This is a genomic window from Rhizobium sp. CG5, assembly GCF_023701945.1.
In the GTDB taxonomy this organism is placed as follows: domain Bacteria; phylum Pseudomonadota; class Alphaproteobacteria; order Rhizobiales; family Rhizobiaceae; genus Allorhizobium.
Genome location: NZ_JABAEF010000008.1, coordinates 1 through 112,804, shown reverse-complemented (window position 1 = coordinate 112,804; position 112,804 = coordinate 1). Strand labels below are relative to the sequence as shown.

Sequence of the window (112,804 nt, the reverse complement as noted above, 5' to 3'; positions counted from 1 at the left end):
TCGACAGCAGCGAACGGTTCAAAATGTCGACGCTTGCCGTGCGGCTGATCACGTCGACCCGTCGACGGCGGTCGAACACGTCGCCGGCATCCGCGGCGATCGGCCTTTGCGGATCGGCGCACAGGATGTCTTCAAGCGCCATCACATCGCGCAGGCTAAGGTTCAGCCCCTGCGCGCCGATCGGCGGAAAGGCATGCGCGGCCTCGCCGATAAAGGCGGCACGGCCCTTGCCGTAGCGCAGTGCCGTCATGCCCGACAGCGGCCAGCATTGCGCGCCCTCTTCGACGCTCACCTTGCCGAGCAGCGACTGCATGCGGGTTTCGACCAGTCGGCTGAGCTCTTCCAGCGGCAGGGCCGCAAGCCGCGTCGCTTCGGCCGGCTCGACCACCCAGACCAGGCTGGAGCGCTGGCCCGGCAGCGGCACCTGGGTAAACGGTCCGGTCTCGGTGTGGAATTCCGTCGATACATTGTGGTGCGGCACGGTATGGGCGAAATTTAGCACCAGCGCCGATTGCGGATAGGACCATCTGCGCACCGAGACGCCGGCGGTTTCGCGAGTCTTGGAATTGCGGCCATCCGCGCCGATCACGAAGGCTGCGAAAAGCGTCTCGCCGCTGTCGAGCGCGATCGTCACGCCGCCATCGTCGAAGGCAAGGCTTTGAGCCTCTGCCTGCACAAGGCTGACGCCCGGCTCCTGCGCCAGCGCCTTTTCCAGAACGGCCATCAGATCGCGGTTGGCCATGTTGTAGCCGAAGGCGTCAATGCCGATCTCGGCGCTGCGGAAGGACACCGGCGGCGCCCGCAGCAGGCGTTTCGTGCCGTCGATGATCTGCATGGTCGACAGGCCTGCGGCAAACGGCGCGATCTCGTCCCAAAGCCCGAGCCGCGCCATAAAGCCGATCGACTGGTCCATCAGCGCCGTCGTGCGGCCATCGGCACCCGAACGCGGCCCGGCCACCAGCACCACCGATCGCCCGCCGCGCGCCATTGCGAGTGCTGCCACGCTTCCCGCCAGACCGGCACCGATTACCGCTATGTCAAACTGTCTCATCAGGGTGATCCATTGTTTCTGCAAGCAATCTAGTGCGTCCGATGCTTGAAATCCATGGGTTGAATTGGCGCAGTTGTCGCAGCGCGACAAAGAGGGACGGGCCGGCCAATACTGTATTGCCGCGGCTGCGTTGTTGCAAAACGAATGGATTCGGGGAATATCCCCTGCACCGCGAGCAATGAGGGACGGTCGGACCGATATGAAGATTTTCAACTACAGGCGCGTGCCCTATGCGGAAATCCGCGCGTTTTCGGTGCATATCCTCACCGCCTCCGGTTCGTTCCTGGCCTTTCTCGGTGTGGTGGCGGCGGCCGAGCATCGATTCGTCGACATGTTCTGGTGGCTCGGCCTGGCGCTCGCCGTCGACGGCATCGACGGTCCGATCGCCCGCAAGGTCCGCGTCAAGGAAGTATTGCCGAACTGGTCCGGCGATACGCTCGACAATATCATCGACTATGTCACCTATGTCCTGCTGCCGGCCTTTGCGCTGTATCAGAGCGGCATGATCGGCGAGCCCTGGTCCTTCGTCGCGGCCGGCATGATCGTGGTGTCGAGCGCCATCTATTATGCCGACATGGGCATGAAGACGGATGAATATTTCTTCTCCGGCTTTCCCGTCGTCTGGAACATGATCGTCTTCACGCTGTTCGTCATCGATGCCTCGGCGACCACGGCGATGACCGTCGTCACCGTCTCGGTGTTCCTGACCTTCCTGCCGATCAATTTCCTCCATCCGGTGCGCGTCAAGCGCCTGCGGCCGCTCAACCTGGCGGTCTTCTTCCTGTGGTGCGGGCTCGGCGGTGCGGCCCTGCTGATGCATTTCGACAGCCCGTCCTGGCTGGTCATTCCCTTCGTCGTAACAGGGATTTACCTCTATGGGATCGGCGCCGTGCTGCAGTTCGTTCCAGCCCTCGGCAAGTCGTAAAGGCCGCGTCTTTCGGCCTTGGCGCGAGGAAAGCTTGAGCATGCACAAAAAATGGTCGGTTGACTGTTGTGCATGGCAACAAACCGGGTATCAATAGTGAGAAATCAGCCCGGTCTGTCGCAAGCGGCAGGCGGATCGGGGCAATGGTATCGGTAACGACCACGCATGGGGATCGGGCGGTCATCGCCTGGAGACGGTGTGGCAAGGGGGATATGTGTCGCAAACAGCAGTACCGGACGCGCTGCTTTCGGTCAGCCAGCTCACAAAAATGTTCGGCGCCTTCACGGCCTGCAACGCCATTGACCTGGACATCCGGCCCGGCGAAATTCACGCGCTGCTGGGCGAAAACGGCGCCGGCAAGTCGACCCTGGTGAAAATGCTGTTCGGCGTCCTGGCGCCGACATCGGGAGAGATCGTCTGGCAGGGCCGACCCGTCGAGATCGCCTCGCCGGGTGCCGCCCGCCAGCTCGGCATCGGCATGGTCTTCCAGCATTTCTCCCTGTTCGAAGCGCTGACGGTGGCGGAAAACATCGCCCTGTCGCTCGACGGCAAGACATCGATCGGCACGATTTCGCAAAAGGCCGCCGAACTGTCCAAGGCCTATGGCCTGCCGCTCGATCCCGACGCCCATGTGGCCGATCTGTCGGTCGGCGAGCGCCAGCGCATCGAGATCGTCCGCGCTTTGCTGCAGAACCCGAAACTGATCATTCTCGATGAACCGACCTCGGTGCTGACGCCGCAGGAGGCCGACCGGCTGTTCGAGACGCTGGAAAAGCTGAAAAGCGAGGGCCGCTCCGTGCTCTATATCAGCCATCGCCTTGAAGAGGTGCAGCGCATCTGCGACCGCGCCACGGTGCTGCGCCACGGCCGGGTGACCGGCGCCTGCGATCCCCGCCAGGAAACGCCGGCCTCGCTCGCCCGCATGATGGTCGGCGGCGAAGTCGCCAGTGTCTACCAGGAAGAGGACGCGCCGCTTGGTGCCGTGCAGCTGGAGATCACCGACCTTTCCGTTCGGCCGCGCTCGCCTTTTGCCATGCCGCTCAAAAAACTGTCCCTGTCGGTCAAGGCAGGCGAGGTGCTGGCGATCGCCGGGGTGGCCGGCAATGGCCAGTCGGAACTGTTCGACGCGCTGTCCGGCGAATATCCGGTCGAAGACAACGAGTGCATCCGCATCCGCGGCAAGGCGGTCGGCCGGCTCGGCATTTCGGCGCGTCGGTTGCTGGGCGCCGGCTTCGTGCCCGAGGAGCGCCATGGCCATGCCGCCGTTCCGGCGCTCAGCCTCTCCGACAACCTGCTGCTGGCCCGCAACCAGTCGGATCGCAAGGCCTTCTTGGGCGGCGGTTTCCTGAAACTGATCCGCCACGACGCCGTCCGCACCGCCGCCGCCCGGATCTCGGAAGCGATGGATGTGCGCAAGAGCGGTGTCGATCCGGCGGCCGGATCCCTGTCGGGCGGCAATCTGCAGAAATTCATCGTCGGGCGCGAACTCGACCGCCAGCCGGCAGTGCTCGTCGTCAACCAGCCGACCTGGGGCGTTGATGCGGGGGCGGCGAGCCGCATTCGTCAGGCCCTGGTCGATCTGGCCCGCAGCGGTTCGGCCGTCGTGGTCATCAGCCAGGATCTCGACGAGATCTTCGAAGTGGCGACCAGCATTGCCGCGATCTCCGAAGGCCGACTGTCGGAAAGTTATCCCGCCAAGACCATGACCCGCGAGCGCATCGGCATCCTGATGGGCGGCATGCATGCCGGGGAGGCTGCCCATGCGCATTGAACTGGAAAAACGCAGCCGCACATCGGGCCTGTTCCAGGTCCTGTCGCCGCTCCTGGCCTTGGCGCTGACGGTCCTCTTCGGCGGCATCATGTTCGCGCTGCTCGGCAAGGACCCGGTCTCGGCCCTCTACAGCTTCTTCATCGAGCCGCTGCTCGAGGTCTGGTCGCTGCACGAACTGGCGATCAAGGCGGCACCGCTGATCCTGATCGCCGTCGGCCTGTCCCTCTGTTATCGCTCCAACAACTGGAATATCGGCGCCGAGGGCCAGTTCACCATCGGCGCGATGACCGGGTCGATCCTGCCTGTTCTGTTCTACGAGTGGCATTCGCCGCTGCTGATGCCGCTGATGCTGCTGATGGGCATGGCCGGCGGCGCGCTCTATGCGGCGATCCCGGCGCTGTTGAAGACAAGGTTCAATACCAACGAGATCCTCACCAGCCTGATGCTGGTCTATATCGCCCAATTGCTGCTCGACTGGCTGGTGCGCGGCCCGTGGCGCGATCCGCAGGGCTATAATTTCCCGCAGAGCCGGTCCTATGTCACCGAGGCCGTGCTGCCGGAAATGCTGACTTCTGGCCGCGCCCATTGGGGCTTTGCCTTTGCCATTATCGCCGCCATCGGCGTCTGGTTCCTGATGCGCTATACGCTGAAGGGTTTTGAGGTCGTGGTGCTCGGCCAGTCGGAGCGTGCAGGGCGCTTTGCCGGTTTCTCGTCGAAGGGCATGGTGTGGTTCTCCATGCTGGTCTCCGGGGCGCTTGCCGGACTTGCCGGCATTTCCGAGGTGTCCGGTTCGATCGGCCATCTGCAACCGAGCATTTCGCCGGGTTACGGCTTCACGGCGATCATCGTTGCCTTTCTCGGCCGGCTTAATCCGCTCGGCATCATCGCCTCGGGCCTGGTGCTGGCGCTGACCTATCTCGGCGGCGAGGGCGCCCAGCTGTCGATCGGCGTCTCCGACAAGGTGACGCGCGTCTTCCAGGGCCTGCTGCTGTTCTTCGTGCTCTCCTGCGACGCGCTGATCCTCTACAAGGTGCGCATCGTCTTCGACAAGAGCCGCAGCCTTCTGAAGGGAGATGCGAGATGATCATCGAAGCCATTCTCCTGACCATCATCACCGCTGCCACGCCGCTGGTCATCGCCTCGGTCGGCGAACTGGTGACGGAGCGCTCCGGCGTTCTCAATCTCGGCGTCGAGGGCATGATGATCATGGGCGCCGTCTGCGCCTTTGCCGCCGCCCAGCTGTCCGGCTCGCCCTTCGTCGGCATCCTGGCCGGCATCGTGTCAGGCGCTGCCTTTTCGCTGCTGTTCGGCTTTCTCACCCTGACGCTGGTCGCCAATCAGGTGGCGACCGGCCTGGCGCTGACCATTCTCGGCCTTGGCATCTCCGGCATGCTCGGCGAGAGCTTTGTCGGCATTCCCGGCGTCAAGCTGCAGCCGATCGCCATTCCGCTCTTGTCCGATATTCCCTTTGTCGGCCCGCTGCTGTTCCACCAGGACATCGTCTTCTACCTGTCGATCGCGCTGGTCGTCGGCGTCAACTGGTTCCTGTTCAAGAGCCGGGCCGGGCTGAAGCTCAGGGCCATCGGCGACAGCCACAGTTCGGCCCATGCGCTCGGCATCTCGGTCATCCGCACCCGATATCTGGCCGTGATGTTCGGCGGCGCCTGCGCAGGGCTCGCCGGCGCGCAGCTGTCGCTGGTCTATACGCCGCAATGGGTGGAGAACATGTCGGCCGGCCGCGGCTGGATCGCCCTGGCGCTGGTGGTGTTTGCCTCCTGGCGGCCCTGGCGGGTGCTGGCCGGCGGCTATCTGTTCGGCGCCGTGTCGATAGGCCAGCTGCATGCCCAGGCCTTCGGCATCGGCCTGCCGTCGCAGTTTCTCTCGGCACTGCCCTATGTCGCGACCATTGTCGTGCTGATCATAATTTCCCATAATCGGCGCACCACGCTGATCAATACACCGGCATCCCTGGGCAAGCCCTTCGTGCCGGACCGATAAAACACCTGGATATCAACGAAAACGGATAGGGGTTACCATGAAGAAACTGCTCATAGCACTTGTTGCAACGACGGCCGCGCTCGGCGGGTTTACCGTCGGAGCCGAGGCCCAGGACAAGACCAAGGTCTGCTTCATCTATGTCGGCACCAAGACCGATGGCGGCTGGACCCAGGCCCATGATATTGGCCGCCAGGAGCTGCAGGCCCATTTCGGCGACAAGATCGAAACGCCGTTCCTGGAAAGCGTGCCGGAAGGCCCGGATGCCGAGCGCGCCATCGAGCGCCTGGCCCGCTCCGGCTGTGCGATGATCTTCACCACCTCCTTCGGCTTCATGGATGCGACCGTCAAGGTCGCCGCGAAATTCCCGGATGTGAAGTTCGAACATGCCACCGGCTTCAAGTCGTCCGACAATGTCGCCACCTACAATTCGCGCTTCTATGAAGGCCGCTATATTTCCGGCCAGATCGCCGGCAAGATGTCTGCCAAGGGCGTGGCCGGTTACATCGCCTCCTTCCCGATCCCGGAAGTCGTCATGGGCATCAATGCCTTCGAACTCGGCGCCAAGTCGGTCAATCCCGATTTCAAGATGAAGGTCATCTGGGTCAACACCTGGTTCGACCCGGGCAAGGAAGCCGACGCCGCCAAGGCGCTGATCGACCAGGGCGTCGATATCCTGACCCAGCACACCGACACGACAGCGCCGATGCAGGTCGCGCAGGAGCGCGGCATCAAGGCCTTCGGTCAGGCCTCCGACATGATCGCCGCCGGCCCGAACACCCAGCTGACCGCCATCAAGGATACCTGGGGCGCCTATTACATCAAGCGCACCCAGGCGCTGCTCGACGGCACCTGGAAGTCGCAGCAAAGCTGGGACGGCCTGAAGGACGGCATTCTGACCATGGCGCCCTATACCAACATGCCGGACGACGTGAAGGCCATGGCGGAAGCCACCGAAGCCAAGATCAAGTCGGGCGAACTGCATCCCTTCACCGGCCCGATCAAGAAGCAGGACGGCTCGGACTGGCTGAAGGACGGCGAAAAGGCCGACGACGGCACGCTGCTAGGCATGAACTTCTACATCGAAGGCGTCGACGACAAGCTGCCGCAGTAAGCTGTTCAATATTGAACCCGACGAGAACGACAAGGGCGCCCCGTGGCGCCCTTTGTTTTTGGCGAAGCGATGGCAAGATCCACTCAGTCGCAGAACCGTCGCGTTGGTCGGACAGACGGTCTGAAAACTAGGACGGTTTGGTCGCTGCCATTGAAGGCCGTAGCGCCATACGGGTCCACCAAGCCTGGAGATTTCCGTATTGACGAATGAGTTCCGCCCCTTCGGATGTCATCAGGAAATAGTCAAACATGGGCGCGGCGTACAAGTCGGCTAGCGTGAGCTGCTCGCCAACCAGCCATGGACCGTCTCTCATCAGTTGGGACATCGCCGCCAGGCAGTTTCGTGCTTTCGCAAGAGCCGCGGCGAGCTTGTCCTCGTCAGTGGGAACGCCTCTGCCGGGCTTCGATATCCGCTCCACGTAAACACCCCACACCAGGTGAGGATAGGCATAGTTGTCAGCAATGCTGATCAACTGATTGCATCGTGCACGATGCACCGGATCCGAGGGCTGAAGTTGCTGCCCCTCGAACGCGTCATCAATATATCGAGCGATGGCACTGGTCTCAAAGAGGCTAAACTCGTGATGCTCGAATGCAGGAATGCGTCCGAATGGGTGCTTTGCCAGGTAGTCGGTTGGAGGACCGCCGTCTGCGAAGATATCGATCGGAACAAGGTGATATTCGATGCCTTTCTCGATCAGGCATAGTCGCGCAATTCGCACGTAAACGCTGTAATCTGCTCCGAAGAGGCGCGGTTGTGCGGTCATCGTCTCACCTTCATGAATTGCGCTTGCCTTGGAATCCAAAGCAAGCCGCGTCCATGGTAATTTATGCGATGGCCCATCATTCCGGAACAAGTGTCCGATTGACAATTTTTGAAAATTTGCCCTCCTTGTCATGTCTCAATCCTCAACTGGAAAGAGACAGCAATGCGCAAATCCTTCGCTGCTTCTCACAGCGTCTACTCGGACCCTGGGCCGTATCGCGAAACATTGATGCGCGGTGGCGTCGAACCTCGGTCAATGGCCCGGTGGATCAGTTCATTCCTGCAGCATCCTCGCGGGCCTGAGTCCGAAGAACGAGGCTTCGCACCGGAACAGGCCGCCGATATGGAGCTTCGTTCGGTGGCAGAGATCCTGTCTGTCGCCGTAAACCGCAATTTGCTGGAGGGCGATGCCACGCAGCCCAAGGTCGGCGGCGTATGCCGGGATTTCGCTCTACTGGCGGTGAGCAGATTTCGTCAGCACGGCACCCCGGCACGCCTGCGGGTCGGGTTTGCCGACTATCTGGCGCCTGGCCATTGGGAAGATCATTGGCTCTGCGAATGGCATGACGGCGGCCGTTGGAAACGGCTCGATGTGGAGTTTGCGGCGATCGAGGCAGTGTCATTCGATACATTGGACGTGCCGCGCGAGCGGTTCCTAACAGCAAGCGAGGCATGGTTTCTAATCAAGGACGAGCCGGCGATCGCCACGCGATTTGGCGTGTCGAGCCTCGACCTTGGCGGGCAATGGTTCGTCGCGGGAAGCCTGCTTCGAGAAATCGCGGCCCTGCGTAAACTGGAACTGAAACCCTGGGATTACTGGGGTCTGTCAAAGGACCTTTCCCCGGTTTCAACTCAAGTGCCGCAACAGGCGCGCATAACGCTCGACCACCTCGCTTCAAGGCTCAAGAACGCCGATCTTGACGGGGACGGTGAGCCGGAAGTAATCGCGGATTGGCCTTTGCCAGAGCAGGTTGTCAGCTTCCCACACGGCGAGGCTGTCGCTGTCGTGTTGCGCAATTCCTAGCATTCACCCAAACTCGCCAACGGTGAAAACATTTCGATCGTGAAAATCAGGAGCAAAACTCCGGGTTTTACAATTGATCTTTGCGTCAGAGAGTATTCCCCATGTCAGCGCTGAACGGGGCGCCCTGGCGGCGCCCTTGTTTTTCAAGCTTGAATGGCGACACGATGCTGGCAAGATGGGCTTTGTCGCAAATATCAGTTGCAAAGCTGTCGGTTTGATCGGGATTTTCGCGACAGGCTGGCGGAATCTATCCCTTTTCAGCTAGCCAGCGAAACGCCCGGCGCAGGAATGCTTGCCCGTGATGGGTGATCGGCGGGCCGTGGGCTATAATCACCTTTTCCGTAGGCCATGCCAGAATACGCCGGAGAGATTCACGCGCGGCGCGTCGGTTGGTGAAGGCTGCTCGAAATTTTCGTGGCACCGTAGGCTCAGCGGCCGTCATCAGGTCCAGCCGGGCAACAAGCGCCCGCCAGCCCCTAAACCATCCGCGCGGGAATTGCTGAATCAGATCGGTGAAAATCGCGGTCCCGCTCTGGCGATGAAAGAAGATGACTTCCGTTGTGATCCGATTGCCCCACATGATCGCGTGATCAATCTCCCCTGCCCATGCCGCGATCGGACGATCGCTAAAATCCGCGTCGCACCTAATATCATTGCGTTTCTCCCGCAAACCAGGCGGCGCACAGACCCTGGCGTCAGGATATACCCGCTGCCAGTCGCCAAGGAATGAGTGGTGGAGAGAGTTGGGAGGGACCAGATAGCGCACCGCCCCTAACGTTTCGACCTCGGCGCAAAGATCATCCGTAAGCGCCGTTGGCGACCAAAGGACCAGATCGCTATTGGCCAACCTGATGACAGCCATGCGCGTGGGATAATGAAATCCAGCCGTCGCCGTGACCGTCGGCCCGTCCGCAATCCAGATATTCGGGCCGAACTCCTTTAACATAGCCGTTACCCCACAAACGTTTACATCAGTATAAATTTATACTATTGTATAAATATGGCAATCCCAAAGCGAACGGACCGGTCCCGAATTCTCATCCTCGATGCTGCCGACGCTGCGTTTCGGGAGAAGGGGTTCGCGGCCACTTCCGTTGAGGAAATCGCTATGCGGGCGGGCTTGACCCGCAAGACGGTCTACAACCTGTTCGCCTCAAAAGACGAAATCGCCTCGCAACTCATAGCCCGCGTGGAAGCAAACGACGCGCCCTATCGCGATCGAATGGAGGCCGGCGACGACGTATTTCCTTTGCTCGAAGGCGTCTTTCTCGACAGCGCGCGCTGGTGTCTGGCAAATCCCTCGCTTGCAAGGCTGGCCCTTGCCCCGGCCGACAGGCCATCCCTTGAGCCGCCGTCCGACCGGCCCTCATTCCAGCGGCTTGTCAGGGACATTCTGCTACTCGGCCAACGGCAGGGTTTCATTCGCAAGGATGATGACCCCAATTTTATGGCGCTCGTTCTACTTGGAATCTACGGTCAGGCGATGCTGTCAGCCCTCACCAGAGGGCAGTTTACAGAGGGCGAAATCAGACACATCATCCGTATTGTTGTCGAAGGCATCGGGCAACGTTCATCGCGGTGAGGCGTCTTGCCGCGTAATCCCTGAGATTCACCCAAACTCGCCAACGGTGAAAAGTTGGAAATATTTCCGTCGCGAGAATCAGAAGCAAATGTCCGAGTGTTGCGATTGGTATCTGCGACAGAGAGTATTCCGCATCTCTGCTGGGAACGGGGCCCTGACAGCGGCCTTTTGTTTTCCCGATTGATTTCTTTCAATTCCCGCCAGCGCCACATTTACAAAAGTCATATTGTATGATTATTGGGGGAGTGTCACGGGAGGTGACGCTTAGGGAGGAAATCATGAAGTTTTTTAAAGCGCTTGCCAGCGCCACGATGCTTGCTGGCTGCATGTTCGCCACGGCCCAGGCCGAAGGCCTCGTCGTCGGATTTTCGCAGATCGGTTCTGAATCGGGTTGGCGCGCGGCGGAAACCACGCTGACCAAGCAGCAGGCCGAAAAGCGCGGCGTGGACCTGAAATTCGCCGATGCCCAGCAGAAGCAGGAAAACCAGATCAAGGCGCTGCGCTCCTTCATCGCCCAGGGCGTTGATGCGATCCTGGTCGCACCGGTCGTTGCCACCGGCTGGGATGAAGTGCTCGAAGAAGCCAAGGAAGCCGAAATCCCGGTCATCCTGCTCGACCGCACCGTCGATGCCAACAAGGATCTCTACATGACGGCGGTCACATCCGACCTCGTGCATGAAGGCAAGGTTGCCGGCGAATGGCTCGCCAAGACGGTCGGCGACAAGGCCTGCAACATCGTCGAACTGCAGGGCACGACCGGGTCTTCGCCGGCCATCGACCGCAAGAAGGGCTTTGAAGAGGGCATTGCCGGCAAGGCAAACCTCAAGATCGTCCGCAGCCAGACCGGCGACTTTACCCGCACCAAGGGCAAGGAAGTCATGGAAAGCTTCCTGAAGGCCGAAGACGGCGGCAAGAACATCTGCGCCCTCTATGCCCATAATGACGACATGGCCGTCGGTGCCATCCAGGCGATCAAGGAAGCCGGCCTGAAGCCGGGCACCGACATCCTCGTCGTCTCGATCGATGCCGTTCCGGATATCTTCCTGGCCATGGCTGCCGGCGAAGCCAATGCCACCGTCGAGCTGACGCCGAACATGGCCGGCCCGGCCTTCGACGCTCTGGAAGCCTTCAAGAAGGACGGCACCCTGCCGCCGAAGTGGATCCAGACCGAATCCAAGCTCTACACCCAGGCTGACGATCCGAAGAAGGTCTACGAAGAGAAGAAGGGCCTCGGCTACTAAGACGTCGTTTCCATCGGACCGGCTGTCCACAAGGGCGGCCGACCCTGATCTGCGACACCCCGCCGGAGTGCGAAAGCCTCCGGCGGGACGGTTGAAGTGGTGGCTGAGGCAAGCATGACGGAAACTTCGAACGCTATTCTGGCGGCCAGCGGGGTCTGCAAATATTTCCCCGGCGCGATCGCCCTCGACCATGTCGATTTCCATCTTCGACGCGGCGAGATCCATGCGCTGCTCGGCGAAAACGGTGCCGGCAAATCGACCCTGGTGAAATGCCTGACCGGTGCCTATCGGCGCGATGACGGGCAGATTATGCTCGACGGCGCCGATATCGACCCGAAGGATACCCACGCCGCCCAATCGCTCGGCATCGGCACCGTCTACCAGGAGGTCAATCTGCTGGGTAACCTGACGGTTGCCGAAAACCTCTATCTCGGCCGCCAGCCGCGCCGCTTCGGCCTGATCGACACCCGCCGCATGAACGAACAGGCAAGGCAATTGCTGGAAGGCTACGGCATCGACATCGATGTGAAGGCCGAACTCTCGGTCTATTCGGTGGCCATCCAGCAGGTCGTGGCGATCGCCCGCGCCGTCGATCTCTCCGGCAAGGTGCTGATCCTCGACGAGCCGACCGCCAGCCTCGATGCGCAGGAAGTCGAGATGCTGTTCCGCATCATGCGCGACCTCAAGGCAAAAGGCCTCGGTATCGTCTTCATCACCCATTTCTTAGGCCAGGTCTACGAGGTCGCCGACCGCGTCACGGTGCTGCGCAACGGCTGCCTGGTCGGCACCGCCGAAACGGCGTCGCTGGATCGCAAGGCCCTGATCTCGATGATGCTCGGCCGGGAACTCGCCGCCATCGAGGAGAGCCATCACGCCACCGCCGAGCCAGACGGCCCGATCCGCTATCAATTCAGCAGTTTCGGCCGGCGAGGGCGGGTTCAGCCCTTCGATCTCGCAATCCGCGCCGGTGAAGTGGTCGGCATGGCTGGACTGCTTGGATCGGGACGGACGGAAACCGCCGAAACCCTGTTTGGCGTACGTCCCGCCGATAGCGGCAGCGCCGAGATCGATGGCAAGCCGGTGAAGATCGGCAGCCCGCGCGAGGCCATCCGCCTCGGCTTCGGTTTTTGCCCGGAGGACCGCAAGATCGACGGCATCGTCGGCGACCTGTCGATCCGCGAGAATATCGCGCTGGCGCTGCAGGCGCGGCGCGGCTGGCTGAAGCCGATGTCTATGCGCGAACAGGTGGAACTCGCCGATCACTATATCGCCGCCCTCGACATCCGCACCACCGACCGCGAAAAGCCGATCCGGCTGCTGTCCGGCGGCAACCAGCAGAAAGTGATCCTCGCCCGCTGGCTGGCCACCGATCCGCAATTCCTGATCCTCGACGAGCCGACCCGCGGCATCGATGTCGGGGCCCATGCCGAAATCATCAAGCTGATCGAGGACCTCTGCGCCAAAGGCCTGTCGCTGCTGGTCATATCCTCCGAACTCGAGGAATTGCTGGCCTATAGCTCGCGGGTCGTGGTGCTGCGCGACCGGCGCCATGTCGCCGAACTGTCCGGGCCCGAGATGACCACGACCCATATCGTCGATGCCATTGCCGCCCAGACCGCCGAAGGGAGCGCGGCATGATCCAGCATCTGAAACCGCTCGCTCGCCGGCTGGCGCCGCAGCTGATCGCCTTGGCCGTCATCCTGACCCTGAATGTCATCGCCTTTCCCGGCTTCTTCGACATCGAGATCCAGAACGGCCGGCTCTATGGCAGCCTGATCGACGTGCTGAACCGCGGCGCGCCCGTGGCGCTGCTGGCCGTCGGCATGACGCTGGTGATCGCCACCAAGGGCATCGACCTCTCGGTCGGCGCGGTGATTGCCATCACCGGTGCGGTCGCTGCCGCAACCATCTCCGGCGGTGCGTCACTGCCCTACACGCTCGGTCTGGTGCTGGTCGCCGGCCTGCTGTGCGGGTTGTGGAACGGCGTGCTGGTCGCCGTGCTCGGCATCCAGCCGATCATCGCCACCCTGGTGCTGATGGTCGCCGGCCGCGGCATCGCGCAACTGATCACCGAAGGCACGATCCTGACCTTCACCGATCCGGGCCTGGTCTTCATCGGCAGCGGTGCTTTGTTTCTGCTGCCCATGCCGGTGCTGATCTTCATCGCCTTTGCCATTGCCATCGCTTTCCTGGTGCGCGGCACGGCGCTCGGCATGCTGGTCGAATCGGTCGGCATCAATCGTCGCGCCAGCACCCTGTCGGGGGTCGGCACGCCGGTGCTGTTGATCGTCGTCTATGGTCTCTGCAGCCTGGCCGCCACCATCGCCGGCCTGATCGTCGCCGCCGATATCAAGGGCGCGGACGCCAACAATGCCGGTCTCTGGCTGGAACTCGATGCCATCCTCGCCGTCGTGGTCGGCGGCAATTCGCTGCTCGGCGGCCGGTTCAGCATTGCCGGATCGCTGCTCGGTGCGCTGATCATCCAGTCGATCAATACCGGCATCCTGCTCTCCGGCTTTCCGCCGGAATTCAACCTGATCATCAAGGCCGCCATTATCGTGATCATTCTCGTCATCCAGTCGCCCGCCCTGCAGCAGCTTGGCCTCTATTTCAGGCGTGCGCCAAGCGGTGCCGGGGAGTGATGCCGATGACCCTGAATGCCCGTTATCTGCCTGTTCTGGCCACCGTCGTCATCTTCATCACCGCCTATGCGGTCTGCGCCCTGCAATTCCCGGCCATGCTCTCGGTCCGGGTGATCAGCAACCTTTTGACCGACAACGCTTTCCTCGGCATCGCCGCGGTTGGCATGACCTTCGTCATCCTGTCGGGCGGCATCGATCTCTCGGTCGGCGCGGTCATCGCCTTTGCCGGCGTCTTCCTGGCCGTCCTGCTCGAAAACACCGGCGTCCACCCCGTCGTTGCCTTTGCGTTGCTGCTGGTCATCACCACGGCCTTCGGCGCCCTGATGGGGGCGGTGATCCACTATCTGGAAATGCCGTCCTTCATCGTGACGCTCGCCGGCATGTTTTTGGCGCGCGGCATGGCCTTCGTGCTGTCGATCGACAGCATCCCGATCGCCCACGACTTCTATTCGGTGATGCGCAAGACCTTCTACAAGCTGCCCGGCGGCGGGCGCCTGACGCTGATCGGCGGCATCATGATCCTGGTCTTCATCATCGGCGCGCTGATCGCCCACCGCACCCGCTTCGGCGCCAATGTCTATGCGCTGGGCGGCGGTGTGCAGACGGCCCGGCTGATGGGCGTGCCGGTCGGCCGCACGACGATCCTGACATACGCCTTGTCGGGCCTGCTGGCCGGTCTCGCCGGCATCGTCTTCTCGCTCTACACCTCGGCCGGCTATCCGCTTTCGGCGGTCGGCGTCGAACTGGATGCGATCGCCGCGGTGGTGATCGGCGGAACGCTGTTGACCGGCGGTTCGGGCTTCATCGCCGGCACATTCATCGGCATTCTCATCCAGGGATTGATCCAGACCTACATTACCTTTGACGGGACCCTTTCCAGTTGGTGGACGAAAATCCTCATCGGCCTACTGTTGTTTGCCTTCATCCTGTTGCAGAAGGGCATTCTCGCCCTGTCGCGCAAAGGCAGTGGATGACGAGAGAGAAAGGGTTTCATCTTGTACAACGGATTGCTCGGACCCGTGACGATAACCGGCTCGCGCACCAGCCATGGCCAGGTCGTCGATGAGATTGGCACGGCCATCATCAGCGGCGAGTTTCCGGTCGGCAGTGTCCTGCCGGGCGATCTGGAGCTGGCGCAACGTTTTCACGTCTCGCGCACCGTGCTGCGCGAGGCGATGAAGACACTGGCTGCCAAGGGACTGGTCGTGCCGAAGGCGCGGATCGGCACCCGCGTCACCGACCGGCAGTTCTGGAACATGTTCGATGGCGATGTGCTGACCTGGCATTTCGAATGCGGCGTCAGCGAGGACTTCCTGCTCAGCCTCTATGAGATCCGCCTGGCCTTCGAGCCGGCCGCCGCCGCCCTTGCCGCGGAAAAGGCGACACCGGAGGCGATCGACATCCTGCGGCAGCTGGCCGAGGATCTCGGCAATCCCGATCACACCACCGAAAGTCTGGCGATCGCCGATCTGCGCTTCCACATGGCGCTCGCCAATGCCTCCGGCAATCCCTTCATGCGCACGCTCGGCAGCCTGATCAAGGCGGCGCTGGTCGGTGCCTTCAAGCTGTCCTCGACACCGGCCGATAGAATGCGGGTCTCCGACGTCAAGGCCTCCCACATGGCGATCGTCGAAGCGATCGAGAGCCGCGATACGGCCGCGGCTCGGACCGCCATGGAAAAGGTCATCCTGGTCGGCCGGGACCGGGCGCAGGCAAGTTTTGCCGCGCAGCGCGGCTGATCCTTCCTTTCCCTTATCGTTTGATCTGCTGAGGGCGCGCCGCTTCTCGCCGTGCCTTGCCGAAGGGCGGCGCTGCGTGGTAGCTCATCCCAGCTTTTGACCACGCATATCAGGGAGTCTCACCATGGACCGCAGCTGTTTGGCCGTTATTCTTGCCGCGGGCGACAGCACGCGCATGAAATCCTCGATGTCGAAAGTGCTGCATCCGGTGGCCGGCCGGCCGATGATCGCCCATGTCATGGCGGCCATCGCCAAAGCCGGTATCAGCGATGTGGCGCTGGTCGTTGGCCGCGATGCCGAGGCCGTTGCCAAGGCGGCCGGGGTCGATGGCCTGCAGGTGACGCCCGTCCTGCAGACCGAACGGCTTGGCACCGGCCATGCCGTGCTGACCGCTCGCGACGTGATCGCAAAGGGTTATGACGAAATTCTCGTCGCCTATGGCGATGTGCCGCTGATCACCGAAGGCCCGCTGCTGGCCGCCCGCGCCGCCCTTGCCGCCGGCAATGACATTGCCGTCATCGGCTTCCACACGGAGCGTCCGACCGGCTATGGGCGCCTGCTCGTCGAGAGTGGCGAACTGGTCGCTATCCGCGAGGAAAAGGACGCCACCGATGCCGTGCGCCAGGTCACCTGGTGCAACAGCGGCCTGATGGCGATCAACGGCCGCAAGGCGCTCGATCTGCTGCAGCAGATCGGCAATGCCAATGTGAAGGGCGAATATTATCTGACCGACCTCGTCGAAATCGCCCGCTCAGCGGGCGGCAAGGCCGTCGCCGTCGATGCGCCGGAGGCCGAGCTTGCCGGCTGCAACAACCGCGCTGAACTGGCGCAGATCGAGCGGGTCTGGCAGGAGCGCCGCCGCCACGAGCTGATGTTGTCCGGCGTCAGCATGATTGCGCCCGAAACCGTCTTTCTCGCCTATGACACGGTGATCGGCCAGGACGCGCTGATCGAGCCGAACGTCGTCTTCGGTCCGGGCGTCGTGATCGAGCCAGGTGCGGTCATCCATGCCTTTTCCCATCTGGAAGGCGCCCATGTGGCGACCGGCGCAACCGTCGGCCCCTTCGCCCGGCTGCGGCCCGGCGCCCATCTCGCCGAAGGCTCCAAGGTCGGCAATTTCTGCGAGGTCAAGAAGGCCGAGATCGGCCGCGGCGCCAAGGTCAACCATCTCACCTATATCGGCGACGCCTTCGTCGGCGCCGAGACCAATATCGGCGCCGGCACCATCACCTGCAATTACGACGGCGTGAACAAGCATATCACGAGGATCGGCGAGGGCGCCTTCATCGGCTCCAACTCGTCGCTGGTCGCACCCGTTTCGATCGGCGACGGTGCCCTCATTGCCTCGGGCAGCGTCATCACGCAGGACGTGCCGGCCGATGCGCTGGCGCTTGGCCGCTCCCGCCAGGAAATGAAGCCCGGCCGCGCCAAGGAGATCCGCGCCCGCAACCTGGCGGCGAAGGCAGCGAAGAAATCCGGTGCGTGAACGGGAGCTGCCTTCCGTAACGGAACGATACCGAATGTGACCGGCTTCGCGATTGCGGAAATTGCGAAAATCATTAGGACTGGCGCCACAGTTAAAGCCAGACGGAGAATTTCATGTGCGGTATCGTCGGTATTGTCGGTAACAGGCCGGTGGCGGAGCGTCTTGTCGACGCCCTGAAGCGGCTCGAATATCGCGGTTATGATTCCGCCGGCGTCGCCACCATTCACGATGGCGTCATGGAGCGCCGCCGCGCCGAAGGAAAACTGTTCAATCTTGAGAAGAAACTGTCCGACGAACCGCTGGCCGGCACGATCGGCATTGCCCATACCCGCTGGGCCACCCATGGCGTGCCCAACGAGACCAATGCCCATCCGCATTTCGTCGAGGGCGTCGCCGTCGTGCACAATGGCATCATCGAGAATTTCTCCGAGCTGCGCGATGCGCTGACGGCGGAAGGCGCCGAATTCACCACCCAGACCGACACCGAAGTCGTCGCCCAGCTGCTCGCCAAATATCGCCGCCAGGGCCTCGACAACCGCGCCGCCATGCTCGCCATGCTCAACCAGGTCACCGGTGCCTATGCGCTGGTGGTGATGTTTCAGGACGACCCGGATACCATCATGGCAGCCCGCTTCGGACCGCCGCTGGCCATCGGTTTCGGCAAGGACGAAATGTTCCTAGGTTCCGATGCCATCGCGCTCAGCCCCTTTACCAACGAGATCGCCTATCTGGTCGATGGCGACTGCGCCATCATCCATCACGGCGGCGCCGAGATCATGGATTTCTCCGGCAAGCCGGTGAAACGTCCGCATCAGATCTCCCAGGCGACCGCCTTCATGGTCGACAAGGGCAATCACCGCCATTTCATGGAAAAGGAAATCTACGAGCAGCCGGAAGTGATCTCCCACGCCCTCTCCCATTATGTCGATTTCCAGGACCATTCGATCAAGCCGAATGTCTCGGCGATTGATTTCAAGGCCCTGCGCGGCCTCGCCGTCTCGGCCTGCGGCACCGCCTATCTGTCGGGGCTGATCGGCAAATACTGGTTCGAGCGCTATGCCCGCCTGCCGGTCGAGATCGATGTCGCCTCCGAGTTCCGCTATCGCGAAATGCCGCTGTCCACGGATCAGGTCGCCCTGTTCATCTCGCAGTCCGGCGAAACCGCCGATACGCTGGCCTGCCTGCGCTATTGCAAGCAGGAGGGCCTGAAGATCGGCGCCATCGTCAATGTCAAGGAATCGACCATTGCCCGCGAGGCCGATGCGGTCTTCCCGATCCTGGCCGGCCCGGAAATCGGCGTCGCCTCGACAAAAGCCTTTACCTGCCAGCTGGCGGTTCTGGCGGCCCTGGCGATCGGCGCTGGCAAGGCCCGCGGCACGGTGACCCCGGCCGACGAAAAGCAGCTGGTGCGCAGCCTTGCCGAAATGCCGCGCATCATGAGCAAGGTGCTGAACGACATCCAGCCGCAGATGGAAAGCCTGGCCCGCGAACTGTCGAAGTTCAAGGACGTGCTCTATCTCGGGCGCGGCACCAGCTATCCGCTCGCCATGGAAGGTGCGCTGAAGCTCAAGGAAATCTCCTATATCCATGCCGAAGGTTATGCGGCCGGCGAATTGAAGCATGGGCCGATCGCGCTGATCGACGAGAACATGCCGGTGATCGTCATCGCCCCCCATGATCGATTCTTCGAAAAGACCGTCTCGAACATGCAGGAGGTCGCTGCCCGCGGCGGCCGCATCATCTTCATCACCGACGCGAAGGGGGCGGCCGCCTCCAAACTGCCGACCATGGCGACCATCGTCCTGCCGAATGTTGCGGAAATCATCTCGCCGATGGTCTTCTCCCTGCCGATCCAGCTGCTCGCCTACCACACCGCCGTCTTCATGGGCACCGATGTCGACCAGCCGCGCAATCTGGCGAAATCGGTCACGGTGGAATGATCATCAGGCCTGAGCAACCGGGCGACGAAGAGGCGATCGGCGAGATCACCGAAGCCGCCTTTGCCGGCAAGGATTACAGCGACCAGACCGAACACCGGATCGTAACCCGCCTGCGCGCCGCCCATGACTTGACCATTTCCCTTGTGGCTGAAGACGAGGAGGGCATCATCGGCCATATCGCCTTCTCGCCGGTGACGCTGTCGGGCGGCGAGAAAGACTGGTACGGGCTTGGTCCGGTGTCCGTGCGTCCGGATCGCCAGGGCGAGGGCATCGGCGCCCGGCTGATCCGCCACGGTATTGCCCGACTGCGGGATCTCGGAGCCCAAGGCTGCGTGGTCGTCGGCAGCCCGAAGCTTTATCCCAAGTTCGGCTTTGGTCATCACGCAGGTTTGACCTACCCTGATTTGCCGGCTGAATATTTCATGATTTTGCCCTTGCGAGGGCCTGTGCCATCCGGCATTGTCGCCTTCCATCCTGCGTTTTATGGCAGTGCAGCATAACGGCGGTACGATGAACGAAAGCCCAGAGACCATCTCCGTGGCGACGCGCCTCCGGAACAATTTCCTGACGGGATTGATCATTTGCGCGCCGATCGCCATCACCATCTGGCTGACCTGGTCGTTTATCCGCTGGGCCGACAGCTGGGTGAAACCCTATATTCCCGATCGCTACAATCCCGAAAGCTACCTGCAGTTCGCCGTGCCCGGCTTCGGCCTGCTGATTGCCGTCATCACCATCACGGCCGTCGGCTTTCTCGGCAAGAACCTGATCGGCCGCTCGATCGTTACCTTCGGCGAGCAGATCTTTCACCGCATGCCGCTGGTCCGCACGCTCTACAAGAGCCTAAAACAGATCTTCGAATCGGTGCTGAAGGACCAGTCCTCCTCCTTCAAGAAGGTCGGGCTGGTCGAATTTCCCAGTCCCGGCATGTGGGTGCTGGTGTTCATCGCCACGGATGCCACCGGCGAGATCGCCGCGCGGCTTAACGAGGACGGTCAGGAAATGGTCGCGGTCTTCCTGCCGCCAACCCCGGTGCCGACCGCCGGTTTCCTGATGTTCGTGCCGCGCCACAAGCTGAAGCTGCTGGACATGACCCCGGAAGAGGGCGCCAAGCTGCTGATTTCAGGCGGCTTGATCGTGCCGAACTACAAGCTGCCGCAGCCAGAGCCTGCCCCTATCCCGCCCGCAGAAACCTGATCGCCTCGTCGCGACGGTGCAGGTACAGCAGCACGCGCATCGCCTCTCCGCGCTCCGACATCAGATCGGGATCGCGCTCCAGCAGATAGGCGGCGTCCTTGCGGGCAATCTCCAGCAGATCGCCATGGGCCTCGAGGCTGGCGATCCGAAACCCCGGCGTGCCCGATTGCCGGGTTCCCAGCAATTCGCCTTCGCCGCGCAGCTTCAGGTCCTCCTCGGCAATCAGAAAACCGTCCTCGCTGTCGCGCAGGATCGACAGCCGCGCCCGGCCGGTCTCGCTGAGCGGCCCCTTGTAGAGCAGTATGCAGGTCGAGGCATCCGCGCCGCGTCCGACCCGGCCACGCAGCTGGTGCAGCTGGGCCAGGCCGAAGCGCTCGGCATGCTCGATCACCATGATCGTCGCATCCGGCACGTCGACACCGACCTCGACCACCGTGGTGGCGACCAGCAGCCGCGTCTCGCCAGACTTGAACGCCAGCATCGCAGCATCCTTTTCCGGGCCGCTCATCCGGCCGTGTACCAACCCGACCGACGGGCCGATCGCCTGGGTCAGCACCGCATGGCGCTCCTCCGCCGACATCAGGTCGGAGACCTCGGACTCTTCGACCAGCGGGCAGATCCAATAGGCCTTCTTGCCATCGGCGACGGCGGCGCGCAGCCGCTCGACGATCTCGCCGGTCCGTTCGCTCGGCACCGTCACCGTCTGGATCGGCTTGCGGCCGGCCGGCTTTTCCGTGAGCTTCGACACGTCCATATCGCCAAAGGCGGCCAGCACCAGGGTGCGGGGAATGGGCGTCGCGGTCATCACAAGCATATGCGGCGAGATGCCCTTGGCGGTCAGCCGCAGCCGTTGATGCACGCCGAAGCGGTGCTGCTCGTCGACCACCGCCAGCATCAGGTTGTGATAGGTGACGCTATCCTGGAACAGCGCATGGGTGCCGATGACGATCTGCGCCTGTCCAGACGCAATGCGCTCGGTAATCGCCTCGCGTTCGCGGCCCTTGGTGCGGCCGGTCAGCACCTCGACCGTGATGCCGGCCGCCGCCGCAAAGGTCGAGATCGTCGCATGGTGCTGGCGGGCGAGGATTTCGGTCGGCGCCATCAGCACCGCCTGGCCGCCGCTCTCGATGACGGCCGCCATGGCCATAAGCGCCACCAGCGTCTTGCCGGCCCCGACATCGCCCTGCAGCAGCCGCAGCATGCGCTGGTCGCTCGCCATGTCCTTCAGGATATCGGCCACCGCCGCGGTCTGGCTTAAGGTCGGCGAAAAGGGCAGGGCGGCCAGAATCTGGGCCGATAGGGTGCCCGTCGCTCTGACCGGTGTGCCTGCCACCTTGCGCAGCTTCTGGCGCACCAGCGCCAGCGACAATTGCCCGGCCAGGAATTCGTCATAGGCCAGCCGGCGCCTTGCCGGCGCCTGAGGGTCGATATCCATCTCGTCGCGCGGGTGATGCAGCCCGATCAGGCTGTCGCGGGCGCTGGGGAACCCCTGACGCTCGACCAGCGGCCCGTCGATCCATTCGGCAAACTCCGGCACCCGCTCAAGCGCCTGTTCGATCGCCTTGCGCAGCACTTTCGGCGACAGGCCCGCCGTCAGCGGATAGACCGGCTCGACCATCGGCAGGTTGCCGGCTTCGCTCGCCTTCACCATGTAATCGGGATGGACCATCGACGGCCGGCCGTTGAACCAGTCGACCTTGCCGGACACCATGACCGTCTCGTCGATCGGCAGGGCATTTTCCAGCCAGTTGGCCTTGGCGCGGAAGAAGGTCAGCGCCAGTTCGCCGGTCTCGTCATGCAGGAAGACCCGGTAGGGATGGCTGCTCTTGCCGCGCGGCGGCGGCTGATGGCGATCGACCCGTCCGGTCACCGTGACGATGGCGCCCTGCTGGGCCAGCGCAATGCCCGGCTGGTTGCGCCGGTCGATCAGCCGGTGCGGCGCCACGAACAGGAGATCGATGACCCGGCAATCCTCGGCATCCTCGCGCCCCAAAAGGCTTGCCAGCAATTGCGCAAGCTTCGGCCCGACGCCGGTAAGCGACGCGATGGGCGAGAACAGGGGATCGAGCAGGGCAGGTCGCATGATGGCTGGCAAAATGCGACGAGAATTACGCCCTTGGCAAGGCTGACAAGCCGGTAGCGACGCGTTATAGAGGCGCATCAACAGGAAGGTGGCATGGCGATGACTGGATTGACCCGCAGCAGTTCCGATCTGGATCCCCGCCGCAAGCGTATCCTGTTTCGCTGTTGGCATCGCGGCATCCGCGAAATGGACCTGGTGCTCGGCGAATTCTCCGAAGCCGAGCTTGCCGGCCTGTCGGACGACGACCTGGACGAGCTGGAAGTGATCATGGCCGAGGAAGACAACGACCTGGTGCGTTGGATTACCGGCGCCGACCCCTTGCCGGAGCGTTTCAATACCCCACTTTTTGCACGCATCGCCTCCTACAAGCCGGACTTTTCGCCGGTCACGGTCGAGGCACTCGGTAAGGCCTGATGACATCCTTCTTCGACGCCAAGACAATCGCGCGGACCGATGCCGCGCTGACGCTCGCCAATGTGCCGGACGGCATGGACGCCTTCCTGCTGGCCGATCTCGCTCGCCAGGGCCGGCCGGTCGCCTATGTGCTGTCGGATGGCCAGCGTATGGCCGATATCGAGCAGATGCTGTCCTTTGCAGCACCGGAAATCCCTGTCCTGACGCTGCCCGCCTGGGACTGCCTGCCCTATGACCGGGTGTCGCCCAGCGCCGATGTCTCGGCCCGCCGTCTGGCGGCGCTGACCGGGCTGATTGCCCATGCCAAAAAGCCCCATGCCGGCATCGTGCTGGTCACCGTCAATGCCCTGTTGCAGCGCCTGGCGCCGGCCGAGATCATCGAAAGCCTGGCCTTTTCGGCGAAACCCGGCAACCAGGTCCGCATGGACGATGTCGCCGCACGGCTGGAGCGCAACGGTTTCGACCGGGTGGCAACGGTGCGTGACGTCGGCGAGTTTGCGGTGCGGGGCGGCATTCTCGATGTCTTCGTGCCCGGTTCCGAAGAGCCGGTGCGGCTCGATTTCTTTGGCGATACGCTGGAAAGCATCCGCTATTTCGATCCGGCCAGCCAGCGCACCACCGGCCAGGCCCGCTCGCTCGATCTGAACCCGATGAGCGAAGTGACGCTGACGCCGGAAACCATCGGGCGGTTTCGCAAAAACTACCTGTCGCTGTTCGGCGCCACGACCCGCGACGACGCGCTCTATGCCGCCGTCTCCGAAGGCCGGCGTTATGCCGGCATGGAACACTGGCTGCCGATGTTCTACGACGGGCTGGAGACGGTCTTTGATTATCTGAACGGCTTCATGATCGTCACCGATCATACGGTGCGCGAGGCCGCTCAGGAGCGCGCCAAGCTGGTGCGCGACTATTACGAAGCGCGCCTCAACTCGGCTACACCAGGCAAGGGCCACCTCAGCCAGGGCACACCCTACAAGCCCGTGCCGCCCGAGCATCTCTATCTCGGCGCCGCCGAATTCGGCAAGGCGCTCGATGCGGTCAATCCGCTCAGGCTGACGCCCTTTGCCGAGCATGACGGCGAGACCCGCAAGGTCATCGAGATCAAGGCCCGTTCCGGGCCGCGCTGGGCCAAGAATGCCACCGAAAGCGCCGACGAAGGCCGCCGCAATGTCTTCGACCAGGCGGTCAAATATATCGCCGAAAAGCGCGCTAGCGGTTCGCGCGTGCTGATCTGCGGCTGGTCGGAAGGCTCGCTCGACCGCCTGCTGCAGGTGCTGAACGAACATGGTCTGGAACGGCTGAAGCCTGTCGCCTCGTTTGCCGATCTCGATACGCTCAAGAAGGGCCAGGCGGCCACCGCCGTGCTCAGCCTCGAGGCCGGCTTCGAGGCGGGCGACCTGGTGGTCGTCGGCGAACAGGACATTCTCGGCGACCGCATGGTGCGCCGCTCCAAGCGCCGCAAGCGCGGTGCCGATTTCATCTCGGAGGTGGCCGGCCTCGACGAAAACGCCATCGTCGTGCATGCCGAACACGGCATCGGCCGGTTTATCGGGCTGCGCACCATCCAGGCCGCCGGCGGCCAGCACGCCTGCCTCGAGCTGATGTATGCCGACGAGGCAAAGCTCTTCCTGCCGGTCGAGAATATCGAACTGCTGTCGCGCTACGGCTCGGAAAACAGCGATGCCCAGCTCGACAAGCTCGGCGGCGGCGCCTGGCAGATGCGCAAGGCCAAGCTCAAGAAACGCCTGCTCGACATGGCTGGCGGCCTGATCCGCATTGCCGCCGAGCGGATGATGCGCACCGCACCGGTTCTTGCAACCCAGGAAGGCCTCTACGACGAATTCGCCGCCCGTTTCCCCTATGACGAGACGGAAGACCAGATGAGTGCCATCGAGGCGGTGCGCGGCGACCTCTCGGCCGGCCGGCCGATGGACCGGCTGATCTGCGGCGACGTCGGCTTCGGCAAGACGGAAGTGGCGCTGCGCGCCGCCTTTGTCGCCGCCATGAACGGCATCCAGGTGGCCGTCGTCGTGCCGACCACGCTGCTCGCCCGCCAGCATTTCAAGACCTTTACCGAGCGCTTCCGTGGGCTGCCGATCCGCATCTCCCAGGCCTCCCGCCTGGTCGGCTCGAAGGAGCTGGCGCTGACCAAGAAGGAAGTCGCCGAAGGCCGGACCGATATCGTCGTCGGCACCCATGCGCTGCTCGGCGCCGGCATTTCCTTTGCCAATCTCGGCCTCTTGATCATCGACGAGGAGCAGCATTTCGGCGTCAAGCACAAGGAGCGCCTGAAGGAGCTGAAATCGGACGTGCATGTGCTGACCCTGTCGGCGACGCCCATCCCGCGCACCCTGCAGCTGGCCATGACCGGCGTGCGCGAACTGTCGCTGATCACCACGCCGCCCGTCGACCGCATGGCGGTGCGCACCTTCATCTCGCCCTTCGATCCCCTGGTGATCCGCGAGACGCTGATGCGCGAGCATTACCGCGGCGGCCAGAGCTTTTATGTCTGCCCGCGGCTGGCCGACCTTGCCGATATCCAGGCGTTTTTGCAGTCGGATGTGCCGGAGCTGAAGGTCGCTATCGCCCATGGCCAGATGCCGGCCGGCGAGCTCGAAGACATCATGAATGCCTTCTACGACGGCAGCTATGACGTGCTGCTGTCGACCACCATCGTCGAATCCGGCCTCGACGTGCCGACCGCCAACACGCTGATCGTGCACCGCGCCGACATGTTCGGGCTCGCCCAGCTCTACCAGCTGCGCGGCCGTGTCGGCCGCTCCAAGGTGCGCGCCTTCGCGCTTCTGACGCTGCCGGTCAACAAGGTGCTGACCACCACGGCCGAGCGCCGCCTGAAGGTGCTGCAGTCGCTCGACACGCTTGGCGCCGGCTTCCAGCTCGCCAGCCACGACCTCGACATCCGCGGCGCCGGCAATCTCTTGGGCGAAGAACAGTCCGGCCATATCAAGGAAGTCGGCTTCGAGCTTTACCAGCAGATGCTGGAAGAGGCGGTCGCCGAGGTCAAGGGCGATGACGAGGTGCGCGACACCGGCTGGTCGCCACAGATCCAGGTCGGCACATCGGTGATGATCCCCGACGACTACGTGCCCGACCTGCACCTGCGCCTCGGCCTCTATCGCCGGCTCGGAGAAATCACCGACCTCAACGACATCGACGGCTTCGGCGCCGAGATGATCGACCGCTTCGGCGCCATGCCGGTCGAGGTCCAGCATCTGCTGAAGGTCGTCTATATCAAGGCGCTATGCCGCAAGGCCAATGTCGAGAAGCTGGAAGCGGGTCCGAAGGGCGTCGTGGTACAGTTCCGCCACCGCGAATTCCCCAACCCCGCCGCCCTTGTCGGCTATATCGCCAAGCAGGGCTCGATGGCCAAAATCCGCAGCGACCACAGCGTCTTCCTAACCCGCGACCTGCCGACCCCGGAAAAGCGCCTGCAGGGCGCAGCCGTGGTGATGACGCAGCTGGCGGAGCTGGCGAAGGGGTGAAGGGGCGGGTATCGCGCGCTTCGGTTATAGTGGTTGGCCAACGCCACCCCCACCGAACCTACGCACGCGATCCGACTGTTAGTTTAGCCTCACTTACCGAGTGCCAGCCATCTGATCAGCCTTAATGCCGGATGTTTCACATTTTTATAGAATGATTTTGGATTATTCCGGAGCTTTTTATATTTTTCCTTGGATAGAGCAGACCGCATTATCGGCGTGGTGATCGTAAAGACAAAATTTTCTCTTTGAGAAATTTCTATTTTCCTTTCGGGTTCTTGAGCCTTTACAGGGAGCTTACGCTTTGCTTTAGGTCCGGATCCCAGTTGGCCGGTTTTGTTCGACGTAATTTTTTTTTCGGTATTTTCTATTTTTAACGCTTTGCTTCTAACATCCAAGGCTAGCGCACCTGGAGCCCAGTTGGATTCAATGCCAGAAACCGGATTGCGGTTTTCGTCCAAGGGAGCGATATAATAGCGTTTACCTGCACCGCTGAACGTATCGTCGAGATCTTGACCTGCAAACAGTTCGGCATCCGCTGGATGGGGACGAGTTAGAAATTGCTCCAAAAGCGGAAGGCTCAGGTCCGGTCTAAAGGGCGTCGAGGGTGCGAGCGGTCCAAGCGTCTCGCAAACGTCGTTTGCAAAAGCTCTCGCTCCGTCTTGAATCGCCGAAATGAGCTGGTTTCTCTCAAGATTTGATGGACTGACAGGTTCTGGTTGAAATCCGTTTTCACTTCTAACGATCCGACGGACGCTTGGGATAGTATCACAAAGCATATTTTCAACCATCAAGCGATGATTCAAAATTGGCTTATTGTATGTATTCGCGCAATCCTCGACGTAGTAAGAGTGTATCTCGTTTCCGTGTGATTTCCATCGGATGGCAGCATCCGTCGTTGCTATGTAATATCCATGTAACGGCCTTTTCAACAACTGACCAAGGCTGCCTTGCATATTGGCGCTCCAGCCAACGTCGACGATCGCCGGTTTCAAATCGGAGTAAAGGCCGTTTTCTTCCAGATATGCCGTATAAACGGACCGTTCTTCACTCGCCGCTGAGAGAATCTCATCCGACAGAAACCTCAACAGAGCATTGAGTTTATGACGCCCATTTCTGCTCCGATCGATTTCCTCCTCAAGTGACGTATATCCGCTGTTTCGAACCACCTCTAAGTTGATTTTGTCTTCTGAAAGGCCAAACCTCTGAGTCAGAATCCTTCTCAACGTTGCCGTAGGATTTATCGTCTGCCCCGCAATCTCGATGATATCGGAAAAGTTTTGTAACTGGGCCACTCGAATGGCGCGCCGGGATCCCCAGAGGTAATTGCTCGCTACGCCGGATGGATTTTCCCGGTCGATCCGATCGAATACGTCCTTGATCAGTTTCCCCTCCCTGGACAAAAAATGCAGGTGGGAAACTTCATGCTCTATCGCTGATGATCTGACCCAATTGGCGAAACCGAAAACCAAGGGACCAAGAGCAGCGTAGCCCAACTGCCAGGGATCGGAATCCGAGATGCCGACATTTGACACAGATCGGGGATCATCGAACAATCGATTCGCGATGGCAGCGGCAGTTACGCTTCGGGCAAGGCCAGCAATCGGAGGTCTTTTAGGAAAAGCGGTTTTGAACTCCTCGTGTCGAGAGAAGCTAATGGCGGCCCGAGGAACGTGAAATGTAGTAATACCTCTTTTTTTCGCCGGCTGTATATCTGTCTTGGCGTTGTCACCAACATGGACCATGTCTGGCCCTGACAACTTTCGATCCGTCATTATAAAATCGAATAAGGTGCCGTGCTTCTTGGTCAGCCCAATCTCGCTTGAGAGATATAGACGTTTATATGTGTAGCCTGTCTTCTCTATGATCCCGTCTATGCATCGGCGGGGTAGGTACATGTCGCTTGTAATGCAGATTGGGATTCTGCGCCGCTGCGCTTCTTCATAAAGTTCTGTGCCGATTGGTCGGCGTCGGGCGGCATTGATTTCAATTTCGATTTCCAAATCTGACAATGTGTCGACCATTTCTTGCGGCAGATTTTCTGCTAAACAAAATTCGACATAGATGTCTTTCAACGAAATTTCTTCTGTCGTAGCGTTCGCTCGCGCGAGTAATTCCGCCGAAAGGCGCTTCTCCGCAAAGTCAAATGGTACAACTATACCGCGACGAGAGAATTCTAACTCCATGAATCGGTACAAATCGGCTGGATTCTCAAATCCGCGGGTTACGAGAGTATCAAAAAGATCAAAGCTAATAAGTTTCGGAGATGTTTTGTTTAGAAGATGATGAAATGCATCATCTTTTGATTTGCCGTAAAAGGTTAGAGCCTTGCTCTGAAAAACCTTCTGAACCTCACGCTCCCGGAAATGCCCTAGTAGCCGATCCTCGTACCGTGTGTCTATCGACGGCAGAGACGCTAGACGCTCGATTCCGACGGCGTTTTGCCGGCTGTGCAGTTCCTCCAACAAGGCGACCAGGAAGTCGCCGTCATCGGTAATGAGCGAGGTCAACGGCTGATGTTTCAACAATGTGAAATCAAGTATCTTGTCCCGATCTGCGGTCGTATGCACTGCTTGATGCCCAAACGGGCTCAACCATGTGTTCCCTATCACCTTGACCGGAACATCCCAGATCATCGCCTGAAATGCTAAGCCGCTGGTGGCAACGAGCAACTCGTCGGCGTATTGCAAAAGATGCTGGGTTATCGAAGGAATGTTTTCCATGTCCGAAAAATAGAGGACCCGTTCATTTTTACGGGAAAGGAACTTCAGAAAATCGGGACTCATCACCTTATCGCTGTACAGTCTTGAAACATATTCCGTAACCAAGACTGCATTTTCAGGCGCGGCGGTTTGGACGGCGGCCAGTGCAAACTCTGATTGTGATAGAAAGCCGGTCTCCCCTTGGAAGGCGTAGTGCCCGCTGATCTGAAGGGGCAACACGGAGAGCCTGTCAGCCCCTGATGCCGCAATTAGGGATCTTTTCGTTCGATACGGATAACGCGAGAAGATCTGCCGCGCCTTCAACTTGAATCTTCCGACTGCCGTGTCTGGATGATTTTGATCCGACATGATGGCGAGTGCATTTTGATGCAACGCACCTTTTTTATAAAGTCCGATGGGATCGAAGACGGTTGTTTTTGGATACGGCGCCCGGGCAAAACTACCGGGCATTTGACTGACGATAAGTGCATCAGGATAAATCGCTCTCAAATAGGAATCCGGTGTTTCCCACAACAAGATACAATCTATCGACTTCGGCAATCTCTTGCCCAACCAAGCGACCACATCATCGTGGATCTTGGACGAACCAGTGCCGGTGTAAAAATTGATCGATGGATCCCGCCATCCGCCTGCAATTTGTATGGCATCCATGGCGTCGAGAGGAATCAGATCTGCTATATCTTTGAATTCCGATACGTAATCCTGGAACGTATTAGGATATGCGATACTGACTTTGCAGCCCTTTTCCGACAGGGTTCGCGCTTGCTTTAGAAGGTGTCTAGAGAACGAATTGAGGCCGAAATAAATATCGCCTCCCTGTCCAACCCAAGGCGGAGTCCATATCAAAACCTGCATATATTCACCTTAATTCTGATCGCCGGCGGCGAGGTACGCGTCGCGGAGAAATGCCTCAATAATTTGTTTGCCTGAAGATAACAATTCATATGTGCCACCCTGTCTTGGTAATCCCGCTGGCCGCTGATATGCTAATTCGAAAAAGACGGAGTGGTTATGGATATCCTTTTTTACGTTGAGCCTAAGATTGAAAGAAACGATCCCTATTTTAGGCTGCCCACGATTCGAAACTCAATAATCCCGCAAATTGAAGCGGCAAGAATTTGCGGACATAGAACGTTTCTAATTTTTGGCGCTCATTTGTTGAGTCGGCTTCAGTTGGATGGCCTCGAAGGAAAGCTTGGTGATTATGGAACGATCAAGGACGCTCAACTAGCTTCAATCACACCTTCTTATCGGGAACTCGCGGCCAAAGGCCTTCAAAATTCATTTACTGAGGAGCAGCACGGCATCCTACAGGATATAATTTCAGCAGCGGTCCCAACCGACTTCCATCCGGAGTTGATCGTAGTGTGGGAGAGCGCGGCTGAATATCTTCGGAATATTTTTCCGAATGCGAAAATAGTTTATGAACTGCCTGGACCTTTCTCTCGCGCACCGTTTCCTGATTACACGCTGTTCATTCCTCAGTTGCTTAAGGACTGCTTGTCTAAGCCACCAAAGTCTACCGAAGCAAATTTCGATGAAGTCCGGCGTCAATTACTTAGGGGGAGTCTTGTAAAGACAGGCGTGTCGCGACGAATAAGCGCGTTGCGCCAAAAATATAAATATTTATTGCTGTATCCCCTTCAGGTTGACAACTACTTTATGGTTGATGAGGTGATAAAGAAATATGGTAGTCAGCTAGGCGCGCTGGAATATATCCTATCTTCCGTACCATCTGACTTCGGTATTATAGCTACATTATACCGGTCGCGCTCGGTGACAACAGATACAATGACCGATGCGGCTGTAAATTATCTGAGGGAAAACTACTCCAATTTTATATTCGACAATGACATCAATAGCTACGACAATGTGTCTCAATGCATAGTCCCCCTTTCTGATGGAGTCGTTGTAGCTTCATCCTCGGTCGGGTTTCAGGCGGCGCTTTGGAAAAAGCCTCTCTTGACCCTTGGCAGATCTCATTTAGACCTGGTTTCCACGGCGACGGCAGTCACTGAATTTGTAGATCAAGTGCATTCGAGGACAGACATTGATCGTGATGCTGCGCTAGCTTTTTGCATTTCGAAATACGCGCTGGCTACTTCGTTGATTAAGACTGATCCCATGCGGTTTATTCAGCGACTCCTGGATGTCGCGGAATCGGACTCGAAAATTGGCTCTGTGCCTAACATAAAGGATGCTGTTGGGGATTTACTTAGCGGAATTAGGCAGGAGAGTACAAAGAAAGGGAGCAAACGAGATTCCCTTGTTGAGAAATCCCCCTTTAATGTAGTTCGCGACGTTGCGGAGCGCCGCCAGATTATATCCTTCGATATTTTCGATACTCTTTTGGTGCGACCGCTCGCTGAGCCTGCCGATCTCTTTAGAATAATGAATGATTTTGTGGAGGAGGCCACTGGCAAAAGACATGTTAATTTTGTCGATGTTCGGCGTGCTGCGGAGAAGAGAGCTTTTCAAATCGCGATTGCGGAGGGACGGCAGGAAATCCATATATCCGATATATATAAAGAGGTGGAATTAAGCCTTGGGGTTTCATCGGATGTTTCGATGCGCATCATGCAGGAGGAGGTTCGGCTTGAGACGCGCCTACTTTATCCTCGGAAGTGCATTGTTGATATATATCATGACTTTGTTTCAGTTGGTAAAGAAGTTTATTTGATATCCGATATGTATCTTTCCGAAGACACTTTATCTTCGGTATTGCGGTCAAATGGTATCACCGGATATAAGTCGCTATTCCTTTCTTCGTCGCATAATGCAAAGAAACAATCGGGTGCATTGTTTGACGTTTACAAAGCCGCCCTTTCAAAGCCTGTCGAAAACATGCTGCATATCGGCGATAATGAGATTGGGGATCTGAAGCGTCCGCAAGATGCAGGAATTAAGGCTGCTCATTTGAACCGGCCTTGGGAAACATTCAAGAAAAGTCTGCATTACAGTCAGGTTTGGGCCAAAGATGAAGCCCGACATTCTCTATCGCTACGAGCGATGCTGGCAGTCATCGCTAATGAATGCTACGATGATAAAGATGTTGCACAAAATTGCTTATTTCCTGGCGGTCGATACGATCTAGGATTTTCGGCTTTCGGGCCTCTGTTGTTAGCTTATAGTCACTGGCTTTTGAAGCGATCATTGAACGATGGCATAAAGACCTTATTCTTCCTTTCAAGAGACGGCCAAATTATGAAGCAGGCCTATGATATCGTCGCGCGACACGTCCCCGAAGCGCCGAAATCTGTGTACCTTTATTGTTCTCGTCGCAGCGCGAATGTCGCCAAACTGAAGACATTTGAAGATATCATAGATTTGTCAATGGTCGACTTTGGCAAGATGACGGTCGAACGGCTGCTGGAAGTAAGGTTTGGAATATCACCGGTAAATATCCAGGTAGCAGGAGTTTTTCCTGTTTACGAACGATTGCGGTATGAGAGCGTAAATAATGAGACTCGAAATATATTAATACCGGTTTTGAAAGAGTTGGAGGAATTGATCCTATCGAATGCTGAAGCGGAACGAGCGGACTACATTGCTTATCTTGATAGCGTTGGATTCTTAGACACGAAATCAAAGGCTGTTGTGGATATTGGATACGCGGGCACTATGCAAGAATCCTTGTACGAACTGACGGACAGGAAGAATCCAATATCCGGATATTATCTTGTCACGTTTAGGCCAGCGATTGAGCGTTGTGAAAAGAAAGGTCTACCGACATCCGGCTTCTTTGGAGATTTCATTGACAGACACGATACGCATTTGACGTTTTGCAGACATGTGCCTCTCTATGAATCGTTCTTTTCGAATGATGAAGCTTCTCTTAAGCGTATAGCGAGGATTGCCGGGACTAAATTTGTTCCCATTTTTCAACCGGAGACATCTGGAGAGAGCCATCGGAAAGTTTTCTCACGTCAAGTTCATCAGGGTGGTCTTGCGTTCGTTAATCGGTTCTGCGATGTTTTTGGTGATATTCAGTTTAAATTTGACTTTGAACCGATGAAGTCATTTCGTACTTTTAGCGAATACTTCAAGAATCCAACCGTCAAGGATGCACGGTTGATGGCTGGCCTAATATTTGAAGATAATTACGGGGGTGGGGCAGATAAAGTAATTTTGAAAGCTGATCGCAACAACTCGATTAAATCCAATTGGTCCCAGGGAGAGTCGATCCTTTATCCGTCCATTTCTATCTCAAAAAAAGCAGGAAAAGCCAAATCAAAGTCTTCGATGGGCGAAAAAAAGCCGGAGAAGAGTAAAGCTATTGTTGCTCCGATGGGTTGGAGAAAAGTGTTTCGGCAGCCGGTTCGGCCCGTAGTCCAGGCCATTGGCTCGTCAAAGGACGTGGCTAAATACGACGATCATCCCGCAAAGTTTTTTGCTGATCTGAAATCGGCAAAATACCGAATGATAGGTCGTGCGCTTTTTGGTCGACCAAAATACCTGAAGAGGAAGCCGTCTTGAAAGAGCGTGCATTCAATTTGTTCGCTACAGCGTTGCAGCAATTGACCGGGTCAGTTCAGGCTTTAGGAGATAGGCACGTCGAGAGACCCAACATCGACATTATTGTCGATGTGAAGCGGTACGACCTTCAAATGCCGGATATTCTCTGTGAGCGGTGCAATAGCTATAGTCAGCATGGAGAAGATATCATTATTGACAGTTTGTTGAGAGCTGCAATGGTGGAGCCAAGTGATAGGCCGATGATACTTGAGCTTGGGTCTAACCATCCGGTTAATATGAGTAACACATGGATGCTGTATCAACGAGGATTTCGTAGCGTTCTTGTGGATGCGAATCCGCGCTATGAGCATGACACGCTAAAATCTAGGCCAGAAGATATATTTTTATGTGCGGGAGTAGCTACATCTGATGCGCGTACTGCAACGCTCTACGTGCCGCAACATGCTGAAGTTGCAAGTCTTTCTCGTTCTTTTGTCTTGTCTTGGTACGAAAGGCGTAGTTTGTGTGCCGAGGTTGAAGAATTAGAAGTCAAATTGTATTCTGTAAATGATATATTTTCAATGTATTTCACTCCGCCTGGACCTGTAGTTCTTACAATAGATATTGAAGGCTTGGATTTTGAGATATTGCAATCGATCGATTGGGCAAATTGGAAGCCACCAATTATATGCATTGAAAGAGATCGCAGGGAGCGCTCAAGCGCCGCTGCCCGTAGCTATTTGAAAGAGCGTGGTTATGTTATCACGGCCGCTACAGCGGTAAATGACATTTTTTTGCTGACTTCATAATGGAAAGCGTGCCGCCTGGCTGTCGGCGGCGGCCAGCGGCGGCGGCAGGGCGACGCCGCGGGTGCGTTCGCGCAGGATGGTCAACAGGCCGGAGCCGACGATCAGCGCCATGCCGATCAGCATCGGCATGTCGACGAGATCGTTGAAGAACAGATAGCCGAGCAGGATGCCCCATAGCATCTGGCTATATTGCGTCGGCCCGAGCACGGCGGCGGGCGCATAGAAGGCGGCATACATCAACAGCACATTGCCGAGCGCGCCGATCAGCCCGTAGCCGGCCAGCAGCAGCCATTCCTGGCCGGTGGGCGGCGAGAAAGACGGCAACATGGCGGTGCCGCAGAGCAGCAGCGTGCCGAGCAGGCCGGCACCATAAAGCGAGATGTTCTTTTCCGACGGGCCGATGGCGCGGAAGATGACGATCGACATCGCCCCCGACAGGCCGGCAAACACTGCCCCGACATGGCCGATCGACAATTCGCGAAATCCGGGCCGGAGCACGACCAGAACGCCGATAAAGCCGATGATCACCGCACTCCAGCGCCGGATACCGACTTGTTCTTTCAGGAACAGCACCGACATGATGGTCACGAAGGACGGCAGCAGGAAGATCAGACAGAAGGCCTCGGCCATCGACAGATGGGTAAAGGCCGTCACACTGCCGATCGCGCCGACACCGCTGGAGAAGAACCGTAACAGCCAGAGCGGCCGGTTGGTGGTCTTCACCACGTCGACCCAGCGATCGCTGCGCTTCAGCAGGAAGGGCAGGGCGGCAATGCCGAAGCAGGCGCCGAAGAAGGCCGATTCGATGGGGCTGATGCGGCCTTCGATCATTTTGACGGCCGCGTCGCTGATGGAATAGGCAAGGAAGGCCGCAAAGGCCAGAAAAACACCCCTGAGGGTCATATCGGGAGACAAGGCAGCACATCCTGGGAGAAGGCGGGAGACTTTCGTGCCTACAGCATGTCGCCCGAAACTGGGCACCGGTTTCGGGACAACGACATGCCATAAAACGAAGAGCTAAAGCGTAAGGAGCATATCTGGAAGATCGCGATACGCTTTAGGAGTGAAGGCCGTTTCCGTCAATTGAGTTTCTGCAATTCCTCGGCCTTGGCGGCGGCAATTTCCCGGAAGGCATTGACCAGCACCTCGGTCGGCTGCGCACCGCTGACGGCATATTGCTGGTCGATGATGAAGAAGGGCACGCCATTGACGCCCATCTGCCGGGCCGCATCGATCTCGCCGCGCACGCTCTCCTTGTCGGCATCGCCGGCCAGAAGCGCTGCGATCACCGGACGGTCGAGGCCGCTCTGTTCGGCAATGTCCAGCAGCACGGCGGGATCGCCGACATTGCGGCCCTCCTCGAAATTGGCCTTGAACAGGGCGGCGGCCACCCTGTTCTGGATCTCGCGGCCTTCGGTGGCCGCCCAATGCAGCAGCCGGTGCGCGTCGAGCGTGTTCGGGCCGACCTTGATCGCCTTAAAATCAAAGGCGATGCCGACCTCGGCGCCCAGCTGTTTCAGCTGCGCATGGGCGCGGTCCATATTGTCCTTGCCGCCGAGTTTTGCCGCCAGCGCCACCTGATGATCGACGCCTTCCGGCGGATAATCGGGATTGAGCTGGTAGGGGCGCCAGTTGATGTCGACGCCGATCTCGTCCTGGATCTCGGCCACGGCCAGGTCGAGGCGCGCCTTGCCGAGATAGCACCAGGGGCAAACCACATCGGAGACGAGGTCGATGGTGATGTGCTTCATGGGGTCTTCCTTTCCTGGCAGCCGTTGGCAGCGGGTGATCGATCTCCCGCCACTTAAGAGCAATGGTGCTTCAGTTCAACCGGTTACCGAAAGGGAACCGCCCGGCCGGCGCACCGGTAGTCGGCCGGTCACTGCGCCCGCGTGTCGAACCAGACCGGCAGCTGATAGCCATAGAGCGGCGTCTTGTCGGGCCGGCCGATCCGGGCCCAGCGGGCCACCCATTGCTCGCCGATATGATAGAGCGGCACGACATAATGGCCATCGACCAGCAGCCGATCGAGGGCCCTGACCGACGCTCGGAAATCCTCGTCGCTGCGCGCATTGACCAGCGCATCGATCATCCGGTCGATATCCGGATCGGCGACGCCGGCATAGTTGAAGCTGCCCTGGCTGTCGCGCGACGAGCTGTCCCAGCGCAACAGCTGTTCGGCGCCCGGTGACAGGGACGACGGATAGGCCTTGATGATCATGTCATAGTCGAAGCTGTTGGAGCGCGCCTGGTACTGGGCATCGTCCACCGTGCGGATCGACATGCCGATGCCGATCAGCGCCAGCGTCCGCTGATAGGCGAGCGCCATCTTTTCCTGGCTGGGGGTCTGGGTCATCACCTCGAAGGCGAGCGGCTTGCCGGTGCCATCCACCATCTTGCCGCCCTTGATCGTGTAGCCGGCCTTGGAAAGCAGCGTGACGCTCTCGCGCAGGATCTTGCGGTCGGCGCCGGTTCCGTCGGCCACCGGCATCTGATAGGTGCCGGCCAGGATCGCCGGATCGATGCGGTCCTTGGCAGGTCCCAGCAGCGCCAGTTCCTGGGCGTCGGCCGGATTGCCATAGGCGCCGAGCGTGGAATTCTGCCAGAAGCTCTGGGTGCGCTTGAAGGCGCCGCCGAACATGGTCTTGTTCATCCACTCGAAATCGAGCGCCAGCGTCAGGGCCTCGCGCACCGTCGCGTCGGCAAAGATCGGCCGGCGCAGGTTGAAGACGAAGCCGAGCATGCCCGACGGCAGGCCGGGCTGAAAAGTTTCGCGCAGCACTTGGCCGGTCTTGGCCGCCGGAAAATCATAGGCGCGCGTCCAGTGGCTCGTATCGCCGTCCGGATAGATATCGACATCGCCCTTCTTGAAGGCCTCGAACAGCGTGCTGTCCTGCAGGAAATAGCTGACGGATATCTCGTCGTAATTGTCGAAACCGACCTTGGCCGGAATGTCCTTGCCCCAGTAGTCCGGATCGCGGCTGTAGACGATTTTCTCGCCGGGACTGATCGACTTGATCCTGTAGGGACCGGAGCCGACCGGAACGGCCAGCGACGTCTGCTCGAACGTCTCGGGATCGATGGCGTGTTTCGGCAGGATCGGTGAGCCCATCGCCAGGATCAGCGGCGTCTCGCGGTTCGCCTTGTCGTTGAAGGTAAAGCGCACGCTGTGATCGCCAACCTTCTCCATCTTGTCGACCACGGCCAGGCGGCGGTTATACGGCGGACGTCCTTTTTCCTGCAGCAGGTTGAAGGAGAAGATCACGTCCTCGGGCGTCACCGGCTGGCCGTCGTGCCAGCGGGCTTTCGGGTTGAGGTTGAACTGCACGAAGGAGCGCGCCTCGTCCCATTCGACGCTTTCGGCCAAGAGGCCATAGAGCGAGAAGGGCTCGTCGCTGGAGCGCTGCATCAGCGTTTCATAGAACAGGTTGCCGTATTCCGGGTCCCACATGCCGCGCGCCGTGGTGCGCATGCCCTTCAGCACGAACGGGTTCAGCGCATCGAAGGTGCCGACCACGCCATAGGCCAATCTGCCGCCTTTCTTGACGTCCGGATTGACGTAAGGGAAATGCGTGAAACCGGCCGGCAGGGCCGGTTCGCCATGCATGGCGATGCCGTGCACCGGCTCGGCCTGGACTGGCAGCCCGAGGCACAGGATAACAAGGCTCAAGAGAAGACGCCGCACATCAGATCCTTTCGAGGAGACTGCAGATTCGCGCGCAAATTATCATGAAGCTCCTCAAAACCAACACAGTGGAGGGGCAAATAACGCCCATTCGCGGCTTTTCTTGACGACCCACCCAAAAGAAGTACTGGATATTCACAACGCCGCACTGTAACAGGATGGCGATCAACCCGAGGTCATCTATTTGCCTTATTTGAACCACAGGGGATGGGCAAAGAGGCCAAGCAATCTCGGATCGGAACCGCGGTTCGACAGTGGATTTCAGGAGACGGATTTCGTTATGATGTTCAACACAGCCAGATCAGCGCGCGCGGCCATGTCCGCAATCGCCTTCACCATCGCCGCGTCCGGCGCCGCCCATGCGCAGCAGGCTGCCGCACCGGATGCGCCGCCGCAGGGCTGGTTCAAGACCTGCTCCAAGCAGGAAGACAATGACATCTGCACCGTGCAGAACATCCAGGTCGCGCAGAACCGCCAGATGATCATCGCCGTCGGCCTGATCTCGATCGAAGGCAAGATCAACCGCAAGCTGATGCAGGTCTCGGTTCCGTCTGCCCGTCTGATCCCGCCGGGGATCATGATGCAGATCGATGGCGGCAAGGGCCAGAAGATCGATTACGCGGTCTGCTTCCCGGATCGCTGCACGGCCGAAATCCCGATGACCGATGCCATGATCGCAGCCCTCAAGAAGGGCGGCGAAGTGGTCTTTACCTCGATCAACTTCCGCCGTGCGCCGAACCCGATCAAGCTGTCCCTGGAAGGCTTCACCGGCATCTACGACGGCGAGGCGATCAGCCAGAACCAGGCGCAGGAACGTCAGCGTCTTCTGGAAGAAGCCATGCAGAAGAAGAACGAAGAGAGCAAGAAGGCTCTGGAAGACGCGCAGAAGGCGGCCAAGGAAGGCCAATAATCCGCGCCTTCAACGCCAAGGTTTTACAAGAAAAAGGCCCGGATCGCTCCGGGCCTTTTTTGCATGGGGTCATCTGACCGTGGTCAGTGGGTGAAATTGGCCTTGGGCCGATAACGGCCGGCCTGTTCCTCGACGAAGATCTGCTCGACATGCGGGTTTCGAAGCGGTTCGCCGCTGCCGTCATGCTCCAGGTTCTGCTCCGAGACATAGGCCACGTATTCCGTCTCGGAATTTTCCGCCAGGAGATGGTAGAACGGCTGGTCTCGATCAGGACGAACGTCGGCGGGGATAGCGTTCCACCACTCTTCCGTATTGGCAAATTCCGGATCGACATCAAACACGACGCCGCGGAACGGGAATAGCTTGTGGCGTACGACTTCGCCAATTCCAAATTTTGCGCTGCTTTGTTTCATGGTGCGATTTCCTTTCCTTCCATTATTTGGGAAAGATCGTGCAAAACATCAAGGGCTGTTGCGGGCGCGGTCATAATTCCGTCATGCACGCCGCCGCCACGGGATCGGCGCGGAGGCCAGGATCACGCCACCCATCACCAGCACGATGCCGGCCGCATGATAGGCCTCGAATCGCTCGCCGAGGAACATCACCGCCATGACGATCGAGATCGGCGGCATCAGGTAGAGCGTGATGCCGGCCAGCGCCGGGCCAAACACCCGCACCGCATGCTGGAAACAGTAGAAGGCGGCCAGCGAGGCAAACAGGATGATGCCGCAAAGCTTGACCCAGTCGTCGAGACTGTCGGGCCGCGGTGCCCCGGCCATCCACTCGATGATCGCCGGCGGCAGCAGCAGCAGGGCGCCGGACAGGGACAGCAGCCCGAACATCGAAAGCGGCCTGACCGTGGCTGTGGCGGGATGGCGCAGCAGCATCGAATAGATGGCAAAGGCGACGGCGGCCACCAGGATGCCGAGATCGCCGACATTGAAGCGGAAATGCAGCACGGCCATCAGGTCGCCCTTCAGCACGATCACCGCGACGCCTAGAAAGGCGATCGCCATGCCGACCAGTTCGCGCGCCGAGAGCTGTCGCCCCTGGAAGACCCGCTGGAACAGGATGATGAACAGCGACGATGTCGTGTAGATCAGCGTGGCATTCGAGGCCGTGGTCCGCGTCAGCGCCCAGTAGACCACCCCGCCGCAGATGCCCATGCCGAGAAAGCCGAGCATCAGCCAGAGGCCGGTATTCTGCCGCACGAAGGCAAGGGCTGCCCGGCGGTCGGCGATCACGAAGGGCAGGATGATCAGCGCAGCACCAGCCCAGCGGATCAGCGCCGTGGTATAGGGTCCGATTTCGCCGGTGATGCCGCGTCCGAAAATCAGATTGCTGGAGAAGAACACCGGGGTCAGGAAATACAGTGCCCAGTCCAGCGGCCGCGGCGCGCCACCATTGTTACTCATCAAATGAACCGATCTGCAGTGGGTGACGAAAGGATGATGCCCTCGGGCCAATGGAAGGATCCCTGAACTTTATCGCCCAGCGCTGCCAGCGCAAGCACTCAAGGCGTCGTGTCCCCGTTTCCTTGCGCCTGCCCACAATTCGCGCTACCTCATTCGGGGAATTGACATGGCGATGGCAGGAGCGACCGTGAGCAACACTGGCTGGGGCAGGGATCAACAACCGTCAAATACCGGCGGCGGCCGATCGTCCATGGGCCTTGTCGTTGCCGTCCTTGCCAGCCTCGTCGTGGGGGCCGGCGGCGGTTACGGCGCCCTGCGGCTGAGCGGCCAGGACAAGACCGAAGCCCTGCAGCAGGCAAGCACGGAGAAGGCCGAGCTGCAGAAGCAGCTGGACCAGGCCAAGGCCGATCTGGCTGCTCTGAGCGCCAGCGCCTCGAACGGCAATAGCACCGTCGCCGACCTGCAGGACCGCCTGGCGGAACGCACCCGCGAACTCGATCGGCTGAGCGAGAGCCTGTCGGCCGCAAGCGCGGCCCAGCAGAAGGAAGCCGACGCCCATCAGAAGCGCCTGGCGGCGCTTGCCACCGAGCGCCGCGATCTGCAGGCCACGATTGCCGCCCGGGAAAAGGCCCTGACGGCTGCGGAAACCCGCACGGTGGTGCTGGAGCAGAGGGTCGCCGAGCTCGCCACCCGGCTCCAGCAATCCGACGGCTCGGATCGGCAGGCCGCGCTCGAGCAGGCGCTGGCCGAAAGCCGCCAGCAGGCGGAGCGCGCCATTCGCCAGCGTGACACGCTGACAAGTGCCAATGACAAGCTGCAGAATCAACTGACCGCTAATGAAAAAAGGATTACCTCGCTCGAGCGGCAGCTCGCCGCAGCGCGCGACGCCTCGGGCGAGCCTGGCCGCGAGCCGCCACCGATTGAGGTCGAGCCTGGCCGCGAGCCTCCACCGGTTGAGGTCGAGCCTGGCCGCGAACCACCGCCGGTTGAGGTCGAGCCTGGCCGCGAACCGCCGCCGGTTGCGGGCGATCCAAAGCGCCGTCCGGAACGGCGGGTCATCGAGGCCATGGAGAAGACGCCCGGTCTCGACCGCCTGTCCAAGCCCGATTATGACCGGCTGAAGGCGGCCCTGGTCTCCGGTCAATGCGTCACGACAGGCCTGGAGGCCGTGTTCGACCGGGTACCGGTCATCACGCTGCGCAACCTGATGCGCGACCTGAAGAGCAAGTGCTAGCAACGATTGGGAGAGGTGACCACATGATCACGACAATGGCCAGACGGCTGCTGCTCACCGTCATCGCCGTGGGGCTCATGCCCCTTGCCGCGACCGCTGCGGATTTCGAGCGCAATATCATGACCGGCGGTCCAAGCGGCACCTATATTCGCTTCGGACGCGACATCGCCAATCTCGGCAAAGCCTGCGGCCAGACGCTGAATGTCGTTGAAAGCGCCGGGTCGCTCGAAAACTTCGTCGGCGTGCGCAATCGCCGCAACACCCAGTTCGGCATCGTGCAGAGCGATGTGCTGGAATATCTGAAGACCTATGAGGCCAATGATCCGGAGGTGCAGCAGGCGGTGCGCGGCGTGCGCATCATGTTCCCGCTCTACAATGAAGAGGTTCATGTGCTGGCCCGCAAGGACATCGGGTCCCTGAAGGATCTGCAGGGCAAGAAGGTCGCCGTCGGCAAGAAGGACAGCGGCACCTTCCTGACCGCCTCGCTGATGCTCGACATCCTGCAGGTAGGCTCAGTGGACCGGCTGCCGGACAATCCCGACCAGGCCCTGTCGAAGCTGCTGGCCGGCGAGATCGACGCCTTCTTCTATGTCGCCGGCGCACCCGCGGCGCTGTTTGCCAATGCCGACATCGACAAGCAGAAATTTCACCTGCTGCCGATCACCGACGCACCGCTGCTGGCCACCTACAATGCCGCCACTATTCCGGCCGGCACCTATTCCTTCATGGACCAGCCGGTCGACCTGGTCGCCGTCAAGGCCGTGCTGATGACCTTCGACTATGATCCGAAGCGGAACGCCTATCACCGCGACAGCTGCAAGACGGTCTCCGATTTTTCAAGCCTCATTCTCAACGGCCTGACCGAACTGGAAGAAACCGGCCATCCGAAATGGAAAGCCGTCGATCTGACCGCGCTGCCGCCCGGCTGGCAGGTCGGCAGCTGTGTGAAGGTTGGCCTTGCCGTCGACTACAAGCCGACCTGCACGGCTCCCGCCGCACCGCGGGCGTCCACCGATGCCAACGAGGAATATCTCAACCTGCTCAAGCAGCGCCTGAAGAAGTAGCGATAAAGCCATAAAAAGACGGCGATAAACCGATATCAAGTTTCAGAATTCAGGCAAAAAAGAACCGGCAGGAGCCTCAAGCGCCTGCCGGTTTTTTTGTGGTTTCAGAGGCGTTTGAAAGCCCCGAATTGGGCCGATCAGGCCGAGTAGTACATGTCGAATTCGACCGGATGCGGGGTCATGTCGTAGCGCATGACTTCCTGCATCTTCAGCTCGATGAACGAATCGATCTGGTCGTCGTCGAACACGCCGCCGGCGGTCAGGAACTTGCGATCCTTGTCGAGGCTTTCCAGCGCTTCGCGCAACGAGCCGCAGACGGTCGGGATCTTCTTCAGCTCCTTCGGCGGCAGATCATAGAGATCCTTGTCCATCGGCTTGCCGGGATGGATCTTGTTCTTTATGCCGTCAAGGCCTGCCATCAGCATGGCGGCAAAGCCGAGATACGGGTTCTGGGTCGGATCGGGGAAGCGCACTTCGACGCGCTTGGCCTTCGGATTGGAGCCGAACGGAATGCGGCACGACGCCGAACGGTTGCGGGCGGAATAGGCCAGCAGGACCGGTGCTTCATAACCCGGAACGAGACGCTTGTAGGAGTTCGTCGTCGGGTTGGTGAAGGCGTTGATCGCCTTGGCATGCTTGATGATGCCGCCGATATAGTAGAGGCAGCTTTCCGACAGGCCGGCATATTCGTCGCCGGCAAAGGTCGGCTTGCCGTCTTTCCAGATCGACTGGTGCACGTGCATGCCGGAGCCATTGTCGCCGAAGATCGGCTTGGGCATGAAGGTGGCCGTCTTGCCATAGGCATTGGCGACCTGATGCACGACATACTTGTAGATCTGCATCTTGTCGGCATTGCGCACCAACGTGTCGAACTTGACGCCGAGCTCGTGCTGGGCAGCGGCCACTTCGTGGTGCTGCTTTTCGACCGAGACGCCCATTTCGGACAGAACCGTCAGCATTTCCGAGCGCATGTCCTGGCAGCTGTCGATCGGCGGGACCGGGAAATAGCCGCCCTTGACGCGCGGACGGTGGCCGAGGTTGCCGGTCTCGTAATCCATGTCGTCATTCGACGGCAATTCGCTGGAATCGAGCTTGAAGCCTGTATTGTAGGGGTCGGCCTTGTACTTCACGTCGTCGAAGACGAAGAATTCCGGCTCCGGGCCGACGAAGATGGTGTCGCCGATGCCCGATGCCTTCAGATAGGCTTCGGCCTTCTTGGCGGTGCCGCGCGGATCGCGGTTGTAGCTTTCGCCGGAGATCGGGTCGAGAATGTCGCACAGGATGACCATGGTCGACTGGGCGAAGAACGGGTCCATGTGAACCGTATCGGCATCCGGCATCAGAACCATGTCGGATTCGTTGATCGCCTTCCAGCCAGCAATCGAGGAGCCGTCGAACATCACGCCATCAGCGAACATGTCTTCGTCGACACAGGAAATGTCCATCGTGACGTGCTGCAGCTTGCCCTTCGGGTCCGTGAAGCGCAGGTCGACGAACTTGACGTCGTTGTCCTTGATCTGCTTGAGAATATCATTTGCGGTCGTCATTTAACGTATTCCTTGAGTGAGATGACGATGTGGGACCCGGTTCCGATCGCGGAACCAGGGTCAGCTAGATGGCATCTATGCCTGTTTCGCCGGTGCGGATTCGAACGACTTCCTCCACGTTGGACACGAAAATCTTTCCGTCTCCAATGCGGCCGGTTTGGGCGGCGTTGCGAATAGCGTCGATAACGGCTTCCACATTTTCGTCAGCAAGCACGACTTCAACTTTAACCTTCGGAAGAAAGTCCACGACATATTCCGCGCCGCGGTAAAGTTCCGTGTGACCCTTCTGACGGCCGAAGCCCTTGGCTTCCGTGACCGTTATGCCCTGCAAGCCGACCTCCTGAAGAGCTTCCTTCACTTCGTCGAGCTTGAATGGCTTGATGATCGCTTCGATCTTTTTCATGAGAAAATTTCTCTCCGCTTCCCTCATTATGGCAGGATTTCTACCCCGCTCGTCCTGCAATGATGCACGTAACGTGCCAAATTGGTCCGCGAAATGCGAGAATTATGCAAAAAACTCCGCGTCCCAACGCAATCTCGCTGAAACCCATGCAAAAGGCTAGAGCCATTTGCCTAATTTTTGTGAAGCCGAGGTGCATCTGTCCATCCGTTCACAATTCCTTCGGGCCGCCTGCCGAGATGTCGAGATTTGCTGTATTAAATATAGGCAGGTGCATAAAATATGCCCTGATATGACGTGATATCAGCCGTTGTCTTCCGTCTCGTTTTTGCGTCTAGTACCGGCATGAAACCAGAGCTTCGTACTCTCTTGCTGACCCCCGATGCCATGGCCGCCGTGGATGCCGCCGCGGCCGCCTCCGGCATCGATTCGTTCGGATTGATGGTCAAGGCCGGCGAGGTGGTGGCGGCGACCGCCTTGCGGCTTTATCCCGGCGCTGTGCGTTTTGTGGTTCTCTGCGGGCCGGGCAACAATGGCGGCGATGGTTATGTGGCAGCCAGGGCGCTGGCCGCCTGCGGCGCCACTGTCGCCATCCACCACCTTGGCGATCCCGCCCGCCTGACGGGAGATGCGCAGAAGGCCTACCGGCGCTGCGGCGTCATCGGCCATCCGCTCGAGGCCTATCAGCCGCTTGCCGGTGACGTGGTGATCGACGCAGTCTTCGGCGCTGGCCTTGCCCGTGACGTGCCGGCCGCCATGGCGGATCTTGTCGAGCGTATTGCCGCGGCCGGCCTGCCGGTCATCGCCGTCGACCTGCCGTCCGGTCTGGACGGCCGCACCGGCCTGGTCCGCTGTGCTGCCGTCCGCGCCACCCACACCGTGACCTTCATGAGCCGCAAGCCGGGCCATCTGCTGCTGCCCGGCCGCGACCTGTGCGGTACGGTCGAGGTCTATGACATCGGCATTCCCGCCCGCCTCGTGGCGGCCCATGCCGGCGCCATGTCGGTCAACCATCCGAGCATCTGGGGACGGTCAATCCCGCAAGCCACCTCTGACAGCCACAAATACCGCCGCGGTCATCTGACCGTGTTTTCCGGCGGATCCGCCGCCACCGGTGCTGCACGGCTGTCGGCGATGTCAGGCTTGCGGGTCGGCGCAGGCCTGGTGACGCTCGCCTCGCCGCAGGAGGCGATGGCGGCCAATGCCGCCCAGACCACCGCAGTGATGGTCAAGCCGGTCGATGATCTCTCCGCGCTCCAGGCCTATCTGCAGGATGGTCGCCGCGGCGCCTTTGTGCTGGGTCCCGGTTTCGGCGTGGGCGCGCACGCGCGCGATTTTGCCCTGGCCCTGAAGGATCGCCTGCTGGTTCTCGATGCCGACGGCCTCACGGCCTTCAAGGAGGATCCGCAATCGTTGTTTGCCGCCTTTGCCGGCGGCGACGCCCGTCTGGTGCTGACGCCGCACGAGGGCGAGTTTGCCCGGCTGTTTGCCGATCTGGCCGCTGACGCCTCTCTCGGCAAGGTCGACAGAGCCCTGGCCGCCGCGGCCCGCGCCCATGCGGTCGTGGTCTACAAGGGTGCCGATACGGTGATCGCCGCCCCTGACGGCCGTGCCCTGATCAACGACAATGCCCCGCCATGGCTTGCCACCGCCGGCTCCGGCGACGTGCTGGCCGGCATGATCGGCGGATTGCTGGCCCAGGGCGTGCCGGCCTTCGAAGCGGCCGCAGCCGGCGTCTGGCTGCATGGCGAGGCCGGTCAGCGGGCCGGCGAGGGCCTGACCGCCGAGGATCTGGCCGCCGTCGTCAAGCCGTTTTCGGCTCTGGTGCATCTGCCGGGTCGGACATAGCCCGCAACGGCCGTGACAGCTACCCGACAGAGGTCTGCAGCAGCCGCGCGCCGTTCGGCGCATTGACCTTGCCGCCGCTGATGAAGAAGGCGAAGACATCGCGCGGCTTCTTGTCGGCCTTGCGGGCAGGGGCGATCAGCGTCAGGTCGTCGGGCACACCGCCCGCGGCATAGGTCTTGAACCGTTTTGCCCAGGCGTCGATCTCGGCGGGCGGATAGCAGCTCTCGACATCATCGCTGCCCTTCTGCAGGCGGGAATAGACGAAATCCGCCGTCACATCGGCAAACATCGGATAGTCGTGATGGTCGGCACACACCGCCGCCACATTATATTTCGCCAGCATGTCGATGAACTCGGGCACGCAGAACGATTCATGCCGCGGCTCGACCACATGGCGGAGCGGAATGCCATCCTGGCTTTTCGGCAGCATGGCCAGAAAGGCCTCGAAATCCTCCGGCTCGAACTTTTTTGTGCCCATGAACTGCCAGAGGATCGGGCCGAGATGCGGACCCAGTTCGCTCAAGCCCTGGCCGAGAAACTTTGCCATACTGTCGCCGGCCTCGGCCAGAACCTTGCGGTTCGTCACATAGCGGCTGGCCTTCAGCGAAAAGACGAAATTCTCCGGCACCTCTGAGGCCCATTTGGCAAATGTCGCCGGCTTCTGGCTGGAATAATAGGTGCCATTCACCTCGATCGCCGTCAGTTCCCGGCTGGCAAATTCCAGCTGTTTCTTCTTCGTGAGTTTGTCAGGATAAAACGTGCCTTCCCAGGGCTCGAAGGTCCAGCCGCCGATGCCGGTGCGGATTGTGCCTGTGGTCATGAAATGCCTCCCGTTGAAATGCCTTGTGCGATTGGCTAATGTAAAAGACGTTATGGAGCGGACAATGACAATCGTCACCCTTCACCAGGCCGAGACCGAACTGTCCAAACTCGTCGCCCGCGTCGAAGCGGGCGAGGAAATCGTGATTGCGCGCGGCGCTGAGCCGGTGGCGAAACTGGTGGCGATCCAATCGCCGAAACACCCCGTTCGCGGTTATGGCCGCTTGGCGCACCTGCGCGACAAGATTCCGTCGGATCTGTTCCTCCAGCCGATGTCCCAGGATGAGCTTGACGCCTGGGAAGGCAAATACTCCTTTCCCGGTGACAACGGCGAATGAGTTTCCTGATCGACACCCATGCCTTTCTTTGGTGGGTGTTGGCAGACCCAACTCTGAGTTCCAAGGCCAAGGCCGCCATCGATGACGGAAATGCTGCCCGCTATATCAGTTCCGTCACGGCCTTTGAAATTGCCAACAAGCTCCGCCTTGGAAAACTGGAATTCGCCAGAGAGATTGTCGAAAATTTCGATACGGTTCTCCGCGAAGCCAATTTTCTAACCCTTGACGTCACGCCCTCCCATGCCCTCCTGGCCGGCCGATTGCCCGGCGATCACAAGGACCCGTTCGACCGGCTGCTGGCCGCCCAGGCCAGCCTCGACGCGCTGGTCCTGATCAGCGCCGACGGGGCCTTCGACGGCTTTGACATCGACAGGCTCGGGTAGCGACGGATCACTCCGCCGCTTCCACCTTCTTCATCGGCCGTCGCTCCAGCAGGCCTTTGAGGAACTGACCGGTATAGGAGCGCTCCTCCTTGACGATCTGCTCGGGCGTGCCCATGGCCACGATTTGACCGCCGCCGTCGCCGCCTTCGGGGCCGAAGTCGAGGATATAGTCGGCTGTTTTGATCACCTCGAGATTATGCTCGATGACCACGACGGAATTGCCCTGGTTGACCAGTTCCTGCAGCATTTCCAGAAGCTTGGCGACATCATGGAAATGCAGCCCGGTGGTCGGCTCGTCGAGGATGTAGAGCGTGCGGCCGGTCGAGCGTTTTGACAGTTCCTTGGCGAGCTTGACGCGTTGCGCCTCGCCGCCCGACAGCGTATTGGCCTGCTGGCCGACCTTGATATAGCCGAGACCCACGTCGAACAGCCCCTGCAGCTTGTCGCGCACCGCCGGCACGGCCGAGAAGAACTCGACCCCTTCCTCGACCGTCATATCCAGCACGTCGGCGATCGACTTGCCCTTGAAGGTCACATCCAGCGTCTCGCGATTGTAGCGCTTGCCGTGGCAGACGTCACAGGTGACATAGACATCGGGCAGGAAGTGCATCTCGATCTTGATGACGCCGTCGCCCTGGCAGGCCTCGCAACGGCCGCCCTTGACGTTGAAGGAGAAGCGCCCCGGCTGGTAGCCGCGGGTTTTTGCCTCGGGCAGGCCGGCATACCAGTCGCGGATCGGCGTGAAGGCGCCGGTATAGGTGGCCGGGTTGGAACGCGGCGTGCGGCCGATCGGCGACTGGTCGATATCGATCACCTTGTCGATGAATTCGAAGCCGTCGATGCGGTCATGCTCGGCCGGGTTTTCCCGCGCCCCCATGACGCGCCGCGCCGCCGCCTTGTAGAGCGTCTCGATCAGGAAGGTCGACTTGCCGCCGCCGGAAACCCCGGTCACCGCCGTGAAGACGCCGAGCGGTATCGCCGCCGTGACATTTTTGAGATTGTTGCCACGCGCGCCGACCACCTTGATCTGCTGGCCCTTCTTCGGCTTGCGCCGGGTTGCCGGCACGCTGACCCCCAGCTCGCCGGAGAGATATTTGCCGGTCAGGGATTTCGGGTTGGCCATGATCTCGGCCGGCGTGCCCTCGGCCACCACATGGCCGCCATGGATGCCGGCGGCCGGGCCGATATCGACCACGTAATCGGCGGTCATGATGGCGTCTTCGTCATGCTCGACGACGATCACCGTATTGCCGATATCGCGCAGGTGCTTCAGCGTTTCCAGCAGTCGCGCATTGTCGCGCTGGTGCAGGCCGATCGACGGCTCGTCGAGCACGTAGAGAACGCCGGTCAGGCCCGAGCCGATCTGCGACGCCAGCCGAATGCGCTGGCTTTCGCCGCCCGACAGGGTGCCGGAATTGCGCGACATCGAGAGATAGTCGAGCCCGACATCGTTGAGGAAGCGCAGCCGCTCGCGGATTTCCTTGAGGATACGCACGGCGATCTCGTTCTGCTTGTCGGTCAGCGTTGCCGGCAAAGTCTCGAACCAAGTGCCGGCATTGCGGATCGCCATTTCGGTGACCTGGCCGATATGCAAGCCGTTGATCTTGACCGCCAGCGCCTCCGGCTTCAGCCGATAGCCTTTGCAGGCCGGGCAGGGGGCGGCCGACATGAAGCGTTCGATCTCCTCGCGGGCCCAGGCGCTGTCGGTCTCCTTCCAGCGCCGCTCCAGATTGGGAACGATGCCCTCGAATGTCTTGGTGGTCGTGTAGGAGCGCGCCCCATCGGCATAGTGGAAGTCGATCTTGTCTTCCGTGCCATGCAGGATAGCATGCTGCGCGGCTTCCGACAGGTCCGACCAGCGGTTCGACATCTTGAAGCCGAAGGCCTTGCCCAGCGCTTCCAGCGTCTGGTTATAGTAGGGCGACGAGGATTTCGCCCAGGGCGCAATCGCCCCGTCATTCATGCGCCGCTCCGCTTCGGGAACGATCAGCGCCTCGTCGATCTTCTGCTGGCTGCCGAGCCCATCGCAGGACGGGCAGGCGCCGAACGGATTGTTGAAGGAAAATAGCCGCGGCTCGATTTCCGGAATGGTGAAGCCGGAAACGGGGCAGGCGAATTTTTCCGAAAACATCACCCGCTCATGGGTGTCGTTCAGCGACTTGTTGGCCGAGCCGCCGGCCGAGGTGTCCGATGCCGGCAGCGGCTTGTCGGCAAATTCGGCGATCGCCAACCCGTCGGCGAGCCTGAGGCAGGTCTCCAGGCTGTCGGCCAGCCGCGAGGCGATATCCGAGCGCACCACGACGCGGTCGACCACCACGTCGATATCGTGCTTGTATTTCTTGTCGAGCGCCGGCACGTCGGCAATCTCGTAGAACTGCCCGTCGACCTTGACGCGCTGGAAGCCCTTCTTCATCAGCTCGGCGAATTCCTTCTTGTATTCGCCCTTGCGGCCGCGGATCATCGGCGCCAGGATGAACAGCCGCGTGCCTTCCTCATAGGCCAGTATCCGGTCGACCATCTGGCTGACGGTCTGGCTCTCGATCGGCAGGCCGGTGGCCGGCGAATAGGGAATGCCGACGCGGGCAAACAGCAGGCGCATATAGTCGTAGATTTCGGTGACCGTGCCGACCGTCGAGCGCGGATTGCGCGACGTGGTCTTCTGTTCGATCGAAATGGCCGGCGACAACCCGTCGATCTGGTCGACATCCGGCTTCTGCATCATCTCGAGAAACTGCCGCGCATAGGCCGACAGGCTCTCGACATAACGACGCTGCCCCTCGGCATAGATCGTGTCGAAGGCCAGTGACGATTTGCCGGATCCCGACAGCCCGGTCATCACGATCAGCGAATTGCGCGGCAGATCGAGATCGATCCCCTTGAGATTGTGCTCGCGGGCACCGCGGATGGAAATGGTCTTCAGTTCGCTCATGGATAAGGCTCGTATGGGAGGAGGTCAGTCCTTATTTAGTCATGGGAACGCCCCTGTCGAGGCGCAATGCGCGTTTGTCGGCCGAAATCGCTGGGAGTCGTCGATTCGGTTGACAGGATGATAGCGAAAAGCTAGAACATACCAAGAACATTTTTCGCTGTGGATGACGAAGGAACGACGGCCACGCAGCGACCGTTATGGTTTAAGGTGGGAAAAATTCTGTTTTGAGACGCCGTCGATGGGCGGCAGCAAGGTGAGTGTTATGGCTGGCAGCGTCAACAAGGTAATTCTGATCGGCAATCTCGGTGCGGACCCGGAAATCCGCCGCACCCAGGACGGCAAGCCGATCGCCAATCTGCGCATCGCCACGTCGGAAAGCTGGCGGGACCGCAATACCGGCGAGCGCAAGGAAAAGACCGAATGGCACACCGTGGTGATCTTCAATGAAGGTCTCTGCAAGGTCGCCGAGCAGTATCTGAAGAAGGGCGCGACGGTCTATATCGAAGGCGCGCTGCAGACCCGCAAGTGGCAGGACCAGAGCGGCCAGGATCGTTACTCGACCGAAATCGTCCTGCAGGGCTTCAATTCGACGCTGACCATGCTCGGCGGTCGCGGCGACGGTCAGGGCGCTTCGCGTGGCGGCGGCGATTTTGGCGGCAGCTATGGCGGCGGCGGCGACGATTACAGCCAGGCCACGCCGGCCCGCGGCGGCGGCAATGCATCGCGCGGCGGCGCCAGCGCTCCTCCGGCCGGCAATTTCTCACGCGATCTCGACGACGACATCCCGTTCTGATCGGGGCGGTCACACTTCGGGACAACCGCCCTGGCGCGTCGGATGACCTTGGTCGTCTGGCGAAACTCGGTATGATGATCTTATTCGGCCACCATGATTGGCATGCTTATTGCAAGTGATTATCCTTGTTTTCAAACGAGGATTTTTCATGAGACATATTGGCCCAATCGTGACCGCGCTCGGATTTTTGAGCGCGGCTGCACACCCAGTTACTGCCGCGCCCCTGCTGGATGACAAGCCGCGCATTGCGGTGATGTCGGCTTTCGAGCCCGAATGGCAGGTGTTGCTGAAGGTCTTGCAGGACCCGCAGGAGCATGTGGTGCACGGCCGGCGCTTCGTGACCGGCTCGCTCAATGGCAAAGACGTGGTGCTGTTCCTGAGCGGCGTCAGCATGGTCAACGCCGCCATGACCACCCAGCAGGCAATTGACTATTTCGACATCACGGCGATCGTCTTTTCCGGCATCGCCGGCGGTGTCGATCCTTCGCTTTCGATCGGCGATGTCGTCGTCAGCGCGCAATGGGGGCAATATCTCGAGGCGATCTTTGCCCGGGAGACTGAGAAAGGCACGTTTGCCATTCCGCCGTTCCTCGATACCCAGTTCCCCAATTTTGGGATGATCTATCCCAATGAAAGCGAAGTGGTGCGCGACGGCTCCACCGAGCCCGAAGACCGCTTCTGGTTTCCGGTCGACGGGAAGCTGCTGGAGACGGCGCGCCAGGTGGCGGGTAAGGTCACTTTGGAAAAATGTGCCGGCGCGGACAAATGCCTGTCCCATCAGCCGAAAGTCGTGGTGGGTGGCAATGGCGTGTCCGGTCCGGCCTTCGTCGACAATGCGGCATTCCGGGAATTCACCTTCAAGACGTTCGAGGCGCAGGTGCTGGACATGGAAAGTGCGGCCACAGCCCATGTCGCCTATAGCAATGGCGTGCCGTTCATCGCCTTCCGCAGCCTGTCGGACCTGGCCGGCGGCGGCGAGGGGGAAAACGAAATGGGCGTCTTCTTCGCGCTGGCCTCGGCCAATTCGGCCAGGCTGGTCCAGGCCTTCCTGGCAGCACTACCCTGATCTGGTAACGGATCGCCCATCCTCGAACAGGGGCGGGCGGCTCCTTTTTCCGCCCATTGCCGAGGGGAAACAGACCCGCTCGGCAATGGGGGACGCCTGAATGCAAAGTCTCGGACTATTATGGCCTTGGCTTCTCCAATTGCCACCTCAGATTGGCTTTGACGGCGGGCCATTCCGACGGGATGATCGAATAGACGGCGGTATCGCGGATGGTGCCATTCGGCATCACCATATGCGAGCGAAGCACGCCGTCGAGCTTGGCGCCGAGCCGCTCGATCGCCCGGCGGCTTTGATGGTTCATGAAATGCGTCCTGAACTCCACGCCGATGCAGCCAAGGCTTTCAAAGGCATGTTGCAGCAGCAGCAGTTTGCATTCGGTGTTGAGCGGGCCGCGCTGCATGGACTGGCGATACCAGGTCGAGCCGATTTCAACTCTGCGGTTTGCCGCATCGATGTTCATATAGCTCGTCATGCCAACGGCTTTGCCGCTTGCCATGTCGACCACGGCGAACGGCAGCATGGAGCCGCTGGCGCGAAGCCTGAGCCGCCGTTCGATCTCGGCGGCGACGGTGGCCGGCTCCGGCACGATCGTGTACCAGAGGCGATGCAGCTCACCGTCGCCGGCGGCTTCATAAAGGTCGTCATGATGCGCCATCGTCAGGGGTACGACGGAGACGTAATCGCCTTCAACCGTGAAAAGATCCGGCCAGACTGACATTCAGAACACTCCAATATTGTGTTTCGTTTGGATGGAAAGGGCCCGTTCAGGCAAAGGCGGATTTGACGCCATCGACGACGAACTGCACGGAGAGGGCCGCCAGAAGCACGCCGAGCAGCCGTGTCAGGATCGCCCGTCCGGTCATGCCGAGCAGGCGGTCGAGGCGGTCGGCGATCACCAAGGCGGCAAACACCAGGCCGAGACAGACGGCGATCACGCCGATCAGCTGGCTGCGCTCGACGGCGCCCGGCATGGCGCCGGCCAAAAGGATGGTGGCGGAGATGGCGCCCGGCCCGGCGATCAGCGGCAGGGCGAGGGGAAAGACCGCGAGATTGTGGATGTGGTCCTTGGTGATGGCATTGTCGGTGGTCTTTTCCTTGCGCTCCTGCCGCTTCTCGAAAATCATCTCGAAGGCGATGTAGAACAGCATGACGCCGCCGGCGATGCGGAAGGCGCCCATGGAAATGCCGAGCAGGCCGAGCACGCTGGCCCCGAACACGGCAAACATCGCCAGGATGGCAAAGGCGATCACCGAGCCGCGCACCGCTACCTGGCGGCGCTGGGCGCGCGACATGCCCTGGGTCAGGCCCAGGAACAGCGGTGCCAGGCCCGGCGGGTCGACGGTGACCAGGATCGTCGTGAATGCGTTGATCAATGCTTCGGCACCTGCCATGGTCCACCCTCTGCCCGATCGCCAAAGCCTGCCGCTTGAACATCGGCACTGGCTCCATTGTGGAGCCTGCGACCAGCCCTTGGCAAGGCCGGCCATCCGCTATACCTCTGGCAAATGGCGGTTCTGCCTTCGGGCAGCCGCAAAAGCCTGTTCAAAACCTCCGGCGAAATTGGCGCTCGCGCGCCCTTTCCGCTATAAACGCCCCAGTGATTCCGAAAAAAGATCGTGACCTGATTTGACTGAGCAAAACACTTCCGGCGGCAAGTTCCCGCAAGGCATCGAGCCGATTTCCATCATGGAGGAAATGCAGCGGTCGTATCTCGATTACGCGATGAGCGTCATCGTGAGCCGCGCCCTTCCCGACGTCCGGGACGGTCTCAAGCCCGTGCATCGCCGTATCCTGTTCTCGATGAGCGAGATGGGCATCGACTGGAACAAGAAATACGTCAAGTCGGCCCGCGTCACCGGTGACGTGATGGGTAAATACCATCCGCACGGCGACTCGGCGATCTACGACGCGCTGGCCCGCATGGCGCAGGATTGGTCGCTTCGCCTGCCGCTGATCGACGGCCAGGGCAATTTCGGCTCGATCGACGGCGATCCTCCGGCCGCCCAGCGTTATACCGAGTGCCGCCTGCAGAAGGCCGCCCATTCGCTCTTGGACGACCTCGACAAGGAAACGGTCGATTTCCGCGATAACTACGATGGCACGATGAGCGAGCCGTCGGTCGTACCTGCGAAGTTCCCGAACCTCTTGGTCAATGGCGCCGGCGGCATCGCCGTCGGCATGGCGACCAATATCCCGCCGCACAATCTCGTCGAAGTGATCGACGGCTGCATCGCCCTGATGGACAACCCGGCCATCGATCTGATGGACCTGATGCAGATCATTCCCGGTCCCGACTTCCCGACAGGCGCGCTGATCCTCGGCCGCGCCGGCATCCGCTCGGCCTATGAGACCGGCCGCGGCTCGGTGATCATGCGCGGCGTGGCCCGCATCGAACCGATGCGCAACGACCGCGAGCAGATCATCATCACCGAAGTTCCCTTCCAGGTGAACAAGGCGACGATGATCGAGAAAATGGCCGATCTGGTGCGCGAAAAGCGCATCGAGGGCATTTCCGACCTGCGCGACGAAAGCGACCGCCAGGGCTACCGGGTGGTCATCGAGCTGAAGCGCGATGCCAATGCCGAGGTGATCCTCAACCAGCTTTATCGCTACACGCCGCTGCAGACCTCGTTTGGCTGCAACATGGTGGCACTGAACGGTGGCAAGCCGGAACAGATGACGCTGATCGACATGCTGAAGGCTTTCATCAGCTTTCGCGAGGAGGTTGTTAGCCGGCGAACGAAGTTCCTGTTGCGCAAGGTGCGCGACCGCGCCCATGTCCTGGTTGGCCTGGCCATTGCCGTTGCCAATATCGACGAGGTCATCCGCCTGATCCGCAATGCGCCCGATCCGCAGACGGCGCGCGAGCAGTTGATGACCCGCCGCTGGCCGGCCTCCGATGTCGAAGCCCTGATCCAGCTGATCGACGATCCGCGCCATCGTATCAACGAGGACGCGACCTATAACCTCTCCGAGGAACAGGCCCGCGCCATCCTCGAACTGCGCCTCGCCCGCCTGACCGCCCTTGGTCGCGACGAAATCGACGAGGAATTGAACAAGATCGGCGCTGAAATCAGCGATTATCTCGATATCCTGTCGTCGCGCCTGCGCATCCAGACCATCGTCAAGGACGAGCTGATCGCCGTGCGCGACGAGTTCGGCACGCCGCGCCGCACCGAGATCATCGACGGCGGCCTGGAAATGGACGACGAGGACCTGATCGCCCGTGAGGAGATGGTCGTGACCGTCTCCCATCTCGGCTATATCAAGCGCGTGCCGCTCGCCACCTATCGCGCCCAGCGTCGCGGTGGCAAGGGCCGCTCCGGCATGGCGACCCGCGACGAGGATTTCGTTACCCGGCTATTCGTCGCCAATACCCACACCCCGGTGCTGTTCTTCTCGTCGCGCGGCATCGTCTACAAGGAGAAGGTCTGGCGCCTGCCGATCGGCACGCCGACCTCGCGCGGCAAGGCGCTGATCAACATGCTGCCGCTCGAACCGGGAGAGCGCATCACCACGATCATGCCGCTGCCCGAGGACGAGGCAAGCTGGGCCAATCTCGACGTGATGTTCTCCACGACCCGCGGCACGGTGCGGCGCAACAAGCTGAGCGACTTCATCCAGGTGAACCGCAATGGCAAGATCGCCATGAAGCTGGAAGACGACGGCGACGAAATCCTGTCGGTCGAAACCTGCACGGAACGGGACGACGTGCTGATGACCACGGCGCTCGGCCAGGCCATCCGCTTCTCGGTCGATGACGTGCGCGTCTTTGCCGGCCGCAATTCGATCGGCGTTCGCGGTATCGTGCTGGCCGATGGCGATCGCATCATCTCGATGACCATCCTCGGCCATGTCGATGCCGAGCCATGGGAACGGGCCGCCTATCTGAAGCGCTCGGCCGTCGAGCGGCGCGCCAGCGGCGTGGATGAGGACGATATCGCCCTGGTCGGCGAAGAGGTGACGGAAGAAGGTCAGCTCGACGACCAGCGCTATGAGGAACTGAAGGCGCGCGAACAATTCGTGCTGACGGTCTCGCAGAAGGGTTACGGCAAGCGGTCTTCGTCCTACGACTTCCGCATTTCTGGTCGCGGCGGCAAGGGCATCCGCGCCACCGACACGTCGAAGACCGGCGAGATCGGCGAATTGATCGCCGCCTTCCCGATCGAGGACAAGGACCAGATCATGCTCGTCTCCGACGGCGGCCAGCTGATCCGCGTGCCGGTCGACGGCATCCGCATCGCCAGCCGCGCCACCAAGGGCGTCACCATCTTCTCGACCGCCAAGGACGAGAAAGTCGTGTCCGTCGAGCGCATCAGCGAGCCGGAAGGCGATGACGAGGTCGGCGCGGTCGAGGATGAGGCAACGGTCGTCGCCGAGCCCGGACAGTCCGATCTGCCGGAAGCCGACGACACTACGCCGCAGGAATAATTCGGCATAACAAAAGCCCGCCGGACGGTTGTCCGGCGGGCTTTGAAAACCTGCTCTCCATGCTGGTTCAGGAGGGGAGGACTGGTCTGAGATGTCAGGCTGGACGGTGTGGATCCCGACGAGCCGCTATGATCGGCAGAGCGATACTGGAGGCGATATCGTCCGCCGGTTCGATCAGAACGCCTTGTGGCGCTCGACCATGCTCTTGAAATCATCGCGTTCGCGCCGCAGCGCCGAAACCGTGGAAGCCACGGACGCAACAAACATGGCGCTGATCAGCGCGGCAAGTACGGCTAGCGTTACGAACATAGGTCTTCCTTTCCGGTTCGGCGTGTGCCGTGACGGCAGACTGGGCTGTTTTAACCGAATATGTTTAAGCTTCAGTGTCCGAAGCTGTGGTACCGAGCGGTAATCGGCGGTCCGTAAAACGTGCCGCCTTCATCTTCGCTGGTATGAAAGCCGAGTGAGGTAGCAAGCATGGCGCCCATCATGGCCATCCATACAAGATTGATCATCGTCACTTTATCGGGCATCGGATTTATTCCTTCGTAGGAAGCATCATCGACCTCAGGCGAAAAACCCTCAGGAATGAGATTGGTTCCGTTGTTTCTTGCAATTCTTAATAAGACAGCCGGCCTGAAGCTCACCTTAACGCTTCGTTCATCTCTCGTTCATGTTCGAGCGCCGGCACCCGAGCCGATTTGGGCAGGGCGGCAGCTCGGCATCAAGGACGAGCGAGACGACGATTTCGATAAGCAGCGACGCCAATATCGCAAGGATTACAAGAACAGCAAGCATATGTTGCACCGAACAATAAAATCAGGATCTGGGTGTCATTATTGACACGCTTGCCCTGAAATCGTGCTGAATGGCGCGTTCATCGGCGGTTCACGCGGCCCGCGCCGCAACAATGCCTAAATTGCTTGCGGTCCCGGTTCTTCCATGACAAAAGGCGAGAAAATCCACTCCTCGGGCTGCCATGACCAAAGCATTCTATCCAGGCTCCTTCGATCCGATAACCAACGGACATCTGGACGTTCTTGTTCAGGCGCTGAACGTCGTGCCTGAAGTGATCGTGGCGATTGGCATTCATCCCGGCAAGCCGCCGCTATTTTCTTATGAGGAGCGCGCCGAGTTGATCCGCCAGAGCCTGGCGGACGCTTTTCCCGATCGGGCCGCCAGGATTTCCGTGGTGTCTTTCGACGGCCTCGCCGTCGATGCGGCCCGCCAACACGGCGCAAGACTCTTGGTGCGCGGCCTGCGCGACGGCACCGATCTCGACTACGAGATGCAGATGGCCGGCATGAATAACCAGATGGCGCCCGACCTGCAGACGATTTTCTTACCCGCGGCAACGGCCTCCCGGCCCATTACCGCCACATTGGTCCGGCAAATCGCCGCCATGGGCGGCAATGTCAGCGCCTTCGTGCCCGCGGCCGTGCTGCGGGCTCTGCAGTCAAAGCTCAAGACGTGAGCCTTTCTTTTAATTCATAGCCTATGGAGCCCCCATGAAACTGCTTCATCTCGCCTTTGTTGGCGCCATTGCTCTCGCATCATCGGCCGTCAGTGCCTTTGCCGGCGAAGACGATTTCCTGACGATCCAGCTGAAGGACGGTCCTGTTGTCATCGAACTGCTGCCCGATATCGCGCCAAAACATGTCGCGCAGATCAAGGAACTCGCCAAGAAGGGCGAATATGACAATGTCGCCTTTCACCGGGTGATCGACGGCTTCATGGCCCAGACCGGCGACGTCCAGTATGGCGACATGGAAAATGGCTTCGATGCCAGCCGTGCCGGAACCGGCGGCTCCAGCCTGCCCGACCTGCCGGCCGAATTTTCCAACACCCCCTTCGAAAAAGGCACGGTCGGCATGGCGCGCAGCCAGGATCCGAATTCGGCCAATTCGCAGTTCTTCATCATGTTTGGCGATGGCGGCTTCCTGAACGGCCAGTACACGGTCGTCGGCAAGGTCATCGCCGGCATGGATTATGTCGACAAGATCAAGCGCGGTGAGGGCGGCAATGGCGAAGTCACCGATCCCGACCGTATGATCAAGGTCACGGTCGGCAGAAAATAATACCAAAACGGGCGCAATCCCGCACCAAGGAGAAATAACATGGCCGAGATCAAGGATCCCGAAAACACCATCATCATGGAAACCACCAAGGGCAAGGTCGTCATCGCCCTTCTGCCCGAACTGGCGCCCGAGCATGTCGCCCGCATCAAGGAACTGTCGCGCGAAGGTGCCTATGATGGCGTCGTCTTCCACCGCGTCATTCCCGATTTCATGGCCCAGACCGGCGACGTACAGTTCGGCAAGCAGGGTGGCGAAAGCTTCAACCCGGCCCGCGCCGGCATGGGCGGCTCGTCGAAGCCCGACCTGAAGGCAGAATTCTCCGCGACCTCCCATATCCGCGGCACCTGCTCCATGGCCCGCTCGCAGAGCCCGAACTCGGCCAATTCGCAGTTCTTCATCTGCTTCACCGATGCCCCCTGGCTCAACAAGCAGTATTCTGTCTGGGGCCAGGTCATGGAAGGCATGGACATCATCGACCAGATCAAGAAGGGCGAGCCCGTGCGCGACCCCGACTCGATCGTCTCGATGAAGGTCGCTGCCGACGCCTGAAGTCGTATCTGATTGCAAACCCGCCCGTGTGCTTGGCATTCGGGCGGGTTTCGCGTTTCTCCAATGCCCGTGATTTCCGATGCGCGTAGACCTGTTCGATTTCGACCTGCCCGATGACAATATTGCGCTGCGGCCAGCCAGCCCGCGCGACAGCGCCCGTATGCTGATCGTCTGGCCGGAACAGGCCGCTTTCGAGGACCGTAACGTCTTCGACCTGCCATCCTATCTCAGACCCGGCGACGCCCTCGTCTTCAACGATACCAAGGTCATTCCGGCCCAGTTGGAAGGTGTCCGCCTGCGCGATGGCGCCGAACAGACGCCGGTTTCCGCGACGCTGCACATGCGCGTCGGGCCTAACCGCTGGCTGGCCTTCGCCCGGCCCGGCAAACGTATCAAGGCGGGCGACCGCGTGGTGTTCGGCAAGGGCAGCGAGACCTGCCTGCTCGGCGAACTGATCGCCACCGTCACGGAAAAGGGCGAGGCGGGAGAAATCACGCTTACCTTCGATCTCTCCGGTCCCGATCTCGACGCCGCCATCGCCACGACAGGCCACATTCCTTTACCGCCCTATATCGCCGCCAAGCGCCCGGAAGACGGGCAGGACCGTGCCGACTACCAGACCATCTACGCGCGGGAGGAGGGGGCCGTGGCCGCGCCCACCGCCGGCCTGCATTTCACGCCGGACCTGTTTGAGAGGCTCGATGCGTCAGGCGTCGAGCGCCATTTCGTCACCCTGCATGTCGGCGCCGGCACCTTCCTGCCGGTGAAGGCCGACGATACCGACGATCACAAGATGCATCTGGAAACCGGCCATGTCTCGCAGAAGACCGCAGCCGCCCTCAATACTGTGCGGGCGAGGGGCGGCCGCATAGTCTGCGTCGGCACCACCTCGCTGCGGCTGATCGAGAGTGCGGCTGAGGACGACGGCACCATCACGCCCTGGTCGGGCGCCACCGGCATCTTCATCACGCCCGGCTACCGCTTCAAAGCGGTCGACCTGCTGATGACCAATTTCCATCTGCCGAAGTCGACGCTGTTCATGCTGATCTCGGCCTTTGCCGGGCTTGACACCATGCGCGCCGCCTATGCCCATGCCATTGCCGACGGCTACCGTTTCTATTCCTATGGCGACGCCAGCCTCCTGTTCCGGAAAGCCTTGAAATGACCGACAATTTCCAGTTCACCCTGAAGAAGACCGAGGGCCGGGCCCGGCTCGGCGAGATCACCATGCCGCGCGGTACCATCCGCACGCCGGCCTTCATGCCGGTCGGCACCGTCGGCACCGTCAAGGCCATGTATCTCGATCAGGTCCGCGACACCGGCGCCGATATCATTCTCGGCAATACCTATCACCTGATGCTGCGGCCGGGCGCCGAGCGTGTCGCCCGCCTCGGCGGCCTGCATGAGCTGATCCGCTGGCCGCATCCGATCCTCACCGACAGCGGCGGCTTCCAGGTCATGTCGCTGTCGGGCCTGCGCAAGCTGGACGAGCAGGGCGTCACCTTCAAGAGCCATATCGACGGCAGCCTGCATCACATGTCGCCGGAACGCTCGATCGAGATCCAGGGACTGCTCGGCTCCGATATCCAGATGCAGCTCGACGAATGCGTGGCGCTGCCGTCCGAGCCCAAGGAGATCGAGCGCGCCATGGAAATGTCGCTGCGCTGGGCCGAGCGCTGCCGTGTTGCCTTCGGCACCCAGCCCGGCAAGGCGATGTTCGGCATCGTCCAGGGCGGCGATATCCCAAAGCTGCGCATCCGCTCGGCCGAAGCCTTGAAGGATCTCGACCTCAAGGGCTATTCGATCGGCGGCCTGGCGGTCGGCGAGCCGCAGGACGTCATGCTGCAGATGCTGAATGTCACATTGCCGGTGCTGCCGACCGAAAAGCCGCGTTACCTGATGGGCGTCGGTACGCCGGACGACATGCTGAAATCGGTGGCTGAGGGCATCGACATGTTCGACTGCGTCATGCCGACCCGCTCCGGCCGCCATGGCCTGGCCTTTACCCGCCGCGGCAAGGTCAATATCCGCAACGCCCGCCACGCCGAGGACATGCGGCCGCTGGACGAGGAATCCGATTGCCCGGCCGCCCGCGATTATTCGCGCGCCTACCTGCACCATCTGGTGCGCTCCAACGAGGCGCTGGGCGGCATGCTGCTGTCGTGGAACAACCTGTCCTATTACCAGGACCTGATGAAGGGCATCCGCAAGGCGCTGGACGAGGGCCGCTTTGCCGATTTCATGGCCGAGACCCAGGACATGTGGGCGAGGGGCGATATCGAGGCCCGGTAGAGCAATTCCAGCAAAAGTCTGAACCGGTTTTGCGTCAGAACAAAGAGATAGAGCATTGATGGCGGTTCCGTTTTCGCCGGAAATGCTCCAGCAGGCGCCTCGGCCGCTCTGATGGCTCAGATGCCGCGGCTCAGCGTGTCGACGGTCATCTTGACGCCATTGATCACGTAACGGCCGTCCGGCTGGCGCATCAGATCGTAATAGACCGCCCAGTCCTTGCCGTCCTTGCCGGAAATCAGAACTTCCTGATAGGCCCGATTGCCGTCCGCCACGAACTTGGCGCGGCCAAAGGCATAGTTGCCGGGGCGATAAACGGGCGTATAGGTCTGCTTGACCATGTCGAAAAACCGCTCCGCATCGGGAAACCGCGCCTTGATATCCGGGGAGGCGAAGGAATAGGCCTTTTCCGCATCGTCGTTCAGAAAGGCCGAGATCTGGCCGGAAATCGCCAGGCGTGCGGCATCGGTCCTGTCATCGGCCTGCGCCGGCTGCAACAGGCCAACAGATAAAAATCCAAGGAAAGCGAAGGTACTGGAAAGTCCGGCATGCATGGCAATTCCCCTTCTGGTTTTTCACGTGATCCTAAACAAGTATAGAGCAGTTCGACGATTCGAAAAGGGCGGGTGCAAAAGCCGGCTCTCACGCCGAATTGGGCGGCAGGGCCAGACCGCCCGCCTTGCGCTTTCAAGACGCTTGTGCGACGCAACATTGCGAACCGGTTGCGGTTCGGTCCATCCCGTCGATTTGCCGAAAGCCTGTCGCGATCTTTGAGATTCGCGTCCAGACGCTTCCTCTCTTTTGTGTCGCATGTCGTTGTCGCGAAACCGGTGCCCACTTTCGGACGACATGCTCTAGTCGGATATGTCTCGCCATGCGCATGCTCGCGCCGCCTGCCTTGATGTTCTTCTGCAATTCCATCCTGTTCATTTCATTGTTCACCCGGCTGCCCGACATTCAGGCGGGGCTTGGCATCGACAAGGCCATGCTCGGGGCGGCCTTGCTTGCCGTGCCGCTCGGCACGTTCCTGGCGCTGCCGCTGGCCGGCAAGATCAACAACGCGCTGAGCCCGCGTCGCACTGCCGCCTTGATGCTGGCCCTGCTGGCCTTGTTGATCCCGGTACTGGCACTGGTGCCGTTTTACGCGGTCGTGCTGGGTCTGGTGCTGATGGGCTTTATCCGCACCATTCTGGAAGTGGCGCAGAACATGGTCTCGACCGGCATCGAGCAGCAAAGCGGCGTCAAGATCCTGGCCCGTAGCCACGGTTTCTGGTCGATCGGCCTGCTGGTCGGAACCATCGCCTCCGGCCTCTTGGCGGGATGGGGAACGAGTGCCGCCGTCCACCTGGCCGGTGCCGGCGCCTTTGTGCTTCTCTGCTGCCTGCTGATCCTGCGCATCACGCCGCCCGCAGTCGCGCCCTGGATCGCGCAATCGGGTGCCAAGGCGACGATCTTCGTGATGCCCGACAAGGCTATCCTGCTGATCGCGCTGCTGATTATCGGCATCGGCATTATCGAGGGCGCCATCTACGATTGGGGCATCTTCTTCATCCAGGAAGAAATCACCGGCGATCCGGCAAGGGCAGGGCTGCTCTACGCCTGTTTCACCGTCGGAATGGGTTTCACGCGGCTGATCGGCGACCGCTTGCGCGACACGTTCCGCCCGCAGCATCTCGTCCAGGGTTCCGCTTTGCTGGTGGCCTTAGGCCTCATTCTGCTATTGCTGGTCGGCGGCCAGCTTGCCGGCGGCCTCGGCCTGGCGCTGATCGGCTGTGGCGTGGCGCTCAACTATCCGATGGCCGTTGCCACCGTCGCCAATCTCGGCGGCCAGCGCAGTCCGGCGGAAAACCTGGCGGCGCTGTCGCTGACCATGCTGGTCTCGACGCTCGGCATTCCACCCGTGCTCGGCGCCATCGCCGAACATTTCGGCATCACCGCCAGCTTTCTCATCCTGCTGCCGCTGACGGTCCTCAGCGTCATCATGGCGCCGGTCGCAGAAGGCAGGCGGCCGCTGCTAACCCGGCGATCACGACAAGGGACGACGCCGGCAAAGTGATGGGATTTGGAAGGCGATCCGCGTCCTGTCGCACTTGGAAATAGAACCCACCCGCCGCTACGCAAAGATCGCATAAGATAGATTATGGAACTAAAACGGCTGAAAAGATCCAGAACCCCGGTGCAATGGCCGCCAGCGCTGATGCCAAAAAACTCGGCCCGATCAAGCACTTGGCGCCGTATCCTCAGACTTTTCCGTCAGATCGCGCTGTCGTCGATCTCAAACTCGAACACCATCTGGTCATAGGCCGGTTCGACATGCTCCGGCGTTTCCGCCATCACGGTCGCGTAGTCCAGCGGGATATGCATATGGGTCAGGATGGCGCGTTTGGGCTGGAAGCGATCGATCCAGCCGAGCGCCTGTTCCAGCGACAGATGGCTCGGATGGAAGCGGTATTGCAGCGCGTCGATGATCAGCACGTCGAGACCGGACAGCTTGTCGATCGTCGATTGGGGAAAATCGCTGACGTCGCAGCAATAGGCCACGTCGCCGATCCGCAGGCCCAGCGACGTGATGTCGCCATGTTGCTGGACCAGCGGCAGCAGCGCGATCGCGCCGCCTTTGCCGTCGATCGTGATCGGGCGGTCGAGATCCTCGATGATCGTCGGCAGCACGATCGGCGGATAGCTGCTGCCCGGCGGCGTCTCAAGGCAATAGCCGAAGCCGAGGCGGATCCGCTCCATGGTCTCCGGCTCGGCATGGATCGGGATGCGGTGATGCTGTGTGTGGAAATAGCCGCGCAGGTCGTCGATACCATGCAGGTGGTCGGCATGGGCATGGGTGTAGATCACCGCATCGACATGGGCGACCCGCGCTGCAATCATCTGCTCGCGGAAATCCGGGCCCGTGTCGACAACAACTGTGGTCTTGCCGCCATCGGGTCCGATCTGCTCGATCAGGAAGGACGCACGGGTCCGACGGTTTTTCGGATTGCCCGGATCGCAGGCGCCCCAGTCGCCATTGATCCGCGGCACGCCGGGCGACGACGAGCAGCCGAGGATCGTGAAGCGCCGCAGAAAACCCATCGGTCAGAGCCTCGGCATCTTGGAAAAGCAGCGAAAGGCATTGTCGGTGGTGATCTTCGCCATCTCCTCGAAGCTTAAGCCCATGGTCTCGGCCAGCACCTCGGCCGTATTGACCACATAGGACGGCTCGTTGCGTTTGCCCCGCCAGCGTTTTGGCGCCAGATACGGCGCATCGGTCTCGACCAGCAGCCGGTCGAGCGGTATCGTCTTGGCGATATCGCGCAATTCGGTCGATTTCGGAAAGGTCAGGATACCGGAAAACGATATATAGCCGCCAAGCTCAACGCCGGTCTTCGCCAGATCCGCACCGGAGGAGAAGCAATGCAGGATGAAAGGGAAGGCCCCCTTCCCCATTTCCGCGGTCAGGATCGCCGCCATGTCGTCGTCGGCGCTGCGGGCATGGATCACCAGCGGCAATTGGGTCTGCCGCGCCGCCGCAATATGGCGCGTGAGCCCGGTTTTCTGGTCTTCCGGCTTCTGCGTGTCGTAGAAATAGTCGAGCCCCGCCTCGCCGATCGCCACCACTTTCGGATGCTGGGCCAGCCGCACCAGGTCCTCAGTGGTGACGTCAAGCTCTTCGTTGGCATTGTTGGGATGGGTGCCGACCGAGCAGAACACGGTCGGATAGCGCTCCGTCAGGGCCAGCAGCGTGTCGAGCTTTCTGACCCGCGTCGAAATGGTCACCATCTGCGCGACACCGGCCGCATGGCCCCGCGCCACCAGCTCGTCGCGCTCGGCGTCGAAATCGGCAAAGTCGAGATGGCAATGGGTATCGATCAGCATCTTTACCCTCAGGCCTTCGCCGCTTCGGGCGCCACATAACGCGGGAACACCGGCGCCGGGGTCTCCAGCGCCGTTCCCGGCGTCAGGCGACCGGCCTCGCCGAGAGAGGCGAAGCTGCGCTTGTCCGCAGGCACCGCCACCAGATCGAGCAGTTTCGCCGCGCTGTCCGGCATGATCGGCTGCAGCAGGATGGCGATCTGGCGCACCACTTCGGCCGTCACGTAGAGCACGGTCTCCATGCGGGCCGGATCGGTCTTTTTCAGCGCCCAGGGCGCCTGGCCGGCAAAATAGCGGTCGGCTTCCGACACCGTGCCGATGATCGCCGCCACGGCGCGGTGGATCATCTGCTTGCTCATCTCCTCGCGGCAGATTGCCAGCATGCCGTCGGCAGCAGACAGCATCGCCTTGTCCTCGTCGCTGAGCGGTCCCGGCGCCGGCAATTGGCCGTCGCAATTCTTGACGATCATCGACAGCGAGCGGCTGGCCAGATTGCCGATACCATTGGCGAGATCGGCATTGATGCGGGTGGCGATCGCCTCTTCGCTATAGCTGCCGTCCTGGCCGAACGAGACTTCCCGCATGAAGAAGTAGCGCACCGGGTCGAGCCCGAAATGGTCGACTAGATTGACCGGATCGACGACATTGCCGAGCGATTTCGACATCTTCTCGCCCTTGTTGAGCAGGAAGCCGTGGGCGAACACCTTCTTGGGCAGCGGCAGCTTGGCCGACATCAGGAAGGCCGGCCAGTAGACCGCGTGGAAGCGGATGATGTCCTTGCCGATGATATGGGCGTCGGCCGGCCAGTATTTGGCGCGCGGGCCGTTCTCGTCTTCGACATAGCCGGTCGCGGTGATGTAATTGGTCAGCGCATCGACCCAGACATACATCACGTGCTTGGGATCGCCCGGCACCGGAATGCCCCAGTCAAACGTGGTGCGCGAGATCGACAGGTCTCGGAGGCCGGACTTGACGAAGGACACCACCTCGTTGCGCCGCTCGTTCGGGCCGATGAAATCGGGCTGGTCGTCATAGAGCTTCAGCAACCGGTCCTCATAGGCCGACAGCTTGAAGAAATAGCTCTCCTCCTCGACCCATTCGACAGGCGTTCCCTGCGGCCCGGTGCGCACGCCGTCGGCGCGCAGTTCGGTTTCCTCTTCCTGGTAATAGGCCTCGTCGCGCACCGAGTACCAGCCGGCATAGCTATCCTTGTAGATGTCGCCATTGGCCGCCATGCGGCGCCAGACTTCCTGCACGGTTTTGTGGTGACGCTCTTCGGTGGTGCGGATGAAATCGTCGTTCGAGGCGTTGAGCAATTGGCCCATGGCGCGGAATTCGTCGGAATTGCGTGTTGCCAGTTCCAACGGTGTGATGCCCTCGGCCCGTGCCGTCTGCTGCATCTTCTGCCCGTGTTCGTCCGTGCCGGTCAGGAAGAACACGTCTCGCCCGTCCAGCCGCTGGAAGCGCGCCATGGCATCGGTGGCGATCAGCTCATAGGCATGGCCGATATGCGGCTTGCCGTTGGGATAGGAGATCGCGGTGGTGATGTAGAAGGGCGAAGTGTCTGTCATGGGAAGCATCAGATCCGGAACTGGCTTTGCAAATGTATAGAAGCCGCTCTTACCCCATGTTTCGGTTGGGTGGAACAGCAAGTTTCGCGGCCGCGTGCCGTTTTGCCTGTTCCGGCGCTCCGTCCGCGCCTTGACAGGCAATGAGCCCCGGCTTAACGCGGAGATCGAGCCGATGATTTTCTGATTGCATCCAGCGGGGACAGCATTTGTTTTTTGACGGTCCTTTCAATCCGCTCTTTTCGGTCACCGGCTTCTGCGTTGGCATGCTGGTCGGCATCACCGGCGTCGGTGGCGCCTCGCTGATGACGCCGCTGCTGGTCCTGCTGTTCGGCGTCCATCCCGCCATGGCCGTCGGTACGGACCTGCTCTATGCCGCCATCACCAAGACGGCGGGTGCCGCCGTCCATCACCGCCACGGCAAGATCAACTGGCAGATGACCGGCCTGCTGGCGCTCGGCAGCATTCCGGCCGCCCTCCTCACCCTATGGCTGATGAGCGGCATAGACCGCACCGACATGAATGCCGTCTCGACGCTGACCACGGCGCTCGGCTGGATGCTGCTTTTGACCGCCGCCATCCTGATCTTTCGCGGTGCCATCATGGCAGCCAAGACCCGCTGGGTCAAAACCCACCGCCTGCCCTCCAGCCGTGCCATTGCCACCTACACGCTGATACTGGGCCTGGTGCTCGGCTTCGTCGTCACCATGACCTCGGTCGGGGCCGGCGCCATCGGCGTCACCATGCTGCTGCTGCTCTATCCCAGAACCGCCATCCAGGAGATCGTCGGCTCCGACATCGCCCATGCCATCCCGCTGACCTTCGTCGGCGGCATCGGCTACTGGCTGATCGGCGAGATCGACTGGTTCATGCTGCTGGCCCTGCTGGTCGGCTCCATTCCGGGCATCATCCTCGGCAGCTTCCTGGCGCCGCGCATGCCCGAAAGGCTGGTGCGCATCATTCTGGCCATCACGCTGGCCGTGGTTGGCGCCAAGCTGATCGCCTCCTGAGGGTCAGGGGCTACCGCGCCACTTCCCCCAGCACCTCGAGCAGGGTCTGCTTGCGGTCGAGATTGTAGGCGGCGCTGACCGCCATCCGCTCTCCGATCGATACCGACAATCGTGCAAAGCGATCGGCCGAAAACAGGTCGCCGGCCGCCGCCGCGGCCTTGGCGCGGTCGATCAGATAGTCGCCAAGTTGCTCCTTGAAGAAGTTGAAGATCACCTCGGTATCGCGGGCCGACAGCGCATCGGCAAGCCTATGCATTTCGCGGCGCGCATCGGCGCCCTCGGCCGAGAGAACGGCGCGAAACGCCGCGATGATGTCGGCGCCACCATAGTTCAAGAGCTTGAGGGCCTGGGCGACGCTGCCTTTCGACAGTGCCAGAATGCCGGCCGGATCGTCGCCCGCCGGTGCCAGCCCGAGATTGCCGAGCGCCCGGCCCATGGCGGTCTCGTCGAGCGGCGATAGTTTGAGCGGCAGGCAGCGCGAGCGGATGGTCGGCAACAGCTTGCCCGGCGCGTGCGACAGCACCAGGAACAGTGCCCGCTTCGGCGGCTCTTCGAGCGCCTTCAGAATGGCGTTGGCGGCATTGCGGTTGAGGTCGTCGGCCGGATCGATGATGACGATCCGCCAATTGCCGGTGCCGGATGTCTGGGCAAAGAAATGCCCGGCGCGGCGCACCTCGTCGACGGTGATCGCCTGCTTGACCTTAGCCGTTTTCTCGTCGACCGGTCGGGTCAGATGCAGCAGATTGTGCGAGGCGCCCGAGGCGATCTGCCGGCCGACCGACGACATCGGGTCAGGATCGGCGATATGCTCCGGCGCCGTGGCCGGATCCGAATGGGTCAGCACATGATGGGCAAAGCGGAAGGCAAGCGTCGCCTTGCCGATGCCTTCCGGTCCTTCGATCAGGATCGCATGATGGATTTTTCCCGAGCGGTAGGATTGCGCCAGGAACGCTTCCGCCGCCTCGTGGCCGAACAGTTTTGGGTTTTGCGCCGGCGCCAGGGCGCCGTCGAGCAGGCCGGATTGTTCAGCACTCATTCGACACGTTCCGTCTGGGGCCGGCCGGCGCTCCGCTCCGCTGCGACAGCGCCGTGACCACGCTTGTGCAACAGCGGCTGCACATGGGTGAGGATCGCCTGCGCGATCATATCGACCGATTGGCGGGCATCGATCACTTTGCAGCGCTGCGGATCGGCGGCCGCGATGTCCAGAAAGGCCTGACGGCGCTTCTCGTGGGTTTCGATCTCCTCGCGCTCGAACCGGTCGGGCGCTGCCGGCGCACTCGCCGCCGCATCGCTGCGGGCCTTGGCGCGGGCAAGACCGACGGCAGCCGGCAGGTCGAGGATCACGGTCAGATCCGGCGTCACGCCGTTGACCGCCACCCGCTCCAGCGATGTGATGAATTCCGGTTCCAGATTGCCGGTGACGCCCTGGTAGACGCGCGACGAATCCATGAAGCGGTCGCAGAGTACCACCGTGCCGCTGACGAGGGCCGGCCGGATCAGGGTTTCGACATGGTCGCTGCGGGCCGCGGCAAACAGGATCGCCTCCATGCGGATGCCGAATTCTTCCGCCGCACCCGACAACAGCACATGGCGCAGCGCCTCGGCGCCCGGCGAACCGCCGGGTTCGCGGGTCTTCAGCACCCTCACGCCCTGTCGTGCCAAAGCCTCGGCCAGGCGGGCGATCTGGGTCGATTTGCCCGCCCCCTCGCCGCCTTCGAAACTCACGAATAATCCCGTACCGATCGACACGATGCCTTTTCCCGCCCGAAGGCTTGTTAATCGAGCTTTGTGTAGCGCAAGAACCCCATACAGGGAACCGCCCGAACGGACAGATCCCGGCCTATTGTGCGGCCATCTTGTCGACAGCGCGTCACAGCCAGAAAAACAGCAGCTCCAGCAGGGCATCGGTCGCCTTGCGGCGCAGCGACCCCGGCTCGACGGCGGCCGCCGTCTGCAACGGCACCTCGCGCAGCAGCCGCTCGCCGGAAAAGATCCGCAGCACGCCCGCCTGATCGCCCGCCGCGACCGGTGCCGACAGCGGCCAGCGATAGACGATGCGGGCCGAGAGCCGCTCGGGATTGGCGATGGGCACGAAGATCTCGACGGGCGCCTTGGCGATGAGGTCGATGCTGGAGGCCGCGCCGCCATAGACGCTGGCCGCGCCGATCACCTCACCGGCCTCGAACACCCGCTTGCGCTCGAAGCTGGTCAGCCCCCAATTGAGCACGCGGGCCGCTTCCTCGGTGCGTTCCTTGTCGCTGGCAAGCCCGCTCATGACCAGAAACAGCCGCACGCCGTCCCGTGTCGCCGAGGCAACGATGGCATAGCCGCTCTCTTCGGCATAGCCGGTCAGCAAGCCGTCGGCGCCGATGTCCATGGCGAGCAGCGGGTTGCGGTTGCGCTGCAGGATCTTGTTCCATTCGAATTCGGACAGCGCATAGAGGCGATACGGATCGGGATAGCTCGAAACGATATGGCGGGCCAAGAGCGCCATGTCGCGGGCGCTGGTCTTGTTGAGCGGATTGGGCAGCCCCGTCGCATTGGCAAAGACCGTCTCCTTGAGGCCGAGCGCCTTGGCCCGCGCATTCATGCGCTCGGCAAATTTCTCCTCGCTGCCTTCCATGCCTTCGGCGAGAATGATGCAGGCATCATTGGCCATCTGCACGGTGACGCCCTTGACCAGATCCTCGACCCGGATGCGCGATTTCAGCGCCGCAAACATTGTTGCTGTGCGCGACGGCGCGCCGCCGGTGCGCCAGGCATGTTCGGAGACCGGAAATTCCGTGTCGGCGCTGAGCTCGCCGGCCTTCAGCGCTGCAAACACCAGTTCCATGGTCATCAGCTTGGCAAGCGAGGCCGAGGCAATCGGCTGCGCCTCGTTCTTGGCATAAAGCACCGTGCCGGTGTCCGCCTCGATCAGGAGGGCCTGGCCGGCACGGCTTTCAAAGCCGGCCTGAACCGTCTGGGAAGCGCTGGGAAAGACCGCAAATGCGGCCAGCAGCAGGGCGGCTGTGAGGAGACTGAAACCCTTGCGCAAAACTCCGCCCTTCCCTCGCCTCCGCCCGCCTTGGCGTCGCGGCGACACGTCAGTCGGCGGCGCGGCGCTTGGCTGACTGGAGAATCGCAGCCGTATTCAAGGTATCATTGCGCACCAGAATGGCGTCGAAGGCAAGGCCGTCGGCCGAAACGGAGGCCGGATCGAGATAGGCGGAAGCATAGCTCGGTCCGCCGGATCTGCCGCCCGGTCCCTCGATCGGCCGTTCGATCAGCATCGGACCGAATTCCGGCAGAACGACGAATTGCGTGATGGCGTCGAAAGCGGCGCTCTGTGCCGGCGTCGCCTGCAGCGCCATGGATGTGCTGGACAGGCCGGACGATGCAACGCCGGGCAATGCGGCGGTCTGCGCTTCAAACGTCTGCGCCGGCATGGCCACGGGTCCTGCCGAGGCCACCATCACGCCGCTGGCGATCTGGCCCTCTGGCAGGGTCTGCGGGAAGCGGCTGCCCTTGGCGACATAGGAGGCCATCAGGAACGGCATGTCATGACCGCTCATATCGGCCGGCCCGACATATTGCACCCGCACCTTGGCGGTGCCGTGGTTCTTCATGTCGAGCATTTCGGCGGTTTTGTCGGAGACATCGATGATGCGGTCGGAATGGAACGGGCCGCGATCGTTGACCCGCACGATCACCGACGCGCCGGTATCGGCATTGGTCACCCGCGCATAGCTCGGTAGCGGCATGGTCGGATGGGCGGCCGACAGATGATACTGGTCGTAGACCTCGCCATTGGCGGTGCGGCGGCCGTGGAAGGCCGACCCATACCAGGAGGCATAGCCGGTCTTGTCATAGGCGGGATTGAGCTTCGGCACATAGGTCTTGCCGCGCACCTGGTAGGGTTTTCCGACCATGGCGCGCCCGCCGCCCTTCGGCACCGGACCGGAGGTCGTGACCCGCGGGCTTGCCTTCACCCCATATTCGGATTCGGCGAAATATTCCTTGGATCGGCTGCCCGATTTGCTGGTCTGGGTGGTCGACGAGCAGGCTGCCGCACTCACGCCGATCACGGCGACGACCGCCAGTCTGACGGTCACAGTGAGCGATGCACGGCACGCTTTCAGGGTCGGCTTACGCATGGCTGTCAACAAAATCCGACTTGGGCGTGCAATGAAATATGGAATTCAAGCTTCAAAATCCTGTCCCCCGGCGTGAAGCATGTGACCCATTCATAACAAGCCCACAAAATGGCGAAATTGCGAATATGCGCAAGATGTAATCCATCCAAGCGCTTGTATGGTTACTAAAGGGTTAATCTTGTGCGAGGCGAACCGGCTGCCGGGAACCGACCGCTCGCCGCCCGGCCCGGCCTCGCCAGACCAGCCGAAACGGTATATGCAGCAGGAAATCCGAACACTGGAAGCAACCCATGAACACACCCTGGTCCAAGCCCGTCACCGTCCTGATCGGCGAGACGCCGAGCGACACCAAGATCGACACCACGCAAGGCGCCGCCTGGGCGCTGATCGAGGACTGGCCGATGGAAGACGGCACGGCCCTCGACCGTGCCCTTACCGTCTGCGCTGCGGTGGATGCCGGCAAGCAGAAACCCGAAGACGCCCGCAAGGCCTTCATCGACGCCGCCGTCGAAGCCAATATCCTGGTCAGCGCCTGATTTTTCACGCCTCGCCGTCTCCCGGTTCGCCAACATGCATCTATGCGCTTCACGGCAACGCAGAACAGGTTGACGCTGCAATCCCAAAGGCTATAAAGCCAGCAAACCACGATATGCGGTGTCTACCGCGGCCCCGGCACGTTTTGCCCTGCGCCGCTCAAAAAAGACCCGGGATCGACGATACGGAAGAGTGTCCGAGTGGTTTAAGGAACCGGTCTTGAAAACCGGCGTGCGGGAGACCGTACCGTGGGTTCGAATCCCACCTCTTCCGCCAAACAATCTGGTCCAGACCGCTATGGTCTCATCCATGCCGGCGGGCGCAATCGCCAAAAGGAGGCCGAGATGGCTCTGGATCCGAACAAGGCTTTCACCGATTTTGCCGAAGCCGATTGCTCGGTGCAGTTCTGGACCCCCGACACACCGGCGGTGCAGGTCCGCTCGCTGCGCGCCGCGGTGATCTATGCCCGCGAAAACGGCGGGCGCTGGAACGATATCGAGATCACCGTGCATCTGCCGCGCGAAGATATCGTCTATGGCACCGAAAAGGTTCACCGGCTGATCGAAGCCCTGCGTGTCCGATCTAGGCGCTGATCGCTGGATAAACCGGCAGCGCCTTGGAAAACGGCGGCGGCAGCTGCGATCGGCTGTTTCCCTTCGCCACAAAATCTGACACAAGCCCTCTGGGCGCGGCTGCCGTCATCTATAGGACGGGGTCGGGCAGGTTGATTGACGTCTCTCCTGCTGCCGCGAAACAACGTGGCCGCTCTTTGTCGCTCCTGATCGACCGGATGGGTTTTGCCGCGATAGGCTGCGGCCCGGCTGGAAAGCCATGGCCGTCCGCCTTATATGGGCGCGAGACGACAAAATCCTTGAAGAGGTTCGATGCCCTATAGAGTACCCCTGCAAAGCCTGGCCCGCCGGATCGAGCCGCGAATCCTGATCGCCCTGATCGCCCTGGCCGGCCTGGTCTTCCTGTTCGTCGCGGTGGCGGAAGACGTGCTGGAACAGGAAAGCCACGCCTTCGACCGGGTGATCCTGCTCTCCCTGCGCTCAGCCGACGATCTCAGTCTGCCGATCGGACCTGCTTGGCTGGAGCAGGCGTTTCGCGACATCACCGGCCTCGGCGGCTTCACCGTCATCACCCTGATGACCGTTCTGACCACGGCCTATCTCATTGCCGCCGGCAAATACCGCTCGGGCGCGCTGGTGGCGATTGCCATCGCGCTCGGAGCGATCGCCTCGTCGCTGCTGAAATATGTGTTTGAACGGGCCCGTCCCGATGTGGTGCCGCATCTGGTCGAGGTGCAGACGCTGAGTTTTCCCAGCGGCCATGCCATGATGTCGGCGGTCGCCTATCTGACGCTTGGCGCGCTGGTGGCCCGCGCCCAGGCGAGCTGGCGGCTGCGCATCTTCGTCTTTTCGGTCGGCGTGATCCTGACGCTGCTGATCGGCCTCAGCCGCATCTATCTCGGCGTCCATTGGCCGACCGACGTGCTGGCCGGCTGGGTGGCGGGCGCCGCCTGGGCGCTGACCTTCTGGCTAGTCGCCGAAACCCTGTTCGGCCGCCGAACGCCGGGCGACGGCGAGCCGGAAGCCTGACGCCTGTAGGGGAGGACAATTGCCTATTAGAAACGACCCTCTCTGGCCTGCCGGCCATCTCCCCCACAAGGGGGGAGAAAACCTGGACGAACCCGCTTGCTTTTATCCATAGAGGGTGCGGCTGGGTTAGGCCCTCCCCCTTGTGGGGAGGGTTTGGGAGGGGACTGTTTTCATATACGATTGCCCTGCCTATAGGGGCGCATGCAGGTTGGCAGGGCCTGAGCCCGCCGCCGCTCCCCTACCCCATCAGTCCGTCAAGCCAGGTCTTGTCCAGCACCGCCTCGAGCTCGGCGGCCACCCCGTCGAGCGCCGCATCGACCCCATCGCGATAGTTTTCGCCGGCCTGCTCCACGCCGAACTGTTTCAGCAATGCTGCCCGATACGCATCATTGGCAAACAGCCCGTGCAGATAGGTGCCCATCACCCGCCCATCGGCCGACACAGCGCCGTCGGCCCGCCCGTCGATGCGGATCGCCGGGCGCAGGCAATCGGCCCCACGCGTGACGCCCAGATGGATCTCGTAGCCCGACAGCGCCACACCGTATTCGAGCGACTGCGCCTGGCTGTTGCGCACCGTCTTTTCCGGCGCCATGGTTGTCTCGATGTCGAGCAGGCCCAGCCCCTCGACCGAACGCGCGGCGCCCTCCAGCCCGAGCGGATCGTCGACGACCCGGCCGAGCATCTGGTAGCCGCCGCAGATGCCGATCACCCGGCCGCCGCTCCGCCTGTGCTGGCTCAGATCCCGGTCCCAGCCATGGCGCCGAAAGTCCTCGAGATCGCCGATCGTCGATTTCGACCCCGGCAGGATGATCAGCGCCGCATCGGCCGGCAAGGGTTCGCCCGGCCGCACGAACACCAGCTCCACCGAGGGTTCAGTCGCCAGCGGATCGAAATCGTCGAAATTGGCGATCCGCGACAGAACCGGCACGGCAATCTTGACGGCCCCCGCCGCGGACCGCACCAGCCGCTCCAGCGCCACGGAATCTTCCGCCGGCAGCCGTGCGGCCGATGTCAGCCATGGCACGACGCCGAAACAGGGCCAGCCGGTATGGGCGCCGACCGCCGTGATGCCGTCTGAAAACAGCGAGACATCGCCGCGGAACTTGTTGATGATATAGCCGCAGATCATCTGCCGGTCCGGCTCCGACAGCACGGCATGGGTGCCGACCAGCGAGGCGATCACCCCGCCGCGGTCGATATCGCCGACCAGCACCACCGGCACGCCGGCCCGCGTCGCAAATCCCATATTGGCGATATCGCCGGCCCTCAGGTTGATTTCGGCCGGCGATCCGGCGCCCTCGACGATCACCAGGTCGGCGCCGCGCTTGACCTCCTCGAAACTGTCGAGAACCGCCTCCAGCAGCTGCGGCTTCAGCCGCTGGTAGTCGCGCCCGGCCGCCTGGCCCCAGACTCTGCCTTGCAGGATGATCTGGCTGCCGGTCTCGCTCTGCGGCTTCAAGAGCACCGGGTTCATGTGCACGCTGGAGGCAACGCGCGCCGCCATGGCCTGAAGCCATTGCGCCCGGCCGATTTCGCCGCCGTCATCGGCCACGGCCGCATTGTTCGACATGTTCTGCGGCTTGAACGGCCGCACCGTCAGGCCGCGATTGGCGGCCAGCCGGCAGAGCCCGGCCACCAGTATCGTCTTTCCGACATCCGAGCCGGTGCCCTGAAGCATGACGGTTTTTGTCATGTCGCGATCTCCTTCAAGGCGCTCTCAGCAAAACCACTGTTTTGCCGTGTTTTTGCCGTGTTTCAAGTCTTCGGCGCGGCGTTTTTGCGACATCGCCGGACCGTTCCGCCGGGCGCTTTGTCGCATTGTCAAATTGCGACATCCGATGACGACTTCCGCCATGGCGAAAGGGCGAAAACAGGACTATCACCACGTCGAAATCAACCGATCGGCGCGTCAAAGAGCCGGCACCAAGGAAACACCCAATGCTCTATATTTTCAGCCAGAACAATAGCCTGCAGATCGCCTGGGATTCCAAGACCCCGAAAAATGTCCGCGAAAGCCGCACCGAGCAGCTCTTCCCGCGCCTCGCCAATACCCGCTTCATCCGCACCTGGAGCGCTGGCTGAGCCTTCCGTCGCCCTCGCAGGCATGTCATGGCGCCCGGCGTTTCAGATGCCGGGGCGCCGCACCACGCTGGCTTAAGGCCTGTGCGTGACGAGAACGGGCCCTGGCCTGCCGGGCCTTTTCGGGTCTCCAGCCCCCGGATCTGCATGCCATCCCGCCCCTGCTGCGGAAAAATGCAAAAATAATCGGTCTTTTGACAAAAAAATTTCAACGCCCGCAATTGGCGTGTTCGCGACACCAAGAGTCTCAACTCGGGCGTGACATTTCAACGCCTTTCGTTCCGCCCGCTCGTGCTGCGACATTAACAGGCACTCAATAGCCCACGACACGGTCATTTGCCCGGAATGATGCTTGAAGTCGAGACGTTACAAAGGCTTGCACCCGGTCGCCGGAGTTCGACTTGGCCAGGAGGCGGTTGATTTCTTCTCCGGAACCCTTAGGCTGCGAATGCTGGCACAAAACGCGACAGGGCTGCGACAGGGTTACGCAGCGCTCAAAGAGACGGATTTCAGCCGGCCCGTATTTCCCGTTTGCCGACCTTGGATCGGCGGCGGATCGGACTTTCGACCCTCGCCATTGGAATGCCCGGAAGAGCAGTGCCAGGCATATCCCGTCCTTTGTATGCTGCAGATTAAGACTGGGAGGTCTTATCATCATGAAGAAGCTCCTCGCTTCCACCCTCTTCGCAACCGGCGTTTTCGCGCTGGCGGGCTCCGTGCAGGCCGCCGACTGTGGCGACGTCTCCATCGCTGAAATGAACTGGGCCTCGGCCGGCGTCGCGGCCTATGTCGACAAGATCATCCTGGAAAGCGGCTATGGTTGCAAGGTGACCATGGTCACCGGCGACACCATGCCGACCTTTGCCTCTATGAACGAAAAGGGAGAGCCGGATCTGGCTCCGGAATTGTGGGTCAACTCGGTGCGTGTCCCGCTTGACGCGGCCATCGGCGAAGGCCGTCTCATCCAGCTTGCCCCGCTCTTGAGCGACGGCGGCGTCGAAGGCTGGTGGATCCCGAAATTCCTCGCCGATGCCCATCCTGATATCAAGACGGTCCAGGATGCCCTGACCCATCCCGAACTCTTCCCGGCGCCGGAAGATCCGTCCAAGGCTGCCGTGCACAATTGCCCGTCGGGCTGGAACTGCCAGATCTCCACCGCCAACCTCTACAAGGCGCTCGGCGCCAAGGACAAGGGCTTCGAACTGATCGACACCGGCTCGGCAGCCGGCCTCGATGGCTCGATTGCCAATGCCTTTGAAAAGAAGACCGGCTGGATCGGCTACTATTGGGCGCCGACCGCCATTCTCGGCAAATACGAGATGGTCAAGCTGAGCTTCGGCGTCGAGCACGACAAGGCCAACTGGGATTCCTGCACAGCCGTTGCCGATTGCCCCGATCCCAAGGTCAACTCCTACCCGGTCTCCGACGTCTACTCGGTGGTGACCAAGAATTTCGCCGAAAAGGCCGGCGTCGCCATGGATTACGTGAAAGTCCGCAAATGGGACAACCAGACGGTCGGCAAGGTTCTCGCCTGGATGGATGAAAACCAGGGCACCAACGAGGATGCCGCCAAGCATTTCCTCGAAACCTATCCTGACCTGTGGACCACCTGGGTGGCTCCGGATGTCGCAGAAAAGGTCAAGGCCGATCTCTGATCGTTGCCAGGCATCGGAAGACGGGCCCGACGGCCCGTCTTCCCTCTATCCTTGCTGGGGCAAGGGCTAAGCGAGTGCAGTCGCGTCCCATCGAGGTCGCAGACAGAAAATCATACCCACGGACAAATCCCCTAAAGGGGCTGTGCAGGCGTTGCTTTTTTCAAAGGCGGCACTGCAAGGCGGCACAAGAAGGTCTGGACAGCCATACGGACCCGGCAGCCGAAGGAACGGGTCAAAAAGGGGAACAACGATGGCTTCTGGCATCTGCAATTACATTCCGGAAATCCTCTGCGATTTCCCCAAGATCGACGACAGTTACATGCGCGTGTTCAAGGTAACCGTCGACACCAATTTCAAGGCCTTCGTGCGCGCCTATGGCGATTTTCTGGACAACCTGTTGCAGCCGCTGCAATGGTTTCTGAACTGGCTGCAGGACCTCTTCGTCGATGCGCCGTGGATCGTCTTTCTGGCAGCCCTTGTCGCCGTCGTCTACCTGACGAGCCGCAACCCAAGGATCGCCATCGGCACGACGCTCTCCATGCTGCTCATCGGCCTCGTCGGCCTTTGGGAAGACACCATGATCACGCTGGCCATCGTCACGGTCTGTACGCTGATCTCGATCGTGATCGGCATTCCGATCGGCATCGTCATGGCGCGCTCCGACCGGGTCCAGGCCGTCGTCAACCCGGTCCTCGACGTCATGCAGACCATGCCGAGCTTCGTCTACCTGATCCCCGTCGTGATGATCTTCGGCATCGGCAAGGTTCCGGGCCTGATCGCCGTGGTGATCTATGCCGTGCCGCCGATGATTAGGCTGACCAATCTCGGCATCCGGCTGGTCGACAAGGAAGTTCTCGAAGCGGCCGACGCCTTCGGGTCTTCTAACCAGCAGAAACTGATGAACGTACAGATCCCGCTCGCCCTGCCGACCATCATGGCCGGCATCAACCAGACCATCATGATGTCGCTCGCCATGGTGGTCGTGGCCTCGATGATCGGCGTCGGCGGTCTCGGCAAGAACGTGCTGCAGGCCATCACCAACCAGTATTTCACCATAGGCTTCCTGAACGGCTTTGCCCTGGTCGCCATCGCCATCATCTTCGACCGCACCAGCCAGGCCTATGGCAAGCGGCTTCAGAAGCATTCGGAGGTCGTCCATGGCTAGTCACGGCATTGAAATCCGCGAACTCTACAAGATCTTCGGCCCGTCCGGCCAAAGCTATATCGAGGCGGTCAAGAAGGGACTGTCGAAAGCGGAACTGAACGAGAAGCACGGCCACGTCCTCGGTTTGAAGGATATTTCCATCTCCATGCCGGCCGGCGGCATCACCGTCGTCATGGGCCTGTCGGGATCGGGCAAATCCACTCTGATCCGCCATATCAACCGGCTGATCGAGCCGACCGCCGGCGAAGTGCTCTATGACGGCGTCGATGTCTGCAAGATGGACCAGGGCGAGTTGCGCGAATTCCGTCGGCACAAGACCGCCATGGTGTTCCAGAAATTCGCGCTGCTGCCCCATCGCACCGTGATCGAGAACACCGTCTACGGCCTCGACATCCAGGGCATCAGCCGCGACGAGAGCTTGAAGAAGGGCCAATACTGGATCGAGCGCGTCGGCCTGTCCGGCTTCGAAAACCACTATCCCAACCAGCTCTCGGGCGGCATGCAGCAGCGCGTCGGCCTGGCCCGGGCGCTCACCAACGATGCCGACATCCTGCTGATGGACGAAGCCTATTCGGCGCTCGATCCGCTGATCCGGGTCGACATGCAGTCGGTGCTTCTGGATCTGCAGAAGGAGTTGAAGAAGACCGTCGTCTTCATCACCCACGATCTCGACGAAGCCCTGCGGCTCGGCGACAAGATCGCCATCCTGCGCGACGGCAAAGTCGTGCAGCAGGGCACCGGCCAGGAAATCGTCCTGACGCCGGCCGACGACTATATCTCGGCCTTCGTCAAGGAAGTGAACCGCGGCCGGGTCGTCCAGGTGAAGACCATCATGCAGCCGTTGACCGCGGCGCCGAGCGGCCTTCCCCTGCCCGCCGAGACCGTCCTGGAATCGGCCGCCAAGACGATGACGGATGCCGGCCAGTCGCTGGCCCATGTCGTTGACGACAAGGGCGTCCCGATCGGCTCGGTCGATCTTTCCGCCATCATTTCCGCCATGGTGACGCCGACCAGCCATCTCGACGCGCCGATGGCCGCCGAATAGCAGCCGCTTGCAATCGCCAGGGCGCACCGGATCGGTGCGCCCTGTTCGATTTCTCGGTGGACCGCATTGCAGACATATAAAGAAGTCTTTATATCATTGGGGACACGGTCTTCAAAGGATATCGCCATGCCCGTCGCTTCCAATCCGCTTTCGACACTCCTGGCTGAGAAAGGTGTTCTGCTCGCCGATGGCGCCACCGGCACCAATCTGTTTGCCATGGGACTGGAGGCCGGCGAGGCTCCGGAAATGTGGAACGAGAACCATCCGGACCGCATCGTCAAGCTGCATCAGGATTTCGTCGATGCCGGCGCCGATATCATCCTGACCAATTCCTTCGGCGGCACCCGCCATCGCCTGAAGCTGCACAATGCCGCTGACCGGGTCTTCGAGATGAACCGCAAGGCCGCCGAGATCGCCCGTTCGGTGGCCGACAAGGCGCCGCGCAAGGTCATTGTCGGCGGCTCTGTCGGCCCGACCGGCGAATTGCTGATCCCGCTGGGTGCCATGTCCTATGAGGATGCCGTCTCGGCCTTTGTCGAGCAGATGGAGGGTCTGAAAGCCGGCGGCGTCGATGTCGCCTGGATCGAGACCATGTCGGCCGTCGACGAAATCCGCGCCGCCGCCGAAGCCGCCACCAAGGTCGGCCTGCCCTATGTCTATACCGGCTCCTTCGACACGGCCGGCAAGACCATGATGGGCCTCGATCCGAAGGATATCCATGCGGTTGCCAAGGATATCGGTAGCGGACCGCTGGCGGTGGGCGCCAATTGCGGCGTCGGCGCCTCCGACATTCTCTCCAGCCTGCTCGACATGACCTCTGCCGATCCGACGGCGACCGTCATCGTCAAGGGCAATTGCGGCATTCCGGAATTCCGCGGCGCCGAGATCCATTATTCCGGCACGCCGCCGCTGATGGCCGATTATGCGCGGCTGGCCCGCGATGCCGGCGCAAAGATCATCGGTGGCTGCTGCGGCACGTCCTGTGGCCATCTCGCCGCCATGCGCGCCGCCCTCGACGATTATACGCCCGGACCGCGCCCGACCATCGAGACGATCGTCGACCGCATCGGACCGCTGCGCAACAAGGCGGCCAGCGATGCTCCGGCCGAATCGAACCGCGAGAAGCGTCCGCGCCGCCGCGGCTGATCGCGACTGGGAAAAACCGCCGGCCTGATCAGGCCGGCGACATCACTGCTTTCAGAAAGTCGACATAGCGGTCTTTCAGACCGGGCTGCACACTGTCGGCCATCATCAGTGCGATCTGGAACCGGCCAAAACTGTCCCGTTCCTCGATCACCATGGTCGCGAGATGACGGATCGTCCCGTCGAAACTGTTCGGATTGGCGGCGACCTTTTTGATGAAAGGGCCGAGCAACCGGCTGTTGATCGACAGTCCCAGCGCCTGGCGCTGGTCCTGCGGCAGGGGGGTGCCGGGACGCGTCGCCAGGATGAACACGTCGAGATACATCAACAGGTTTTCGAACTTTTCCGAACCGGCCGGCAGGCCGACGCCGGTATAGAGCGCCTGGTACATCTCGCCGATCTTTTCGGCCGAATCCCATTTGTCCATGTTGTAGCGGAAGGTCGTGCCGGGATCATGCGCCATCTTGCCGTAGGAAACCAGCGCCTGGCTGAGCGCCCAGTCGCAATAGCCGCCCTTGGTCGGATGGTGTTGCGTGAAGGCATGCGTCAGCGACACGAACACATCGCGCCGGTATATGCTGTAATAAACGCTGTTATTGCCTTGCGCCTTGGCCATGTAGGCGGCCATGCGTTCGCCCGGGTCGCTCGATTCCAGCCCAAAGCCCTTGGCCGGCATGTCGCCGTGCCGCGGCGTGAACGGCACGCTGACCGGCGTGACGCCGATATAGTCATAGCCGAGCGACGCCAGGTCGAAGGCCGGCAGGTTCGCATCGAAGCGGATCTCGTCGTCGTCGCCCATCGGCATCACGAAGGTGGTCCGCACCGCATCGAGTGCCCGTTCCATATTCTCGATCGCACTGGCTTCGCCTGAATCGATCAGCACCAGGCGCGGCGACAGGTCTTTCAGGACGACCTGTTTCTCGGCATCGCCCGAATTGTCCGACACGATCAGCATGGCATCGCGCGCCTCGCAATAGGCAACCGCGCTTTCGATCGAGCGGCGGGAATTTTCGAGGTTCCGATGGCTCGGCATGCAGATGGACAGGTCAGGCATTTCTGGCTCCAGGCGGCGACGGACACACCGGCAACCACCTTTCTAGGTCGGGGAAGCCCGCGAATCGCCACCCCATGGCGTAAACCTCTGGATTGATCGTCCCTCTGTCAACCATAGCGCTGCTGCAGCGCACTGTGCGGCGCCCGTGTCCATCGGCACGATTCCCGTCGATCGGACGGGATAGTCCGCAAAAACCGTTTACACCCTTCCCCGTCCCGCTCTAATGACAGAACGGAAGTTTGCCTGCAACGCGACGGGAGGCCCCCCATGACAAGTCCATCGACATCCTTTCCCGACCCCCAGACCGTGGCCGACAAGCTGGCCGGGCTGCAGGAGGCCGACCAGTCCTATCTGGCGTTGATCCTGGAAAATCCGCTGCAGGACGAGCGCCTGCTCGAAGGGCTGGCGGCCTATCTCGACGCGGCCTCGGCGTCGCGGTTCCTCAATTCGTTGAAACTCGGACGCTGCGGCGAATGGCTCGGCAACCATGCCCCTGCCCGCCTGCAGATCCGCCTGATGGAGGCCGCCCGCTCCAGCCAGCACCCGGCCTATATGGCCTTCCGCGACGGGCTGACGCGCTCCGGCGGGCTCGAGCGCGCCTTTCCGAAATCGCCGACCTGAGGTTTCAATCCGGCCGGTTGCCGATCACCGCAATCATCGGCCCGAGCCGGAAGGCATTGTCGCGCCGATTGCGCTCGGCAATCATCACGCTCGAAATCGTGCCGTCGAGATAAAGCGCATTGGCGCAGTGCAGTGCGTCGCGAAACAGCAGGGCAAAATCATAAAACCGCACCGCATCCTGTGAAATGGCGAAAAACACCTGGCCCTCAGCATCCACACCAACCGCGTTGCGCCGCTTCAGGCTGTCGCTGTCCGGCAGGAAGCGCGGATGCACTTTACCGTCGATCACCAGCATCGGCCCGGATTGCGTGGCGAAATCCGGCGCCACCTTGGCCTTCAGATAGGCCTGCGTCTCCAGCACGCCGGCCCGTCCGTCTTTCAGGAAAAACACGCCGTTTGGCAGCAGGTGGAAATTGCCCCAGCCGCCTGACGTGCTGATCGGCTGGCGCTCGATGCCGTGCTCGACGAACAGCCCGACCGGCGACAGATCGTCGTGATACATGCCGCCATTGCTGGCAAAGACCAGCGTATGGCGTTCGGCCCAGATTTGCCGCGACAGCGAATCGAATCCACCGAACGGCTGCCCATCCGGCCCGCGGTCGTAGATCCGCATCGTGTCATGCGCCGGGTCGAATTGGCAGACCGTGTAATGCGCGTCGCGAAAATCCACGTCGCGGCACGATTGCGCTGCAACCGCGCCTGTTGCACCGCACGCCACGCCGACCAGAAGAAAGTAAAACCAAAACAAGACCATACGCCGTATTTTCTCTTCGTCTTTGGTCCATGGGCAGGCCCGTTTGCCCCTGCAGATTAAGGGGTTAGGGCGACAGATGTTAATTAATTCTATCCGCCTTTTACGTTTCGTTAACCATAATTGCCAAAGATCATTCCCACGCAGCATGATTTCGGCGCTGCCCGTTTCCAAGAGCGATCAACAGGCTCGATCACTGATTTCCAGAGGAACTGATATGCCCGTCATTACATTGGCCAATACCAAAGGCGGCGCCGGAAAAACCACGGCGACCCTCATTCTCGCTTGCGAACTCGCCCGGCGCGGCAACCGCGTCACCATTCTCGACGCAGACCCGCGCGGCTGGATCTCCCGCTGGCATGCGATCGCCGGTGCCGGCAAGCTGATTTCCGTTTCCTCTGGCGTGACGGAAGAGACGATCGAGGACATGACCGCCAAGGCGAAGAAGCGCGGCGGCTATATCCTGATCGACCTGCCGAGCAGCCACGATGCGCTTCTGGCGAAAGCTGTCGGCCTGGCCGATCACGTGCTGATCCCGGTTCAGGGCTGCGCCATGGACGCCGCCGGCGGTGCCGATGTGCTGGAACTGCTCAACGAACTGGACGCCCGTTGCGGCATTCAGGTGGCCCATTCCGTGGTGCTGACCCGCGTCAACGCCGCCGTCACCACCCGCGCCCTGCAGGCCGCCAAGGATTTCCTGGCCAGCCGCGCCATCCCGACGCTGCAGACCCCGATCGCCGAGCGCGCTGCCTATCGCGACATCTTCGACAAGGGCGGCGCGCTGCAGGCCCTCAATCCGGAAGAGGTCAGCAATCTCGGCAAGGCGCTCGATAACGCCGCCCAGCTCGCCGACGAACTGATCGCCCTCCTGCCGCAGAAGGCTGCCCGCCCGGCCGCCCGCAAGCCGGTCATGGCCAAGGCCGCCTGAGACACTGCCGTTACAGGGCCTTCAGCGCCTGCATGTGAAAACGGAGCTGGCCTGCCGGATACCGGTAGGCCGCCCCGACGGGACAGGCGCTTCTCGCCAGACAGCCTGTCATCATACATCCGGCCCGGCCGGCATCGCCTGCCAGATGCGCCCGGCAGGAAACCACGTCGAAACGCTCGGACGTGATGGCGTCGACCGGACAGTGCGTAAGGCACGGCTTTCCAACACAGGTCGCGCAGGGGTGTGGCCCCTGCCGATGCGCCGATCCCCCATCAAGCCTCTCGGCAAATCCCAGTGCACCGCGATAGCCGTGCCACAGCCCGTAGACCGGATGAATGAGAATGCCGAGCGGCGAGGCCTTCAGGCCCTCGGCCCGCATCGCCCATTGCTGGAACGGCTGGTAAGGCTGGTCGGAGGGAAAATAGGCGGTCGCGTCATAATGCTTGGCCAGCGGTGCGATTGTTTCCACCGACCAGCGATCGAGCGGATCCGCGCCGCCGCCGTCCGGCTGCAGCTCACGCCAGCGGCGGAACGGCTCCCACAGCGATCCGCCGGCATGGCCGATCAGCACGATGGTCAGTGCAGGCTTGCCATCGGCCAGGAGAGGGCCGCCCTGCCCCGGCTCGAAATTCACCACACCGCGCGGCGAGAGGCCGTGCGGCTCCAAGGACTGTGCCACCTCTTGCAGCATGAGAAAAGGGCCGCTCATCGCGGCCCCTCGTATTTATAGTGCGGACGCCAGACCGACGTTTGAATCATATCGGCCACCTGTCGCGCGCCGCCTTGCTCCCTGGCGGTGTCGGGATGCTTTCAAGTGAAAGCGTCGGGCATCGAATCCTTGCGGCCCTTGATATAGGCGAGCAGCGCCTCGTCGATATCAGGATCGAGCGGCGGTGCTTCGTATGTGTCGAGCCACGAGCGGCACAGCGCATTGGCGCGGTCCTCGATGCGCTTCTCGCCCTCGATTTCCCACTGTTCGAAGGAATTGTTATCCATCAGCGCCGACCGGTAGAAGGCCGTCTGGAAATTCGCCTGGGTATGGGCACAGCCGAGATAATGGCTGCCGGGGCCGACTTCGCGGATCGCGTCCATTGCCTGGCCGTCTTCCGACAGGTCGACGCCCATCGCCATTTTCTGCATCATGCCGAGCTGGTCCTGGTCGATCATGAATTTTTCATAGGACGAGACCAGCCCGCCTTCGAGCCAGCCGGCGGCATGCAGCACGAAATTCGTCCCGGCGAGCAGTGTGGTGTTGAGCGTATTAGCGCTTTCATGGGCGGCCTGGGCGTCCGGCACCTTGGAGCCGCACAGCGAACCGCCGGTACGAAACGGCAGGCCCAGACGACGGGCGAGCTGTGCTGCACCATAGGAGACCAGCGACGGTTCCGGCGTGCCGAAGGTCGGCGCCCCCGACTGCATCGAGATCGAGGCGGCAAACGTGCCGAACAGCACCGGCGAACCCTTGCGGATCAGCTGCGTGAAAGCGGCGCCGGCCAGCACTTCGGCCAGGATCTGCGTCAGCGTGCCGGCCACCGTCACCGGGCTCATGGCGCCCGACAGGATGAACGGCGACACGACGCTGGCTTGGTTGTGGCGCGCATAGACCTTCAGCGCCCCCACCATGGTTTCGTCGAACACCATCGGCGAATTGGCATTGATCAGGTTGAGCGTCACGCAATTGTTTTCGACGAACTCGTCGCCGAACACCAGCTTGGCCATGGCGATCGTGTCTTCGGCCCGATCGGGCGCCGTCACCGAGCCCATGAACGGCTTGTCGGAATATTTGATATGGCTGTAGATCATATCGAGATGGCGCTTGTTGACCGGGATATCGACCGGCTCGCAGACCGTGCCGCCCGACGAATGGATCGACGGCGCCATATAGGCAAGCTTCACGAAATTGCGGAAATCTTCGATCGTCGCATAGCGGCGCACGCCTTCCAGGTCGCGCACGAAGGGAGGACCGTAGACCGGCGCGAAGACCGTGGCATTGCCGCCGATCTGCACGTTGCGCTCGGGGTTGCGGGCATGCCAGGTGAAAACCGACGGCGCCGTCTTCAAAAGCTCCCGGCACAGGCCCTTTGGAAAATGCACCCGCTGGCCGCGCACATCGGCGCCGGCGTTTCTCCACAACTCGAGCGCCTCGGCATCGTCGCGAAATTCGATGCCGATCTCTTCCAGGATGATATCGGCATTGCGCTCGATCAGCTGCAGCCCCTCCTCATCGAGGACCTCGTAGACGCCGATCTTGCGCTGGATATAGGGCAGCGATGGCCCGGCTCCGCCGCCGGTCCGCGAGGCGCGCCGTGCGGCCGCTCCCCGTCCCTCTCCACGCGACCGCCGGCCGGCGGCGCCTGACTGCTCTGTGATATCGTCCATGGTCGTTCCTCGCTCTGGCGCTCTCCGCGCTCTGTCCTTTATCTATGCTATTCGAATTCCGATCTCAAACCTTCCTTAAAGCGCCAACCACTTGCACGGAACAGACATCGTTGGTCCGTTACCGTCGCTTTTCAAGGGTGCGGCGTCGCTATCGAAAAGAGTTTTTAGCGATATTGAGGTTTAACTGCGGATCATGCAGTCTCTGATGACTGCGACACTGAATCGCGATCGAGCCAATCGGAAAGCATCATCATGTCAGACGACGAAATCATTCTCGAAGATCTGTCCGACGAAGAACTTGTGCAGCAGATGCATGACGACCTCTACGACGGCATGAAAGAGGAAATCGAACAGGGCACGCGCATCCTGCTCGATCGCGGCTGGACGCCTTACGATGTTCTGACCCAGGCTCTGGTCGAGGGCATGCGCATCGTCGGCATCGATTTCCGCGACGGCATCCTGTTCGTTCCGGAAGTGCTGCTGTCGGCCAATGCCATGAAGGCCGGCATGACCATCCTGCGACCGCTGCTGGCCGCCACCGGCGCCCCGAAGCAGGGCAAGATGGTGATCGGCACCGTCAAGGGCGACATCCACGATATCGGCAAGAACCTGGTCGGCATGATGATGGAGGGGGCCGGTTTCGACGTGATCGATCTCGGCATCAACAACCCGGTCGAAAACTATCTGGAAGCCATCGAGCGCGAGAAGCCGGACATTCTCGGCATGTCGGCACTGCTGACCACGACCATGCCTTATATGAAGGTGGTCATCGATACGCTGAAGGAAAAGGGCATGCGCGATGACTATATCGTGCTGGTCGGCGGCGCACCGCTCAACGAGGAATTCGGCAAGGCGGTCGGTGCAGACGCCTATTGCCGCGATGCGGCTGTGGCCGTCGAAACGGCGAAAGACTTCATCAACCGCAAGCACAACCGGCTGGCCGGTCGCGCCTGAGACAAGAACCGGGCGTCAGCGCCCGATCAATCCGGAGCCGGCGGACAGATCCGCCGGCTGCATGGACGCCACCTGCGTCGACCGGCCGATCTCCCATACGGAATGACCGGCTGCCGACAAAAGCACCGCCATGATATAGGCGGCGCTCAATTTGGCGGTGACAGAGAGTGACATGATCTACCCCTCCCTTAAGACAGCCTGATTACTGGGCAGCCTGGTTGACGTTGCGGCCGGCGGCCTGCGTTGCGTCGACCGTATTGGCGGTATCCCGGCCCATGCCGCGAATCGTGTTGCCGCAGGCGCTCAGCGACAGCACGGCCAGAATGAGAACAGCGGCGACGGGAATTTTGTTGGCAGACATGATAGGATGACCCCTTGATCGACAATCGGTTGGTTTGAAGACTTGCGATGGCACAACGCACAACTCGGCAAAAGGTTCATATTATCGCGTGCGGCGCCATCGCCCGCGAAATTATGGCCATCGTCCGGGTGAACCGGATGGATCATGTCGAGCTGCAATGCCTGCCCGCCATCTGGCATTCCCATCCGCAAAAGATTGCGCCGGGTCTCGAAAAGGCCATTGCCGAGGCAAGGGCCGGCGGGGCGGAGCGCATTTTCATCGGCTATGCCGATTGCGGCACGGGCGGCGCCATCGACGCGATCTGCGAGCGGGAAGGCATCACCCGGCTGTCCGGTCCGCACTGTTATTCCTTCTTTGCCGGAAACGCCGATTTCGAAGCGCGCTGGGACGAGGATTTCACATCCTTCTTTCTCACGGATTTCCTGGCCCGCCAGTTCGAGGCCTTCGTCGTCGAGCCGCTCGGTCTCGACCGCCATCCCGAGCTGCGCGACATCTATTTCTCGAACTACCGCAAACTGGTCTATCTCTCCCAGGAGGAAGATCCTGTTCTGCAGGACAAGGCCAAACAGGCCGCCGCCTTTCTGGGGCTCGCCTACGAATACCGCTATACCGGCTATGGCGACCTCAAGACCGAGCTGGCCGGCCTCTAGTCCTTGGCCGTCTCACTTCACCGAATTGGCCACGCTGTGCCCCGCGTCCTGCGTCGCATCGACGACAGCGCCGACATCCCGACCGACGCCGCGGATCGTATTGCCGCAGCCCGACAGGGACAGAAGCGACACGCCGATCACGGCAAGCGCCACAATGGCTTTAGACAGGCCGATGGTCCTGGCAATCATGCAAAAATCTCCCGATGGAACAAATCAACGGCAGCGTTCCTCGCATCGGTTTTGGCGGAAATCAAGGCAGACCTGCGCCTTGGCTCCGCCCGTTAATCGGCCCTTTACGCTATTGCTAAAATGGGCCTTGCCGAAGCCTTGGGCTTAAGCCCTTTCTAATCGATCTCCGCCAGGATGAACCCAGGTCAACAAGAAACCAAAAGGCAAGAAATGACCAACAGGGTGGCAACGCTTGACAGTTCCTTCGACAAATCCAACGAGGCGCAAGCGCCCGAGCATTTGTCCGATCTCCTCGTCCGCCTGTCGCGGACATCCGATTCGAAGATCACCATTCGCGACATTGCGGTCGCCCTGCAGGATCGCTCCTTCGGCGCCTTCCTTCTGGTCTTCGCTCTTCCCAACCTCGTGCCGCTGCCGCCCGGCGCCACCTTCATTCTCGGCCTGCCGCTGGTCTTCGTCGCCTGGCAGATGATCGCCTCGCCGCATGGCCGCGTCTACCTGCCGCGCCGCATCGGCGACTACGGTTTCGAACCGCAGACCTTCGATCTGATCGTCAAGCGCATCGGTCCCTGGATCAAGCGCGCCGAAACCCTGGTCGTGCCGCGCTTCTGGTTCCTCGGAACCCGCTTCTCCGAACGGTTGCTCGGCGTCTACGCCCTGTTCCTCGCCGTCATCATCGTGCTGCCCATCCCGCTCGGCAATTGGCCGCCGGCTTTTGCGTTGGCCATCATCGGTTTTGCCCATTCCGAGCGCGACGGCGCCGGCGTCATCGTCGGCTGTCTGGTCGGCCTGCTCTCGGTCGCCATCGCCGGCTTCATCGTCTGCACGGCCGGCGCCCTGTTCTCTCTGGTGTTCTGAAGGATCAGATCGATATGGCGAGTGGGGAAAACAGAAGGGTCGTGGTTATGACCGCCGGTGGTCAAAACCCCACCATCGTCATCAACGCGCTCCACGCCCGCTATCCCGACCTGCATGTCATCGAGGAAAGCCCGGAATCGAAGCTGGAGATCTGGCGCCGCCGCGCCAAACGTCTCGGGGTCCTGCAGGCCACCGGCCAGCTCGCCACCATGATCGCCGCCCGCCTGCTGCGCAAAGCCGCCCAGACTCGCGTCGACGAGATTTGCAAGACCTTCCGTCTCGACCCGAATCCCAATCCGCAGATCCCGGTGCACAAGGTCGCCTCGATCAACGATGCCAATACCCTTGCGCACATCGCCGACCTCAATCCGGCCGTCGTCCTGCTGGTCTCGACCCGCCTGCTCAGCCGCCATGCCCTCTCCGCCATGCCCTGCCCGGTCCTCAACCTGCATGCCGGCATCAATCCGGCCTATCGCGGCCAGATGGGCGGCTACTGGTCGCTGGTCGAGGGGGATCGCGAAAACTTTGGCGCCACCGTGCATCTCGTCGACGCCGGCACCGATACCGGCGGCACGCTCTACGAGGTCAGAACGACCCCCGCCAAAGGCGATTTCATCGCCACCTATCCGATGCTGCTGACCGCGGCCGCCCTCGACATCGTGGCGCGCGCCGTCGCTGACGCGGTGAACGGCACCCTTGCGCCGACAGCACCGACCGGCCCGTCGCATTTACGATTTCCGCCCGCCCTCTGGACATGGATCTCTGTCGGTTTGACCCGGCGAATCTGGTAAATCTCCGCCGCGTCGTATTTCAGCATCTGCGACGTCGTCGCAAGCGCAGTCCAGGGTCGGAAGCGCGTGCATTGTGATGCAAAGGGAGATTGAGGGAATGGCGGATCGGATCATCGTCTACTGGCGCGACATACCCGCCCAGGTCATCATCAAGCAGGGTCGCAAAAACGCCAAGCGCGAGCTGTCGCTGCGCTTCACCGAGGCGATCGACATGGCGGCGATGCGCACCGGTGCTGCCGAATCCGGCGATTATCTCGCCGAATGGCGCAAGGCCGATCCCACCCCCGTCGGCGACGATCTGGAAGCCGAAGCCGACAGAGCCGTCGCCGAGATCGAGGCGGCCTATGACAAGGCCCGGCTGGTGGCGCTGGTGCACGCCGGAGGCCACGCCGATGCCTGACCTCAAGGGCAATGCCGCCCCGGCCAAAAAGGCCGCCACCGGCGCCTATACCCCGGCCGGCGTCTCGCCCAACCGCCGCGCCCGTCGCAGCTACACCATCCGGCTCTGGTCGGTCCGCCATTCGCGTTTCCTCGAATGGGTCTATCACCGCTTCGCCCACACCTTCCTGCTGCTGCATCCCCTCTGGAAACTCATCGGCTATTCCCGCGTCGAAAAGCCGATCACCTTCGTCGAGCGCAATGTCAAAGGCCTGCTGTTCGACTGTCGCATGTGCGGCCAGTGCGCGCTGTCGTCGACCGGCATGTCCTGCCCGATGAACTGTCCCAAACAGCTGCGCAACGGCCCCTGCGGCGGCGTGCGTGCCAATGGCAATTGTGAAGTCGAGCCGGATATGCCCTGCGTCTGGGTGCAGGCCTGGAAGGGCGCCCAGTCGATGGAGAAGGGCAGCGCCATCATGACGGTGCAGAAGCCGGTTAATCAGTCGCTGCGCGAAACCTCGTCCTGGCTGCGGGTCACGGCCGAAGCTGCCGCCGCCCGCGAAACCGCGAAGAAGGACGCCTGAGCATGGCCCAGATCGACGAAAACCCGCTCGGCATCGACCTGCCGCTCGATCCCCTGCCCGGCCATTCCTCGCTTGGCCGGCTGGAGCGCGTGCTGCGCCGCGGCGAATTCGCCGTCACCGCCGAATTGAACCCGCCCGACAGCGCCGACCCCCACGATGTCTACGAGCGCGCAAAGGTCTTTGACGGCTGGGTCGACGGCATCAATGCGGTCGATGCCTCCGGCGCCAATTGCCATATGTCCTCGGTCGGCATCTGTGCCCTTCTGACCCGCATGGGCTATGCGCCGATCATGCAGATCGCCTGCCGCGACAAGAACCGCATCGCCATCCAGGGCGACGTGCTGGGCGCCGCTGCCATGGGCGTCGCCAACATGATGTGCCTGACCGGCGACGGCGTTCAGGCCGGCGACCAGCCGGGCGCCAAGCCGGTCTTCGACCTCGACTGCATGTCGCTCTTGGAAACCGTGCGCACCATGCGCGACGAGGCGAAATTCCTGTCCGGCCGCAAGCTGACCACCCCGCCGCAGGTGTTTCTCGGCGCCGCGATCAATCCCTTCGCGCCGCCATACGATTTCCGGCCCTACCGTCTGGCCAAGAAAATCGAGGCCGGCGCGCAATTCGTCCAGAGCCAATATTGCTTCGACGTGCCGATGTTCCGCGACTACATGAGCAAGGTCCGCGATCTCGGCCTGCACGAGAAATGCTTCATCCTGGTCGGCGTCGGCCCGCTCGCCTCCGCCAAGACGGCGAAATGGATCCGCTCCAACGTGCCGGGCATCCATATCCCCGACCATATCATCGCCCGCCTCGAAGGCGCTGCCGACCAGAGACAAGAAGGCAAGCAGCTCTGCATCGACATCATCAACGAGGTGAAGGAGATCGAGGGTGTGTCGGGCGTGCATGTCATGGCCTATCGGCAGGAAGAATATGTCGCCGAGATCGTCCATGAATCCGGCGTGCTGAAGGGCCGCAAGCCCTGGAAGCGCGAGGCCAATCGCGGCGATGCCGAAGTCGCCCAGCGCATGGACGACATCCGCGGCCGCGACGAGCAGGACCAGCAGCAGCTGGCCGGCCTTGCCGCCGGCAATCCCCATTGATCGGCCAAGGGGCCGATCCCGGCCCTGCCGCCCTTGTTAACGCCTATCCCGGCGCGCTAGACCTCGTCACCAGACGCGCCACGACCGGAGGACTGAAATGACCCGTACCATCGTCGCATCCGCCACCCGAGAAATCATCATCGGCTTCGATCAGCCCTTTTGCGTGATCGGCGAGCGCATCAATCCGACCGGCCGCAAGAAGCTCGCCGCCGAGATGATCGAGGGCAATTTCGACACGGTCATCAAGGATGCCCTGGAACAGGTCGCCGCCGGCGCCACCATGCTCGACGTCAATGCCGGCGTCACCTCGGTCAACCCCAACGAGACCGAGCCGGGCCTGCTGGTCCGCACCATGGAAATCGTGCAGGGGCTGGTCGACGTGCCGCTGTCGATCGACAGTTCCGTCACCGCCGCCATCGAAGCCGCGCTGAAAGTGGCCAAGGGCCGGCCGCTGGTCAATTCCGTCACCGGCGAGGAGGAAAAGCTCGAGGCCATCCTGCCGCTCTGCAAGAAATACGACGTGCCGGTCGTTGCCATCTCCAATGACGAAACCGGCATTTCCATGGATCCCGACGTGCGCTTCGCCGTCGCCAAGAAGATCGTCGAGCGCGCCATGGACTATGGCATCAAGCCCCATGACATCGTCGTCGATCCGCTGGTCATGCCGATCGGCGCGCTGGGTGATGCCGGCCGCCAGGTATTTCAGCTGCTCTACCGCCTGCGCAACGAACTGAAGGTCAACACCACCTGCGGCCTGTCCAACATCTCCTTCGGCCTGCCGCACCGCCACGGCATCAATGCCGGCTTCATCCCGATGGTGATCGGCGCCGGCATGACGTCCGCCATCATGAACCCCTGCCGCCCGCAGGAAATGGAGGCCGTGCGCGCCGCCAATGTGCTCAACGGCACCGATCCCAATTGCGGCAACTGGATCATGACCTATCGCGACCACAAGCCCGCCGAGCCGGGTGCCGCCCCTTCCACGTCAGCCCCCGGCGCCTCCTCCGGCCGCCGCGGCGGCCGCGCGGCAAGGGCCGGTGCGGGCGCTGCGACGGAGTAGTTCCAAGGAGAACATGGGATGTCGACACTGAAACCGCTGCCCAGTTTCGCCAGTGATGAAGAAGCCGAACACTTCGTCGCAACTGCCGACTTGTCGGACTATGATCTTAGCGGCTTTCGGCCGGCGAAGTTCGAGTTTACGCACTCTCGATCCAGGCCCAGCGAATCTGATACCGAAGCAACCCCCTCTGCCCTGACGGGCATCTCCCCCTCAAGGGGGGAGATCGACTAGCCGGGGCGCTCTGCCCAAAGGTCATGGCCAATGCCTCGAAGCGAAAGGCCAGCCGAAAACGATCTCCCCCCTTGAGGGGGAGATGTCACGAAGTGACAGAGGGGGGTGCAGCGGCAGTGCCGCAGCGCCCGCAAAGTCCCCTCTCCCCGCTTGCGGGGAGAGGGCTAGGGTGAGGGGCAATTCCACAGCCGCGGCGTTCAAAGCACACCCGCAAGACACGACCGGGGCCTGAAACCCCAAGCCATGTGAAGGACCAAGATGACCGAAACCGCAGATCCCCTCGTCCTCTTCATGCCGTCCGGCAAGCGCGGCCGTTTCCCTGTCGGCACGCCGGTGCTGGAAGCCGCACGCCAGCTTGGCGTCTATGTCGAGAGCGTCTGTGGCGGGCGGGGCATTTGCGGGCGCTGTCAGATCGAGGTGCAGGAAGGCCAGTTCGCAAAACATGGCATCACCTCGTCGAATGACCACATCACGGAGTTTTCGCCGAAGGAAGTACGCTATGCCGAAAAGCGCGAGCTTAAGGACGGCCGTCGCCTGTCCTGTTCCGCCACCGTGCTCGGCGATCTCGTCATCGACGTGCCGCAGGATATCGCCGTCAATGCCCAGGTGGTGCGCAAGGATTCCGACGGCCGCGTCATCGAGCGCAATCCGGCCATCCACATGTGTTATGTCGAGGTCGAAGAACCCGACATGCACATGCCGCTCGGCGATCTCGACCGGCTGAAGGCAGCGCTCACCCGGGACTGGCGCTACGACACTCTCGAAGTCGATTTTCACCTCATTCCCCATGTCCAGACGATCCTGCGCAAGGGCGACTGGAAGGTGACCGTCGCCATCCACCGCGACAACGAGACCGGCCGGCCGCATATCATCGCGCTCTATCCGGGCCTCAAGAACGAGGCCTATGGCATCGCCTGCGATATCGGCTCGACCACCATCGCCATGCATCTCTCCTCGCTGCTGTCGGGCCGCACGGTGGCCTCGGCCGGCACCTCCAATCCGCAGATTCGCTTCGGCGAGGATCTGATGAGCCGCGTCTCCTATGTGATGATGAACCCGGACGGCCGCGAGGGCATGACGCTCGCCGTGCGCGAGGCGCTCAACACCCTGATCGACCGGGTCTGCGCCGAGGGCGGCATATCCCGCCAGGACATTCTCGACAGCGTCTTCGTCGGCAATCCGATCATGCATCACCTGTTCCTCGGCATCGATCCGACCGAACTGGGCGGTGCGCCCTTTGCGCTCGCCGTCTCCGGCGCCATTCACCTGAAATCCTCCGACATCGGCCTGCCGATGAATGCCGGCACGCGCGTCTACATGCTGCCCTGCATCGCCGGCCATGTCGGTGCCGATGCCGCGGCCGCGACCCTGTGTGAAGGCCCGCATCGCCAGGACGAAATGATGCTGCTGGTCGATATCGGCACCAATGCGGAGATCGTGCTCGGCAATGCCGCACGGGTCGTGGCCGCCTCCTCGCCCACCGGCCCCGCCTTCGAAGGGGCTGAAATCTCGTCCGGCCAGCGCGCCGCCCCCGGCGCCATCGAGCGCGTGCGGATCGATCCCGTGACGCTGGAGCCGCGGTTTCGCGTCATCGGCATCGAGCAATGGTCGAACGAACCGGGCTTTGCCGAGGAGGCCGCCAAGGTACGTGTCACCGGCATTTGCGGCTCCGGCATCATCGAGGTGATCGCCGAAATGTTCCTGGCCGGCATCATTTCCGAGGACGGCGTGGTCGACGGCTCGCTGGCCGAGCGTTCACCCCGCATCCAGGCGACCGGCCGCACCTTTTCCTATCTGCTGCATGACGGCGAACCGAAGATCACCATCACGCAAGGCGACGTGCGCGCCATCCAGCTCGCCAAGGCCGCCCTTTATGCCGGCGTCAAGCTGCTGATGGACAAGCAGGGCATCGACCATGTCGACCGCATTGGTCTCGCCGGCGCCTTCGGCACCTTCATCGATCCGAAATATGCCATGGTGCTGGGGCTGATCCCCGATTGCGACCTCGACAAGGTCAAGGCCGTCGGCAATGCCGCCGGCACCGGCGCCCGCATGGCTTTGCTCAATCGCGGTTACCGCCGCGAGATCGAGGACACCGTCACCCGCATCGAAAAGATCGAAACCGCCCTCGAGCCGAAATTCCAGGAGCATTTCGTCTTCGCGATGGCCATGCCCAACAAGGTCGACCCCTTCCCGAAACTCTCCGCCGTCGTTACCCTGCCGGAGCGAAAAGTTCTGGCCGAAGGCGAAGACCCCGGCGGCGGCCGCAGACGGCGGCGGAATAGGGAAAGCTGAACAGGCCTTTCGCCGGGTTCGGTCAATCGAGAATGCGCGACTGCCTCCTGGAGACCTCAATCATTATTGGTGGCCACAGATATAGCGATCACGGATAGCAGAGAACCTCTGACGATCCGCTGTTAAACGACGGCTATTGCGGCGTGGGCATTCAGATATGCGCCAGAATCGGGTTGATCGATCATCATCGTATCGCGCCACAGCTGCTGTTCGGCGTTAATAAGCCCCAATTCCCATACGCACGCGATCACGGGTCTTTTCGCGGTATCCATAGGTGTGTTGGCGCCCCACAATGTGCGACGAATGTGTTGGCAGAGTACGGATCCCTGGATCCACCAATGTGCCAGAACCGATATGCCCAAATCTCCTGGGTGTATGATGACGAAGCCCAAACCATTGTCATCACCTTCCGCCAAGACGAGCGGCGGTAAATCTTGAACAACAAAGGAGTTGGCATCGTCAATCATTGTGCTGGTCAACTCTTTTCCGGCTGCCACAACACCGTAGACCTTGAGCTTCAGATGACCGACGTCCCAAAGCCCCAAATATGTGACGGTTCGCGGGCTATAGAGTCCTGTTACCCCTGTTTTCATCGGAAAATCCTTGTTTCTCAGTATTCTTCTGATGACAGCTCAGAATGTCAACTTGCGTCGCAGACCTGATTCCGCGGCGCCCACGCTCTTTTTCACGGAACCATGGTGTTCGGCATGTCGAATTGGCTCGAAGACGAGGCTGCAGCTGCGGTATTTCTGCACCTGGTTTGCCCCGAATGTCGTCACGCGCATTTCAGAACGGATTAGTCTCCAACCATCGCCGCGCCGCGCCGGCAATCTCTTCGGCCGGAAAGCCGGAAAAGCCGATGATCAGGCCCTGGCGGGCGGGAGTGCCGAGATACATCGGCGACAGCGCCCGCACTCCGAAGCCGCTGCGCGCCGCATCGGCGGCGAGCGCGAGATCGGACAGGCCAGGATCGAACCGTTTGGGCGGCAGGCCTGCCACCAGGTGCAGGCCCTGCTCCGGCGTCGAAACCTCCAGCCCGCCGTCGGAAAGCACGGACACCAGCATGTCGCGCGCCAGCCTCAGCCGTCGCCGGGCCCGCTTGATATGGGCGGCGAAATGGCCGTCGCGCAGGAATTCGGCCAGCGCCTCTTCGGCCAGCGTCGGCGGAAAGCGGTCGGCCAGCCGCCGCGTGTCGAGCAACGCATCGCGCAAGGCCCAGGGCGCCACCAGATAGCCGATGCGCAGGCCCGGCATCAGCGCCTTGGAAAAGGTGCCGACATAGATCACCCGGCCCTGCCCATCGATGCCCTGCAGCGAGGTCAGCGGCGGCCCGGCATAGCGGAACTCGCTGTCGTAATCGTCCTCGATGATATAGGCACCCTGCCGCTCGGCCCAGTCGATCAGCGCCAGCCGGCGCGGCATCGACAGTGTCACGCCGAGCGGAAACTGGTGCGACGGCGTCACATAGGCGGCGCGCGCCTGGGGCCCGAGCCGAATGCCCGCCGCCGGGTCGATACCATCGGCATCGACCGGAACGCCGATCAGCCGCAGGCCGGCGGCCTGGAAGGCGGCCCGCGCCGCCGGATAACAGGGTTCCTCGACCCAGACCGGATCGCCGGGTTTTAAGAGCGTGCGGATCACCAGGTCGATGCCATGCTGCGTGCCGGCGGTGATGATCACCTGGTCGCCGGTACACTGCACGCCGCGGGCGGCCCGCAGATAGGCGGCGATCTCGTCGCGCAGATCCTGCCCGCCAGCCGGCTCGTTATAGTGAAAATGGCGGATCGACGGCTTGGCCAGATGCCGGTTCAACAGGCCGCGAAAGATCTGCAGCGTGCGTTGATCCGCCGTCGACGATCCGAGCACGCCCGGCAGCGGCGGCGGTTCGCGTCGCACCGGATCGGGACGCGGCGGCGGTGGCGTCTCGATCACCGGTACGATGGAGGCCACATAGGTCCCCGCCCCCACACGCGCCTCGGCAAAGCCGTCGGCCACCAGCATGTCATAGGCCGCGACGGCTGCACCGCGCGACAGGCTGAAGCGCCGCGCCAGGTCGCGCGTCGTCGGCAGTTTTGCGCCGGGCACAAGCGTGCCCGTCTCGATCATCCGCCGCAACTCACCATAAAGCGCCTGGCGCCGCGGCCCGGTTTTCGGCAGCACCGGCACGCAGGCCGACCAGTCGGATAAATTGGTTCGCATAATATTGGCCATATTGGATCTTCTTCAAACCAATCGCATGGCCTAGCTGTGCCTCAACCACAGCCCGGAGGCAAGCATGACCGTCGAAACGCCAGACAATTCCTTCTCCGCCACGCCCCGCAGCCGCATCAAGCGCCTGCACCAGCGCGGCAGCTACGACCATCAGGCGGTGTTTGCCGTGCTCGACAGCGCCTTTCTCTGTCATGTCGCCTATGTCATCGACGGACAGCCCTATTGCACGCCGACCATCCACTGGCGCGAAGGCGACTGGCTCTACTGGCACGGCTCGTCCGCCAGCCGCATGCTGCGCAACCAGAGCCAAGGCACGCCGGTCTGCCTGACGGTCTCCCATCTCGATGGTCTGGTGCTGGCCCGCTCCGGTTTCAACCATTCGGCCAATTACCGCTCCGCCATGTGTTTCGGCACGGCTCGGATCATCGACGATCCGCTTGAGAAGGCCCAGGCCCTGAAGGGTGTCGTCGATCGCTTCTATCCCGGCCGCAGCACGGATCTGCGCGCCAACCATGCCCAGGAGGTCAAGGCGACCATGGTGATCGGCATGCAGATCGAAGAGGCCTCCGCCAAGATCCGCGCCGCCGGCGTCGGCGATGATGAAGAAGACATGGCAACGCCGCTGTGGGCCGGCGTCATTCCCGTGCACACCGTGATCGGCGCGCCGGAGATCAGCCCGCATGTGCCCGCCGGCGTCGAGGCCCCGGCCCTGCTGGACATCTATCGCCAAGGCCGTCCCCTGGACGAGGCACTGGCCGAATGCCAGGCCCTCTACGAGGCCGAGCAAGCCTGATCGAACGATGCGGCGGTTAGGCGCAAAAACCTTACGCCGCCATGCCGACCATTTCGGAAAAGGCGAAGCGCACGCTGTCGGCCACCGCCTTGACCGGATCGGAGCGTTCCGTGCCGGTCAGCAGCCGCACTTCGAAACTGCCGAGATCGGGCATGCCATGCTTGGCACCGAGCGCCATCATGTCGGAGGTGAGATAACTGCGCGGCAGCGGTGCGACGGCAAGGTCGGCCACTACGGCGGCGCGCTGCGCCATGGTATGGGCGCTGAGATAGGCGATGCGATAGGGCCGCTTGTCGCGCTCCAGCCGCGCCAGCGCATCGGCCCGCCAGCAGCAGCCGTCCTCCCAGATCGACACCGGCAGCGGCTCGCGCAGATGCGCCGTGCCGCATTTGGCGCCGGCCCAGACCAGCTGTTCGGTGTGGATCACCTCGCCCTCTGTTGTCACCGTACCGGGCGCACAGTTGACCAGCGTCAGGTCCAGCCGCTGTTCGCTCAGCCGGCGCCGCAAGCCGCTGCTGTTGTCGACCGTCATGTCCACCATGATCGCCGGATAGATCTCGGCAAAGCGCCGGAGGATGGTCGGCATGAAGCGCTCGCCGATATCGTCCGGCGCCCCGAGCCGCACCACACCCTTCATGTCGGGCATGCGGAAACGGCCGACCGCCTCGTTCGACAGCGCGATCATTCGCCTGGCATAGCTCAGCAAGGTCTCGCCGCCCTCCGTCAGCGTCACCGAGCGCGCATCGCGCAGGAACAGCACGGTGTTCAGTTGCTCCTCGAGCTTCTTGATCTGCATCGACACGGCCGACGGCGTGCGCAGCACCTGATCGGCGGCCGCCGAAAAACTGCCGCCCTCGGCGATCGCCACGAAGGTGCGCAGCACATCATTGTCGAGCAGCGGCAAAGGTTGACGGAAGGGCAGTGTCATGGCTCGCCTCATCAATATAATTGAAGTTAAGAGACATATCATTGCGTTTGATTGAATGTCAATCCGGGTGCATTCTCTTCATCAGACGCAACCAACGGGAAGGAGACTGTCATGTTCATCGCCACGCTCCTGCGGGCTTTTCGCCACCTCAAGGCCCTGCTGCAGGCGGCGCGCCGCAACCGCCATCGTCGCCAAACCAGCGCCGAAATCGCCGCCCTGTCTGCCCATCTGCGGGACGATATCGGCGTGACGAAATTGCGCGCAGACACCTGACACCCGGCAGGCATCACCGCAACACATCAATCAAGCTAATGTCTGACATAAGAAACATTCGTTTGATTGATGGAACCAACGAGATCATATCACTTAGATCCGCTTCCAATCCTGGAGGAAAGACCATGGCACTGACCCAATACGACATCCTGACCAGCCGGCGCACGCCGCAGGCCTCCGTCGTCACGCTGATCGCCGGCGCGGCAAAGCGCGCCGCGGCCGCTGTCGGCGCATGGCATCGCAACCGCCTGGCCCTGCGCCAGTTCGAGGCCATGCCGGCCGACTTGCGCAAGGATTTCGGCTGGCCCGCCGCCGACCGCGCCCTGCCGCCGTCCGACAAGGCCTGATTGCGACAGGGAGCCGAGATCCCGTCGTATACTGACCAGTTAGGTGGATCCGGTGCGGTCCTCGACGCACTGGAAAATACCGTCGAAATTCAACCGCATACCGGCACCGTCGGGCCATCGCGCCAGAGGCATAAGGTCGCAACTGGCAAAATTTCAAAAAAATGTCGCGTTTTTTTCGCCGGCCCGTCATGGCCGACGGATTTGTCCATGCTATTGTCGCAATTGAGATATCCAGAATGTCCATTCCACGCGAGGAATGGGCATTCGCTGCGCAGCATGGTGGTCCGACATGAGCAAGACGCCTATCAAGAAACGCACTCTGGTTTTCTTCCTGGTCCCGCATTTCACGCTGCTGCCTTTTTCGGGCGCCATCGAGACCCTGCGCATCGCCAATCGCATGCTGGGCTATACCGCCTATGAGTGGCGGCTGGCCTCGGTCGACGGCCAAAAGGTCTATTCCTCCTCCGGCATCGGCATCGAGGTCAATTCCTCGCTGGCCGACGAGCGCCGCTATCTCGGCGGTGAAAACCGGCCGAACATGGCGCTGGTCTGTTCCGGCATCTATGTCGAGGAATTCAACAACAAGTCGGTCAATGCCTGGCTGCGCGAGGCCTATAACCGCAACGTCGCCGTCGGTTCGCTCTGTACGGGCGCCCATGTGCTGGCCCAGGCGGGCTTGCTCAACGGCAAGCGCTGCGCCATCCACTGGGAAAACCTGCCGGGCTTTTCTGAAACCTTCCCGCAGGCCGAGGTCTATGCCGATCTCTACGAGGTCGACAGCAATCTCTACACCTGCGCCGGCGGCACCGCCTCGCTCGACATGATGCTCAACCTGATCGGCCAGGATTTTGGCGAGGGTCTGGTCAACCGGGTCTGCGAGCAGCACCTGACCGACCGCGTCCGCAGTCCGCACGACCGCCAGCGCCTGCCGCTCAGGGCCCGTCTCGGCGTGCAGAATTCAAAAGTCCTGTCGATCATCGAGCTGATGGAAAGCCATTTGGCCGAACCCCTGTCGCTTCTGGAAATCGCCGACGATGCCGGCCTGTCGCGCCGCCAGATCGAACGGCTGTTCAGGCAGGAGATGGGCCGCTCGCCGGCCCGCTACTATCTGGAAATCCGCCTCGACCGCGCCCGCCACCTGCTGGTCCAGTCCTCCATGCCGGTGGTCGAGGTGGCGGTTGCCTGCGGCTTCGTCTCCGCCTCGCATTTCTCCAAGTGTTATCGCGAACTCTACAACCGCTCGCCGCAGCAGGAGCGCGCCGAGCGCAAGCTGACCATGTCGACGACCCGCACCGGCGTTGTCGTCTGAACAGAGAAGCTGTTGGCGGCAAAGGGCGCGCCGACCGAAAAGTCCGGCCTGATTTACTGAACCGCCGGCCCCGGCGGCGTCACGGAGACCGGCTCGTCGGTGCCGATGCCGTCGACCACCGGCTGGCTGGTGCTGCCCTCGGCAATCGCCATCGGACCGTCGGTGACAGCCTGTGGTGTGACAGCCTTCGGCTCGTCGGCCAGCAGATCCGGGCCCTCCGCCGTCCCCATGACCTCGCTGTCGATATTGATCCCCTCCTCGGGAATGGTCATCGGACCGGCGGCCGGCGGCGACGAAACACGTTCGTCCGGCGCGCTGTCGACGCCCGCCGTGGCCATGTCGAGTGGCGCGCTGGCAACCGGCAGGTCCGTGTCCGTCTCGGGATAGGGATTGTCGAGAGACCCGGCCTCGGCCAGGCCGCCCGGAGCCGCAGGCCCGGTCTGGACAAAGCCGCTCGGCGCTTCGATCCGGCCGATCGGCTCGCCGACGCGGCCGATCAACTGGCGCTCGGACGATATCGAGCCGACCCGTGTGCCGCCATCGATCTCCTCCGGCGGCACGAGACCGTCCGAAGAGCAGTTGGAAAGTCCGAGCGCGGCGATCGCCAGGATCGCCATGCTGTCTGAAACGGATCTTTGCGCCATGCTCGATACCCGGTTTGGCGGATTGTCTGTCCGCAGGAGGGCCGATCATAGGCGCCAAGCGGTAAAGGCTTTGTTGCGAGGCTTTGAGCGTTTCCTGCCGCCGCTCTACGGCACCGACCTTTGCGCCTTGTATCTGCCGGGTTGGCCCCATACGCTTGCCAAGGATTGGCGGCGCCCACAACAGGGCCCGTGATTCGACGCCGGCGCATCGCGCCGCCAGACGCAGACCATTTGGAGGTACACCATGACCGACACCACAGCGCCGACCGGCGAACTGACCTTGCGAACGCTGGCCATGCCGGCCGATGCCAATGCCGCCGGCGATATCTTTGGTGGCTGGGTCATGGCGCAGATGGACCTGGCCTGCGGTATCCGTGCGGCCGAACGGGCCAGCGGCCGCGTCGTCACCGCCGCCGTCCAGGAAATGGCCTTCGCCATGCCGGTCAAGATCGGCGACACGCTCTGCGTCTATACCGATATCGCCCGCGTCGGCCGCACCTCGATCACCCTGTCGGTCGAGGTCTGGGCGCAGCGCTACCTGACCCACATCATGGAAAAGGTCACCCAGGCGACCTTCGTCATGGTGGCGCTCGACGGCGACGGCAAGCCGACTCCGGTGCCGGCCGAATAATCAGCGCCTCGGCGCAGCAAATTCAGAGATAAGCGGAACTACGGCTGAAATCGAGACCCGGGAAAATCGTCGAGGTCAGCGCGCTCATCGGCACGTCGAACTGCCGGTAGAGCATGGCGGCGGCGACTTCGCGCACGTCGCCGGTCGGCATCAGGTCGCGCCCGTCGAGCAGATCGCCCTCCCCGAGACCCGCCCAGCGGCCGTGTACACGGCCACCCTTGATCGCTCCGCCGGCCATCACGCAGCAGCCGCCCGTGCCATGGTCGGTGCCGGTGCTGCCGTTCTGGCGCACCGTCCGGCCGAATTCCGTCATTGCCACCACCGCCGTCTTGCTCCAGGCGTCAGGCCCGAGCGTCTCCTTCAGGGTGGTGATGGCCAGTGCCAACTGTTTGGCCGCCTTGGCGAAATCGGCGGCCTGGCGAATATGGGTATCCCAGCCGCTGATCGAGAAGGCCGCCACCCGATATTGCTCGCGCAGCAATCCGCCGGCCAGCCGCGCCACCTCATGCACGCCCTGCCCGCGCTTGGCGTCCCCATAGAGTTGATCGCTGAAACCATCGACGCCGACGGCTTCCGCCATGGCCGTCGCGAACACCGGATCATTTTTGTAGAGCCGCGCCAGAAATTGCAGGGCATCGCCATCCATCGTGATGTCCGATTGCGTCGACCAGACCTCCGACTTGTTGGGGCCGGCGAGAATGAGATCGCGGGACGTACTGACATCGATGGCAGCCGTCGGCTGCGCCATGACCGACAGCGTGCGGTTGAGCCAGCCGGTGCGAAGACCCTGGGTGCCGGCGCTGCCGGTTTCCAGAATGTCCTGGCCGTCGAAATGGCTGCGGTCGTTGCGATAAGGCGTCGACACGGACTGCACGAAGGCAAGTTCCCCCGCTGTCCACAGCGGCATCAGGTCCGCGGCCGCGGGATGCAGGCCGAAAAATCCGTCCAGGTCGAGCAAGCCGGCGTCTGCGCCGACCACCAGGTCGGGCCGCAACTGCTTCAGCAGCGGATCGCCATAGGGCTGCACCAAAGCCAGGCCGTCCATGGCGCCGCGCAGCACGATGGCAACGAAACGATTGTCGCCGGGCATCGCGGCAAAGGTCAACGGGGTGAACACCGGCGCCGCCGCCAGACAGCAAGCCGAGGCTATGAAGCCGCGTCGGGAGAGATGGGTCCTGTCGCTCATCGTCGGGGTCCTATCGCCTGTTGAATTCGGGGGATGCCAGCACCAGCGCAATGCCGATCTCTTTCGACGGCGCCTGCCCGACAATGTGGATGGTCTCATCCCGCGCCGCATCCGCAAGCGCCATCTTCGCAAACGCGCGCGGATCGCGGTCCTTGCCGAGGCTGGAGGCCAGCCGCCGCGCCCAGCCGATCCGCTCGGTCAACTGGTTGGCATTCATCCAGGATGCGGAATCGTCTTCGAACCCGGCCGGGCTCGGCGGCGCCCAGATCTGCTGGCCCATTCGTCTGAGCAGGTTGACGCCGACCTGCAGTTTTGTCGCCGGGGCCGCCGGCGGCGGGGCTGGCTGCATCCCATTAGGCGCGATGGCCATCGCCATGCCTTGCGGTTCGGCGACCGTAACCTCGGTGGCAGAGCCGAACAGCATGGCCTCGTCAGCATCGAAGGCCCGCAGCGACGAGACGATATAGTCGAACGGCAGCTTGATCTTGGCGCCGGGGTTTTCCCACGCCGCCGGGTGATGGACCATCGCCTGGTAGACGCGCGTCAGATCCCCGTCGCTGCGGGTCCAGGCGGCCACCATCTCGTCGACCAGCGCCTGCGGTGGCTCGTCGCTGACGAAATGCACGGCGAGCTTCCGGCAGATATGCTTTGCCGTGCTCGGATGCGAACACAGGTCGTCGAACAGATCAAGGCAATCGTCCATCCCGCGCATCTCGCCGCCATAGGTCTGGCCGAGAACCGTGAACGTGCCGGGCTCGGCCCACCGGTCCCGGAAGCGAACTTGCATGGTCTCCAGATTGATCGCCAAGCCGCTCAGCACGAAGGCCGCCTGCCGCACGTCGGTCTGGTGATAGCCGCCCTGCACCCCGAGTGTATGCAACTCGATCAGTTCGCGAGCGAAATTCTCGTTGATGCCCTTGCCCTTTTCCAGCCCGATCGCGGAGTTCGGCCCGGTCGACTGGGGTTGATCCAGATAGATCAGCATGGCGGGATGCAGGGATACGGCCCGGACCAGCTCGGCAAATCGACCCTTCAGCAGCGGCCGAATGACCTCGGCCTCGAAGCCGGGGACCATGATGCGCATCAGCGGGCTTTTGAATGTGCTGATGGCGAAATGGTTGGTCCAGAAGCTGGCCAGCCGCTCGTGAAACCCGTTCGGCGACAGCACGGCTTGGGCAATCCGCGCCTCGCAATCGGCGCGAAGGCCGGCACTGACCTCCTTGTTGCGCGCCCGGGTCAACTCCTCGACCGGTTCGCCGAGCTTCTGGCGGGCTGTAATGTCCTTGGACGTGGCCCGATAAAGGTTGATCCGTTCCCTCCGACCCGCAATGCCCTCGTGCGGGAACATCGGCGCTGTAGCCGCACCACGCTCGACCTGTGTCAGCAGATCGTCCGGCCCGGAAATTCCAGGCTGGGACGGCCTAAGCCCGTAACCGAACCGCATGGCCGCCGTACTCGACACAGAGAGACTCATCGATGGGTTTCCTCGCAATGGGGCAGTTGCGAGGACGATACGGATTTTTACGGCGATTTGAAGGAATGCCTCAGGCGCGGAAGATCATCGTCGCCCCGATGGCGATCAGCGCGAACCCGGCCGCATGGTTCCAGGTCAGCGCCTCTTTCAGCCAGAACACCGAGAAGCCGGAAAACACCACCAGGGTAATCACTTCCTGCATGGTTTTCAGCTGCGCTGCCGAATAGACTTCGTGACCGATGCGATTGGCCGGAACCGCCAGGCAATATTCGAAGAAGGCGATGCCCCAGCTGGCAAGGATCACCACATACAGCGGTAGGGACGTGAACTTCAGATGCCCGTACCAGGCAAATGTCATGAACACATTGGACAAGAGAAGAAGGACGATCGGCCAGACGGCGGCAGCGCTCAGGGAGAAGGGCATCGGCGAATCCTTGGTATTTGAAGGGCAATAATTGCCCTTAAACGGCCCAACGGGCGCCGACAAGACACCAGTTTTATCCGCGGTGGGCCCTTTGCCCTGTTAAATCAAAATTATCAGGAAGCGATTATATAAGCAGAAGGGATGAGGGGCCCTTCCTGTGGCGCGACCACACAAGAAAACGAGGGCCAAGATGGCGAAGAAGGCAGCATCATGAAATTCGAGGATCAGATCCGCGCTGCCCAGGCCGATACGGTGCTCGCCGGGCTGACCATCTCGCTGATCGCCAACAGTTTCATCGCGCTGACCACGGCGGCAGTTCTGACGCTGCGGCAGCCCTCCGCCGACCACGCCATCTGGCTGGCGGGCATTGTCACGCTGAACATGCTGCGGCAGGTCTCGGCGGCGATCCTCAAACGCAGGGATGTGGTCCGCAGCAATCCGCATGCCGTTCTCAACCACCTCGCCATCGGTTCCCTTGCCAGCGGCTGTCTCTGGGCCTTTGCGCCCTTTCTCGGCCTGGGGTTGAGCTCGGATGGGGCCCAGGCCTATGTGATCTTCATCATTGCCGGCATTTCGGCCGGTGCGATCATCCAGAGCACCGCCTGCTGCCGCATCGCCATCGGCTTTGGCGCACCGGCAATGCTGGCCGCCGTGGCCTCCCTGCTGAAAACCCCGAGCACGGTCAATGTGGTCATTGCCGCCGACGTCTTGCTGCTGATGGTGATGATGTTCCGCAGCAGCCGCATGAGCGAGCTGAATTTCATCGTCAGCCTGACCGACCGTCTCAAGGCGGTGTCGCTGGCGGCGTCCCTGTCGCAGGCCAATCAGGCGATCAGTTCCTCCAATCGCCAGCTTGAAATCCTGGCCAGCCGTGATCCGCTGACCGGTCTTGGCAATCGCGCCGCCTTCAACCTGCGCCTGGCGCACGTGCTTGAGCCAGACAGCGGCGATACGCCGATGGCCCTGCTGATCATCGATCTCGACCGCTTCAAGTCGATCAACGACACCATGGGCCACACCGCCGGCGACATCGTGCTCACCGAGTTTGCCCGCCGCCTGTCGGCCATTGCCGCCCCTGATCATCTGGTCGCCCGCCTCGGCGGCGACGAATTCGCCGTGGTCGTCGAGGGCGAAGGCGCCGCGGCGAAAGGCCTGGCCCTGGGCACCGAAATTCTCGACCTGACGGCGCGGCCGGTGATGATCGGCGACCGCCAGGTCACCATCGGCTCCAGCGTCGGCCTCGCCCATGTGCCCGAACATGCCCACTCGGCGGAAGCGATCTTTGCCTGCGCCGACATCGCCCTTTACGCCGCCAAGGAACAGGGCCGCCGCCGCCTGCGCGTCTTCAGCCCGGATATCAAGCAGCGCCTCGACCGCCAGAAGCAGATCGAGATCGGCCTGGAGGAGGCCCTGACCTCCGGTGCGGTCGAGGTGTTCTTCCAGCCGCAGGTCGAACTGGCCGGCGAGACGGTGGTCGGCTTCGAGGCGCTGGTGCGCTGGAACCATCCGGTGCTGGGGCCGATCAGCCCGCCGGAAATCGTCCAGGCGGCCCGCGCCCTGCATGTTTCGGAACGGCTGACCCGCCATGTCGCGACCGCTGCCGCCGATCTCATCCTGCGCCTGCCCGCCCTCGGCCTGGCCGGCACCGTGGTCGCCATCAATGTCTCGCCGCGCGAATTCTCGATGTATTCCCTGTCGAAGACGCTCGGCGACGTGGCCCGGGCTGCCGGCATCGCGCCGTCGCAGATGGAAATCGAGATCACTGAGGAGGCCACCCTCGACACGGCCGCCGCCGGCACCGAGCTGGAGCGCCTGGAAAAGGCCGGCTTCCGCCTCGCCGTCGACGATTTCGGCATGGGCCATTCGTCGCTCGCCTATATCATCAGCCTCAAGGTCGACCGCCTGAAGATCGACCGCAGCTTCGTGCACGGCATATCCGCTAGCCGCCAGAACCAGGCGCTGGTCGCCGCCTTGGTCGGCATGGGCCATGCTCTGTCGATCGACATCGTCGTCGAGGGCGTCGAAACACAGGAAGACGCCGAGGTGCTGCGCATGCTCGGCTGCCGCTTTGCCCAGGGCTATCTCTACGGCCGGGCGATGCCGGCCGCCGACCTGCCCGCCTGGCTGGCCACCCGGTCCCCCAGGCCCCATCCGGACGATCTCGCCCGCATCGCCTGAAACCCGCAAAAGCGTTTCCCTTTTGTACTCATGGCCCCTTTTCTTTCGCCGCGATCTTCTCCATATTCCGGCCATGGCCAAAGCACCGAAATCCCCCGCCCGCCCGACCGGGTTCGAAGAGTCTCCCCAGGCATCGTTTGAAGGCGCGCCGCTTTCCGGCAGCGTCTCCGACTGGGTGAAACAGCTGGAGGCCGAGGCCGAGGCCTCGACCGTCGAGACCCAGCGCGAACTGGCCTCCAAGGCCGGAAAGCACCGCAAGAAGATCGAGATCGAGGCGCGCAAGCAGTCGGAAAAGGTCGCCTTTGAGAAATCGACGGCCGGCCGCAAAGCAGCCCCGGATGCCCCGAGCGCGCAGCGATCCTCACGCGGCACCTCGATGGGCGGGTCCACCGATCCGAAAACCCGCGCCGCCGCCGGTCTCAATCCGGTCGCCGGCATGGATACCTCGCTCGAAGATGCCGAAAGCCTGGCGCCCGGCGCCGTCACGGCAACCGTCGAGGCCCTGTCCTCGCTGATCGAGAGCGGCAATCCGCTGTTCAAGGACGGCAAGATCTGGGTGCCGCACCGCCCGGCCCGCCCCGACAAGTCCGAAGGCGGCATCGCCATCCGCATGGTCTCCGACTACGAGCCGGCCGGCGACCAGCCGACCGCCATCAAGGACCTCGTCGAGGGCCTTGAGAACGACGACCGCACCCAGGTGCTGCTCGGCGTCACCGGCTCCGGCAAAACCTTCACCATGGCCAAGGTGATCGAGGCCACCCAGCGCCCGGCCGTCATCCTGGCGCCCAACAAGACCCTGGCGGCCCAGCTCTATTCCGAGTTCAAGAACTTCTTTCCCGACAATGCGGTCGAGTATTTCGTCTCCTATTACGACTATTACCAGCCGGAAGCCTATGTGCCGCGCTCCGATACCTTCATCGAGAAGGAGAGTTCGATCAACGAGCAGATCGACCGCATGCGCCACGCCGCCACCCGCGCCATCCTCGAGCGCGACGACTGCATCATCGTCGCCTCGGTCTCCTGCATCTACGGTATCGGCTCGGTCGAGACCTATACGGCCATGACCTTCCAGATGTCGGTCGGCGACCGCATCGACCAGCGGCAATTGCTCGCCGACCTGGTCGCCCAGCAATACAAGCGCCAGGACATCAATTTCGTGCGCGGCTCGTTTCGCGTGCGCGGTGACACGATCGAGATCTTCCCGGCCCATCTGGAGGATGCCGCCTGGCGCATCTCGATGTTCGGCGACGAGATCGACGCGATCACCGAATTCGACCCTTTGACCGGCCACAAGACCGGCGACATGAAATCGGTCAAGATCTACGCCAACAGCCACTATGTGACGCCCCGCCCGACGCTGAACGGCGCCATCAAGTCGATCAAGGAGGAGCTGAAGCTCCGCCTCGCCGAGCTGGAAAAGGGCGGCCGCCTGCTGGAAGCCCAGCGCCTCGAACAGCGCACCCGCTACGATATCGAGATGCTGGAGGCGACCGGCTCCTGCGCCGGCATCGAGAACTATTCGCGTTACCTGACCGGCCGCACCCCCGGCGAGCCGCCACCGACTTTGTTTGAATATATCCCCGACAATGCCCTGCTGTTCATCGACGAGAGCCATGTCTCGGTCTCCCAGATCGGCGGCATGTATCGCGGCGACTTCAGGCGCAAGGCGACCCTGGCCGAATACGGCTTCCGCCTGCCCTCCTGCATGGACAACCGGCCGCTGCGCTTCGAGGAATGGGACGCCATGCGGCCGCAGACCGTCGCCGTCTCGGCGACGCCGGCCGCCTGGGAAATGGAACAGGCCGGCGGCGTCTTTGCCGAACAGGTCATCCGCCCGACCGGCCTGATCGATCCGCCCGTCGAGGTCCGCCCGGCCCGCTCCCAGGTCGACGACGTGCTCGGCGAGATCCGCGAGACGGCCCAGGCCGGGTATCGCACGCTCGTCACGGTGCTCACCAAGCGCATGGCCGAAGATCTGACCGAATATTTGCACGAGCAGGGCGTCCGCGTCCGCTACATGCATTCCGACATCGACACGCTGGAGCGCATCGAAATCATCCGCGACCTGCGTCTCGGCGCCTTCGACGTGCTGGTCGGCATCAACCTGCTGCGCGAGGGCCTCGACATTCCCGAATGCGGCTTTGTCGCCATTCTCGACGCCGACAAGGAAGGATTCTTGCGCTCCGAGACCTCGCTGGTCCAGACCATCGGCCGCGCCGCCCGCAATGTCGACGGCAAGGTCATCCTCTATGCCGACAAGATCACCGGCTCGATGCAGCGCGCCATGGACGAAACCGCCCGCCGCCGCGAAAAGCAGACCGCCTACAATCTCGAACACGGCATCACCCCGGAATCGGTCAAGGCGAAGATTTCCGACATCCTCGATTCGGTCTACGAGCGCGACCATGTCCGCGCCGACATATCCGGCGTCTCCGGCAAGGGCTTTGCCGATGGCGGCCACCTGGTCGGCAACAATCTGCAGGCCCATCTGACCGCGCTGGAAAAATCCATGCGCGACGCCGCCGCCGACCTCGACTTCGAAAAGGCCGCGCGCCTCCGCGACGAAATCAAACGCCTCAAAGCCGTCGAACTCGCCTCCATGGACGACCCCATGGCCCGCCAGGAAGCCAAAGCCATCGAGGGCGGAAAAGGCCAACCCAAGGCCATCGCATCCGGCCCCGGCAAAGCCGGCCCCCACCTCCCCCTTGAGGGGGGAGGTCGCCGCGCAGCGGCGGGTGGGGGTGACCCTGCCCAAAATGCAGACGCCAACGACAGCCACCCCGGCACGAACGCCAACGACAGCCACGCCACCGCAAACGCGAACGCCACCGGCCGTCACCCCACCCCGGACCTGCGGTCCGACCCTCCCCCTCAAGGGGAGGGTAAAGGCAGCTATTTCGCCAAACCCGATCTCGACAACATGGGCCCGGGCACCGACATGGCCAGACCGCTGCGCCGCGAGGGCCAGATCCCCGGCCGCGCCGAAGGCGGCCGCGACACCGCCTCGCTGTTCCGCAAGAACACGCTGGACGAAATGACCGTCGGCCGCACCGAAAAACCGGTCCCCGGCAAACTCCCGGAAAAACCCCGCGCCGAGCCCGGCAACACATCAAGCGCCGGCAGCAAGCCGAGCGCGCCCCACGAGTCCCTTCTCCCCGCCCGCGGGGAGAAGGTGCCCGGCAGGGCGGATG

Annotated in this window: 104 protein-coding genes and 1 tRNA gene (1 of these 105 cut by a window edge); 64 read left to right on the top strand and 41 right to left on the bottom strand. The window is 61.8% G+C overall.

What is annotated here, in order from left to right; all coding sequences use genetic code 11:
• Positions 1-1,051, bottom strand: the 5' portion of a protein-coding gene (locus HGO38_RS14890) for a UbiH/UbiF family hydroxylase (RefSeq protein ID WP_250956683.1). The gene continues 200 nt to the left of window position 1, outside the view; 1,051 of the gene's 1,251 nt are visible here — the first part of the coding sequence; its start codon is at positions 1,049-1,051; its stop codon lies off the left edge, out of view.
• A 199-nt stretch (positions 1,052-1,250) separates the two neighbouring features.
• On the opposite strand from HGO38_RS14890, the gene pcsA reads away from it, so the two are divergent.
• From pcsA to HGO38_RS14865, 5 genes are all read left to right on the top strand, one after another.
• Positions 1,251-1,976 (top strand): phosphatidylcholine synthase, encoded by a 726-nt coding sequence (gene pcsA, locus HGO38_RS14885; RefSeq protein ID WP_250956682.1) that lies wholly within the window; start codon positions 1,251-1,253, stop codon positions 1,974-1,976.
• 214 nt (positions 1,977-2,190) lie between these two features.
• Positions 2,191-3,747, top strand: coding sequence for an ABC transporter ATP-binding protein (locus HGO38_RS14880; protein ID WP_250956681.1), 1,557 nt, complete (start codon positions 2,191-2,193; stop codon positions 3,745-3,747).
• Positions 3,737-4,831 carry an ABC transporter permease gene (locus HGO38_RS14875; RefSeq protein WP_250956680.1) on the top strand — a complete coding sequence of 365 codons (1,095 nt, stop codon included), beginning with the start codon at positions 3,737-3,739 and terminating at the stop codon, positions 4,829-4,831. The genes HGO38_RS14880 and HGO38_RS14875 overlap by 11 nt, the downstream gene beginning before the upstream one ends.
• A complete protein-coding gene (locus HGO38_RS14870) occupies positions 4,828-5,745 on the top strand; it encodes an ABC transporter permease (protein WP_250956679.1) in 918 nt (305 codons plus the stop codon). The genes HGO38_RS14875 and HGO38_RS14870 overlap by 4 nt, the downstream gene beginning before the upstream one ends.
• Positions 5,746-5,782: 37 nt before the next feature.
• On the top strand, positions 5,783-6,856 hold the full coding sequence (locus HGO38_RS14865; RefSeq protein WP_250956678.1) for a BMP family ABC transporter substrate-binding protein: 1,074 nt from the start codon (positions 5,783-5,785) through the stop codon (positions 6,854-6,856).
• 127 nt (positions 6,857-6,983) lie between these two features.
• Here the strand turns inward: HGO38_RS14865 and HGO38_RS14860 are convergent, their stop codons facing one another.
• Positions 6,984-7,622, bottom strand: coding sequence for a glutathione S-transferase family protein (locus tag HGO38_RS14860; RefSeq protein ID WP_250956845.1), 639 nt, complete (start codon positions 7,620-7,622; stop codon positions 6,984-6,986).
• A 162-nt stretch (positions 7,623-7,784) separates the two neighbouring features.
• On the opposite strand from HGO38_RS14860, the gene HGO38_RS14855 reads away from it, so the two are divergent.
• The gene (locus HGO38_RS14855) at positions 7,785-8,645 is read left to right on the top strand and encodes a transglutaminase-like domain-containing protein (protein ID WP_250956677.1); all 861 of its coding nucleotides are present in this window, start codon (positions 7,785-7,787) and stop codon (positions 8,643-8,645) included.
• Between the two features lie 247 nt (positions 8,646-8,892).
• Here the strand turns inward: HGO38_RS14855 and HGO38_RS14850 are convergent, their stop codons facing one another.
• Positions 8,893-9,591, bottom strand: a complete 699-nt coding sequence (locus HGO38_RS14850) for a DUF4336 domain-containing protein (RefSeq protein WP_250956676.1) — start codon at positions 9,589-9,591, stop codon at positions 8,893-8,895.
• 54 nt (positions 9,592-9,645) lie between these two features.
• Here HGO38_RS14850 and HGO38_RS14845 point away from each other — a divergent pair, with 54 nt between their 5' ends.
• The 10 genes from HGO38_RS14845 to HGO38_RS14800 all read left to right on the top strand — a co-directional run bounded on the left by HGO38_RS14845 (position 9,646) and on the right by HGO38_RS14800 (position 20,472).
• Positions 9,646-10,227, top strand: a complete 582-nt coding sequence (locus tag HGO38_RS14845) for a TetR/AcrR family transcriptional regulator (protein ID WP_250956675.1) — start codon at positions 9,646-9,648, stop codon at positions 10,225-10,227.
• A gap of 278 nt (positions 10,228-10,505) precedes the next feature.
• Positions 10,506-11,468 carry a galactofuranose ABC transporter, galactofuranose-binding protein YtfQ gene (gene ytfQ, locus HGO38_RS14840; RefSeq protein ID WP_250956674.1) on the top strand — a complete coding sequence of 321 codons (963 nt, stop codon included), beginning with the start codon at positions 10,506-10,508 and terminating at the stop codon, positions 11,466-11,468.
• Positions 11,469-11,582: 114 nt separating this feature from the next.
• Positions 11,583-13,106 (top strand): galactofuranose ABC transporter, ATP-binding protein YtfR, encoded by a 1,524-nt coding sequence (gene ytfR / locus HGO38_RS14835; protein WP_250956673.1) that lies wholly within the window; start codon positions 11,583-11,585, stop codon positions 13,104-13,106.
• Positions 13,103-14,110 (top strand): ABC transporter permease, encoded by a 1,008-nt coding sequence (locus HGO38_RS14830; RefSeq protein WP_250956672.1) that lies wholly within the window; start codon positions 13,103-13,105, stop codon positions 14,108-14,110. Before ytfR ends, HGO38_RS14830 begins: the two co-directional genes overlap by 4 nt.
• A gap of 11 nt (positions 14,111-14,121) precedes the next feature.
• Positions 14,122-15,084, top strand: coding sequence for a galactofuranose ABC transporter, permease protein YjfF (gene yjfF, locus HGO38_RS14825; RefSeq protein ID WP_250956844.1), 963 nt, complete (start codon positions 14,122-14,124; stop codon positions 15,082-15,084).
• 45 nt (positions 15,085-15,129) lie between these two features.
• Positions 15,130-15,849: a FadR/GntR family transcriptional regulator gene (locus HGO38_RS14820; RefSeq protein WP_250956671.1), complete on the top strand. Its 720-nt coding sequence runs from the start codon at positions 15,130-15,132 to the stop codon at positions 15,847-15,849.
• 124 nt (positions 15,850-15,973) lie between these two features.
• Positions 15,974-17,335: a bifunctional UDP-N-acetylglucosamine diphosphorylase/glucosamine-1-phosphate N-acetyltransferase GlmU gene (gene glmU / locus HGO38_RS14815; RefSeq protein WP_250956670.1), complete on the top strand. Its 1,362-nt coding sequence runs from the start codon at positions 15,974-15,976 to the stop codon at positions 17,333-17,335.
• A gap of 113 nt (positions 17,336-17,448) precedes the next feature.
• Positions 17,449-19,275, top strand: coding sequence for a glutamine--fructose-6-phosphate transaminase (isomerizing) (gene glmS, locus HGO38_RS14810; protein WP_250956669.1), 1,827 nt, complete (start codon positions 17,449-17,451; stop codon positions 19,273-19,275).
• On the top strand, positions 19,272-19,775 hold the full coding sequence (locus HGO38_RS14805) for a GNAT family N-acetyltransferase (RefSeq protein ID WP_250956668.1): 504 nt from the start codon (positions 19,272-19,274) through the stop codon (positions 19,773-19,775). Before glmS ends, HGO38_RS14805 begins: the two co-directional genes overlap by 4 nt.
• Before the next feature lie 10 nt (positions 19,776-19,785).
• On the top strand, positions 19,786-20,472 hold the full coding sequence (locus tag HGO38_RS14800; RefSeq protein WP_250956667.1) for a DUF502 domain-containing protein: 687 nt from the start codon (positions 19,786-19,788) through the stop codon (positions 20,470-20,472).
• Here the strand turns inward: HGO38_RS14800 and recG are convergent.
• Entirely contained in the window at positions 20,450-22,555 is a 2,106-nt protein-coding gene (recG, locus tag HGO38_RS14795; protein ID WP_250956666.1) for an ATP-dependent DNA helicase RecG, read from the bottom strand. The two genes, HGO38_RS14800 and recG, sit on opposite strands and share 23 nt — an antisense overlap.
• 99 nt (positions 22,556-22,654) lie before the next feature.
• Between recG and HGO38_RS14790 the strand changes: the two genes are divergently transcribed.
• Both HGO38_RS14790 and mfd read left to right on the top strand, forming a co-directional pair.
• Positions 22,655-22,969, top strand: a complete 315-nt coding sequence (locus HGO38_RS14790) for an FAD assembly factor SdhE (protein WP_250956843.1) — start codon at positions 22,655-22,657, stop codon at positions 22,967-22,969.
• Complete coding sequence (gene mfd, locus HGO38_RS14785) at positions 22,969-26,472, top strand: transcription-repair coupling factor (protein WP_250956665.1); 3,504 nt, start codon at positions 22,969-22,971, stop codon at positions 26,470-26,472. The genes HGO38_RS14790 and mfd overlap by 1 nt, the downstream gene beginning before the upstream one ends.
• An 89-nt stretch (positions 26,473-26,561) precedes the next feature.
• Here mfd and HGO38_RS14780 read toward each other — a convergent pair whose 3' ends face one another.
• Positions 26,562-30,047, bottom strand: a complete 3,486-nt coding sequence (locus HGO38_RS14780) for an HAD family hydrolase (protein ID WP_250956664.1) — start codon at positions 30,045-30,047, stop codon at positions 26,562-26,564.
• A 156-nt stretch (positions 30,048-30,203) separates the two neighbouring features.
• Here HGO38_RS14780 and HGO38_RS14775 point away from each other — a divergent pair, with 156 nt between their 5' ends.
• Both HGO38_RS14775 and HGO38_RS14770 read left to right on the top strand, forming a co-directional pair.
• Positions 30,204-33,668: a hypothetical protein gene (locus HGO38_RS14775; RefSeq protein ID WP_250956663.1), complete on the top strand. Its 3,465-nt coding sequence runs from the start codon at positions 30,204-30,206 to the stop codon at positions 33,666-33,668.
• The gene (locus tag HGO38_RS14770) at positions 33,665-34,456 is read left to right on the top strand and encodes an FkbM family methyltransferase (RefSeq protein WP_250956662.1); all 792 of its coding nucleotides are present in this window, start codon (positions 33,665-33,667) and stop codon (positions 34,454-34,456) included. Before HGO38_RS14775 ends, HGO38_RS14770 begins: the two co-directional genes overlap by 4 nt.
• On the opposite strand, the gene HGO38_RS14765 is transcribed toward HGO38_RS14770, so the two are convergent.
• The 3 genes from HGO38_RS14765 to HGO38_RS14755 form a co-directional block, all read right to left on the bottom strand.
• Positions 34,451-35,359: a DMT family transporter gene (locus HGO38_RS14765; protein WP_250956842.1), complete on the bottom strand. Its 909-nt coding sequence runs from the start codon at positions 35,357-35,359 to the stop codon at positions 34,451-34,453. The two genes, HGO38_RS14770 and HGO38_RS14765, sit on opposite strands and share 6 nt — an antisense overlap.
• A 176-nt stretch (positions 35,360-35,535) precedes the next feature.
• A complete protein-coding gene (locus tag HGO38_RS14760) occupies positions 35,536-36,207 on the bottom strand; it encodes a DsbA family oxidoreductase (RefSeq protein WP_250956661.1) in 672 nt (223 codons plus the stop codon).
• Positions 36,208-36,335: 128 nt separating this feature from the next.
• Complete coding sequence (locus tag HGO38_RS14755) at positions 36,336-38,141, bottom strand: extracellular solute-binding protein (RefSeq protein ID WP_250956660.1); 1,806 nt, start codon at positions 38,139-38,141, stop codon at positions 36,336-36,338.
• Between the two features lie 280 nt (positions 38,142-38,421).
• Between HGO38_RS14755 and HGO38_RS14750 the strand changes: the two genes are divergently transcribed.
• Positions 38,422-39,051, top strand: coding sequence for an invasion associated locus B family protein (locus HGO38_RS14750; RefSeq protein WP_250956659.1), 630 nt, complete (start codon positions 38,422-38,424; stop codon positions 39,049-39,051).
• 83 nt (positions 39,052-39,134) lie between these two features.
• Here the strand turns inward: HGO38_RS14750 and hspQ are convergent, their stop codons facing one another.
• Together hspQ and HGO38_RS14740 are read right to left on the bottom strand one after the other, a co-directional pair.
• Complete coding sequence (hspQ, locus tag HGO38_RS14745) at positions 39,135-39,464, bottom strand: heat shock protein HspQ (RefSeq protein ID WP_250956658.1); 330 nt, start codon at positions 39,462-39,464, stop codon at positions 39,135-39,137.
• Positions 39,465-39,545: 81 nt separating this feature from the next.
• On the bottom strand, positions 39,546-40,466 hold the full coding sequence (locus HGO38_RS14740) for a DMT family transporter (RefSeq protein ID WP_250956657.1): 921 nt from the start codon (positions 40,464-40,466) through the stop codon (positions 39,546-39,548).
• 187 nt (positions 40,467-40,653) lie between these two features.
• Between HGO38_RS14740 and HGO38_RS14735 the strand changes: the two genes are divergently transcribed.
• Positions 40,654-41,700, top strand: coding sequence for a hypothetical protein (locus tag HGO38_RS14735; protein ID WP_250956656.1), 1,047 nt, complete (start codon positions 40,654-40,656; stop codon positions 41,698-41,700).
• Between the two features lie 23 nt (positions 41,701-41,723).
• Entirely contained in the window at positions 41,724-42,764 is a 1,041-nt protein-coding gene (locus HGO38_RS14730; RefSeq protein WP_250956655.1) for a TAXI family TRAP transporter solute-binding subunit, read from the top strand.
• 137 nt (positions 42,765-42,901) lie between these two features.
• Here the strand turns inward: HGO38_RS14730 and glnA are convergent, their stop codons facing one another.
• Positions 42,902-44,311 carry a type I glutamate--ammonia ligase gene (gene glnA / locus HGO38_RS14725; RefSeq protein ID WP_250956654.1) on the bottom strand — a complete coding sequence of 470 codons (1,410 nt, stop codon included), beginning with the start codon at positions 44,309-44,311 and terminating at the stop codon, positions 42,902-42,904.
• Between the two features lie 64 nt (positions 44,312-44,375).
• Positions 44,376-44,714 carry a P-II family nitrogen regulator gene (locus HGO38_RS14720; protein ID WP_006727717.1) on the bottom strand — a complete coding sequence of 113 codons (339 nt, stop codon included), beginning with the start codon at positions 44,712-44,714 and terminating at the stop codon, positions 44,376-44,378.
• A 342-nt stretch (positions 44,715-45,056) separates the two neighbouring features.
• Between HGO38_RS14720 and HGO38_RS14715 the strand changes: the two genes are divergently transcribed.
• Entirely contained in the window at positions 45,057-46,559 is a 1,503-nt protein-coding gene (locus HGO38_RS14715; protein ID WP_250956653.1) for an NAD(P)H-hydrate dehydratase, read from the top strand.
• Between the two features lie 19 nt (positions 46,560-46,578).
• Here HGO38_RS14715 and HGO38_RS14710 read toward each other — a convergent pair whose 3' ends face one another.
• Positions 46,579-47,379: a DUF72 domain-containing protein gene (locus HGO38_RS14710; protein WP_250956652.1), complete on the bottom strand. Its 801-nt coding sequence runs from the start codon at positions 47,377-47,379 to the stop codon at positions 46,579-46,581.
• A gap of 64 nt (positions 47,380-47,443) precedes the next feature.
• Here HGO38_RS14710 and HGO38_RS14705 point away from each other — a divergent pair, with 64 nt between their 5' ends.
• Positions 47,444-47,716: a type II toxin-antitoxin system Phd/YefM family antitoxin gene (locus HGO38_RS14705; protein ID WP_250956651.1), complete on the top strand. Its 273-nt coding sequence runs from the start codon at positions 47,444-47,446 to the stop codon at positions 47,714-47,716.
• Positions 47,713-48,099 carry a type II toxin-antitoxin system VapC family toxin gene (locus tag HGO38_RS14700; RefSeq protein WP_250956650.1) on the top strand — a complete coding sequence of 129 codons (387 nt, stop codon included), beginning with the start codon at positions 47,713-47,715 and terminating at the stop codon, positions 48,097-48,099. The genes HGO38_RS14705 and HGO38_RS14700 overlap by 4 nt, the downstream gene beginning before the upstream one ends.
• A 7-nt stretch (positions 48,100-48,106) precedes the next feature.
• Here HGO38_RS14700 and uvrA read toward each other — a convergent pair whose 3' ends face one another.
• The gene (gene uvrA, locus HGO38_RS14695) at positions 48,107-51,028 is read right to left on the bottom strand and encodes an excinuclease ABC subunit UvrA (RefSeq protein WP_250956649.1); all 2,922 of its coding nucleotides are present in this window, start codon (positions 51,026-51,028) and stop codon (positions 48,107-48,109) included.
• 262 nt (positions 51,029-51,290) lie between these two features.
• Here uvrA and HGO38_RS14690 point away from each other — a divergent pair, with 262 nt between their 5' ends.
• Positions 51,291-51,821 carry a single-stranded DNA-binding protein gene (locus tag HGO38_RS14690; RefSeq protein ID WP_250956648.1) on the top strand — a complete coding sequence of 177 codons (531 nt, stop codon included), beginning with the start codon at positions 51,291-51,293 and terminating at the stop codon, positions 51,819-51,821.
• Positions 51,822-51,969: 148 nt separating this feature from the next.
• Positions 51,970-52,887 carry a 5'-methylthioadenosine/S-adenosylhomocysteine nucleosidase gene (locus tag HGO38_RS14685; protein ID WP_250956647.1) on the top strand — a complete coding sequence of 306 codons (918 nt, stop codon included), beginning with the start codon at positions 51,970-51,972 and terminating at the stop codon, positions 52,885-52,887.
• 118 nt (positions 52,888-53,005) lie between these two features.
• Here the strand turns inward: HGO38_RS14685 and HGO38_RS14680 are convergent, their stop codons facing one another.
• Positions 53,006-53,605 (bottom strand): GNAT family N-acetyltransferase, encoded by a 600-nt coding sequence (locus HGO38_RS14680; RefSeq protein ID WP_250956646.1) that lies wholly within the window; start codon positions 53,603-53,605, stop codon positions 53,006-53,008.
• A gap of 46 nt (positions 53,606-53,651) precedes the next feature.
• Positions 53,652-54,278 (bottom strand): MarC family protein, encoded by a 627-nt coding sequence (locus tag HGO38_RS14675; RefSeq protein WP_250956645.1) that lies wholly within the window; start codon positions 54,276-54,278, stop codon positions 53,652-53,654.
• Between the two features lie 235 nt (positions 54,279-54,513).
• On the opposite strand from HGO38_RS14675, the gene gyrA reads away from it, so the two are divergent.
• A complete protein-coding gene (gene gyrA, locus HGO38_RS14670; RefSeq protein ID WP_250956644.1) occupies positions 54,514-57,318 on the top strand; it encodes a DNA gyrase subunit A in 2,805 nt (934 codons plus the stop codon).
• 174 nt (positions 57,319-57,492) lie between these two features.
• Here the strand turns inward: gyrA and HGO38_RS31040 are convergent, their stop codons facing one another.
• Positions 57,493-57,627 carry a hypothetical protein gene (locus HGO38_RS31040; RefSeq protein WP_284739424.1) on the bottom strand — a complete coding sequence of 45 codons (135 nt, stop codon included), beginning with the start codon at positions 57,625-57,627 and terminating at the stop codon, positions 57,493-57,495.
• A 71-nt stretch (positions 57,628-57,698) separates the two neighbouring features.
• Positions 57,699-57,965 (bottom strand): hypothetical protein, encoded by a 267-nt coding sequence (locus HGO38_RS14665; RefSeq protein ID WP_250956643.1) that lies wholly within the window; start codon positions 57,963-57,965, stop codon positions 57,699-57,701.
• 332 nt (positions 57,966-58,297) lie between these two features.
• On the opposite strand from HGO38_RS14665, the gene coaD reads away from it, so the two are divergent.
• The 5 genes from coaD to tgt all read left to right on the top strand — a co-directional run bounded on the left by coaD (position 58,298) and on the right by tgt (position 62,237).
• On the top strand, positions 58,298-58,792 hold the full coding sequence (gene coaD / locus HGO38_RS14660) for a pantetheine-phosphate adenylyltransferase (protein ID WP_250956642.1): 495 nt from the start codon (positions 58,298-58,300) through the stop codon (positions 58,790-58,792).
• Between the two features lie 34 nt (positions 58,793-58,826).
• The gene (locus HGO38_RS14655; protein ID WP_250956641.1) at positions 58,827-59,396 is read left to right on the top strand and encodes a peptidylprolyl isomerase; all 570 of its coding nucleotides are present in this window, start codon (positions 58,827-58,829) and stop codon (positions 59,394-59,396) included.
• Positions 59,397-59,435: 39 nt separating this feature from the next.
• Positions 59,436-59,945, top strand: a complete 510-nt coding sequence (locus HGO38_RS14650) for a peptidylprolyl isomerase (protein WP_168474092.1) — start codon at positions 59,436-59,438, stop codon at positions 59,943-59,945.
• Positions 59,946-60,024: 79 nt separating this feature from the next.
• The gene (gene queA, locus HGO38_RS14645) at positions 60,025-61,110 is read left to right on the top strand and encodes a tRNA preQ1(34) S-adenosylmethionine ribosyltransferase-isomerase QueA (protein WP_250956640.1); all 1,086 of its coding nucleotides are present in this window, start codon (positions 60,025-60,027) and stop codon (positions 61,108-61,110) included.
• On the top strand, positions 61,107-62,237 hold the full coding sequence (tgt, locus tag HGO38_RS14640) for a tRNA guanosine(34) transglycosylase Tgt (RefSeq protein ID WP_250956639.1): 1,131 nt from the start codon (positions 61,107-61,109) through the stop codon (positions 62,235-62,237). Before queA ends, tgt begins: the two co-directional genes overlap by 4 nt.
• Before the next feature lie 116 nt (positions 62,238-62,353).
• On the opposite strand, the gene HGO38_RS14635 is transcribed toward tgt, so the two are convergent.
• A complete protein-coding gene (locus tag HGO38_RS14635) occupies positions 62,354-62,788 on the bottom strand; it encodes a DUF4864 domain-containing protein (protein WP_250956638.1) in 435 nt (144 codons plus the stop codon).
• A 320-nt stretch (positions 62,789-63,108) separates the two neighbouring features.
• Between HGO38_RS14635 and HGO38_RS14630 the strand changes: the two genes are divergently transcribed.
• A complete protein-coding gene (locus HGO38_RS14630; protein ID WP_250956637.1) occupies positions 63,109-64,290 on the top strand; it encodes an MFS transporter in 1,182 nt (393 codons plus the stop codon).
• 197 nt (positions 64,291-64,487) lie between these two features.
• On the opposite strand, the gene HGO38_RS14625 is transcribed toward HGO38_RS14630, so the two are convergent.
• The 3 genes from HGO38_RS14625 to metG are packed head-to-tail and all read right to left on the bottom strand — an operon-like array spanning position 64,488 to position 67,666.
• The gene (locus HGO38_RS14625; protein WP_250956636.1) at positions 64,488-65,315 is read right to left on the bottom strand and encodes an MBL fold metallo-hydrolase; all 828 of its coding nucleotides are present in this window, start codon (positions 65,313-65,315) and stop codon (positions 64,488-64,490) included.
• 3 nt (positions 65,316-65,318) lie between these two features.
• On the bottom strand, positions 65,319-66,098 hold the full coding sequence (locus tag HGO38_RS14620) for a TatD family hydrolase (protein ID WP_250956635.1): 780 nt from the start codon (positions 66,096-66,098) through the stop codon (positions 65,319-65,321).
• An 8-nt stretch (positions 66,099-66,106) separates the two neighbouring features.
• The gene (gene metG / locus HGO38_RS14615; protein WP_250956634.1) at positions 66,107-67,666 is read right to left on the bottom strand and encodes a methionine--tRNA ligase; all 1,560 of its coding nucleotides are present in this window, start codon (positions 67,664-67,666) and stop codon (positions 66,107-66,109) included.
• Positions 67,667-67,929: 263 nt separating this feature from the next.
• Between metG and HGO38_RS14610 the strand changes: the two genes are divergently transcribed.
• Positions 67,930-68,673 (top strand): sulfite exporter TauE/SafE family protein, encoded by a 744-nt coding sequence (locus HGO38_RS14610; RefSeq protein WP_250956841.1) that lies wholly within the window; start codon positions 67,930-67,932, stop codon positions 68,671-68,673.
• Between the two features lie 10 nt (positions 68,674-68,683).
• Here the strand turns inward: HGO38_RS14610 and HGO38_RS14605 are convergent, their stop codons facing one another.
• From HGO38_RS14605 to HGO38_RS14590, 4 genes are all read right to left on the bottom strand, one after another.
• Positions 68,684-69,709, bottom strand: coding sequence for a DNA polymerase III subunit delta' (locus tag HGO38_RS14605; RefSeq protein WP_250956633.1), 1,026 nt, complete (start codon positions 69,707-69,709; stop codon positions 68,684-68,686).
• Positions 69,706-70,425: a dTMP kinase gene (gene tmk / locus HGO38_RS14600; protein WP_250956632.1), complete on the bottom strand. Its 720-nt coding sequence runs from the start codon at positions 70,423-70,425 to the stop codon at positions 69,706-69,708. The genes HGO38_RS14605 and tmk overlap by 4 nt, the downstream gene beginning before the upstream one ends.
• A 121-nt stretch (positions 70,426-70,546) precedes the next feature.
• On the bottom strand, positions 70,547-71,713 hold the full coding sequence (locus HGO38_RS14595; protein WP_502941563.1) for a D-alanyl-D-alanine carboxypeptidase family protein: 1,167 nt from the start codon (positions 71,711-71,713) through the stop codon (positions 70,547-70,549).
• Between the two features lie 49 nt (positions 71,714-71,762).
• A complete protein-coding gene (locus tag HGO38_RS14590) occupies positions 71,763-72,812 on the bottom strand; it encodes a septal ring lytic transglycosylase RlpA family protein (protein ID WP_250956631.1) in 1,050 nt (349 codons plus the stop codon).
• Positions 72,813-73,102: 290 nt separating this feature from the next.
• Here HGO38_RS14590 and HGO38_RS14585 point away from each other — a divergent pair, with 290 nt between their 5' ends.
• The 4 genes from HGO38_RS14585 (at position 73,103) to HGO38_RS14570 (ending at position 74,947) form a co-directional block, all read left to right on the top strand.
• Positions 73,103-73,348, top strand: coding sequence for a DUF982 domain-containing protein (locus HGO38_RS14585; RefSeq protein ID WP_250956630.1), 246 nt, complete (start codon positions 73,103-73,105; stop codon positions 73,346-73,348).
• Positions 73,349-73,532: 184 nt separating this feature from the next.
• Positions 73,533-73,622: transfer RNA gene (locus HGO38_RS14580), tRNA-Ser, on the top strand.
• A 68-nt stretch (positions 73,623-73,690) separates the two neighbouring features.
• Positions 73,691-73,939, top strand: a complete 249-nt coding sequence (locus HGO38_RS14575) for a hypothetical protein (RefSeq protein ID WP_250956629.1) — start codon at positions 73,691-73,693, stop codon at positions 73,937-73,939.
• A 291-nt stretch (positions 73,940-74,230) separates the two neighbouring features.
• Entirely contained in the window at positions 74,231-74,947 is a 717-nt protein-coding gene (locus tag HGO38_RS14570) for a phosphatase PAP2 family protein (protein WP_250956628.1), read from the top strand.
• Positions 74,948-75,185: 238 nt separating this feature from the next.
• Here the strand turns inward: HGO38_RS14570 and HGO38_RS14565 are convergent, their stop codons facing one another.
• Positions 75,186-76,640 carry a cobyric acid synthase gene (locus tag HGO38_RS14565; protein ID WP_250956627.1) on the bottom strand — a complete coding sequence of 485 codons (1,455 nt, stop codon included), beginning with the start codon at positions 76,638-76,640 and terminating at the stop codon, positions 75,186-75,188.
• 245 nt (positions 76,641-76,885) lie between these two features.
• On the opposite strand from HGO38_RS14565, the gene HGO38_RS14560 reads away from it, so the two are divergent.
• From HGO38_RS14560 to bmt, 5 genes are all read left to right on the top strand, one after another.
• Entirely contained in the window at positions 76,886-77,029 is a 144-nt protein-coding gene (locus tag HGO38_RS14560; protein ID WP_250956626.1) for a hypothetical protein, read from the top strand.
• A 653-nt stretch (positions 77,030-77,682) separates the two neighbouring features.
• The gene (locus tag HGO38_RS14555) at positions 77,683-78,681 is read left to right on the top strand and encodes an ABC transporter substrate-binding protein (RefSeq protein WP_250956625.1); all 999 of its coding nucleotides are present in this window, start codon (positions 77,683-77,685) and stop codon (positions 78,679-78,681) included.
• A 250-nt stretch (positions 78,682-78,931) separates the two neighbouring features.
• Positions 78,932-79,846 carry an ABC transporter permease gene (locus tag HGO38_RS14550; protein ID WP_250956624.1) on the top strand — a complete coding sequence of 305 codons (915 nt, stop codon included), beginning with the start codon at positions 78,932-78,934 and terminating at the stop codon, positions 79,844-79,846.
• Positions 79,839-80,891, top strand: a complete 1,053-nt coding sequence (locus HGO38_RS14545; protein ID WP_250956623.1) for a quaternary amine ABC transporter ATP-binding protein — start codon at positions 79,839-79,841, stop codon at positions 80,889-80,891. Before HGO38_RS14550 ends, HGO38_RS14545 begins: the two co-directional genes overlap by 8 nt.
• A gap of 126 nt (positions 80,892-81,017) precedes the next feature.
• On the top strand, positions 81,018-82,037 hold the full coding sequence (gene bmt / locus HGO38_RS14540) for a betaine--homocysteine S-methyltransferase (RefSeq protein WP_250956622.1): 1,020 nt from the start codon (positions 81,018-81,020) through the stop codon (positions 82,035-82,037).
• Between the two features lie 28 nt (positions 82,038-82,065).
• On the opposite strand, the gene HGO38_RS14535 is transcribed toward bmt, so the two are convergent.
• Positions 82,066-83,088: a glycosyltransferase gene (locus HGO38_RS14535; RefSeq protein WP_250956621.1), complete on the bottom strand. Its 1,023-nt coding sequence runs from the start codon at positions 83,086-83,088 to the stop codon at positions 82,066-82,068.
• A 267-nt stretch (positions 83,089-83,355) separates the two neighbouring features.
• Between HGO38_RS14535 and HGO38_RS14530 the strand changes: the two genes are divergently transcribed.
• Positions 83,356-83,709 carry a hypothetical protein gene (locus HGO38_RS14530; protein ID WP_250956620.1) on the top strand — a complete coding sequence of 118 codons (354 nt, stop codon included), beginning with the start codon at positions 83,356-83,358 and terminating at the stop codon, positions 83,707-83,709.
• 4 nt (positions 83,710-83,713) lie between these two features.
• On the opposite strand, the gene HGO38_RS14525 is transcribed toward HGO38_RS14530, so the two are convergent.
• Positions 83,714-84,634: a phosphodiester glycosidase family protein gene (locus HGO38_RS14525; RefSeq protein WP_250956619.1), complete on the bottom strand. Its 921-nt coding sequence runs from the start codon at positions 84,632-84,634 to the stop codon at positions 83,714-83,716.
• A 43-nt stretch (positions 84,635-84,677) separates the two neighbouring features.
• On the opposite strand from HGO38_RS14525, the gene HGO38_RS14520 reads away from it, so the two are divergent.
• Positions 84,678-85,388, top strand: coding sequence for an AAA family ATPase (locus tag HGO38_RS14520; protein ID WP_250956618.1), 711 nt, complete (start codon positions 84,678-84,680; stop codon positions 85,386-85,388).
• Between the two features lie 10 nt (positions 85,389-85,398).
• On the opposite strand, the gene HGO38_RS14515 is transcribed toward HGO38_RS14520, so the two are convergent.
• Positions 85,399-86,097 (bottom strand): 4Fe-4S dicluster domain-containing protein, encoded by a 699-nt coding sequence (locus HGO38_RS14515; RefSeq protein ID WP_250956617.1) that lies wholly within the window; start codon positions 86,095-86,097, stop codon positions 85,399-85,401.
• A gap of 101 nt (positions 86,098-86,198) precedes the next feature.
• A complete protein-coding gene (locus HGO38_RS14510; RefSeq protein ID WP_250956616.1) occupies positions 86,199-87,767 on the bottom strand; it encodes a trimethylamine methyltransferase family protein in 1,569 nt (522 codons plus the stop codon).
• A gap of 252 nt (positions 87,768-88,019) precedes the next feature.
• Here HGO38_RS14510 and HGO38_RS14505 point away from each other — a divergent pair, with 252 nt between their 5' ends.
• Positions 88,020-88,721, top strand: a complete 702-nt coding sequence (locus tag HGO38_RS14505; RefSeq protein ID WP_250956615.1) for a cobalamin B12-binding domain-containing protein — start codon at positions 88,020-88,022, stop codon at positions 88,719-88,721.
• 15 nt (positions 88,722-88,736) lie between these two features.
• Here the strand turns inward: HGO38_RS14505 and HGO38_RS14500 are convergent, their stop codons facing one another.
• The gene (locus HGO38_RS14500) at positions 88,737-88,895 is read right to left on the bottom strand and encodes a hypothetical protein (RefSeq protein WP_250956614.1); all 159 of its coding nucleotides are present in this window, start codon (positions 88,893-88,895) and stop codon (positions 88,737-88,739) included.
• Between the two features lie 28 nt (positions 88,896-88,923).
• Positions 88,924-89,082: an entericidin domain-containing protein gene (locus HGO38_RS14495; RefSeq protein ID WP_250956613.1), complete on the bottom strand. Its 159-nt coding sequence runs from the start codon at positions 89,080-89,082 to the stop codon at positions 88,924-88,926.
• Positions 89,083-89,129: 47 nt separating this feature from the next.
• Here HGO38_RS14495 and HGO38_RS14490 point away from each other — a divergent pair, with 47 nt between their 5' ends.
• On the top strand, positions 89,130-89,732 hold the full coding sequence (locus HGO38_RS14490; RefSeq protein WP_250956612.1) for a DUF1638 domain-containing protein: 603 nt from the start codon (positions 89,130-89,132) through the stop codon (positions 89,730-89,732).
• 12 nt (positions 89,733-89,744) lie between these two features.
• Here HGO38_RS14490 and HGO38_RS14485 read toward each other — a convergent pair whose 3' ends face one another.
• Positions 89,745-89,921, bottom strand: coding sequence for an entericidin domain-containing protein (locus HGO38_RS14485; protein WP_250956611.1), 177 nt, complete (start codon positions 89,919-89,921; stop codon positions 89,745-89,747).
• A gap of 210 nt (positions 89,922-90,131) precedes the next feature.
• Between HGO38_RS14485 and HGO38_RS14480 the strand changes: the two genes are divergently transcribed.
• The 8 genes from HGO38_RS14480 (at position 90,132) to HGO38_RS14445 (ending at position 97,215) form a co-directional block, all read left to right on the top strand.
• Positions 90,132-90,779, top strand: coding sequence for an exopolysaccharide biosynthesis protein (locus tag HGO38_RS14480; protein ID WP_250956610.1), 648 nt, complete (start codon positions 90,132-90,134; stop codon positions 90,777-90,779).
• Positions 90,780-90,826: 47 nt separating this feature from the next.
• Positions 90,827-91,570 (top strand): formyl transferase, encoded by a 744-nt coding sequence (locus tag HGO38_RS14475; protein ID WP_250956609.1) that lies wholly within the window; start codon positions 90,827-90,829, stop codon positions 91,568-91,570.
• A gap of 97 nt (positions 91,571-91,667) precedes the next feature.
• Positions 91,668-91,970: a virulence factor gene (locus tag HGO38_RS14470; protein WP_250956608.1), complete on the top strand. Its 303-nt coding sequence runs from the start codon at positions 91,668-91,670 to the stop codon at positions 91,968-91,970.
• Complete coding sequence (locus HGO38_RS14465; RefSeq protein ID WP_250956607.1) at positions 91,963-92,532, top strand: methylenetetrahydrofolate reductase C-terminal domain-containing protein; 570 nt, start codon at positions 91,963-91,965, stop codon at positions 92,530-92,532. The genes HGO38_RS14470 and HGO38_RS14465 overlap by 8 nt, the downstream gene beginning before the upstream one ends.
• A 2-nt stretch (positions 92,533-92,534) precedes the next feature.
• Complete coding sequence (locus HGO38_RS14460; protein WP_250956606.1) at positions 92,535-93,629, top strand: methylenetetrahydrofolate reductase; 1,095 nt, start codon at positions 92,535-92,537, stop codon at positions 93,627-93,629.
• A 97-nt stretch (positions 93,630-93,726) separates the two neighbouring features.
• A complete protein-coding gene (locus tag HGO38_RS14455; protein WP_250956605.1) occupies positions 93,727-94,689 on the top strand; it encodes a methyltetrahydrofolate cobalamin methyltransferase in 963 nt (320 codons plus the stop codon).
• Between the two features lie 18 nt (positions 94,690-94,707).
• The gene (locus HGO38_RS14450) at positions 94,708-94,920 is read left to right on the top strand and encodes a CopG family antitoxin (RefSeq protein ID WP_250956604.1); all 213 of its coding nucleotides are present in this window, start codon (positions 94,708-94,710) and stop codon (positions 94,918-94,920) included.
• A 258-nt stretch (positions 94,921-95,178) separates the two neighbouring features.
• On the top strand, positions 95,179-97,215 hold the full coding sequence (locus tag HGO38_RS14445; RefSeq protein ID WP_250956603.1) for an ASKHA domain-containing protein: 2,037 nt from the start codon (positions 95,179-95,181) through the stop codon (positions 97,213-97,215).
• Between the two features lie 122 nt (positions 97,216-97,337).
• Here the strand turns inward: HGO38_RS14445 and HGO38_RS14440 are convergent, their stop codons facing one another.
• On the bottom strand, positions 97,338-97,808 hold the full coding sequence (locus HGO38_RS14440) for a hypothetical protein (protein WP_250956602.1): 471 nt from the start codon (positions 97,806-97,808) through the stop codon (positions 97,338-97,340).
• A gap of 193 nt (positions 97,809-98,001) precedes the next feature.
• Entirely contained in the window at positions 98,002-99,426 is a 1,425-nt protein-coding gene (gene pdxR, locus HGO38_RS14435; protein WP_250956601.1) for a MocR-like pyridoxine biosynthesis transcription factor PdxR, read from the bottom strand.
• A 64-nt stretch (positions 99,427-99,490) separates the two neighbouring features.
• On the opposite strand from pdxR, the gene HGO38_RS14430 reads away from it, so the two are divergent.
• Positions 99,491-100,219, top strand: coding sequence for a pyridoxamine 5'-phosphate oxidase family protein (locus HGO38_RS14430; protein ID WP_250956600.1), 729 nt, complete (start codon positions 99,491-99,493; stop codon positions 100,217-100,219).
• A 31-nt stretch (positions 100,220-100,250) separates the two neighbouring features.
• Here the strand turns inward: HGO38_RS14430 and HGO38_RS14425 are convergent, their stop codons facing one another.
• Complete coding sequence (locus HGO38_RS14425; RefSeq protein WP_250956599.1) at positions 100,251-101,147, bottom strand: LysR family transcriptional regulator; 897 nt, start codon at positions 101,145-101,147, stop codon at positions 100,251-100,253.
• Between the two features lie 111 nt (positions 101,148-101,258).
• Between HGO38_RS14425 and HGO38_RS14420 the strand changes: the two genes are divergently transcribed.
• The 3 genes from HGO38_RS14420 (at position 101,259) to HGO38_RS14410 (ending at position 103,076) form a co-directional block, all read left to right on the top strand.
• Positions 101,259-101,420: a YjiS-like domain-containing protein gene (locus HGO38_RS14420; RefSeq protein ID WP_250956598.1), complete on the top strand. Its 162-nt coding sequence runs from the start codon at positions 101,259-101,261 to the stop codon at positions 101,418-101,420.
• A 125-nt stretch (positions 101,421-101,545) separates the two neighbouring features.
• The gene (locus HGO38_RS14415) at positions 101,546-101,767 is read left to right on the top strand and encodes a hypothetical protein (RefSeq protein WP_250956597.1); all 222 of its coding nucleotides are present in this window, start codon (positions 101,546-101,548) and stop codon (positions 101,765-101,767) included.
• A gap of 289 nt (positions 101,768-102,056) precedes the next feature.
• Positions 102,057-103,076, top strand: a complete 1,020-nt coding sequence (locus HGO38_RS14410) for a GlxA family transcriptional regulator (RefSeq protein ID WP_250956596.1) — start codon at positions 102,057-102,059, stop codon at positions 103,074-103,076.
• A 53-nt stretch (positions 103,077-103,129) separates the two neighbouring features.
• On the opposite strand, the gene HGO38_RS14405 is transcribed toward HGO38_RS14410, so the two are convergent.
• Entirely contained in the window at positions 103,130-103,720 is a 591-nt protein-coding gene (locus HGO38_RS14405) for a hypothetical protein (RefSeq protein ID WP_250956595.1), read from the bottom strand.
• Positions 103,721-103,964: 244 nt separating this feature from the next.
• Here HGO38_RS14405 and HGO38_RS14400 point away from each other — a divergent pair, with 244 nt between their 5' ends.
• Entirely contained in the window at positions 103,965-104,351 is a 387-nt protein-coding gene (locus tag HGO38_RS14400; RefSeq protein WP_250956594.1) for an acyl-CoA thioesterase, read from the top strand.
• A 22-nt stretch (positions 104,352-104,373) separates the two neighbouring features.
• Here HGO38_RS14400 and HGO38_RS14395 read toward each other — a convergent pair whose 3' ends face one another.
• The 3 genes from HGO38_RS14395 to HGO38_RS14385 all read right to left on the bottom strand — a co-directional run bounded on the left by HGO38_RS14395 (position 104,374) and on the right by HGO38_RS14385 (position 107,435).
• Positions 104,374-105,537 (bottom strand): DUF1501 domain-containing protein, encoded by a 1,164-nt coding sequence (locus HGO38_RS14395; RefSeq protein WP_250956593.1) that lies wholly within the window; start codon positions 105,535-105,537, stop codon positions 104,374-104,376.
• Positions 105,538-105,547: 10 nt separating this feature from the next.
• Positions 105,548-107,011: a DUF1800 domain-containing protein gene (locus tag HGO38_RS14390; RefSeq protein WP_250956592.1), complete on the bottom strand. Its 1,464-nt coding sequence runs from the start codon at positions 107,009-107,011 to the stop codon at positions 105,548-105,550.
• A gap of 70 nt (positions 107,012-107,081) precedes the next feature.
• On the bottom strand, positions 107,082-107,435 hold the full coding sequence (locus HGO38_RS14385) for a DMT family protein (RefSeq protein WP_250956591.1): 354 nt from the start codon (positions 107,433-107,435) through the stop codon (positions 107,082-107,084).
• Between the two features lie 210 nt (positions 107,436-107,645).
• Between HGO38_RS14385 and HGO38_RS14380 the strand changes: the two genes are divergently transcribed.
• Together HGO38_RS14380 and uvrB are read left to right on the top strand one after the other, a co-directional pair.
• A complete protein-coding gene (locus HGO38_RS14380; protein ID WP_250956590.1) occupies positions 107,646-109,613 on the top strand; it encodes a putative bifunctional diguanylate cyclase/phosphodiesterase in 1,968 nt (655 codons plus the stop codon).
• Positions 109,614-109,686: 73 nt separating this feature from the next.
• On the top strand, positions 109,687-112,804 hold a 3,118-nt coding region (uvrB, locus tag HGO38_RS14375), incomplete at its 3' end, for an excinuclease ABC subunit UvrB (RefSeq protein WP_250956589.1).

What these genes read in the sequence shown, in the direction of transcription:
- HGO38_RS14415 (WP_250956597.1), top strand. Translation starts at nt 101,546, where the DNA reads ATGGCACTGACCCAATACGACATCCTGACCAGCCGGCGCACGCCGCAG.
- HGO38_RS14625 (WP_250956636.1), bottom strand. Translation starts at nt 65,315, where the DNA reads ATGGGTTTTCTGCGGCGCTTCACGATCCTCGGCTGCTCGTCGTCGCCC.
- HGO38_RS14460 (WP_250956606.1), top strand. Translation starts at nt 92,535, where the DNA reads ATGGCCCAGATCGACGAAAACCCGCTCGGCATCGACCTGCCGCTCGAT.
- HGO38_RS14845 (WP_250956675.1), top strand. Translation starts at nt 9,646, where the DNA reads ATGGCAATCCCAAAGCGAACGGACCGGTCCCGAATTCTCATCCTCGAT.
- HGO38_RS14585 (WP_250956630.1), top strand. Translation starts at nt 73,103, where the DNA reads ATGAACACACCCTGGTCCAAGCCCGTCACCGTCCTGATCGGCGAGACG.
- HGO38_RS14380 (WP_250956590.1), top strand. Translation starts at nt 107,646, where the DNA reads ATGAAATTCGAGGATCAGATCCGCGCTGCCCAGGCCGATACGGTGCTC.
- ytfR (WP_250956673.1), top strand. Translation starts at nt 11,583, where the DNA reads ATGACGGAAACTTCGAACGCTATTCTGGCGGCCAGCGGGGTCTGCAAA.
- tgt (WP_250956639.1), top strand. Translation starts at nt 61,107, where the DNA reads ATGACCGACAATTTCCAGTTCACCCTGAAGAAGACCGAGGGCCGGGCC.
- pdxR (WP_250956601.1), bottom strand. Translation starts at nt 99,426, where the DNA reads ATGGCCAATATTATGCGAACCAATTTATCCGACTGGTCGGCCTGCGTG.
- HGO38_RS14565 (WP_250956627.1), bottom strand. Translation starts at nt 76,640, where the DNA reads ATGACAAAAACCGTCATGCTTCAGGGCACCGGCTCGGATGTCGGAAAG.
- HGO38_RS14705 (WP_250956651.1), top strand. Translation starts at nt 47,444, where the DNA reads ATGACAATCGTCACCCTTCACCAGGCCGAGACCGAACTGTCCAAACTC.
- HGO38_RS14495 (WP_250956613.1), bottom strand. Translation starts at nt 89,082, where the DNA reads ATGTCTGCCAACAAAATTCCCGTCGCCGCTGTTCTCATTCTGGCCGTG.
- HGO38_RS14500 (WP_250956614.1), bottom strand. Translation starts at nt 88,895, where the DNA reads ATGTCACTCTCTGTCACCGCCAAATTGAGCGCCGCCTATATCATGGCG.
- HGO38_RS14805 (WP_250956668.1), top strand. Translation starts at nt 19,272, where the DNA reads ATGATCATCAGGCCTGAGCAACCGGGCGACGAAGAGGCGATCGGCGAG.
- HGO38_RS14400 (WP_250956594.1), top strand. Translation starts at nt 103,965, where the DNA reads ATGACCGACACCACAGCGCCGACCGGCGAACTGACCTTGCGAACGCTG.
- HGO38_RS14630 (WP_250956637.1), top strand. Translation starts at nt 63,109, where the DNA reads ATGCGCATGCTCGCGCCGCCTGCCTTGATGTTCTTCTGCAATTCCATC.
- HGO38_RS14875 (WP_250956680.1), top strand. Translation starts at nt 3,737, where the DNA reads ATGCGCATTGAACTGGAAAAACGCAGCCGCACATCGGGCCTGTTCCAG.
- HGO38_RS14765 (WP_250956842.1), bottom strand. Translation starts at nt 35,359, where the DNA reads ATGACCCTCAGGGGTGTTTTTCTGGCCTTTGCGGCCTTCCTTGCCTAT.
- recG (WP_250956666.1), bottom strand. Translation starts at nt 22,555, where the DNA reads ATGCGACCTGCCCTGCTCGATCCCCTGTTCTCGCCCATCGCGTCGCTT.
- metG (WP_250956634.1), bottom strand. Translation starts at nt 67,666, where the DNA reads ATGACAGACACTTCGCCCTTCTACATCACCACCGCGATCTCCTATCCC.
- HGO38_RS14450 (WP_250956604.1), top strand. Translation starts at nt 94,708, where the DNA reads ATGTCGACACTGAAACCGCTGCCCAGTTTCGCCAGTGATGAAGAAGCC.
- HGO38_RS14710 (WP_250956652.1), bottom strand. Translation starts at nt 47,379, where the DNA reads ATGACCACAGGCACAATCCGCACCGGCATCGGCGGCTGGACCTTCGAG.
- HGO38_RS14555 (WP_250956625.1), top strand. Translation starts at nt 77,683, where the DNA reads ATGAAGAAGCTCCTCGCTTCCACCCTCTTCGCAACCGGCGTTTTCGCG.
- HGO38_RS14720 (WP_006727717.1), bottom strand. Translation starts at nt 44,714, where the DNA reads ATGAAAAAGATCGAAGCGATCATCAAGCCATTCAAGCTCGACGAAGTG.
- HGO38_RS14420 (WP_250956598.1), top strand. Translation starts at nt 101,259, where the DNA reads ATGTTCATCGCCACGCTCCTGCGGGCTTTTCGCCACCTCAAGGCCCTG.
- ytfQ (WP_250956674.1), top strand. Translation starts at nt 10,506, where the DNA reads ATGAAGTTTTTTAAAGCGCTTGCCAGCGCCACGATGCTTGCTGGCTGC.
- HGO38_RS14480 (WP_250956610.1), top strand. Translation starts at nt 90,132, where the DNA reads ATGACCAACAGGGTGGCAACGCTTGACAGTTCCTTCGACAAATCCAAC.
- HGO38_RS14445 (WP_250956603.1), top strand. Translation starts at nt 95,179, where the DNA reads ATGACCGAAACCGCAGATCCCCTCGTCCTCTTCATGCCGTCCGGCAAG.
- HGO38_RS14510 (WP_250956616.1), bottom strand. Translation starts at nt 87,767, where the DNA reads ATGGACGATATCACAGAGCAGTCAGGCGCCGCCGGCCGGCGGTCGCGT.
- HGO38_RS14520 (WP_250956618.1), top strand. Translation starts at nt 84,678, where the DNA reads ATGCCCGTCATTACATTGGCCAATACCAAAGGCGGCGCCGGAAAAACC.
- HGO38_RS14530 (WP_250956620.1), top strand. Translation starts at nt 83,356, where the DNA reads ATGACAAGTCCATCGACATCCTTTCCCGACCCCCAGACCGTGGCCGAC.
- HGO38_RS14535 (WP_250956621.1), bottom strand. Translation starts at nt 83,088, where the DNA reads ATGCCTGACCTGTCCATCTGCATGCCGAGCCATCGGAACCTCGAAAAT.
- HGO38_RS14550 (WP_250956624.1), top strand. Translation starts at nt 78,932, where the DNA reads ATGGCTTCTGGCATCTGCAATTACATTCCGGAAATCCTCTGCGATTTC.
- HGO38_RS14385 (WP_250956591.1), bottom strand. Translation starts at nt 107,435, where the DNA reads ATGCCCTTCTCCCTGAGCGCTGCCGCCGTCTGGCCGATCGTCCTTCTT.
- HGO38_RS14395 (WP_250956593.1), bottom strand. Translation starts at nt 105,537, where the DNA reads ATGAGCGACAGGACCCATCTCTCCCGACGCGGCTTCATAGCCTCGGCT.
- HGO38_RS14560 (WP_250956626.1), top strand. Translation starts at nt 76,886, where the DNA reads ATGCTCTATATTTTCAGCCAGAACAATAGCCTGCAGATCGCCTGGGAT.
- HGO38_RS14780 (WP_250956664.1), bottom strand. Translation starts at nt 30,047, where the DNA reads ATGCAGGTTTTGATATGGACTCCGCCTTGGGTTGGACAGGGAGGCGAT.
- HGO38_RS14690 (WP_250956648.1), top strand. Translation starts at nt 51,291, where the DNA reads ATGGCTGGCAGCGTCAACAAGGTAATTCTGATCGGCAATCTCGGTGCG.
- HGO38_RS14675 (WP_250956645.1), bottom strand. Translation starts at nt 54,278, where the DNA reads ATGGCAGGTGCCGAAGCATTGATCAACGCATTCACGACGATCCTGGTC.
- HGO38_RS14870 (WP_250956679.1), top strand. Translation starts at nt 4,828, where the DNA reads ATGATCATCGAAGCCATTCTCCTGACCATCATCACCGCTGCCACGCCG.
- HGO38_RS14545 (WP_250956623.1), top strand. Translation starts at nt 79,839, where the DNA reads ATGGCTAGTCACGGCATTGAAATCCGCGAACTCTACAAGATCTTCGGC.
- HGO38_RS14775 (WP_250956663.1), top strand. Translation starts at nt 30,204, where the DNA reads ATGGATATCCTTTTTTACGTTGAGCCTAAGATTGAAAGAAACGATCCC.
- HGO38_RS14760 (WP_250956661.1), bottom strand. Translation starts at nt 36,207, where the DNA reads ATGAAGCACATCACCATCGACCTCGTCTCCGATGTGGTTTGCCCCTGG.
- HGO38_RS14680 (WP_250956646.1), bottom strand. Translation starts at nt 53,605, where the DNA reads ATGTCAGTCTGGCCGGATCTTTTCACGGTTGAAGGCGATTACGTCTCC.
- HGO38_RS14715 (WP_250956653.1), top strand. Translation starts at nt 45,057, where the DNA reads ATGAAACCAGAGCTTCGTACTCTCTTGCTGACCCCCGATGCCATGGCC.
- HGO38_RS14570 (WP_250956628.1), top strand. Translation starts at nt 74,231, where the DNA reads ATGCCCTATAGAGTACCCCTGCAAAGCCTGGCCCGCCGGATCGAGCCG.
- HGO38_RS14655 (WP_250956641.1), top strand. Translation starts at nt 58,827, where the DNA reads ATGAAACTGCTTCATCTCGCCTTTGTTGGCGCCATTGCTCTCGCATCA.
- HGO38_RS14455 (WP_250956605.1), top strand. Translation starts at nt 93,727, where the DNA reads ATGACCCGTACCATCGTCGCATCCGCCACCCGAGAAATCATCATCGGC.
- glnA (WP_250956654.1), bottom strand. Translation starts at nt 44,311, where the DNA reads ATGACGACCGCAAATGATATTCTCAAGCAGATCAAGGACAACGACGTC.
- HGO38_RS14515 (WP_250956617.1), bottom strand. Translation starts at nt 86,097, where the DNA reads ATGAGCGGCCCTTTTCTCATGCTGCAAGAGGTGGCACAGTCCTTGGAG.
- HGO38_RS14830 (WP_250956672.1), top strand. Translation starts at nt 13,103, where the DNA reads ATGATCCAGCATCTGAAACCGCTCGCTCGCCGGCTGGCGCCGCAGCTG.
- HGO38_RS14485 (WP_250956611.1), bottom strand. Translation starts at nt 89,921, where the DNA reads ATGATTGCCAGGACCATCGGCCTGTCTAAAGCCATTGTGGCGCTTGCC.
- uvrA (WP_250956649.1), bottom strand. Translation starts at nt 51,028, where the DNA reads ATGAGCGAACTGAAGACCATTTCCATCCGCGGTGCCCGCGAGCACAAT.
- glmS (WP_250956669.1), top strand. Translation starts at nt 17,449, where the DNA reads ATGTGCGGTATCGTCGGTATTGTCGGTAACAGGCCGGTGGCGGAGCGT.
- glmU (WP_250956670.1), top strand. Translation starts at nt 15,974, where the DNA reads ATGGACCGCAGCTGTTTGGCCGTTATTCTTGCCGCGGGCGACAGCACG.
- HGO38_RS14575 (WP_250956629.1), top strand. Translation starts at nt 73,691, where the DNA reads ATGGCTCTGGATCCGAACAAGGCTTTCACCGATTTTGCCGAAGCCGAT.
- HGO38_RS14730 (WP_250956655.1), top strand. Translation starts at nt 41,724, where the DNA reads ATGATCACGACAATGGCCAGACGGCTGCTGCTCACCGTCATCGCCGTG.
- HGO38_RS31040 (WP_284739424.1), bottom strand. Translation starts at nt 57,627, where the DNA reads ATGTTCGTAACGCTAGCCGTACTTGCCGCGCTGATCAGCGCCATGTTT.
- HGO38_RS14800 (WP_250956667.1), top strand. Translation starts at nt 19,786, where the DNA reads ATGAACGAAAGCCCAGAGACCATCTCCGTGGCGACGCGCCTCCGGAAC.
- hspQ (WP_250956658.1), bottom strand. Translation starts at nt 39,464, where the DNA reads ATGAAACAAAGCAGCGCAAAATTTGGAATTGGCGAAGTCGTACGCCAC.
- HGO38_RS14635 (WP_250956638.1), bottom strand. Translation starts at nt 62,788, where the DNA reads ATGCATGCCGGACTTTCCAGTACCTTCGCTTTCCTTGGATTTTTATCT.
- HGO38_RS14440 (WP_250956602.1), bottom strand. Translation starts at nt 97,808, where the DNA reads ATGAAAACAGGGGTAACAGGACTCTATAGCCCGCGAACCGTCACATAT.
- HGO38_RS14490 (WP_250956612.1), top strand. Translation starts at nt 89,130, where the DNA reads ATGGCACAACGCACAACTCGGCAAAAGGTTCATATTATCGCGTGCGGC.
- HGO38_RS14405 (WP_250956595.1), bottom strand. Translation starts at nt 103,720, where the DNA reads ATGGCGCAAAGATCCGTTTCAGACAGCATGGCGATCCTGGCGATCGCC.
- HGO38_RS14650 (WP_168474092.1), top strand. Translation starts at nt 59,436, where the DNA reads ATGGCCGAGATCAAGGATCCCGAAAACACCATCATCATGGAAACCACC.
- HGO38_RS14740 (WP_250956657.1), bottom strand. Translation starts at nt 40,466, where the DNA reads ATGAGTAACAATGGTGGCGCGCCGCGGCCGCTGGACTGGGCACTGTAT.
- queA (WP_250956640.1), top strand. Translation starts at nt 60,025, where the DNA reads ATGCGCGTAGACCTGTTCGATTTCGACCTGCCCGATGACAATATTGCG.
- HGO38_RS14425 (WP_250956599.1), bottom strand. Translation starts at nt 101,147, where the DNA reads ATGACACTGCCCTTCCGTCAACCTTTGCCGCTGCTCGACAATGATGTG.
- pcsA (WP_250956682.1), top strand. Translation starts at nt 1,251, where the DNA reads ATGAAGATTTTCAACTACAGGCGCGTGCCCTATGCGGAAATCCGCGCG.
- HGO38_RS14590 (WP_250956631.1), bottom strand. Translation starts at nt 72,812, where the DNA reads ATGCGTAAGCCGACCCTGAAAGCGTGCCGTGCATCGCTCACTGTGACC.
- HGO38_RS14605 (WP_250956633.1), bottom strand. Translation starts at nt 69,709, where the DNA reads ATGAGTGCTGAACAATCCGGCCTGCTCGACGGCGCCCTGGCGCCGGCG.
- HGO38_RS14850 (WP_250956676.1), bottom strand. Translation starts at nt 9,591, where the DNA reads ATGTTAAAGGAGTTCGGCCCGAATATCTGGATTGCGGACGGGCCGACG.
- HGO38_RS14855 (WP_250956677.1), top strand. Translation starts at nt 7,785, where the DNA reads ATGCGCAAATCCTTCGCTGCTTCTCACAGCGTCTACTCGGACCCTGGG.
- HGO38_RS14865 (WP_250956678.1), top strand. Translation starts at nt 5,783, where the DNA reads ATGAAGAAACTGCTCATAGCACTTGTTGCAACGACGGCCGCGCTCGGC.
- bmt (WP_250956622.1), top strand. Translation starts at nt 81,018, where the DNA reads ATGCCCGTCGCTTCCAATCCGCTTTCGACACTCCTGGCTGAGAAAGGT.
- HGO38_RS14505 (WP_250956615.1), top strand. Translation starts at nt 88,020, where the DNA reads ATGTCAGACGACGAAATCATTCTCGAAGATCTGTCCGACGAAGAACTT.
- HGO38_RS14470 (WP_250956608.1), top strand. Translation starts at nt 91,668, where the DNA reads ATGGCGGATCGGATCATCGTCTACTGGCGCGACATACCCGCCCAGGTC.
- HGO38_RS14430 (WP_250956600.1), top strand. Translation starts at nt 99,491, where the DNA reads ATGACCGTCGAAACGCCAGACAATTCCTTCTCCGCCACGCCCCGCAGC.
- HGO38_RS14610 (WP_250956841.1), top strand. Translation starts at nt 67,930, where the DNA reads ATGCTGGTCGGCATCACCGGCGTCGGTGGCGCCTCGCTGATGACGCCG.
- HGO38_RS14465 (WP_250956607.1), top strand. Translation starts at nt 91,963, where the DNA reads ATGCCTGACCTCAAGGGCAATGCCGCCCCGGCCAAAAAGGCCGCCACC.
- HGO38_RS14750 (WP_250956659.1), top strand. Translation starts at nt 38,422, where the DNA reads ATGATGTTCAACACAGCCAGATCAGCGCGCGCGGCCATGTCCGCAATC.
- HGO38_RS14390 (WP_250956592.1), bottom strand. Translation starts at nt 107,011, where the DNA reads ATGAGTCTCTCTGTGTCGAGTACGGCGGCCATGCGGTTCGGTTACGGG.
- HGO38_RS14410 (WP_250956596.1), top strand. Translation starts at nt 102,057, where the DNA reads ATGAGCAAGACGCCTATCAAGAAACGCACTCTGGTTTTCTTCCTGGTC.
- HGO38_RS14475 (WP_250956609.1), top strand. Translation starts at nt 90,827, where the DNA reads ATGACCGCCGGTGGTCAAAACCCCACCATCGTCATCAACGCGCTCCAC.
- HGO38_RS14700 (WP_250956650.1), top strand. Translation starts at nt 47,713, where the DNA reads ATGAGTTTCCTGATCGACACCCATGCCTTTCTTTGGTGGGTGTTGGCA.
- coaD (WP_250956642.1), top strand. Translation starts at nt 58,298, where the DNA reads ATGACCAAAGCATTCTATCCAGGCTCCTTCGATCCGATAACCAACGGA.
- HGO38_RS14620 (WP_250956635.1), bottom strand. Translation starts at nt 66,098, where the DNA reads ATGCTGATCGATACCCATTGCCATCTCGACTTTGCCGATTTCGACGCC.
- HGO38_RS14860 (WP_250956845.1), bottom strand. Translation starts at nt 7,622, where the DNA reads ATGACCGCACAACCGCGCCTCTTCGGAGCAGATTACAGCGTTTACGTG.
- HGO38_RS14790 (WP_250956843.1), top strand. Translation starts at nt 22,655, where the DNA reads ATGACTGGATTGACCCGCAGCAGTTCCGATCTGGATCCCCGCCGCAAG.
- HGO38_RS14685 (WP_250956647.1), top strand. Translation starts at nt 51,970, where the DNA reads ATGAGACATATTGGCCCAATCGTGACCGCGCTCGGATTTTTGAGCGCG.
- mfd (WP_250956665.1), top strand. Translation starts at nt 22,969, where the DNA reads ATGACATCCTTCTTCGACGCCAAGACAATCGCGCGGACCGATGCCGCG.